We start from the raw sequence: 115343 nt of genomic DNA on the forward strand, positions 1-115343 counted from the left end.
CCGGCGAGGAGGTCTGATGCGCCATCCAAAACTTCTGCTTCATACCCCTGCACGTCCAGCTTGACGAAAGTCCGATCGTCGGCTGATACCCCGATGCGTGGAAGTATGGAATCTAGACAATCTTGATCCACGGTTTCGGTACCGATGTACCGTGTGTCGGGCCCTGCCGCAATATGTGCGTCTAGCATCGGCAGTACCGAGCTAGATAGCGCGGCGTTGCCCGCGATATTAATCGTTGCGCGACCTTTATTGGCCCCTATAACGCATCGATAGACGTCCCACTTGCTGTCATGTGCAGCTCGTTTACTTAACGCGGAAAACGGAGTGGATACAGGTTCGAAGGAGATTATTCGGCCGGCGTAACCAACCTCACGTATTGACGCCGCGAAGGCACCATCGTTAGCTCCAACGTCGACCACAACATTTACTTCGTGATATTGCAACATCTGAACTGTACGAGCGAGAAGATCATGGCCTGGATAACGGATGATATCCAGGCCAAGCCGTTTCTGGACTAACCGTCGAAATTTATGCTTGAGTGTCATTTGACGCTCCGAAAGCCTGAGTTCCCCCCGAGCCCATGCCAACCCCCTAAACATCTGTCGCGGCGACAAACGGTGACGCTATCACCCTAAGCTATTGCTTGCCGCGTGACTGCGCCGGCTTGCTCGAGGCGTCTGGCCTCCTGGTTGATGCGGCAAATGATCCAAAGCCGAAGGGACTAGGGACTCGTGGCCGACGTCCCGCCCGGGCGCCACTGGTTTCAAGTCGATTATCGAGCTCCACTTGATCGACCTTGCCGTCAACAGAGCGCTTGTTCGCATCGAAGTTGTGACCGACGCTCGGTGCTGACGCGGCTCGACATCAGCTGCTCTGCCCTCAGATTTCGTCATCGCCGGTTCGGATTTGAGTCCAACGGTGACACGGGCAGCGGCTTTGTACCCCGCATGAGCAGATGAAGGCCGGCGTCGAGACCGCTGGCCCACTATCACCGGCCTCCTCCGAACATCGGTGGCCGCAGCGGTGGGAGGGGTTGGAGCTCAACCCGGCAGCGCAGCAATGAATTGGAGCGGTCGGTGGTGGTGTCAGTTGGGGCGGGTGCCTGGCGCCCGCGCTGATGTCTGCATGGCCTAAACCATGAACGCCAACGAGCGGCAACCATGAACGCCAACGAGCGGCAACCATGAACGCCAACGAGCGGCCGGATCTGATGCCGGATCGGCTATGGCGGACCTCCAGCGGGTTTCGCCGTGACCAGCTCGGCGCCCGGCCTTCGCGTCCACGGCAGCCCACACGACGCCTCGTAACACATCCCGGGGTTCGCCTGATATGCGGGTGCATGCAGCCTTCGATTCCCCGTCTTGGCTTTCTCAGCGGACAGGCCGCCGGGGTCAAAGAGAACGGCAGCCTGGCTCCGGGAGATACCTGCGATCTCAGCTGCCACCCAATAGGGGTGGGTCGCCGTGGTCGGTCGCCATCCCCGCTCGGCAAGTGCTCCGCTGGCGCGCCCGCCGTTGCTTACCGAGGTCCTCGAGGCCGTGGGCGTCGTTCTTGGCTACCGGGCCGTTGAGCTACAGGTCGATTCCAAGGCCGGTCAGAGCTCGACGCAGCGCGCAATGCTGCCTTCACTGCCGATGCCGCCGCGGCGTTTGAGAGCGGATTCGTCCTGCGTCAGGGTGGCCGCGCCTCGCGATAGAGTTGCGGCGATGCAGGCACGTTGCTGACCGCCCAGAGCGGTACCAGAAGAAGTGCTGTCGTATCCATCGGATCAAGCCACCGTGCGCACCAGACGGTGACAGTTGGGACGTGACTGGGGTAGGGTGTGACCGATTGGGCGAATCTGGGGGATAAGGTGAAGCTATCGTCAATTTTCCATTCTTTGGGAATTGCGACCATATTTCTTACAGCATTTTCATTCGGTGGCGGTATAGCGGGTGCCGTTCCCGACTGGTCCGGGCAGGCATATGGAAAGGCCTCCAAGGAAATCTCCCAGTATGGATACACGGCAGCCATCGCCAGCGTTGTGGGGGATCAAGTGCCGTTGGACGACTGCCTCATCACTCGTTCATCCAAGGCAAGCAAACTCAACTCCAGCGGTAGGTCACCGGGCACCGAGATTCTCTTACATCTGGATTGCTTCGGGAAGCTGGCGGAACCTGGCAAGCCCGGTAATTCCGCCGCCTCCCCAGAAGGTCGGCAGACTAAGAACGACCTGCTTCAGCTTGAGTACTTCAATATCAATCCCGACAAGTGCGCAAAACCACTGGACGTGTATTGCAAAATGATGTGCACCAAGTACCTCGACCACTGTTCTGCGGCCGTTCAGCATGCGATAGCGGCCTTCTGACCCGTCGGCGGTTGGCGGTGCCTTTTGCCTTGCTGCAACAAGGCAGGCATGCCAGTGTTGGATAAGAGCAACAGTTCTTCGGCGGCTGTCCGCCTGCAGCAGTACGTGGGACCGCACGACGGGAGAACGGCGCTGATTCTTTATCTACGTATAAGTGGTTGGAGACGGCGGGTATGCGCGGATCCGCGGAGAGTCTTGGGCCCGACGCGGCGGGGCACCACTGCGACGCCAATTGCTGCTGATCGCGAATGTTCTTGGGCTCAGCTGAGGACCGTCTCCGATTATGGGGAGCAGACGTATGCCTCGATCCAGACCGCTAAATCGCGGCTTCATTCGTCGAAATAGCGACGCCTCTCCTCAGGGAAACTCAAGTCTTCTGAAGAAGATGAAACGTTGTCGGTCTAGGCATCAAGAAAGTGACCTGTATTTGTCTTATCCCGACCGCAAACGCTCTGCCTGCGAATCGATGTGCCACGATGTCAATTTGTAGACAACGAATAGTTTTCCGCGGCCGATTTTAAGATCTCAGCGAACTGGTCCGCAATTGCCTTTATGTCGAATCTTTGCTCAGCGAGCCTTCGTGAGCGAGAACCGAGTTCGGCACGCATGGCGGCATCGCCGCAAATTGACACCATCCACTCAACTGCCCGCTGGATTCCGTCGGGTGTGGGCGGACTAACGAGCCCCCCGGCCGCTGTGATGTCTTCGGCCGCCGGATTGTCGGCAGGCATAAGTCCCAGGATGGGGCGCCCAGCCGCAAGATAGGACAGCACCTTGCTAGGGATCGAGAACTTTGACGCTTCCGGTTCCAGAATGGCGACGAGTACGTCCCCGGCCCCGAGTAGATCAGGCAAACAGTCGGCGGGTTGGAATGTGACCACTCGGATGGTACCGACCGGAAAGTCGCTGGCTTTGTTGCGAATCAGATCAGCTCCTTCGCCCTCGGAGACGACAATGAGGCGCGCATCAACCCCACGGGCCTGAGCTGACTTGATGAGATCGACTAGTAACTCGGGGTTGTGCTTCCGGCCGAGGGTGCCGGCGTATACCAGGGTTATGTCACCGCGTTCCACGACCCAACTCGCGCTCCACGGGTTGTCGAGAGGGCGAGGTGTTATGTCGTCAAGCGGAGCCCAGTTGGGAACGACCGAAACTCCAGACCGCTTTAGCTTCCATTTCTGTTCATAGTGACGCTGAAATGCTTCGCCGATGGCCACGACCTGCGTCGCTTTCTGCGTGATTCGTCGTTCGAGTGTCGACATCGTCCACGCGCCCAGTCGCGCGGCCGGCGTGGGTAGCTTGCGCTGCAACTCCTCCCCGAGCGCAAGACTGAGTAGGTCTTGATGCCACAGCACCCAAGGGGTTCGCGAACTACGTGCCCACCTCCGGAAAAGCTCGGTGGCGAATAGCGGCGTGTTGCACACGACTACAACGTCGGGTTCGGTCATTTTCAACCAGTCAATCCATGCCCTCGCGTAGCTGATCTCATATCGGATACGCCCGACTGGGCCATACTTGTCGAAAGGACTTCCTGCGGTGATCGCTGTGAAGGTGAGTGTCTCGGGATCGTCGAGCTGGCGTTCTAGGCGGCCCTTACCACCTACGTATTCACTGCTATAACAGTGATTTACCACCATTCCGCGCTGCGCTAATTCCCGCGAGAGTTGAGCTTGGAAGGGATGGCCACACCAGTCGTGGATCTGGATTCGGAGCGGGTCGGCGCTCACTTGGCCTTTAGAGGCTCTGTGGTGTGTTTGCCCGATGCAATTTGGTCGTAGATCCACGCGTATGTCTTCTCAAGTCCGTCGCGCAACGTAATGGATGGCTCCCACCCATAGACCGAGTGGAATAGCGTGTTGTCACTGTTCCTGCCACGCACGCCCTGAGGGGCGTCGAGTTTGTAGGTTCGTTTGGCCTTAATGCCCGCGATGTCCTCGACTATGTCTGCCAGCTGGTTGATGGTGACTAGTTCGGACGAGCCCAGATTGACGGGATTGGCGAACTCACCGTTGAGGACCTCTCGCGTGCCACGGACGCAGTCGTCGACATACATGAAACTCCGCGTCTGCTCGCCGTCCCCCCATATTTCCAGCGTGTCCGTTTCTCCCTGCGCGATGAGAGCGACCTTGCGACACACTGCAGCCGGCGCTTTCTCGCGCCCACCGTCGAATGTGCCGTTCGGCCCATAGACGTTGTGGTAGCGCGCTGTGCGGGTCTTTATCCCGAAGTCTTCGCGGAAGTGCCGAGCCATTCGTTCGCTGAAGAGCTTCTCCCAGCCGTAACCATCCTCGGGTTCGGCGGGGTATGCGTCAGATTCCCTAAGCGGCTTGACGTCAGAATCGGTCTGCTTTTCGGCAGCGTAGACGCAAGCCGACGAGCTGTAGAAATAACGGTCGACGCCAGCCTCTTGGGCGGCCAACAGAACGTGTGTACTCGTGAGCACCGACAGCATACAAAGGGCTCGATTATTCTCGATGAACCCCATCCCGCCCATGTCCGCAGCCAGGTTGTAGACGTGCTCAACACCTTCGACCGATGAGCGTGCCGTCTCCAGCAGCGACAAGTCGCCGACACGGGAGTCGGCGCCCTCGTGTACTTGGTACCACTCCTCGAGCGGCTTCGCATCGACAGCTCGCACCTCATGTCCATCTGCGATGAGTGCGCCAGTCAGGTGACCGCCGATGAACCCCCCGGCCCCAGTAACCAAAATCCTCATAATATCCCCCTTACGCGCTACCACGACCTCCGCGTGCTAGCTGAGATCGTATAACCGATTGCTTTGCGAACGCGACCCAGAAATCGGGGAAAATTGCCTCGACAGAACGCAGCCTGTTACGGCCACGGGTGTGATATGGACCTACATGGCGTTACATGGCGATGTGGCGGCCGTTCCGGGGGTAAACGGCTGGTAGGAGGAAAACGCTCCCGAATCTTTCGGTGTTGGCGCTACAACCTCACCACCTACGTGAGATTGCGCCCACAAACTTGACCCTTCGCGTTGTGTCGTAAGGCTGCCGGTAATCTGCCGCAGAGGGGGCGCAGTAGCACGATCAACCTAGCGCCTGCGGGGCGATAAAAGACACAGGCTTCAAGGCGCCTGCCGTATAAAGTCAGATGAAGGGCGTCAAGTCCATCTGTCCGATAATTCACCTGCACAATTGTCCGGAGGCTAACTTTTGCATCGTCGCGCTGAGGGCGCGGTAGTCCGCCTCAGCGGTGAATAAAGCATCCGGCGCCTCCTCGCACCGCTCGCGCATTATCTCCCAGTCGCCTACTGTGAGGGTTTTAAAGAATTCCTTCAAATTCTCAAATAAATCCTCTTCGAACTCCCTGCCGAGCCCGTGCGATCGCACCCATGCTGCGGTTTCTGTGCCGGCCAGCGCGAGCGCCGGGCAATGGAACAGGCCACCTTCGTACACTCTATTAGGTAGTAGCCAAGCGGAATTACCGCCATTCGCCGAGAAATCGAAGCACCAGTTGAAATCGACGCTGGCGTATATATCCGGCAGATCGTCGGGATAGCGATATGGACCACAATACCGGATGTTGGAGTATAGGCTTGTTTTCTGGTGAAAATAATCGGACTCTAAGCTGGTTGGCACTCCATGGAGTACAAAAGAGAGCTTATCCGGAAATTCTTCGGCAAGGCGGCAGATGAGCGCGATGCTTCGTTGGCACCGGTACGCACCGAAATAGCCGATGGTCCAACGTCCATCACTAGCCGGCCCAGTGTGAGGCCTTCTGGCGGCGGCAAGCGCAACGGAAGGATATACCTTGTTCTCCAACAGTACGACCGGACCCCGGAATTTTTGCACCGGCTCGAAGTAGCAGCGCAAAAACGCTGGGGAGGTTGTTATCAGGAGCTGGGAGCGCCTGAGAATAAAGCGCTCGAGAAAACGAAGGGAACGGGAAATAATTCCGTCGCCGGTCATCACTGGTTGAATGTCTGCAATCTCCACCACAAGCGGGACACGCCGAAAACAGGCTAGTCGCACGAAGAGAGCGAGAAAGGCGTTGTCCAAGTTTATGGCATAGAGGACGGTCGCCTCCGTCAGCCGATCCCGATTCTTCAACACGACCCCTAGTGCGCGAATGACGGCCCATACACGATGGACGTGTCGGCGGTCGTAGGTAGTACCTAAGTGAATGTTGTCCCAAGCAGCTGGTTGCTCGGGGTGCCCTCGGTCGCGATAAAAGGTGCAGCCGATGACTTCCCAACCTTGATCATGAAGCGCACCAATGCGTTTCGCGCATCGAGCGTCCGTGCGTTCAGGACCTATGAAGGCGAGACGCCGTGTGTTGCCGGCAAATCGAACGCTATCGGGAGGCGCACCGCACACCTCAAGCGCAGCTGGCATGGCTTCTCCCGCGCTTGGGATGCCGTAGGCATCGGACGCGCTTGCGTTGGGCGGCAGATCTCGTGCAACCTGTGGGATTTGCTTCCGGGGTTCATACACGATTGGAACCTCCCTCTTGTAGCTCCGATCCGACTTCGTCCGTTCCGCGTCGGAACGATTGGCGCCGCTGCTTGGCGCCATAAAGGAAAGTATTCGCAATAACTGAAATGGTGGCTGCGGGAACTGGTGACCTACGTGAGGAACAGCTTGACGGCCTCGGACGGGCAGGGCACACATTATGCCGTCTTCGCAGCGTAGAAGGCGGATATCCACGATCGCCTCGCAGCCTGAGCAGTAGCAGATGTGTCAGGGGCTAGCCATCGCGGCAGTATTAGAAACCAGTCGATGCGGCGGAATGGGCAGCGCACTAATTTTTACCGTCGGGCCGGTGGAATCGGACTGCTGATGAATTTTCTGACGGACCACCCGGCTGTGGGCAACGTGGAGACGCGGTTCTTGCCATCGCATAAGCGCCCAGAACAACTGCGATGGAACCCCACATCCTGATGGCTTCCAGCGCCCCGTCAAACTGAAGCAAAAGAAGGATGACCGGGAGTGAAACCCACGGTCCAATTCCGAATCCCTTGGCCCATTGCGCAACCAAGAAATAAAAAACTACGGCGCCGATGAGGCCAAAATATGACAACGAATTCGCAAAGGCATTATTGAGAGCATAAAGATAATTGTGGTAAACCCATGACGTATTAAACTGATAGTAGTGGGTGTAAACGTCCTGCACTTCCTTGTAGAGCGCCTCTTTGTGGCCAACCCCGACCCCCAAAATTGGAAATTGCTCTATGGTCTTTATTGCCACCCCGTAGGGTCCCTGGAAGCGAACAAAAAAACTTCCATCTTTACCGCTGAGAATATTCGCAAACCTTGTTGAGAACACCTGGGTAAGCGTGAAGCCGACGATTGCAAGGACTGGAAGGCCGGCCGCAACGATGCCTGACATCGCCCGCCGGGCAAGCATCCGATCGAGGTACCACGCTAGGGGCGGCACTAGCAGCACAATTGGGCTTCCCAGAAAAAGCGCGACGAGGATAGTGCATATCAGAAGAAGCACAAATCGCCTGCGGAACGAGGACAGGACGTACCAACCCGGCGCGAACGTCATAAATGCCATGGCTACGTGCGCAGGTTCTCGGGTAAACAGTTTGGGCCGCACAAAACCATATTGCTGGATATCCCTTGCATCATTTTCATATATAAACCGGCCTTCGAACGCCGCGTGTCGAAATGCGTCGCTCAAATCGCGAACGGGCGAGAATGTTGATTCCAGAATAACGCCAACCACTATAAAAGTCATCCAGAAAAATAACGTTTTACGCACCGTCTTGGGGTAAGCCATCGCTGATAACAGCACGTGAGCGCAGCCTACAGCCGCGATTATCTGAAGCAATGAAGTCAAGCGGCCATCGGTATCGTTGACGTCCCTGCCACCTGTTGCGAACGACAAAACGAGGAACCCTAAAATTAAGCTCATCCACTTGAGGCTTCGCGTGTGTGGTGTCATGTGCGGGATCAGGAAAGCGGCTCCAACTAAGACCGCAACACCCGGATACGGATAATTACCGACATTAACTGCAAAATTTGCATATATTCCGGCCACGCAAAGGTTCAGCCCGATTGCAAAGCCTAATCCCGCCTCGCTGCGGAGGTGTCCGGTGGGTAACGCAACTGCTGTCATCGCTCTCAAGTATGCCTTTCGGAGGTCCCTACCGCGCCTCACGCGGGCCGAGTGCTCTACCGCCGTGCTGCTCACACTGGAGTGTCACCAACTATTTGATTGCCGCAACGCCCCACCGGTGCGCGCGAAACACAGATCAAGGTTCCCGAGGGCTCCATCTGATGGTCGACGCAGCGCACCGGCGATGTCGTAGGTCTCGTAACCACGTTCACCCATAAAGTCGACAACTTCTCGCAGAATAGGGTGGCCGCCAAAGGAAAACAGAGACACCTCGACAATGAATGCCTCGGTGACGCCGAAAAGGTGTGTGGCGCCGCGGAGGGCTTCAAGTTCGAAACCTTGAATGTCGAGTTTGACCAGATCTGGGATAGCATAATTTTCTCGAGCGATGAGGTGGTTGATGGTAACAATCTCGACCGGTCTCGTCGGATAGTCCGCACCATCGGGTTTCAAGAATGAGGATCCCACTAAATCGGGCCAGATTGTCAATTCCAGCGTGCCGTTCTCGCTGCCCGCCGCGACGCCATGCCATGGCTCACCGAGCGTGTCGAGATAGGGTGCCATCTCGATCTGTGGTTCAAGCATGACGTAAGTTGCTGCCGGGAAGATATCCCGGGCGAGTTTCGTCCAATCGCCACGGTTGGCGCCCACGTCGAGGACCGTCGTCGGTGTTAATCCTCGATCGCGAAGACCTACCAGCGTGCTCCGCATATCCCCTATAGGTGCAGTTTGTAACGCGTTAGCTCGGCGAATCTCGAATCCCATTCGCCCCAACGCACGCTTCACAACTGTACGCGCAACGTAGCTAATCGGTGCTCGCTTTTTTTCCACGTCTTTCATCCAAAACTGGTTGTTGGAAGATCGCTTAGTCTCGGCATCAGAAACCCTAGGGTCCACGATGTCATTTCGGCTGGCTGTCTTCATGGAAGTCCGCGGCTGATGAGTCGACTTTGCGACGAGGTGAGGAAGACTTATCCGAGTGTTTCCCGGGCGTAGAGTCGCCGTAAATTTGACCGTGGGAGTAATAGTTATAGCTATAGGAGCCGCTTCCACGCGTTGGCATCATCGTAAAGACTGCCCCGAGTAACGATGCATCGACATCCTTAAGGGTCCCTACGGCGTGTGCGAGTTGGTCGCGCTTGGTTTCTCCAAATCGAGCCACAACGAGTGCGCCATCCGCGCCGGCTGCCAGGACGGCTCCATCAGTAACTGCAAGTAGGGGTGGCGAGTCGACAATTACATAGTCGAACCTGGCACGAAGCTCGTTGAGTAGCTTCCTCGCGGACAACGATCCAAGAAGCTCGCTGGGGTTTGGCGGGATTTCGCCGGCAGTGAGAACGGTTAGTCGTGGAAACTTGGTCGGTTGTAGTACGTCGTCGAGCGTGGCTGCGCCACTCAGAATGCTGCTGATTCCTACCTGGCCAACCAGGTCAAGATACTTCGCCAAAGATGGGCGTCGAAGGTCTCCATCGACAAGTAGCACATTGTGTTCTGCCTCAGCCAACGCCAATGCGATGTTGATGGATGTCGTGCTCTTACCCTCTCCTGGTGATGAGCTTGTCACAACAATAAGGCGCGGGGGATTGTCTACCGATAGGAACTGCAGATTGGTGCGCAGTTTGCGGAACGCCTCGGCGGCTCCAGAATTGTCGGTAGCGAAAGATATTGCTGGTGTTTTTCGTAATCCCTTGTCAGTCGGAATGTGGCCTACGATGCTACTGTCGGTGATTTGCTCAAGTGACTCGGGGCTTTTTACCGTGTTGTCGAGTAAATCGCGCAGAACGGCAAGGCCCACGCCTGCCATCAAGCCCAATCCGAGGCCTAGGGAAATGTTACGAACTGGATTAGGCACTACTGGGCTGCTCGGTATCGAGGCTCGTTGTTCCACCACGACACGAGCATTAGGTTGGTCGCCAGCCTTTGGTGTCTCTAACTCGTTCACCAAGCCGACGAATTCGTCAGACAAAGTGTTAGCGATATCGCGAGCTCTGACCGGAGATTCGTCGAGCACCTGCACATCGATGAGGACTGTGTCAGGCTTCGCAGTCGCTTTGATCCTGCCGCGTAGAGTTTCCGCGCTCATGTCGAGCCCCAGTTTGTCGATCGTCCTCTGAGCTACAGTTTCGCCGTTGAGTAGCTCCGCATACGACAAGACTCTTTGTTGAGAGAAGAGATTTCCCTGGTACAGGTCAGACACTGATGAGCCGCCCGAGGTGGCAGAGACGAAGAGCCTCGTCGAAGCCTGATAGAGCGGCGTGGTCAGCAACGTGTACGCGACGGCTCCCAAGACCACGACCATTGACGTCACGCCCACGGTGATCCAACGAGTGCGCAGCAGTTTTGCGACGTCCCGAAGATTCAATGCGACCCCTTACCCCCTGTTTGAATACTTCATAGCCCCCTGCCCGGGGAAGCATACCTTCGCATATTTCCCAGGTTCTGGTGAGCGCGCAATGCCAACTTCTTTCAAACACTGCGGGCTGCGGTTGCGCGGGTCAGCGCGCACAGCTCGGCACCGAGATTTTCACTTTGGCAGCGTCAACCAGGGGCTGAATTGGTACACGCGCCTCGCCCGCAGACGTCGGTTCGGTGAGCCGGAAAATTAACTCGACGGTGTTGCCCGGTGGTATGGCCACCTGAGACTCGAAGCTTGGGTGGCCGCGTTCTGTCGATCCGAAAACCCGGGTTCTTTTCCCGTTTGCCAGCACGCTGAGCACGTCTGCTCCCCTAGTGGTGAGGAGCCGGACCGAGGTGAGCATCGTGCCCGGTGGGATGGTTCCCGCGACCTCGGGATAGAAGCCCAGCCGCCCCACCACATATTCCGGCAGGCCAGCCACATCCTTAAGGGTGTTGGTTAGCCGGATCGTCACGGTTGACTTGCGATTTTCGCCATCGCAGCCGTCAGCTACGTATTCGATCTCTCGCTTGAGGTAGTAGTCCATCTTGTTACCGCCGAGGTTGTTGATGACGACTTCGGCGTACGGCGCAGGATCATCCGGAATCTCGTGGGCAAGCGGGGTCTTCTCTAAAAGCGCTTGGTCGGCAGCTGACGAGCTCCATACCGAGATTCGGCGCTCACTCACTGCTCTTCCCAATGCATCTAGCAGCGTGCGCGGCGACTCGATAGGCACCGTGATCTTCTTGACCACTTGGGTGGCGATCTCCTGCAAGAAGCGTTTGCGTCCGCTTTGGTCATTGGGATCGGGGAAGCGGCTGTAGACCGTCGACTCGGTGAGTTCGACGACGTTGTCTTTAGTAACCGTCTCACCATCTGGCATCACGATCGGGCCGGTCGCGCCGAGGATATAGCTCAAGGCAATCGGGTCGATTGCGATCACACCGTCGACATTCATGCCCGACTGTTGTGCCCACATCTGCTTCCAGATCTGGGCCGTGTAAGGAAAATGTGAGCTCTGATTGCTGTTCCGAAAGTCGGTAGTTGGATTGGTGAACCCGTACTGCTCGTCGAACTCTGGGTTGACTGAGAACGGTGTGAACGGCTTGTTGAAATCGGTGTTCGGTCCCATAGAGTCCACGCTCGGCTTGCCGTCGTCGAACCGGAGGATCCCGAATCCCCCTAGCAGTCCACCGGTACCGCGCGCCTCGGCATTCGTCTGGAAGCCCATGAAATAGGAGCGTGGGCCGTCGGCGCCCAACATCGACGGTGCCAGCTTTGCGGCAAGAGCGGTGTTTTCCAGGAGGCCGGCAATGTTCGAGGTCTGTGACTGCAGTTGTGATCGCGCCTCACCAACGACGGAGAAATACGCTGGCGCTGAGATCGCCTTGGCCTCCGCGTCGAGCCGCGTTGCGTCAGCTGCGATCTTGCTCAAGACGGGTTCTTCTCGACGCAATGCTTGGACATCGAGCCGACCATTGGCGAGCAGTTGACGCGGCGCCACAGTCGTGCCTGCATCGGCGGTGGGCTTCAACACCTCGGCGGCCAAACCGAGCACGACATCTGAGATTTGCTGACCGGTTTTGAACGGGCTGCCCAACCACGGAACGACGGACATGACGTTCCACGGCACGGAGTGCGTCGCGTTGCGTGCTGACTGTGCATGAGATTGCGCGTCAGCAGCCAACCGTGATGCGTCAGCGGTGTTTCCTTGCAGCAGTGCATCTTTGGCTTGTTGCGCGCTAGTGCGTGCTGCCTCAAGGCTCGTCTTCGCCTCGTACGCTCGGAGCCCGAGCCAGCCACCGAACAGAATGACGACGATGAGCACTCCAAGGACGGGCCAAGTGACGTTTCGTCGCTTGTACCAAGGTGTCTCATCGTCGTCATCGATCAGGTCTACATGGGAATCAGCCGGATCTTCGTCGATCCGCCGCCGCGAAAAGAATTTCACTCAGTTATTCCCCATACTCCGGTGCGGTCGGCATTACGTGCAACCGCGGCGAATTGGCCAACAAAAAACGACCCGCCAGCTGCTGTTGGGCAACAACCGACGAGTCGTTTTTAAGACTGGTTACGAGGAGGTCGCGTAGGGGCCGATCTTGATCGCGGCGGCGACGTTATTCGACGCGTTGATGAATCCGTTTCCGATCTGGGTAAGCCCGAACGCGTTGAACGCTAGGCCGGTGAAGGCAAGCCCACCATAGACGAACGTACCGAAGTATTGGGTGACCGCCTTGATGCCGTTCTGAGCCGCGAGTGTAAAGCCCGAGATGAAGGTCTGGATGACCTGGGACGGCGTCTCATTGGCGGCAGCCTTCTTGTTGCTGCCAGGAGTGGCCGACACGGCAGCCGTGGGAATGACCGGCGAGTCGATGAGGAGCTCGGCGGAGTTGCCGACGTTCTCGGAGAACGGAGCCAGGCTCGGCGTCGCGTGGGCGATAGCCGGGGTGATAGCGGCAGCGGCGGCGACTGCCACGGCCGCAGTGCTCACCTGAAGTTTGGTCGACAGAGCCGAGAACTTACTTGCAGCTGCAGTAGTCATTGGGACCCCCCATGAGATGTTCGGTTTATTCCTGAGGTATTGCCTAAGAAATTAAGCAAAGAGTCCCATACCACCTAGGTGCTGTCAACCGGAAACGGCAAGTCCGTCGAGAGTCTTTTTCCAGAGGAAAAGACCTTGGGCGGGGCCTGCACCATGCGCCACAACAGTCACCTCGCCACCGCCCACGCAAACCCACTCACATCGCGCACCGAGGCCGCGAAAACGTCCGGCATCGTCGCCGGGAATAGCAAGTCGCCGCCGTGGCAGGTGCCCGCCACGACACGACCGACGGTGGGGACACCGGCCGCCAGCAGCCGTCGGTAATAGAGGAGGCCTTCGTCGCGCAGCGGATCGAGCTCGTTCACCGAGATCACGTGCGGCGGTAAATCGGCAAGATCGTCGTCACTCGCCGCACCGGCCCAACAGGTGGGATCACCGGCGTGCGTCGTGTCGGGATCGTAGATCGAGCCCAGCAGGGCGGCCTGCTGACAACTGATGAAGTATCCGTCGTTCTCCCGAAGCGACGGCAGATTGTCGGGGTAGTTCAACCAGCGGTTGGAGATGTAGGGGCAGTGGGCGTAGGCGCCGGCGATCTCGTCGAGCCATCCCTCTCGCTTGGCCTTGTGAACGGTGGTCAGCGTGAGGTTCCCGCCGCCGGACTCGCCGCATACGATCAGCCGGCTCACGCCGAGTTCCGCGGCATTGGCGTGCACCCACCGGGTGCCGGCCGCGCAGTCGTCCAGTCCGGCCGGGTACGGGTGCGCGCCGAGGCGGCCGCCGGAGTTGCGGAACTCCACCCCGACCACCACCAGGCCGGTTGCGGCCATGCTCTCCCTGATGTGCCGATACCCCGCGTCCGCGGCGCTGGCGATCGCCATGGCGCCGCCGTGAAAATGCACCACGGCCGGAAGCGGACCGTCGGCGCGATCCGGCCGGCTGACGAAGAGCGTGATCTCGTGGCCGTCGGTGCCGGGGATGGTCACCATCGTGGTGGTGACATCTGCCGGCGACGGAGCCGCGGAAGCCAGCATCGAGATCACGCCACCGACCGCTTCCTCGGCGGCCGCGGCATACGCCAGCCGATCCGCCAACGGCGAGTCGGTGGTCAGCGGCGCGTCCGGAAGCACATCGGCCAGCCCCAGCGGGGCGAGCGCCGCCACCATCCGGGGATCCGATCGCGGATCGGTGCCAAGGGTGCAATTCGGATCGGCGAGCCGCCCAACAGACATGGGCCCGAGATTAACTCGGGCCCATGGACTGCACTCGGTGATTCGCCGAGGGAGAAATGCCTGCTAGGCGGCGGCCCCCGGCTTGAGGTAGGTGACGAGACTGACGTCGAGCGCCTCGTCGACGTAGTAGTACTGGCAGCCGGTCAGATACCGCATGTAGTTGTTGTAGCTGTCTTCGCCGGCCGCGGCGATGGCCTCGTCCTTATGCTGCTCCAGGCGGGCGGCCCAGATACCCAGGGTCTTGATGTAGTGATTGCGCAGCGAGAGCGGCTCAGGGACGACGAAGCCCGCCTTCTCGCCGTGCTCGACGAGCATCTTCGTGCTCGGGATACGGCCGCCGGGGAAGATCACGTCGACCATGAACTTGGCGAAGCGGGCCAGCTCGAAGGTCAGCTTCTTGCCGCGAGCCTGCAGATCGTACGGGTGGTAGCCGCAGCTGCTCTGGATTGTCATACGGCCGTCGTCGGGCAGGATGTCGAAGCTGTTCTTGAAGAAGTCATCGAAGCGCTCGAAGCCGAAATGCTCGATGGCTTCGATCGAGACGATCCGGTCGACGGGGGAGTGAAACTGCTCCCAGCCCTCCAGACGCACGTCAAAAGACCGCTCGCTGTCGATCCCGGCCAACAGCTGATCGCAGTAGGCCTTCTGATTCTTGGACAACGTCAGTCCGATGACGTTGACGTCGTACTTCTCCATCGCGCGCTGCAACGTAAGACCCCAGCCGCAGCCCACCTCGAGCAGCGTCATCCCCGGCTTGAGGTCGAGGGCGTCGAGATGCTGGTCGACATTCGCGATCTGCGCCTCGGAGAGGGTGACATCGGGCCCGGTGAAGTACGCGCAGCTGTACTTGCGGGTCGGATCTTGGAACAACCCGAAGAAGTCATCCGAGAGGTCGTAATGCGCCTGGATGTCCTCGAAATGGGGCCGCATGTCCTTGGTTTCAGTTGCCTCGGGCATGAGAGTTACAGCCTTCCTGATTCTGCTTGTCTGCCTGCATCACGGCCCCCGCACGTGATTTTTGCGCGCGCACCTGTATGCACTTTGTGATCTGGACCATACCGTCTCGGCTCACCGAAACGGTGGCCAAACAGTGCCCTAACCGGGCGTTTCTTTCGCCTGCTTCTCAAGCGTGAACTGGTCAACGTCGATGTACCCTACCCGGAATCCGTGGGCGCACCCGGTGAGGTACTTCATGTACCGGTCATAGACTTCCTCGGATTGCACCTCGATGGCCTTGTCCCGGTTGGCCTCCAGCGCAGCCGACCAGCAATCGAGGGTGCGCGCGTAGTGGGGCTGCAGCGACTGAACCCGCGTGAGCGTGAAGCCGGCCTTGGTCGAATGCTCCTCCACTTTCTCGACGGTCGGCAGCCGCCCGCCCGGGAAGATCTCGGTGAGCATGAACTTCACGAACCGCGCGATCTCAAACGTCAACGGCAGACCGCGCTCGGTCATCTGCGGAAGCGTGAACGAGGTGATGGTGTGCAACAGCATCACGCCGTTGTCGGGCAAGACGTTGTAGGCCATGGAGAAGAAGTCGTCATAGCGGTCGAAGCCGAAGTGCTCGAAGGCGCCGATCGACACGATCCGGTCGACGGGCTCGTGGAATTCTTCCCAGCCCATGAGCTCGATGCGCTTGTCCCGACGACTGCCAGTCTCCGCGAACGCCTGCTCGACGTGATCACGCTGGTTCTTGGACAGTGTGAGTCCGATGACGTTGACGTCGGTACTTCTCCAGCGCCCGTAACATCGTGGCGCCCCAGCCGCAGCCGACGTCCAGCAAGGTCATCCCGGGTTGCAATCCCAGCTTGCCCAGAGCCAGGTCGATCTTGGCGATCTGGGCCTGCTCGAGGGTGTAGTCGTCCTTCTCGAAATATGCGCAGCTGTAAGTCTGAGTGGGGTCGAGGAAGAGCCGGAAGAAATCATCAGACAGGTCGTAGTGCGCCTGTACGTCTTCAAAGTGTGGTTTCAGCCGTTTGGCCATGTCGGTGCGCCTTCCGCATCGAATGCTTGAGGCAGCAACCACAAATCCCCCCCGTGGGACGGGCGATCACCGCTGTGCAGCCCCGATGCTATCCGGTCAGGCTGCGAGCAGACGATTCCGCAAGATAACCGTCATTACCTAGCTGACCTCGGCAAATGTGGTCTTGAGCTCGCCCGCGATGTCGTCCCAGAGGTCTTCGGGCAGGTCATGCGCCATGCCATCGAAAAGCGCCAGGCGCGCATTCGGGATCGTCGAGGCGATCGAGCGACCGCCCGAGGGGCGCATCAGCTTGTCTGCGCGACCGTGGATGACGACGGTCGGTGCGGTGATCTGGCGGTCGTAGTGCTTCAGGCTGCCGCTGCCCAGTATCGCGGCGAAATGCCGTGCGATTCCTTGCGGATAGTGACACCGGTCATAGGCCTCGATGGCGTCGGCGCGAGCCTGCTCGTCGGGCACGGGATAGCCCGGGCTGCCGATAATCTTGCCGACCCGCACCACGTTTTCGACGATCACATCGCGCGGTGCATTCGGTGGCGGACCGGTGATCAGCGACAACAACGCCCGAGGTGCCGGGGGCGGAAGGAACGCAGAGTTGTTGGACGAGAAGATGATTCCCAGCGCCTTGGTCCGAAGGCTGTATCGCGCCGCGAAGATCTGCGCGATCATCCCGCCCATCGAGGCGCCGACGATATGGGCCTGTTCGACCCCGAGGTGATCGAGCAACGCCGCGGCGTCGTCGGCCATGTCCTCCAGCGTGTACACCGACGAGCTGGGCCGCCCGACATAGGACTTCGCCAGCTTGGGCACCAACCCGCCGCGGGCGCGCTGACCGTGCAGCTTGGTCGACAGCCCGACATCGCGGTTGTCATAGCGGATCACCCGATAGCCCTGGTCGACCAGCTTCTCGCAGAAACCGTTGCGCCACAACAGAAGCTGAGCGCCGAGACCCATGATCAGCAACACTGCCGGGTCGCCGGGATTGCCCAGGTCCTCGTAGTACAGCTCGATCTCTTCGGCGACGGTGGCTGTGCCGGTGCGGATTTCCATCAGACCTCGACGTCGCTCTGGTGCTCGCGGCTGACCTCGACCATGAAGTTGGCGAAGTATCCGCCGAACTGCGGGTCGTTCATCATCTGCCACTTCGGTGCCAGCAACTTCATATACCGCTCGACATACAGAAACTGCTTACCGATCAACACCAGCTCGCGCGGGAGCTTGACGTCATAGGCGTCGGCCAGGGTGGAGAGCTGTTTGCCGATCTCCGCGTAGGACATGTCGCCGAGCGTTTTCAGCGTGAGAGGAGCCGCGAACTCTTCGAGATCCTTTGCGGCTTCCTTCTCTGGTTTGGTGGTGCCCACCGCGCCGAGCAGCACGACGATCTTGCCCGCCGCCGCGTGGTCCTTCTTGACCAGCAGTGCATAAACGAGCTCGCGCAGCAGCCAGCGGGTCCGCGGGTCGATGCGACCCATGATCCCGAAGTCCAGGAACACGATCCGGCCGTCGTCGTCGACCAACAGGTTGCCCGCGTGCAGGTCGCCGTGGAACAGGCCGTGCCGAAGGCCGCCCTCGAACGTCGAGAACAGCAGTGCCTTGACCAGCTCGGTGCCGTCGAACCCCTTCTTACGGATTTCCTTGACGTCATCGATACGCACGCCGTGCACGCGTTCCATGGTCAGCACACGCTCGCTGGTGAATTCCCAGTGCACCTGCGGGACTCGGATGTTGCGGCCCAGCGGCGACCCGTGCAGACCCGAGACCCACGCCTCCATCGACTGCGCCTCGATGCGGAAGTCGAGCTCTTCGGCGAGATTGTCGGAAAAGTCGGCAACCACGTCCCGTGCCGACAACCGCCGGCCCAGCTTGGCCAGCTCCACGAGCTGGGCGAAGCGCTTGAGGATCTGCAGGTCGGCAGCCACCCGGCGGCGTATGCCCGGCCGCTGGATCTTGACCACGACCTCCTCACCGGTGTGCAGCGTCGCGAAATGCACCTGGGCGATCGAGGCCGACGCGAACGGCTCCTCGTCGAACTGCGCGAAGAGCTTCGCCGGGTCGCCGCCGAGTTCCTGCTGCAGCAGCTGGTGTACCTCGGCGGTGTCCGCGGGCGGCACGGAGTCCAGCAGGCCGCGGAACTCACGGCTCAGATTCTCACCGAAGGCACCGGGGCTGGACGCGATGATCTGACCGAATTTCACGTAGGTGGGTCCCAGGTCGGAAAAGGTCTGCGGGATCTGCTTGATGACCTTGTCCTGCCAGCGGCCACGCCCGGGCAGTTTGGTGAGCACGCGTGCCCCGGTGCGGGTGAGCTGCCACCCGGTTGTGCCGATGCGGGCAGCCTCGACCGGCAACGGGACGCGATCGAGCTTGGCTACTTCGCGGTGTTTGGTCGAATTCATTCTTGCCAGTCTGCCAAAAATGCACGTGGTACCCCAATTTCTGCGCGTACTTCTACCGTCTGCGGGACCACAAGACCGCCGAATTCTGGCTGCTGGCCGACGCCGACTTCGACTACACGGAGTGACCCGTCACGTGTTGGGGCGCCACGGGGTCAGCCACGGCTGGGGTGCCACGCCTTCGGCCGCCGCGACCAGCTCGTACATCGTTGCGCCGTCGATGGATTCACGGATGATGTCGGCATGGCCGGCGTGCCTGGCCAGCTCACCGATCAGATGCAGGAGGACCCACCGCACCGACCAGGCGTCGACGTCATCCGGGAACCACGGCGCGTCGCGCGGCACCGGCACCGCGGCGTCCAGATCGGTGGTCTCGATCAGCCGAAGCGACTCGGCGTTCTGGGCAACCAGAGTCTCGATGAGCTGGGCCAGGGTCTCGTCGGGCCGCATCAGGTATTGCTCCTGGTATTCCTGCGCGCGGTCCTCGAACGGGCGGTCATCGGCCTGCGGTTCGTTCGGGGCCGCGGCCACCCGCTGCATCCAGGACTGCTGCACCCCGGTCACGTGTTTGATCAACCCACCGACCGACAGCGAACTGACGCTCGGCGTCGCTCGAGCCTGCTCGTCGGTGAGGCCGTACGCGACGGCGACGAACGCGCGCTGGTGATAGGCGAGGAACTCGCGAAGCGCGTGACGTTCATTGTTGACGGGTGGGGCGAGGGTGGGCATGGTGGTCCTCTTTCTTACTTATCGACGGGCGTAAAGATCTCGGAGACAAGCTATTTCGGCGCCGTGATGGATGACCTCACGGTTGATGTGCAAGACCAGTTCGGATAGCGCGTAGTCGGCGTAGGGGCCTTCGGCCGGCCCGCACGGTCGGACGAGATCGTCGTCGGACAACCCCCGTACGCCGCTGATCCAGTACGTGTAGGCGTCGTCGAGTTGGGCCAGAGCTGACGCCGCGTCGGTGGCGTAGGGCCAGCTCTGATAGTCGGCGGGCGGGCCGCCGAAGTGCGAGTGATTGCGCATCGCGAGAACGCCGACGATGACATGGGCGAGGCGCCACGCGATCGTGGTGACCGGCTCGGGCTCCGGAGGTGGGTAGGCGAAGTCGATCCGAATTGGCCCCGGGTCGCTTCGCTCCAGCCCGCCGGGGCGCCCTTCCCCGTGCGCCGTCCAGCAATCGGCGACCGGCTCCCAGAAGTATTCGTCGTCGGTCAGCCCGTCCAGGCGGGGCCGCAGCGTGGCGGACCAGTGCCAGTCCAGCTGGTCGGCAAGCTGAGTCGTCCATGTCATATCGGTAGGTTTTCACGTATTGCGGACAGCTTCTGTCCGCAAACTGCGCGAGACTGGAGTCATGTCTGCGACGACGAGCCGGGTGCTGCAACTTCTCGGCCTGTTGCAATCGCGCCGGGTGTGGTCCGGCGCGGAACTGGCCGAGCGGCTCGGCGTGACCGCCCGCAGTGTGCGCCGCGACGTGGAACGGTTACGCGACCTCGGATATCCCGTCCACGCCAGCACCGGCCACGGCGGCGGCTACCAACTCGGCGCAGGGGCCGCACTGCCGCCGCTGCTGCTGGACTCCGATGAAGCCGTCGCCATGGCCGTTTGTCTGCGGCTGGCCGCGGGTGGCAGCGTCGCCGGCGTGGGGGAGGCGGCGCTGCGCGCACTGACCAAGCTCGACCAGGTGATGCCGGGCCGGCTGCGTTCACAGGTCGCCGCCGTGCACGACGCGACCGTCACGCTGACCCCCGAAGCCGAGTCGCCGGTGGATCCCGAGGTGCTGATGACGCTGGCGCGGGCCTGCCGGGACTCTGAACACGTCGGCGTCGACTACGTCGACCGGGCCGGTGCCCCGACCAGCCGGCGCCTGGAGCCCTACCAGCTGGTGACCACCGGACGGCGGTGGTACCTGCTGGCCTACGACCGCGACCGCGACGACTGGCGCAGCCTGCGGCTGGACCGCATGTCCCGGGTTCACGCGAAAGGAAGCACCTTCACCGCGCGGGAAGCCCCCGACGCCGCCACCTACATCCGTCGCGCCATCACCACGTCGCCCTACCGCTATGTCGCCAGGGTGCGTTACCGGGTTGCGAAAAGCGTTATGGAACAGCACTTCTCGCCCACGACAGTAACAATCGAGCATGACGGCCCCAGCACCTGCATCGTCGTCACCGGTGCTGACCACCCCAATGCGCTGGTGCTGCATCTGGCGATGCCCGGTATCGCATTCGAGATCCTCGAACCCGCCGAGGTCGTCGATGCGGCGCGGGCGATGTCGGCGTTGCTTGCCGCTGCCGCCAGGCAGTGATACCGAGCGAAGTCTTCAACTCGGGCCTGCACGGGTACCTGGTACCCATGCGGATGGCCACCTTCAACATCTTGCACGGGCGCAGCTTGGATGACGGGCAGGTCAATCTGGAGCGGTTGTCCCAGTGCGTTCACCGGCTGAACCCCGATGTGTTGGCGCTGCAGGAAGTCGACTGCGATCAGCCACGCTCGTCGCTCGCGGACCTCACGGCCGTCGCGGCCGCGGCGATGGGCGCCGTCGCGCACCGATTCGTCGCCGCGATCGCCGGCACGCCGGGAGCGACCTGGATGGCCGCTACCGGCAGCGAGCAACCGGGGACGGCCGGGTACGGGATCGCGCTGCTGTCGCGGTATCCGGCGATCTCGTGGCAAGTGCTGCGGCTGCCCCGAATTCCGGCCCGGTTCCCGATGTATCTGCCCGGCCCCAACCGGGTGCAGATCGTTCACGAGGAGCCGCGGGCGGCGATGCTGGCACAGCTGGACACCCCACTCGGGGTGATGACCGTCGCCAACACGCACTTGTCGTTCGTGCCGGGGTGGAACCGCGTCCAGCTGCGCCGGCTCACTCGTGATCTGAACGGGCTGCCGGGTCCGCGAGTGTTGATGGGTGATCTCAACATGTCGGGGGCGTCACCGAGCCGGCAGACCGGTTTGCGTTCGCTGGCCAGCGCGCCGACGTTTCCGCGGCACTGTCCGGACCGTCAGCTCGACCACATCCTCACCGACCACGACGGTCTGGTGGCCACCGAGGCAGGCACCCCGCTGCTGCCGATCTCCGACCATCGCCCGCTCGTGATCGACGTGTCGCTCCGCTGACCGGTGGTAGGGCCGTACATTGCTGGCGTGCGGATAACCTCCGCGGAGTCGACGGAGCTCTTCGTCGGACCGCCCGATGCGCCGCTCCAGGTGGTCCGGGTCGGCTATAGCGCGGCCGACGCCGGCGTCGTGCGGATTCTCGGCGACGGCGTGCACTCTGACGACGTTGCGGTGCCGCGCGGCGACGGGGTGGCGGAGGTCGCGGTCCGGATCGAGCGCCCGGCGCCCGGCGAGCGTCGAACAGCTCGCGCAGTCGGCGACGATGCCCAATTCCCATTCCAGCTCACCGTCGCCGAACCGGGCTGGACCATGTACATGGTCAGCCACTTCCACTATGACCCGGTGTGGTGGAACACCCAGGCCGCGTACACCAGCGTGTGGACCGAGAACCCGCCAGGAAGAGCCCGGCAGAACAACGGGTTCGCGCTGGTGGCCGCCCACCTCGAAATGGCCCGCCGCGACCCGGATTACAAGTTCGTGCTCGCCGAAGTGGACTATCTGAAGCCCTATTTCGACACCCACCCGCAAGACCGTGCCGATCTGCGCCGGTTCATCGCCGACTCGCGGGTGGAGGTGATGGGTGGGACCTACAACGAGCCGAACACCAACCTGGTCGGCGCCGAGACCGCGATCCGCAATTTCGTGCACGGCGTCGGCTACCAGCGCGACGTGCTGGGTGCGGACCCGGCGACCGCCTGGCAGCTCGACGTGTTCGGGCACGATCCGCAATTTCCCGGCATGGCCGCCGACGCCGGTCTGACGTCGAGTTCGTGGGCCCGCGGACCGCACCATCAGTGGGGGCCGATGGCAGCCGACGGCGACCCCAGACGCATGCAGTTCCCAAGCGAGTTCGAGTGGATCGCGCCGTCGGGACTCGGACTGCTGACGCATTACATGCCTGCGCACTACTCGGCCGGCTGGTGGATGGACTCCGCGGCGACGCTCGCCGACGCCGAGCAGGCCACCTATCACCTGTTCGCCGAACTGAAATCGGTGGCACTGACCCGCAATGTGCTGCTGCCGGTCGGCACCGACTACACCCCGCCCAATGCCTGGGTCACCGAGATCCACCGTGATTGGAACGCCCGCTACACCTGGCCGCGATTCGTCTGCGCCCTGCCGTCGGAGTTCTTCGCCGCCGTACGCGCCGAGACGGCGCAGCGCGGCGTGACGCCGTCACCGCAGACCCGGGACATGAACCCGATCTACACCGGCAAGGACGTGTCGTACATCGACACCAAGCAAGCCAACCGGGCCGCCGAGGATGCGGTGCTGGGCGCCGAGCGGTTCGCGGTGTTCGCGGCGCTGCTCTCCGGTGCCCGCTATCCGGAAGCCGCCCTGGCCAAGGCCTGGGTACAGCTGGCCTACGGTGCCCACCATGACGGCATCACCGGCTCGGAATCCGATCAGGTGTACCTCGACCTGCTGACCAGCTGGCGCGACGCGTGGGAGCTCGGCTCGACCGCCCGAGCCGGGGCGCTGGAGCTGCTGTCTCGGGCCGTTGCGCCCGAGTCTGGTTCGGTCGTCGTATGGAATCCCTTGGCGCACAAGCGAACCGATATGGTGACCGCCCGGCTGGCGACGCCGGTCGGGCCCGGGGCTGCGGTGGTGGACTCCGCGGGGGTGTCGCATCCTGCTGTGGTCTCCGACGACGGTCACCTGGTGAGCTTTCGGGCCGACGATGTCGATTCCCTCGGCTGGCGCGGCTACCAGCTGGTGGCCACGCAGGAGTCGACCGGGTGGCGCGCCGCTGACGGTTTCGAGATCACCAACTCCCACCACCGGTTGCGGGTCGACCCGGCTCGCGGGGGTGCCGTGGTGTCGCTGGTGGAGGTGGCGACCGACCGTGAACTGATCGCGCAGGGTCGTGTCGGCAACGAACTGGCCGTCTACGAGGAGTATCCGGCGCACCCGCAGGCGGGAGAGGGGCCGTGGCATCTGCTGCCGACCGGCCCGGTGACGTGTTCGTCTGCAGCCGTTGCGGATTCGGTTCAGGCCTATCACAGCCCGCTCGGCGAGCGGATCGTCGTGACCGGCCGGATCGGAGAGCTGCTGCGCTACACCCAGACGCTGACCTTGTGGCACGGCATCGACCGGGTGGACACCAGCACCACCATCGACGAGTTCACCGGAGCCGACCGGCTGGTGCGGCTGCGCTGGCCCTGCCCGGTGCCCGGCGCGCTGCCGGTCAGCGAGGTCGGTGACGCCGTGATCGGACGTGGTTTCGGGCTGCTGCACGACCACGAGTCCGGGGAGGATCGCGCTGTCGACTCCGCCAAACACCCATGGACACTGGATAATCCGGCGCAAGGCTGGTTCGGCTTGTCGTCGGCGGCCCGCATCCAGGTCGGCTCGGGCGTGCGCGCCGTGTCGGTGGCCGAAGTGGTGGTCCCGACCGAGGACACCTCCGCGGCCCGCGAGTTGATGGTCGCTCTGGTGCGCGCCGGGGTGACGGCGACCTGTAGCGCTGCCGGACGCCCGCGCTACGGGCACCTCGACGTCGACTCCAATCTGCCGGACGCCCGGATCGTGGTCGGCGGCCCCGAGAACAACGCGTTCACCGCCGCGGTGCTCGCCGCGGCAGATCCGGTCTACACCGCCGAACTGCGCCAACAGCTTTCGGAATCCGGACAGGCGCGGGTGTGGGTCCCGGCGAGTGAGTCTCTGACGGCGGTGTGGCAGCCCGACGCCGACCTTCGCGGCGTGCTCGCGTTGCCGGTGCTGATCGTCGCCGGAGACGGGGCCCTCGCCGCCGTCGTCGAGGACCTCGGTGACGCCCAGATCGACGTCAGCCAGGACGCGCCGTCCGGCCTCGGCGAGTTCGAATCGCGCACCGTCGCCCTGCTCAACCGCGGCGTGCCGGGCTTCGCCGTCGAACCTGACCAGACCCTGCACAGTTCGCTGATGCGGTCGTGCACCGGCTGGCCGTCGGGGGTGTGGATCGACCCGCCGCGGCGCACAGCCCCGGACGGGTCCAACTTCCAGCTGCAGCATTGGACGCACACGTTCGACTTCGCTCTGGTGTCCGGCCGCGGTGACTGGCGGTCCTGCGAGATGCCCTCTCGCAGCGCCGAGTTCACCCATCCGATGGTGTGTGTAATGGTGGATGAGGGGATGGAGACACTGGCCGCCGATGGCTCGCTGCTGCGCGTCGAACCGGCAGGCGCACTTCATCTTGCCGCGCTCAAGATCGGGGGCAACCCGACCACCACCGGAAGTTCCGCAGCTGTCGACCCCGAGGACGTCACCATCCGGCTGGTCGAAACTCGCGGTACGACAACCGAAGTCGCGCTGTCGTCTGGGGTCGGCACAGTGTCCGCGGTGGTGCCTGCCGATCTGCTGGAGGCCGCCCGCGGCTCTGATGCGCCGCCGCTGCGGCTGCACGCCTACCAGATCGCGACCCTGCTGGCCCGTTTGAACGTTCACGCCGTGCTGGACGCCGACGGTGCCGCATTGGCCCCGGACACCGAGATCGCGCAACCGCTGTACGCCCGCTACTGGCTGCACAACCGCGGCCCGGCCCCGCTGGGCGGACTGCCCGCCGTCGCGCATCTGCACCCCGAAGCCGTCACCGTCGAGCCTCGCCAAACCGTGCGGGTGCGGCTGACCGCCGCCAGCGACTGCAGCGACGCCACCCTGGCCGGACAGGTGCGACTTCGCGGACCGCACGGCTGGACCGTCGAACCCGACGTGCTGCCCTTCGAGCTGCCCACCGGCCATCACCGGGAAGCCGAGATCGTCGTGACCGCGCCTCCGGATGCGCAGCCCGGCGACTACCCCATCCGCGCCCAGCTCATCCTGTCCGGGGACGTGCCGGCGGCGTGGAAACAACCCGTCGAAGACGTCTGCGTGGTCTCGGTCGGTCCCCCCGGCACGCTGGTGCACCTCGTCGGCGAGCCGTCCGACATCCTCGTGGCCGCGGGGGAGCGGGCCCGCCTCGCCGTCACCGTCAGTAGCACCGCGCACGCCGACCTGTCGTTGGAGGCCCATCTCATCAGCCCGTGGGGGACCTGGGAGTGGATGGGTCCTGCATCGTGCGGCGCTATCGTCGGCGCGAAATCGGAGGTGGAGGTCGCCTTCTACGTCGCGCCGCCGCCGTGGACGACACCCGGGCAGTGGTGGGCGGTGGTCCGGATCGGGTGCGCGGGCCGGCTGCTCTACACACCCGCGGTGGCGGTGACGGTCCGATGAGCGTGGCCGCCACCGTTGCTGGGGTGGATGTCGAGGTCGGCGAGGTCGACGACCGCGAGGCCGCGCTGCGGGCCACACCGCAAGTCGCGGCGCTGCCACGGCCGCACACGAGTGAAGGGCGCCAGCTACGGCGCTGGCTCACCCAGCTGCTGGTCGCCGAGAAGTTGGTGGCCCGCGAGGCGGAAGCGCTAGGGATCAGCGTGACCGAGACGACGCCCGACGAGGACGACCTGCTGCCCGACTCCACCGCGCGGCTCGAGATCGGTAGCGTCGCCGCCGCGGTCCTGGCGGCCCCGATCGCCCGGGCGGTCTTCGCGCACATCACCGATGGCGTCGAGGTGGACGACGACGCCGTGACGGACTTTCACGCCCGAAATCCGCGGCGGTTCCTGCGCTTCGCCGGTACCGGTGGCTGGCGGGTGGCCAGTGAGCCCGCGCTGGCCGATGTGCGCCCACTGATCGCCGCGCTGCTCCTCGGCGCGGCCCGGCGGCGCCACTTCCGGATGTGGCTCGGCCAGCGCCACGCGGATCTGGTGTGGCTGGCCCCCGGCTACGAGCACCCTGGCGACCCGCGCCAGCCCGACAACACCCACAAACACTGATGGTGGCGACGCTTGCAGTCGACATCGGCGGCACGAAGATCGCCGCCGGCCTCGTCGACCCCGACGGCAGTCTGCGATACGAGGCCCGCCAGCCCACCCCGCATTCCGACGACCCCGATCAGGTGTGGGCCGCGGCTGCTCGCGCCATCGCCGATGCGCTCGCCGCAGCGGGCGGCCCGGTCGCAGGCGTCGGCATCTCCTCGGCCGGCCCGATCCACCTGCCCGACGGAACCATCAGCCCCATCAACATCCCGGCGTGGCGTGACTTTCCGGTCGTCGAACGAGTGGTCGCGGCGGTCCCCGGCGTGCCGGTGCGTCTCGGCGGCGACGGGCTGTGCATGGCGCTCGGCGAGCATTGGCGCGGCGCCGGCCAGGGTGCGGCGTTCCTGCTCGGCATGGTGGTGTCCACCGGGGTCGGCGGCGGACTGATCCTCGACGGCGCGCCGTACCACGGGCGCACCGGCAACGCCGGGCACGTCGGCCACGTCGTCGTCGATACCGACGGACCGCCGTGCACCTGTGGCGGCCGCGGTTGCGTAGAAGCGATCGCCAGCGGACCGCATCTGGCGCAGTGGGCCCGCACGCAGGGCTGGGACGGTGCCGACGCCAAAGAGCTTGCCGACGCCGCGGCGACCGGAAACCAGGTGGCGTTGGCGGCGTTTCGCCGCGGCGCCCGAGCGATCGCCGCGATGATCGCCTCGGTGGGCGCCGTCTGCGACCTGGACCTCGTCGTCCTCGGCGGGGGAGTGGCCAAGGCCGGCCCGGTGTTGTTCGACCCGCTGCACGAGGAGTTGCGCACCTTCGCCGGACTGGAGTTCCTGTCCGGGCTGCGCGTGGTCCCCGCCGCGCTGGGCGGGGAGGCGGGCCTGGTCGGTGCGGCCGCGCTGTTGCGGGGCTGAGCAGCCGCTCGCGGGCGTTTTGGCTGATCCGGGGAGCGCACGCTATCCTTGCTCAGTTCCACCGAAGACCGTCGGTCACCGAGCAATCGGTTGAAGGTCCCGGATTCCCGGGCGGCCCACGCAGGAGGACGAGGTAGCAGTATTTTTCTGTGCGCCCCGACCAGTCCTGTGTCGGGGCGTTTGTGATTTCTGGCTTTCTCGCTCGTCGGTTGGTGGACGTCCCAACCATCACGAGGAGGCAAGCATGGCTAAGCCTGAAAAGGCCACCGCGGTCGCCGACATCGCCGAGAAGTTCAAGGAGGCGACGGCCACCGTTGTCACCGAGTACCGCGGCCTGACGGTGTCCAACCTTGCCGAGCTGCGTAGGTCGCTGGGTGCCGGAACCAGCTACACCGTTGCCAAGAACACCTTGGTGAAGCGGGCGGCGTCCGAGGCGGGTGTCGAGGGTCTTGACGAACTCTTCGCCGGTCCGACCGCCATCGCGTTCATCCAGGGCGAGCCCGTCGACGCCGCCAAGGCGATCAAGAAGTTCGCCAAGGAAAACAAGGCACTGGTCATCAAGGGCGGCTACATGGACGGTCGCGCGCTGACCGTCTCCGAGGTCGAGCGCATCGCCGATCTCGAGTCGCGCGAGGTACTGCTGTCCAAGCTGGCCGGCGCAATGAAGGCGAAGCAGTCCCAGGCCGCGGCGCTGTTCGTGGCGCCCGCGTCCCAGGTCGCACGCCTGGCCGCAGCTCTGCAAGAGAAGAAGGCTGCAGAGGGTTCCGCAGAACCCGCTGCCTGACACAAACCACCACAAAGCACACAGATAAGGAATCACCATGGCAAAGCTGTCCACCGACGAACTGCTCGACGCGTTCAAGGAAATGACCCTGCTGGAGCTCTCTGAGTTCGTGAAGCAGTTCGAGGAGACCTTCGACGTCACCGCCGCCGCCCCGGTCGCCGTTGCGGCTGCCGGCCCCGCCGCCGGTGGCGCTGCCGCCGAGGCCGCCGAGGAGCAGTCGGAATTCGACGTCATCCTCGAGGGTGCCGGCGACAAGAAGATCGGCGTCATCAAGGTCGTCCGTGAGATCGTCTCCGGCCTGGGCCTCAAGGAAGCCAAGGACCTCGTCGACGGCGCCCCCAAGCCGCTGCTGGAGAAGGTCAACAAGGAAGCCGCCGAGGACGCCAAGGCAAAGCTCGAGGCTGCCGGCGCGACGGTCACCGTCAAGTAGTTTCGGTATCACCGAAGGAGGCCCCCGGATTCGTCCGGGGGCCTTCTCGTTGTAGGGCGTATTCGCGCAGTTACCGCAACGTCTCACCCGCGGGCCGGACCGGACCATCACAGTTTTACGAGCGTCAATAACCGTAGTGACACAACCTGAGTGGCACGAGGGGCCGTGCGCTACAGTGACTCAAACCACAGGCCATCGCGGCGATGGCTGACCGGTGTGGGCGGAAGGATCTGGCGTGGGTATTGCTATTCAGGTCGAGGGGCTGACTAAGTCATTCGGTTCCCAGCGAATTTGGGAAGACGTGACCCTCGATATCCCCGCCGGTGAGGTCAGCGTGCTGCTGGGCCCGTCGGGTACCGGTAAATCTGTGTTCTTGAAGTCGTTGATCGGCCTGCTGCGCCCCGAGCGCGGCAAGATCATCGTCGACGGCACCAACATCATCGAGTGCTCGGCCAAGGAGCTCTACGAGATCCGCACCCTGTTCGGCGTCATGTTCCAGGACGGCGCGCTGTTCGGCTCGATGAACCTCTTCGACAACACTGCCTTCCCGCTTCGTGAGCACACGAAGAAGAAGGAAAGCGAAATCCGCCAGATCGTCATGGAAAAGCTCGACATGGTCGGCTTGGGTGGCGACGAGAACAAGTTCCCCGGTGAGATCTCCGGCGGTATGCGCAAGCGTGCCGGACTGGCGCGCTCACTGGTGCTCGACCCGCAGATCATCCTCTGCGACGAGCCCGACTCCGGTTTGGACCCGGTTCGCACCGCGTACCTGTCCCAGTTGCTGATCGACATCAACGCTCAGATCGACGCCACGATCCTGATCGTGACGCACAACATCAACATCGCCCGTACGGTGCCCGACAACATCGGCATGCTGTTCCGCAAGCACCTGGTCATGTTCGGTCCCCGCGAGGTGCTGTTGACCAGTGACGAGCCGGTGGTGCGTCAGTTCCTCAACGGTCGCCGTATTGGCCCGATCGGCATGTCGGAGGAGAAGGACGAGGCGCAGATGGCCGAGGAGCAGGCCATGGTCGACGCCGGCCACCACGACGGCGGTGTCGAAGAGATCGAAGGCGTGCCGCCCCAGCTGACGGTCACCCCGGGCATCCCGGAACGCGACGCCGTCCGACGCCGCCAGGAGCGGGTCCGCCAGATCCTGCACACCCTTCCCCCGGCCGCCCAGGAGGCCATCCGCGACGACCTCGACGGCACCCACAAACTGCCCAGTCACACTTTCGCCGGTGAAGACGGCAACTGACCCAAGCTAACTATCAGCGAAATGCCCCAATCGAAATCGGTTGGGGCTTTTCTCTTTTCGGGTGCGCGCCCGGATCCGCCGGGGCAACTACGGCCTGCGCAGGAAATGACGCTTTGGCCAATTCGCCTCATCGCGGCAATTTGCTGGGTTAGCGTTTGGCCCGATCGCGCAGGAGGAGGCGACTAGGTGCTACGCGACCGGCGAGTCTGGTGGGCGGCCGTTGCCGTCTTCGTCTTGCCGACTCAACCGGCCGCCGCAGCGGCCGGCTCGATCGCCGCCTGACGAATCGATGACATCCCGGCCTGCGGATGGGATTTCGATCCTGACATGGGCTGGGCCTGAGTAGCTTTTGCCGGATCGTCAATTTGGGGAGGCAGGTCAGCGATGACGCAACGTCAGGTCTTGTTGGGCACCGGCGCGATGGTCGTGGGGTTGGGTGCGGCCCTGCTGTCCGGGTCCGCTGCGGCCCACGCCGACAACGGCGACGGCGCCGGTTCGAAGTCGCCGTCGAACGCGTCGTCCTCGGCTGCCGGCAAGTCCACCGGCACGAGCAAGCGGACGTCCACGCCGTCGTCGGCCACGCGCACGGCGCGCTCGTCGCTCGCCGCACAGAAAGCCGGCCTCACGGCCGCCGCGACGACCGCGCCGACGACCGTCACCGCCGGCGTCGCCACCTCGGGTCGGACCGGAACGCGGTCGCTGGCCACGTCACCGTCGACCCCGGCGTCTGATCTCCTGGCCAGCGCTGCGCTGACTGTGCTCGCGAATCTGGGGGCGGTGCCGCGCACCACCATTCCCGCCGCCACCACGACTGCGAGCGCACCGGTGACCACGTCGACCACGCTGCCAGTGGCTCCGACCAACGGGGTGACCGGCGTTATCGTCGGCCATTCCCGACTGGACCTGCCCGGGGCCTTCATTGGTAACACCGTCGCCGCCGACTGGTACTTCCCGACTCAGGCCGACGGCAGCGTCGACGCCCAGGGCGTCATCTGGCTCCAGCACGGCTTCGGAGCCACCAACACCTTCTACTCGGCCCTGGCCAAGGATTTGGCGCAGCAGACCAACAGCATCGTGGTGGCGCCGACCCTGTCCTCCATCCCGATCACGTTCTCGGGCGGCTGCCTCACCTGCGCGGTGACCGAGCAGGACGCGGCCGCCCTGCTCGGACCGGACCGCGCAACGCTGCTGAGCAGCGCAGCCGCAGCGGGCTTCACCGGGCTGGCACTCCCGGAGCGCTTCCTCCTGGCCGGCCACTCCGCGGGGGGTGGCTTCGCCACCGCCGTCGCCGATGATTACCTCGCCGGCGCCGACGCCCAGTACAACCCGTCCGATCTGGTGGGCGTGCTGATGTTCGACGGGGTGTCCAACGGCGCCCTGACCGGATCCTTCGCCAGCCAGGTCGCAGACCTGGCCGCCGCGGACAAGCCGATCTACCAGATCGCGGCCCCGGCGCAGAGCTGGAACCTGTTCGGCGCGACCACCAACGTGCTCGCGGCCACGCTGCCCGGCTCGTTCATCGGCGTCGTCCTGCAGAACGGCTCACACGTCGACTCGATGCTGGGGGTCAACCCGCTGTTCGATGCGGTGCTGCAACTGGTGACCAAGCGGGTGCCGGCCGGGAACACCGCGGCCGTCTACACACTGAGCAACGGCTGGATCAATGACATGTACGCCGGTGCCACCCCCGAGGCTCCGCAATACGGCTTCTACCCGGCGGCCAACCAGCAGATCATCATGGGACCCACGGCCGCGGTAGGGCTGCCCGCCGCGGAGGCCAACCAACTGGGACCGGTCGACAAGCTCGTCAAAGGCTTGATCGACACGGTCGCCCGCATCTTCGGCACCCAGCTGCCCGCGCCGGTCAACACCGGCAACAACGGGCTGAACCCCAATAACCCCGTCGTCTCGGTGGGCAACGGTGTCACCGGCGTCCGGTTCGGGTCATCCGTGCTGAATATCCCCTGCGGTCCCAACGGCTACGCCGCCCCCGCCAACTGGTACTTCCCGACCCAGGCCGACGGCACCGTCGCCGCCAACGGCGTGATCTGGCTGCAGCACGGGTTCCTCGGCTTCAATGACTGGTACGGCACCGCCGCCCAGCAGTTGGCCCAGGAGACCAACAGCATCGTGGTGGTGCCGGACATCTTCTGGTTCAACACCCCGCTGTGCCCGGGCTGCTACTTGGGCGGCGCCGAGATGCGCCAGGCGGTCGCCAGCATGTTCGAGGGCAGCCGCTCGGCGCTGAACATCAGCGCCAACGCGGCCGGTCTCAGCGGCACGCTGCCGGAGAAGTTCCTGCTCACCGGGCATTCCGCCGGCGGCAACTTCGCGACCGCGGTCGGGGCGCTGATCACCCAGACCGATCAGGTCGACAACCTGCTCGGCGTGGTGATGTTCGACGGAGTCTCGAGCGACCCGCTGTTCACCGACTCGCTGACCGCACTGAAGGCGGCCGGCATCCCGGATTACCAGATCGCCGCGCCGCCGCAGCGCTGGAACGCCTACGGGGTGGCCACCGAGCTGATGCAGGCCTTCTACGGCAACCAGTTCTACGGCGTGCAGATCGACAACGGCTCGCACACCGACGTCATCGCCGGAAACAACCCCTTCGGGCTGCTCGGCGAGCTGCTCAGCACGATCATCGTCAACCCGTCCCCGCGCGGGGCCAAGACGGCAGTGCGGACGTTCGCCTCCGGCTGGATCAATGACATCTACGCAGGCCACGGCCCGACCGATCCGCTGTACGGGATCTACGGCAGCCCCAACGACGGCACCTATGTACCCGATCAGCCGATCGTCATGGGTGAGGCCGGGGCAACCACGCTGCCGGCGCCACCGCCGGTCGACGTCGCCCAGTACGCCAATGGTCAGCCCTGGTACGAGCAGGGCAGTGTGAAGCTGCCGTTCGCCTGGGGGCTGGTCAACACCAAAGCGGTGTACACCCTCAACGCCGACGGCTCGGTCCGGGTGCAGAACTCCGGCAACTACATCGGGCCCAACGGCCCGGCGAGTCAGATCACCGGGACCGCGGTGCCGGTAAACGCCGGCGTCAACACCCGCCTGGACGTCGCCTTCTTCAACCAGACGCCCAACACCGCCGAACCCGGCAATTACTGGATCCTCGACTACGACCCCAGCTATCAATGGGTGATCGTCAGTGATCCGACCGGCTTCTCCGGCTACATCCTCACCCGGGACCAGTCCATCTCGAGCGACGAGTACAGCGCGTTGGTGACCCGGGCCCGCCAACTCGGGGTGTGGGGGCCGATCACCCGGACGCGGCAGTACCCGACGACCGTCAGCGTCTGAGGTGGTCCAACCGGCAATTTTCCACACCAAACGCCGCGTTATCCCTTGACGGAAAGGCGCAAACGGGTCAGTCTGTTCTCCAGCATGTGTGCATGGGTAGCTAGATCGCCAGCCAGCGCCAGCCCGCCCGGCATGAGCCTGTTGAGGAATGCGCCGTCTTCCGCTATTGTTGGACGTTGCGCTGGCTGCCTCCTGCCCACCTCAACCTGCACCTGACACCACCGGTCCTCAAGTCTGAGTAACGACATTCCAGCTCGAGACCTGTTTGCATGTCGCGTGCGTCCGGGGAAAGGCCGGGCCTCGAGTAGGCCAGCCGAACCGACGCAGATATCGCGACCTCCCGGATGCTTCCGGTCTGTCGCATTAGGTGCTGGAAGGATGCATCTTGGCAGTCTCTAGCCAGAGCAAAACGACTACTACTTCTAACTCCGTTCCCGGAGCACCAAAACGAATTTCCTTCGCGAAGCTGCGCGAGCCGCTAGAAGTACCCGGCCTGCTCGACGTCCAAACGGAGTCGTTCGAGTGGCTGATCGGCTCGCCGCGCTGGCGTGCGATCGCAGAGGCTCGCGGTGACGTCAACCCGGTGGGTGGCCTCGAAGAGGTGCTCACCGAGCTGTCGCCGATCGAGGACTTCTCCGGCTCGATGTCGCTGAGCTTCTCCGACCCGCGTTTCGACGAGGTCAAGGCTCCGGTCGACGAGTGTAAAGACAAGGACATGACGTACGCGGCTCCGCTGTTCGTCACTGCCGAGTTCATCAACAACAACACCGGCGAGATCAAGAGCCAGACGGTCTTCATGGGTGACTTCCCGATGATGACCGAGAAGGGCACCTTCATCATCAACGGCACCGAGCGTGTCGTGGTGAGCCAGCTGGTCCGGTCCCCGGGTGTGTACTTCGACGACAGCATCGACAAGTCCACCGAGAAGACGCTGCACAGCGTCAAGGTGATCCCCGGCCGCGGTGCGTGGCTGGAATTCGACGTCGACAAGCGCGACACCGTGGGTGTGCGTATCGACCGCAAGCGCCGCCAGCCGGTCACCGTGCTGCTCAAGGCGCTCGGGTGGACCAACGAGCAGATCCGGGAGCGCTTCGGCTTCTCCGAGATCATGATGTCGACGCTGGAGAAGGACAACACCGCAGGCACCGATGAGGCGCTGCTGGACATCTACCGGAAGCTGCGCCCGGGCGAACCGCCGACCAAGGAGTCGGCGCAGACCCTGCTGGAGAACCTGTTCTTCAAGGACAAGCGCTACGACCTGGCCCGGGTGGGTCGCTACAAGGTCAACAAGAAGCTGGGCCTCAACGCGGGCCAGCCGATCACCAGCTCGACGCTGACCGAAGAGGACATCGTCGCGACCATCGAGTACCTGGTGCGCCTGCACGAGGGCCAGACGGTCATGACGGCGCCTGGCGGTGTTGAAGTACCGGTCGAGGTCGATGACATCGATCACTTCGGCAACCGTCGCCTGCGTACCGTCGGCGAGCTGATCCAGAACCAGATCCGGGTCGGCCTGTCCCGCATGGAGCGTGTCGTCCGCGAGCGGATGACCACTCAGGACGTCGAGGCGATCACGCCGCAGACCCTGATCAACATCCGTCCCGTCGTGGCGGCGATCAAGGAGTTCTTCGGCACCAGCCAGCTGTCGCAGTTCATGGACCAGAACAACCCGCTGTCGGGTCTGACCCACAAGCGCCGCCTGTCGGCGCTGGGCCCGGGTGGTCTGTCCCGTGAGCGCGCCGGCCTCGAGGTCCGCGACGTGCACTCCAGCCACTACGGCCGGATGTGCCCGATCGAGACTCCTGAGGGTCCGAACATCGGTTTGATCGGTTCGCTGTCGGTGTACGCCCGGGTGAACCCGTTCGGCTTCATCGAGACGCCGTACCGCAAGGTCGAGGGCGGCAAGGTCACCGACGAGATCCACTACCTGACCGCCGACGAGGAGGACCGCCACGTCGTTGCGCAGGCCAACTCGCCGACCGACGCCGACGGCCGCTTCACCGAGAGCAAGGTGCTGGTCCGTCGTAAGGGCGGCGAGGTCGAGTACGTCGACGCCACCGAGGTCGACTTCATGGACGTCTCGCCGCGCCAGATGGTGTCGGTCGCGACGGCGATGATCCCGTTCCTCGAGCACGACGACGCCAACCGGGCCCTGATGGGTGCCAACATGCAGCGCCAGGCTGTTCCGCTGGTGCGTAGCGAGGCGCCGCTGGTGGGTACCGGCATGGAGCTGCGTGCGGCCATCGACGCCGGCGACGTCATCGTCACCGAGAAGGCCGGTGTGGTCGAGGAGGTTTCCGCCGACTACATCACCGTGATGGCCGACGACGGCACCCGGCACACCTACCGGATGCGCAAGTTCGCCCGCTCCAACCACGGCACGTGCGCCAACCAGCGTCCGATCGTGGACGCCGGGCAGCGCGTCGAGTCGGGCCAGGTACTCGCCGACGGTCCGTGCACCGAGAACGGTGAGATGGCGCTGGGCAAGAATCTGCTCGTCGCCGTCATGCCGTGGGAGGGCCACAACTACGAGGACGCGATCATCCTCTCCAACCGCCTGGTTGAGGAGGACGTGCTCACCTCGATACACATCGAAGAGCACGAGATCGATGCCCGCGACACCAAGCTGGGCGCCGAGGAGATCACCCGGGACATCCCGAACGTCTCCGATGAGGTGCTGGCCGATCTCGACGAGCGCGGCATCATCCGCATCGGCGCCGAGGTCCGCGACGGCGACATCCTGGTCGGCAAGGTCACCCCGAAGGGTGAGACCGAGCTGACCCCGGAGGAGCGGCTGCTCCGCGCGATCTTCGGTGAGAAAGCGCGCGAGGTCCGCGACACGTCGCTGAAGGTGCCGCACGGTGAGTCCGGCAAGGTCATCGGCATCCGGGTGTTCTCCCGCGAGGACGACGACGAGCTTCCCGCCGGCGTCAACGAGCTGGTCCGCGTCTACGTGGCCCAGAAGCGCAAGATCTCCGACGGCGACAAGCTCGCCGGACGCCACGGCAACAAGGGCGTCATCGGCAAGATCCTGCCCGTCGAGGACATGCCGTTCCTTCCGGACGGCACCCCGGTGGACATCATCCTGAACACCCACGGTGTGCCGCGTCGGATGAACATCGGCCAGATCCTGGAGACCCACCTCGGGTGGGTGGCCAAGGCCGGCTGGAACATCGATGTCGTCGGCGGGACGCCCGAATGGGCTGCCAACCTGCCGCAGGACATGCTCTCGTCGGAGCCGAACAGCATCGTCTCGACGCCGGTGTTCGACGGTGCTCGCGAAGAGGAGCTGCAGGGTCTGCTGAGCTCGACGCTGCCCAACCGTGACGGCGAGGTTCTCGTCAACGGTGACGGCAAGGCTGTGCTCTACGACGGCCGCAGCGGCGAACCGTTCCCGTACCCGGTGACGGTCGGCTACATGTACATCCTCAAGCTGCACCACCTGGTGGACGACAAGATCCACGCCCGCTCGACCGGCCCGTACTCGATGATCACCCAGCAGCCGCTCGGTGGTAAGGCGCAGTTCGGTGGTCAGCGGTTCGGTGAGATGGAGTGCTGGGCCATGCAGGCCTACGGCGCGGCGTACACGCTGCAGGAGCTCTTGACCATCAAGTCCGACGACACCGTCGGCCGGGTCAAGGTCTACGAGGCGATCGTCAAGGGCGAGAACATCCCCGAGCCGGGCATTCCGGAGTCGTTCAAGGTGCTGCTCAAGGAGCTGCAGTCGCTGTGCTTGAACGTTGAGGTGCTGTCTTCGGACGGCGCGGCAATCGAGATGCGTGACGGTGACGATGAGGACTTGGAGCGGGCTGCCGCGAACCTCGGAATCAACCTGTCCCGCAACGAATCTGCCTCTGTCGAAGACCTTGCCTGATTGCGGCTTCGCCGCGGGCGTTAAGTTATCTAGTCCCGAAAGGGGAAAGGGAGTTACGTGCTAGACGTCAACTTCTTCGATGAACTCCGGATCGGTCTTGCGACCGCGGACGACATCCGTACCTGGTCCTTCGGTGAGGTCAAGAAGCCGGAGACCATCAACTACCGCACGCTCAAGCCAGAGAAGGACGGGCTGTTCTGCGAGAAGATCTTCGGACCGACTCGCGACTGGGAGTGCTACTGCGGTAAGTACAAGCGCGTTCGCTTCAAGGGCATCATCTGCGAGCGCTGCGGCGTCGAGGTCACTCGCGCCAAGGTGCGCCGCGAGCGGATGGGCCACATCGAGCTGGCCGCTCCGGTCACGCACATCTGGTACTTCAAGGGCGTTCCGTCGCGCTTGGGCTATCTGCTGGACCTGGCGCCGAAGGATCTCGAGAAGATCATCTACTTCGCCGCCTACGTGATCACCGCGGTCGACGACGAGATGCGCCACAACGAGCTCTCCACTCTCGAAGCCGAGATGGAGGTCGAGAAAAAGGCTGTCGCCGATCAGCGTGACTCCGACCTGGAGGCTCGCGCCCAGAAGCTCGAGGCCGACCTGGCCGAGCTCGAGGCCGAGGGTGCCAAGTCCGACGTGCGCCGCAAGGTGCGCGACGGTGGCGAGCGCGAGATGCGTCAGCTGCGTGACCGGGCCCAGCGTGAGCTGGACCGGCTCGACGAGATCTGGACGACCTTCACCAAGCTGGCCGTCAAGCAGCTCATCGTCGACGAGAACCTGTACCGCGAACTGGTCGATCGCTACGGCGAGTACTTCCAGGGCTCGATGGGTGCGGAGTCGATCCAGAAGCTCATCGAGACCTTCGACATCGACGCCGAGGCCGAGAGCCTGCGCGACACCATCCGTAACGGCAAGGGGCAGAAGAAGCTTCGCGCCCTCAAGCGCCTCAAGGTGGTCGCCGCGTTCCAGCAGTCGGGCAACTCGCCGATGGGCATGGTCCTCGACGCGGTCCCGGTGATCCCGCCGGAGCTGCGCCCGATGGTCCAGCTGGACGGTGGCCGCTTCGCGACCTCCGACCTCAACGACCTGTACCGCCGCGTGATCAACCGCAACAACCGGTTGAAGCGACTGATCGACCTCGGCGCTCCCGAGATCATCGTCAACAACGAGAAGCGGATGCTGCAGGAGTCGGTCGATGCGCTGTTCGACAACGGCCGTCGTGGCCGGCCCGTCACCGGGCCGGGCAACCGTCCGCTCAAGTCGCTGTCCGATCTGCTCAAGGGCAAGCAGGGCCGGTTCCGTCAGAACCTGCTCGGCAAGCGCGTCGACTACTCGGGCCGTTCGGTCATCGTGGTCGGCCCGCAGCTCAAACTGCACCAGTGCGGTCTGCCCAAGCTGATGGCTCTCGAACTGTTCAAGCCGTTCGTGATGAAGCGTCTGGTCGATCTCAACCACGCGCAGAACATCAAGAGCGCCAAGCGGATGGTCGAGCGTCAGCGTCCCCAGGTGTGGGATGTCCTCGAAGAGGTCATCGCCGAGCACCCGGTGCTGCTGAACCGTGCACCCACGCTGCACCGCCTCGGTATCCAAGCCTTCGAGCCGCAGCTGGTGGAGGGTAAGGCCATTCAGCTGCACCCGCTGGTCTGTGAGGCGTTCAACGCCGACTTCGACGGCGACCAGATGGCGGTTCACCTGCCGCTGAGCGCCGAGGCGCAGGCCGAGGCCCGCATCCTGATGCTGTCGAGCAACAACATCCTGTCGCCGGCGTCGGGCAAGCCGCTGGCCATGCCGCGTCTGGACATGGTCACCGGTCTGTACTTCCTGACCACGCTGGTTGCCGGCGAGAAGGGTGAGTACACCGCTGCAGCCAAGGATGCACCGGAGACGGGTGTGTACAGCTCGCCGGCCGAGGCGATCATGGCGATGGACCGTGGTGCACTGTCGGTTCGCGCTCAGATCAAGGTGCGCCTGACGCAGCTGCGTCCGCCGCATGAGGTCGAGAACGAGCTGTTCGGCGAGAACGGTTGGCGCCCGGGCAATGCCTGGACCGCCGAGACCACGCTGGGCCGGGTGCTCTTCAATGAGCTTCTGCCGCAGGGGTATCCGTTCGTCAACGAGCAGATGCACAAGAAGGTCCAGGCCCGGATCATCAACGATCTGGCCGAGCGCTACCCGATGATCGTCGTCGCGCAGACCGTCGACAAGCTCAAGGATGCCGGTTTCCACTGGGCCACCCGTTCGGGTGTGACGGTGTCGATGGCGGACGTCATCGTGCCGCCGGAGAAGCAGGAGATCCTCGAGCGTTACGAGGCCGAGGCCGACGGGATCGAGAAGAAGTACCAGCGCGGCGCGCTCAACAAGCAGGAGCGAAACGACGCTCTTGTCGAGCTGTGGAAGGAAGCCACCGAAGAGGTCGGTAACGCGTTGCGGGCGCACTACCCCAACGACAACCCGATCATCACGATCGTGGATTCCGGTGCGACGGGTAACTTCACCCAGACTCGGACGCTGGCCGGCATGAAGGGTCTGGTGACCAACCCGAAGGGTGAGTTCATCCCGCGGCCGATCAAGTCCTCGTTCCGCGAGGGCCTGACGGTGCTGGAGTACTTCATCAACACCCACGGCGCTCGAAAGGGTCTGGCGGACACCGCACTTCGTACCGCCGACTCGGGTTACCTGACCCGTCGTCTGGTGGACGTCAGCCAGGACGTGATCGTGCGCGAGCACGACTGCGGCACCGAACGCGGCATCCTGGTCGACCTGGCCGAGCTCCAGGCCGACGGCAGCCTCATCCGGGATCCGCACGTCGAGACCTCGGCGTACGCCCGCACGCTGGCCGCGGACGCGGTCGACGCCAAGGGCAACGTCGTCGTCAACGCCGGACACGATCTCGGTGACCCGGCGATCGACGCCCTGTTGGAGGCCGGCATCACCTCGGTCAAGGTCCGCTCGGTGCTCACCTGCACCAGCGCCTCGGGTGTGTGCGCGATGTGCTACGGCCGTTCGATGGCCACCGGCAAGCTGGTGGACATCGGCGAGGCTGTCGGCATCGTGGCCGCGCAGTCCATCGGTGAGCCCGGCACGCAGCTGACCATGCGCACCTTCCACCAGGGTGGTGTCACCGGTGGCGCCGACATCGTCGGTGGTCTGCCCCGCGTGCAGGAGCTGTTCGAGGCGCGTATTCCGCGGAACCGCGCACCGATCGCCGATGTGGCCGGGCGGGTCCAGTTGGAGGAGACCGACAAGTTCTACAAGATCACCATCGTTCCCGACGACGGGAGCGAGGAGGTCGTGTACGACAAGCTCTCGAAGCGTCAGCGGTTGAAGGTGTTCAAGCACGACGACGGTTCCGAGCGACTGCTGGTCAACGGTGACCACGTCGAGGTGGGCCAGCAGCTCCTCGAGGGCTCGGCCGACCCGCACGAGGTGCTGCGTATCGAGGGTCCGCGCAAGGTGCAGATCCACCTGGTCAAGGAAGTCCAGGAGGTCTACCGGGCGCAGGGTGTGTCGATACACGACAAGCACATCGAGGTCATCGTTCGGCAGATGCTGCGGCGCGTCACGATCATCGATTCGGGCGCAACGGAGTTCCTGCCCGGCTCGCTGACCGAGCGCGGCGAGTTCGAGTCGGAGAACCGGCGTGTGGTTGCCGAGGGCGCCGAGCCCGCGGCCGGCCGTCCGGTGCTGATGGGTATCACCAAGGCGTCGCTGGCCACCGATTCGTGGCTGTCGGCTGCGTCGTTCCAGGAGACCACTCGCGTGCTGACCGATGCGGCGATCAACTGCCGCAGCGACAAGCTGCAGGGTCTGAAGGAGAACGTGATCATCGGCAAGCTGATCCCGGCCGGTACCGGTATCAACCGTTACCGCAACATCCAGGTTCAGCCGACCGAGGAAGCCCGCGCTGCGGCGTACACGATCCCGTCCTACGAGGATCAGTACTACAGCCCGGACTTCGGCCAGGCCACCGGTGCCGCGGTGCCGTTGGACGATTACGGCTACTCGGATTACCGGTAGGACTACCGCTAGCTGATCAAGGAAAAGCCCCCGCTTCGGCGGGGGCTTTTTCTGTTGCCGAACGTAACGCCAGGGCGGGTTTCGGCGGCGAATGCGACCCGGGCGTTACGCTCGGCGGCCGCGCGATGAGTTCGGCCGGCTACCGGGGTCTACCTTGGCGACGGTCGGAGAATCCCAGGAGGAATGCGTGCCCCAATTGCTCAGAGTCCACAACTTCATGCTGTCGCGAGACGGTTTCGGCGCGGGCCTCAACCAGTGTTTCGAGCGTCCGTTCGGCGACGCCGATCAGCCCGCGCTCTTCGCCTGGGTGGGTGCGACGGCCAGTTGGGTGGGTCGGCGGGACCCGGGCGGTACCCGCGGCCTCGACGACTACTTCACCCGTGACTACTACAACAACATCGGCGCGGAGATCATGGGCCGCAACAAGTTCAGTCCCTACCGCGGCGCATGGGAGGACCACCCTGAATGGCAGGGCTGGTGGGGCGAGGAGCCGCCGTTCCACACGCCGGTGTTCGTCATGACCCACCACGAGCGGCCGTCGCTGACGTTGGGGGAGACGACGTTTCACTTCGTCTCCGACAGCCCGGCGCGCGTCGCGGAGCAGGCGAAGGCGGCCGCCGGGGGTAAGGACGTGAGGCTCGGCGGGGGTGCGACGACGGTTCGGCAGTTCCTCGACGCCGGCCTGGTCGACACGCTGCACGTGGCGGTCGCCGATGTGACGATCGGCGCCGGATCGCGGCTGTGGGAGTCGCCCGATGAGCTCGAGGACCGGTTCCATCACGAGGTGGTGCCCAGCCCGAGTGGGGTCACCCATCACCTGTTCTGGCGGAGATGACGGCTGTGCACGGCGTCGGTGCGCGCGCCTAGACTCGACCCGTGCTCATTGGTTCCCATGTCCACGGCGATGACCCGCTGGCGGCCGCGGCCGCCGACGGCGCCGAGGCGGTGCAGTTCTTTCTCGGCAATCCGCAGAGCTGGAAGAAGCCCCAACCGCGCGACGATGCCGAGACGCTGAAGGCGTCGCCGGTCCCCCTGTACGTGCATGCGCCGTATCTGATCAACGTGGCGTCGGCCAACAACCGGGTGCGGATCCCGTCGCGCAAGATCCTCCAGGACACCTGCGACGCCGCCGCCGAGATCGACGCGACCGCCGTGATCGTGCACGGGGGTCACGCCGACGACAACGACATGGAGGCCGGCTTCGAGCGTTGGGCCAAGGCGCTGGCGCAGCTGGAGACCAGCGTGCCGGTGTATCTGGAGAACACCGCAGGCGGCGATCACGCGATGGCACGCCACTTCGACACGATCGCCCGGCTGTGGGAGCGCATCGCCGACACCGGCATCGGGTTCTGCCTCGACACCTGCCACGCCTGGGCGGCCGGCGAGGAGCTGATCGATGCCGTCGAGCGGATCAAAGCCATCACCGGGCGCATCGACCTGGTGCACTGCAACGATTCCCGCGATGCCAAAGGGTCCGGCGCTGACCGGCACGCCAATTTCGGTACGGGACAGATCGATCCGCAACTTCTGGTCGCGGTCGTGCAGGCGGCCGACGCGCCGGTGATCTGCGAGACGGCCGACGAGGGCCGCAAGGACGACATCGCCTTTCTGCGGGAACACGTCGGCTAGCCGTGTGGGCTCGTCGAGTCGCGCTGCTGGTCGCGCTGTGTCTGGTGGCGGCCTGCGCACCCGCGACCGGGTTCGCGCCAGGTGTCAGTGCGCACACGATCCAGGTCGGCGGTGTCGACCGCGACTACCGGCTCTACGTTCCCGACGGTCTGCCGAAGTCGGCGCCGCTGGTCGTGATGCTGCACGGGTGGACCGGTAGCGCCGAACAGGCACAGCGGGAATACGGCTGGGACGAGCAGGCCGACTCCACCAAGTTCGTGGTCGCCTATCCAGACGGGGTGGGCGGATCCTGGAACGCCGACGGGTGTTGCGGGCAGGCGAGCAAGGACAAGGTCGACGACGTCGGTTTCATCACCGCCGCAGTCCGCAACATCACCGAGAAACTGGACATCGACAAGACACGCATCTATGCCGCCGGGATCAGCAACGGCGGCATCATGGCGTACAAATTAGCCTGCAACACCGACCTTTTCGCGGCCATCGGGCCGGACGCGGCCACTCAACTCGCTGCCTGCCCGGCGCCGCGCCCGACGTCGGTGCTGCACATCCACGGCACCGACGACCGCCTGGTCCGCTACGACGGGCAACCCGGGACCGCCCTGCCGATCGCGACCATGACGCCGCCCGATGTCAGTGCGTTCTGGCGCAACGTCGATCACTGCGAACCTCCGGCGACGACCGTCGACGGAGATCTCACGACCTCGGTCGCCGGCTGTCCGAGTGGACGCAGCGTCGAGCTGATCACCGTGGCCGGTGGTGAACACGACTGGCCATCGTTCGCCACCGAGCGAATGTGGGACTTCTTCGCCGCGCATCCCCGCGCGAGCGGCTAGGTCAGATAGACCTTTCGCAGCGTCTCGGTCACCGTCCACACGGTCGGGGTGTCCTTGGCCAATCGCACCACGTCGCCGGCACCCAGCGTGAGCGTCGGGCTACCGTCGTCGAATTCGACTGTGGCCGCGCCGGAGAGCACCACGAACAGTTCGTCGGCTTCGACATCGCGCATGACTCCGGGCGTCATCTCCCACACTCCCACTTCCAGGCCGCCGAACGATCCGAGTTCGGCCGTTCCGGTGTGCGGCTCACCGCGCACCGACTGGTCGGCGGGCACCGGTTCGTGTTCGAGCCATTGGGTGGCGGCGTGGATGACGGAGTTCGGCTTCACGCCATCCAGCCTGCCATATTACGAATCTTGTGCGATTGTCGCAGAACTGTAATAGTGGTGTCATGTCGGATACGCATGTCGTCACCAACCAGGTCCCCCCGCTGACGGACCACAACCCGGCCAGCTCGGCGGTCCTGATCGAGGCGCTCATTCGCGAGGGCGGCCAGTGGGGCGTGGACGAGGTCACCGAGCTCGGCGCGCTGGCGGGCAGTGCCCAGGCGCAGCGCTGGGGCGAGCTGGCCGATCGCAACCAGCCGATCCTGCACACCCACGACCGCTACGGCTACCGCGTCGACGAGATCGAGTACGACCCCGCCTATCACGAGCTGATGCGGACGGCGATCGCCCACGGCGTGCACGCCGCGCCGTGGGCCGACGACCGTCCCGGCGCCCATGTGGTCCGCGCGGCGAAGATGGGGGTGTGGACTCCCGAGCCCGGGCACGTCTGCCCGATCTCGATGACCTACGCCGTCGTCCCCGCGCTGCGGCACAACCCCGACCTCGCCGCGATCTACGAGCCGTTGCTGACCAGCAGGCGCTACGACCCCGAACTGAAAGTGCCTGCCACCAAAGTCGGCATCACCGCGGGAATGTCGATGACCGAGAAGCAGGGCGGCTCCGACGTCCGGGCCGGCACCACCCAAGCCGTCCGCAACGGCGACGGCAGCTACACCATCACAGGCCACAAATGGTTCACCTCCGCGGCGATGAGCGACATCTTCCTGGTGTTGGCGCAGGCGCCCGGCGGACTGAGCTGTTTCATGCTGCCGCGGGTACTTCCCGACGGCACCCGCAATCGAATGTTCCTGCAGCGCTTGAAGGACAAGCTCGGCAACCACGCCAACGCCTCCAGCGAGGTGGAGTACGACGGCGCCATCGCCTGGCTGGTCGGCGAGGAAGGCCGCGGTGTTCCCACCATCATCGAGATGGTCAACCTCACCCGGCTGGACTGCACCCTGGGCAGCGCCACCAGCATGCGCAACGGCTTGACCCGCGCGGTGCACCACACCCAGCACCGCAAGGCATTCGGCGCCTATCTGATCGACCAGCCGTTGATGCGCAATGTGATCGCCGACCTCGCCGTGGAGGCCGAGGCGGCCACCATCGTCGCGATGCGGATGGCCGGGGCCACCGATGCCGTCGTCCGCGGGGACGAACGGGAGACCTTGCTACGCCGGATCGGTCTGGCCGCCGCCAAGTACTGGGTGTGCAAACGTGCCACCCCGCATGCCGCCGAGGCGATGGAATGCCTGGGCGGCAACGGCTATGCCGAGGAATCCGGAATGCCGCGGCTGTACCGCGAGGCGCCGCTGATGGGTATCTGGGAAGGGTCGGGCAACGTCAGCGCGCTGGACACGTTGCGCGCCATGGCAACCCGCCCCGAGTGCGTCGGTGTCCTCTTCGATGAACTGGCGACCACCGCCGGGCAGGATGCTCGTCTGGACGCCCATGTCGCCGAATTGCGTTCGGAGCTGGAGGACCTCGACGGCATCGAGTACCGCGCCCGCACGATCGCCGAGGACATCACCGTCGCGCTGCAGGGCTCGCTGCTGGTGCGCCACGGTCATCCGGCGGTTGCCGAGGCCTTCCTGGCCTCCCGAGTCGGCGGCAATTGGGGCGGTGCGTTCGGGACGCTGCCCGCCGGACTCGACCTGGCGCCGATCATCGAACGCTGCCTGGTGAAGGGATGACCGAACTCACGACGATGACCTACGAGGTCACCGATCGGATTGCCCGCATCACCTTCAATCGGCCCGACAAGGGCAACGCGATCGTCGCGGAGACCCCGCTGGAGTTGGCTGCGCTGGTTGAACGGGCCGACCTGGACCCGAACGTCCACGTCATCTTGGTGTCGGGCCGCGGCGAAGGATTCTGCGCGGGTTTCGATCTCGGTGCCTACGCCGACGGCTCGTCGTCGGCCGGCGGCGGAGACCGGCAGGGGACCGTGCTCGACGGTAAGACGCAGGCGGTCAACCACAAGGCCGACCGGCCGTGGGATCCGATGATCGACTATCAGATGATGAGCCGTTTCGTGCGTGGCTTCTCCAGCCTGATGCACGCCGACAAGCCGACGGTGGTGAAGATTCACGGGTATTGCGTGGCGGGCGGCACCGATATCGCGCTGCACGCCGACCAGGTGATCGCCGCCTCCGACGCGAAGATCGGCTATCCGCCGACCCGGGTGTGGGGTGTTCCCGCTGCCGGGCTGTGGGCGCATCGCCTGGGTGATCAACGCGCCAAACGCCTTCTGCTGACCGGGGATTGCATCACCGGCGCGCAGGCCGCCGAGTGGGGACTGGCGGTCGAGGCGCCGGATCCGGCCGACCTCGACGAGCGCACCGAACGGCTCGTCGAGCGCATCGCCGCGGTGCCGGTGAATCAGTTGATCATGGTCAAGCTGGCGATGAACACCGCGCTGTACCAGCAGGGTGTGGCGACGAGTCGGATGGTCAGCACAGTGTTCGACGGGATCGCCCGGCACACCCCGGAGGGGCACGCGTTCGTGGCGGACGCCCGCGAGCACGGCTTCCGGGAGGCGGTCCGCCACCGCGACGAGCCGTTCGGTGACCACGGGCGTGGCGCCTCGGGAGTGTGAGCGTGCCGCAGTCGTTGGCGAAGATGACCGCCCGGTCGGTGGTGCTGAGTGTCTTGCTCGGCGCCCACCCGGCTTGGGCCACGTCGGCCGAATTGCTCCAGCTGACATCGGATTTCGGCATCCGCGAGCAGACCCTGCGGGTGGCGCTGACCCGGATGGTGGCCGCCGGCGATCTGGTGCGTTCCGACGACGGGTATCGACTGTCCGACCGGCTGCTGACCCGCCAGCGCCGCCAGGACGATGCGCTCTATCCGCGCATGCGCGACTGGAACGGCGACTGGGTCACCTTGGTGATCACCGCGGTCGGCATGGATGCCCGGGACCGAGCCGCGTTGCGAAACAGTCTGCAGCTCAAGCGGTTCGGTGAGATCCGGGAGGGAGTCTGGCTACGCCCGGACAACCTCGATGACGAGCTGCCCGCCGAGATCGCTGAGCGGGTGCGGGTACTGCGCGCACGTGACGATGATCCGGCCGAGCTGACCGGTCGGCTGTGGGATCTGGATGGCTGGGCCGACACCGGGCGTCAGCTCCTGGATGACATCGCCGCGGCTGACGACATTCCGGCCAGGTTCCGTGCCGCCGCCGCGATTGTGCGCCACCTACTCACCGATCCGGTGCTGCCGGACGAACTGCTGCCCGCGCGCTGGCCCGGCGCCGCACTGCGGCAGGCCTATGCAGACTTCGCCGCCGAGCTGGTCGCGCGGCGGGATCAGGGCCAACTGGTGGAGGCGACATGACCGATGAACCGAATCCGGTGAGAGTGGAGCGCAACGGAGGAGTCACGACGGTGATACTCGACCGTCCGCAGGCCCGCAATGCCGTCAACGGTCCCACCGCGATGGCCCTGTTCAACGCCTTCGAGGAGTTCGACAATGACGAGTCGGCGTCGGTGGCGGTCCTATGGGGCGACAACGGAACCTTCTGCGCCGGAGCCGATCTCAAGGCCATCGGCACACCTGACACCAACCCGACCCACCGCGATGGGCCGGGCCCGATGGGACCCAGCCGCATGCAGTTGTCCAAACCCGTGATCGCTGCGGTCAGCGGATACGCCGTGGCCGGTGGACTTGAGCTGGCGCTGTGGTGCGACCTACGGGTGGTGGACGAAGACGCCGTGTTCGGTGTGTTCTGCCGCCGGTGGGGGGTACCGCTGATCGACGGGGGCACCGTGCGCCTGCCTCGTCTCATCGGTCACAGCCGCGCGATGGACCTGATCCTGACCGGCCGGGCCGTCGGCGCCGAGGAAGCCCTGGCCATCGGTCTGGCCAATCGGGTGGTGCCGCCGGGTCAGAGCCGCCAGGCAGCTGAGGAATTGGCCGCCGAACTGGCCCAGCTCCCGCAGCTGTGCCTGCGTTCGGACCGGATGTCGGCGCTCAACCAGTGGGGTCAGTCCGAAGCTGACGCCATGGACTTCGAATTCGGCAGCCTGTCGCGGGTGGCCGCCGAGTCCCTCGCCGGTGCGCAGCGGTTCGCCAAGGGGGCCGGCCGGCACGGCGCGAAGGCATAGCCACGACCACCTACGACTTGTTGAGCGTGTTGCCCGAACCCAGGTTGTTCACCTTCGGGTCGCCTTTGTAGGTGATCGTGTTGTTGAGGCCGACGACGGAGAGTTCCTTGTCGATCGTGCCGAAGGTGATCTTGTTGTCCGCGCCGCCGATGTTCACCGACGCGCACGTGCCTTTGACCGTCAACGTGTTGTTGGACCCGCCGACGTTCAGCGACTTGCCGTCGGCGCAGTCGATCTCCGCGGTCGTGCCGAACGAGCCGTAATTGATGGTGTTGCCCACTTCCACCTGTGCTCCCGACTGTCCGGCGGTGGCCGTCGGGGAGGTGGATTGCTTACTGGTGGAACCGCAGCCCGCCAGGGCGATTGCGGCGAGAACGCTGATCCCAGCGATGAGTGTGGGGGAGTGCATCGGCATTCGTCCGTCCTTCACGATTACGCCGGAACGCGGTCGATCCGGTTCGTCATTCCTAACTCGCGGCCGCGGTCGAGGACGAATGGCCCGCCGCTCGTGTGCAGGACCGTCTGGTCCCAGCCCTAGACCGTGATGTCGGTGACGACGTTATCGGCGATCACGGTGTTCGACGACCCCTGCGTGGTGACAGCTCAGCACGATGCCGATGTCGCCACCGGGGATGTGACCGTTCCGGTGATACCCGCCGTCACCGCGCCAACGCAGGTCATGATGAACGCGCCGCCGCGGTGTCCCCAGCTCACCGACATGTCTCACTTTCCACCCAACCCGAGTTGGAGCCTACGTGGCAGCCGGTCGGTCAACTAGAGTTCTCCGTCGATCCACCCAGTGAAGGGCTTGCAATGACATCTCGGCCGGAACCGGAGTCGGCGGCTGCCCGCCCGCGCCCCGGAAGCCGGTCGTCGGCGAGGTCGAACAAGCTCAGCCGCGAGGTCATCGTCAACGCGGCCCTGACCTTCCTCGATCGGGAAGGCTGGGACGGACTCACCATCAACGCACTGGCCACCCAATTGGGCACCAAGGGGCCATCGCTCTACAACCACGTGCACAGCCTGGAAGATCTACGTCGCACGGTCCGGATGCACGTCATCGACGACATCCTGCAGATGCTGTCCACCGTCGGGCAGGGCCGCACCCGCGACGACGCCGTGACCGCGATGGCCAGCGCCTACCGCAGCTACGCGCACCATCACCCCGGCCGCTATTCGGCTTTCACCCGGATGCCGTTGGGCGGTGATGACCCCGAGTTCACGGCGGCCTCGCATGCCGCCGCGGCCCCGGTCATCGAGGTGCTCGCCTCGTACGGCCTGGACGGCGACGACGCGTTTTACGCCTCGCTGGAGTTCTGGGCCGCGCTGCACGGCTTCGTGCTGCTGGAGATGACGGGTGTGATGGACATGGTCGACACCGATGCGGTGTTCTCCGACATGGTCTTGCGACTCGCGGCCGGGATGGCGCGCCGGAACGGAGCGCACGGCTGAGCCCACCTCGGGCACCCGAATATCGGTGGTGTCGGGAACCGACGCCGACATTCACGCGTTGACCTGCGGTAAGGCCCGCCAGAAGCCCCGCGCACCGAGTTTGGAGGGGCGTGCCGCGCCTGGTATCGTGGGAGCTCGTGCCTGGCCGTTAGGGGCGCTTGCGGGGACGCATGCGCGCACGCCGGGCCAATTCGCATGTCCAGTATGCATCGGATTCGACTGGTGCACAGTGTGTGCGACACGCCCGGCAGCGGGGTACGCGGCGGGGTGAAAACAGCAGTACAGAGACTTGAGAAGCGCCGAAAGACGTACGAGAGAAGAAAGCCGGTAGATGCCAACCATTCAGCAGCTGGTCCGCAAGGGTCGCACCGACAAGGTCGCGAAGGTGAAGACCGCGGCCCTCAAGGGCAGCCCGCAGCGCCGCGGCGTGTGCACCCGCGTGTACACGACCACCCCGAAGAAGCCGAACTCGGCACTTCGCAAGGTCGCGCGCGTGAAGCTGACGACCGGCGTCGAGGTGACCGCCTACATCCCCGGTGAGGGCCACAACCTGCAGGAGCACTCGATGGTGCTGGTGCGCGGCGGCCGTGTGAAGGACCTCCCCGGCGTTCGCTACAAGATCATCCGCGGCTCGCTGGACACCCAGGGTGTCAAGAACCGCAAGCAGGCCCGTAGCCGTTACGGCGCGAAGAAGGAGAAGAGCTAATGCCGCGCAAGGGTCCCGCGCCGAAGCGCCCGTTGGTCAATGACCCGGTCTACGGCTCGCAGCTGGTCACCCAGCTGGTCAACAAAGTCCTGCTGGACGGGAAGAAATCGCTGGCAGAACGCATTGTTTATGGTGCGCTCGAGCAGGCTCGTGACAAGACCGGCACCGATCCGGTCATCACCCTGAAGCGCGCTCTCGACAACGTCAAGCCCGCGCTTGAGGTGCGTAGCCGTCGCGTCGGTGGCGCTACCTATCAGGTGCCCGTCGAGGTACGCCCGGAACGCTCCACCACGCTGGCCCTGCGCTGGTTGGTGAGCTTCTCCAAGGCGCGCCGCGAGAAGACCATGATTGAGCGTCTGGCCAACGAGATCCTCGACGCCAGCAATGGCCTGGGTGCAGCCGTGAAGCGGCGCGAAGACACCCACAAGATGGCCGAGGCGAACCGGGCCTTCGCGCACTACCGCTGGTGATTGCACTGCCGGCGGCCACAGCGTGGCGGCTGCCGTCGCATGACCACACCAAATTGAGAAGCGAAAGAGTGGGAATTTAGCCGTGGCACAGGACGTGCTCACCGACCTGAACAAGGTCCGCAACATCGGCATCATGGCGCACATCGATGCCGGCAAGACGACAACGACCGAGCGCATCCTCTTCTACACCGGTATCTCGTACAAGATCGGTGAGGTGCACGACGGTGCCGCCACGATGGACTGGATGGAGCAGGAGCAGGAGCGGGGTATCACCATCACCTCGGCCGCTACCACCTGCTTCTGGAACGACAACCAGATCAACATCATCGACACCCCGGGCCACGTCGACTTCACCGTCGAGGTGGAGCGCTCGCTGCGCGTGCTCGACGGTGCCGTCGCCGTCTTCGACGGCAAGGAAGGTGTCGAGCCGCAGTCCGAGCAGGTCTGGCGTCAGGCCGACAAGTACGACGTCCCGCGCATCTGCTTCGTCAACAAGATGGACAAGCTGGGCGCCGACTTCTACTTCTCTGTGCAGACCATGAAGGATCGCCTCGGCGCGAACGTCGTCCCGATCCAGCTGCCGATCGGCTCTGAAGGCGACTTCGAGGGCGTCGTCGACCTGGTCGAGATGAAGGCCAAGGTCTGGCGCGGTGAGACGAAGCTCGGCGAGAAGTACGACGTCGTCGACATCCCGGCGGATCTGCAGGAGAAGGCCGAGGAATATCGCACCGCGATGATCGAGGCCATCGCCGAAACCGATGACGACCTCATGGAGAAGTACCTGGGCGGCGAGGAACTCACCGTCGAAGAGATCAAGGGTGGTCTGCGCAAGCTGACCGTCACCAGCGCCGGCTACCCGGTGTTGTGCGGGTCCGCGTTCAAGAACAAGGGCGTGCAGCCCATGCTCGACGCGGTCATCGACTACCTCCCGACCCCGCTGGACGTCGCGGCCGCCGAAGGCCACGTCCCGGGCAAGGAAGACGAGATCATCTCGCGCAAGCCGTCGGCAGACGAGCCGTTCGCCGGGCTGGCGTTCAAGGTCGCCACGCACCCGTTCTTCGGCAAGCTGACCTACGTCCGGGTGTACTCGGGCAAGGTCGACTCCGGCGCGCAGGTCATCAACTCGACCAAGGGCAAGAAGGAGCGGCTGGGCAAGCTGTTCCAGATGCACTCCAACAAGGAGAACCCGGTCGAGTCGGCGTCCGCAGGCCACATCTACGCGGTGATCGGCCTCAAGGACACCACCACCGGTGACACCCTGAGTGATCCGAACAACCAGATCGTGCTGGAGTCGATGACATTCCCCGATCCCGTGATCGAGGTCGCCATCGAGCCCAAGACCAAGAGCGACCAGGAGAAGCTGAGCCTCTCCATCCAGAAGCTCGCCGAAGAGGATCCCACCTTCAAGGTGCACCTGGATCAGGAGACCGGCCAGACCGTCATCGGCGGTATGGGCGAGCTGCACCTGGACATCCTGGTGGACCGCATGCGCCGCGAGTTCAAGGTCGAGGCCAACGTCGGCAAGCCGCAGGTGGCCTACAAGGAAACCATCAAGCGCGCCGCCACCAACGTCGAGTTCACGCACAAGAAGCAGACCGGCGGTTCGGGGCAGTTCGCGAAGGTCCTCATCAACCTCGAGCCGTTCACCGGCGAGGATGGTGCGACCTACGAGTTCGAGAACAAGGTCACCGGTGGCCGCATCCCGCGTGAGTACATCCCCTCGGTGGATGCCGGTGCGCAGGACGCCATGCAGTACGGCGTGCTGGCCGGCTACCCGCTGGTCAACGTGAAGGTCGTGCTGCTCGACGGTGCGTACCACGACGTCGACTCGTCGGAAATGGCCTTCAAGATCGCCGGCTCCCAGGTGCTGAAGAAGGCTGCCGCCATGGCGCAGCCGGTGATCCTGGAACCGATCATGGCCGTCGAGGTCACCACCCCAGAGGACTACATGGGTGACGTGATCGGCGACCTGAACTCCCGCCGTGGTCAGATCCAGGCCATGGAGGAGCGCAGCGGTGCGCGCGTCGTCAAGGCGCAGGTTCCGCTGTCGGAGATGTTCGGCTACGTCGGCGACCTCCGGTCGAAGACGCAGGGCCGGGCTAACTACTCCATGGTGTTCGACTCGTACGCCGAAGTTCCGGCGAACGTGTCGAAGGAGATCATCGCGAAGGCGACGGGTCAGTGAACGAAGTGAACGGCTCCATCGGGACCGTCCAGTAATCCTGGCCCGCCGACTTGGCGGACCACAACTGAAAACATCAAAACTGCTTTAGCAAGCACCAACAAGTCCAGGAGGACACAGAAGTGGCGAAGGCGAAGTTCGAGCGGACGAAGCCGCACGTCAACATCGGGACCATCGGTCACGTTGACCACGGCAAGACCACGCTGACTGCAGCAATCACCAAGGTTCTGCACGACAAGTACCCGGAGTTGAACGAATCGCGCGCATTCGACCAGATCGACAATGCGCCCGAGGAGCGTCAGCGCGGTATCACCATCAACATCTCCCACGTGGAGTACCAGACCGAGAAGCGTCACTACGCGCACGTCGACGCCCCCGGTCACGCTGACTACATCAAGAACATGATCACCGGTGCCGCCCAGATGGACGGCGCGATCCTGGTGGTCGCCGCCACCGACGGTCCCATGCCGCAGACCCGCGAGCACGTGCTGCTCGCCCGCCAGGTCGGCGTCCCCTACATCCTGGTGGCGCTGAACAAGGCCGACATGGTCGACGACGAGGAGCTCCTGGAGCTCGTCGAGCTGGAGGTCCGCGAACTGCTGGCCGCCCAGGAATTCGACGAGGAAGCTCCGGTCATCAAGGTGTCCGCACTCAAGGCCCTCGAGGGTGACCCGCAGTGGGTCAAGAGCGTCGAGGATCTGATGGACGCCGTCGACGAGTCGATCCCGGACCCGGTCCGCGACACCGACAAGCCGTTCCTCATGCCCGTCGAGGACGTCTTCACGATCACCGGCCGCGGCACCGTGGTCACCGGTCGTGTCGAGCGTGGCGTGATCAACGTGAACGAGGAAGTCGAGATCGTCGGCATCAAGCCGACCGTCACCAAGACCACGGTCACCGGTGTGGAGATGTTCCGCAAGCTGCTCGACCAGGGCCAGGCCGGCGACAATGTCGGTCTGCTGGTTCGTGGCGTCAAGCGCGAGGACGTCGAGCGCGGCCAGGTCGTCGTGAAGCCCGGCACCACCACCCCGCACACCGAGTTCGAGGGCAGCGTCTACATCCTGTCCAAGGACGAGGGCGGCCGGCACACGCCGTTCTTCAACAACTACCGCCCGCAGTTCTACTTCCGCACCACGGACGTGACCGGCGTGGTGACCCTCCCCGAGGGCACCGAGATGGTGATGCCCGGTGACAACACCGACATCTCCGTCAAGCTGATCCAGCCCGTGGCCATGGACGAGGGCCTGCGGTTCGCGATCCGTGAAGGTGGCCGCACCGTCGGCGCCGGCCGGGTCACCAAGATCATCAAGTGATCTTCGTTCGGCGACCGATGCAGGGCGCAGCCCTGAGGAGGAGCCGGACAAGTTAGGCACAGCAGTTCCGCGAAGCGGCGCTCACCTTCGGGTGGGCGCCGCTTTCGTTTGTCCGAAACCGGTGTTGCACCGGTGGTAGGCTTCGGCATCCACAACGGGGTGGGGCCATGGACGACGACGATTATCAGCAGCCGGCATACCCGCCGTCGGTCTTGTTCGGCGGCGCGGCGCTGCTGGCTGTGCTCGGTGGAATCGTCGCGTCGGTGCTGATGGTGAGCGCGGCGAGCGTCGACATCCACCGTTCACACCCGACGCCCGGTGGCCAACCGGCCGCCTACCCGGCGTCCCCGGCTCCCGTCCGGCCTTCGGCGCCGGCAGAGCCCGCGGGTCAGAACAGTCTCGACGCGTTCGTCAGCCGATTGGCACCCCAATTACCGGGCCTGGACCAGCTACTGCAAAGCCCCTGAACAGAGCTGTCGGAAGCATCGTCGCAGACTGCAACAAGTGGTCCCAACCGGGTGTCGCGGAGTTAGTCTGATCGCGACATTGCTGGCCGAGAAGGGGTGTGCCAAATGTTCGGGCGGTATATCAAAGCGCAATTGACCGTACTGCTGTTCGGCGGCCTCGTCGGCCCGATCTTCCTGATCGTCTACTTCGCCCTCGGACCGTTCGCGCGGCCGTACATCGGCTGGATGTTCTGGGTGGGCCTGTTGATCACGGCGGGTGACGTGCTCGCCGCCCTGTGGCTGACCAATGCCGGGATGAAGTCGGCGGCCAAGCATGACGAGCTGAACCAGCGCGGTGTCCTGGTGCTGGCGCAGATCACCGGCATCTCGGATACCTCGTGGTTCGTCAACGACCAACAGATGATCAAGGTGAACCTCCACTTCGAGGTGCCCGGCTATCCGGGTTTCGACACGCAGGAAACCATGGCGTCGAGCCCCACCCGCATGCAGATCCTCAACGCCCACAAGTTGGTCGCGCTCGTCGAGCCAGGCACCCTGAAATACGAAATCGATTGGAATGCCAGCGCTTTGATCGCCGGCGTGGTGCCAGCTCAGTTCACGTTTGCCGAGGACAACAAGACCTACGACCTGCGGGGGCAGGCCGGCCCGCTGATGGACATCATGCAGATCCTGCGCGCCAACGGCGTGCCGATGAACGGCACCATCGACATCCGATCCAATCCTGCTGTGCGCCAGCAGGTGATGGCCGTCGTCCGGCGGGCGGCCACCGGGCAGCCGGGGGCCGGCGCCCCGCCGCAGGGCACGCAGCCCGCCGCCACCCCGCCGCCGATGCCGGAAGTGTCGACCGCGCAACGCCTTCAGGAGCTCGAGACGCTGAGGGCGACCGGTTCCATCACCGAGGCCGAATACAGCGCCAAACGGCAGCAGATCCTGGCCGACCTCTAGCTGAAGGTCGTTGCATGACCTGCCCGATCATCCGCGACCCGGTCGCGTACCGAGTTGACTCGGACCCTGCATTCCGGTCACCGGCCGGTATTTAGAACACGTTCCAGTTCTCTTGCTAGCCTGGCGTGAGCTGACTGAAAGGACCATTGATGACAACATCGTCGGGGACGCTCGAGGGGCGAGTGGCGTTCGTCACCGGTGCCGCGCGAGGCCAGGGCCGCGCCCACGCTGTACGGCTGGCACGCGAAGGCGCCGACGTGATCGTCTCCGACATCTGCGCCTCGGTCAGTGACACCATTCCCTATCCTGGAACGACCCCTGAGGACCTCAACGAGACGGTCCGGTTGGTGGAGGCCGAGGGCCGCAAGGTCCTGGGACGCGAAGTCGACGTCCGCGACGACGCCGCGGTACGCCAGCTGGTGGCCGACGGCGTCGAACAGTTCGGCAGGCTCGACATCCTGGTCGCCAACGCCGGTGTGCTGTCCTGGGGCCGGTTATGGGAGTTGACCGACGAACAGTGGAACACCGTCATCGACACCAACCTCACCGGGACCTGGCGCACGTTACGTGCCGTCGTCCCGGCGATGATCGAGGCCGGCAACGGCGGCTCGATCATCGTGGTGAGTTCGTCGGCAGGGGTGAAGGCCACCCCGGGCAACAGCCACTACGCCGCGTCGAAGCACGGGCTGACCGCCCTGACGAACTCGCTCGCGTTGGAAGCCGGCGAGTACGGCATCCGGGTCAACTCCATTCACCCGTATTCGGTGGCCACCCCGATGACCGAAAACGACGCCATGCTGGGAGTTTTCGGCGCTCACCCGAGCTATCTGCACGGCTTCGCCCCGATGCCCTACCTTCCGGTGGGCCAGAACGCGACCGGCAAACGGTCCGACTTCATGAACGTCGACGAGGTCGCCGACGTAGTGGTGTGGCTGGCCGGTGACCAATCCGCCACCCTGTCGGGTTCGCAGATCAGTGTCGACCGCGGTGTGATGAAGTACTAGCCTGCCTGCGCCAGCACACTTGCGAACTGCCCAACCGCCCAATCGATCTCCTCGGCGGTGATCACCAGCGGGGGAGCGAACCGCAACGTCGACCCATGAGTGTCCTTGACCAACACTCCGCGTTCGGCGAGGGCCAGGCTGAGTCGCTTGCCTGTCCCGAGGTGTTCGTCGATGTCGACGCCGGCCCACAGTCCCATGCCGCGGACCGCGAGCACCCCGTGGCCGATCAACGATCGCAACCGGGCATGCAGGTGCAGGCCGAGTTCGGCTGAGCGGGATTGGAATTCACCGCGCCGCAGGATGCCGACCACGGTGGAACCGATCGCCGCGGCCAGCGGATTGCCGCCGAACGTCGATCCGTGCTCACCGGGATGAAGGACCCCGAGGATGTCGCGGTCGGCCACCACCGCGGACAGCGGAACCACGCCGCCGCCGAGTGCCTTGCCGAGCAGATAGACATCGGGCACCACACCCCAATGGTCACAGGCGAAGGTGTGGCCGGTGCGGGCCAGGCCGGACTGGATCTCGTCGGCGATCAGCAGGACATTGCGCCTGCTGCACAGTGCGCGCAACCGGGGCAGATAGTCGTCGGGCGGGACGATGATCCCGGCCTCGCCCTGAATCGGCTCGATGAGCACGGCGACGGTGTGGTCGTCGATCGCCGCTTCGACCGCATCGGCGTCGCCGAACGGCACCGACCGGAAGCCGGGGGTGAACGGGCCGAAGCCGCCGCGGGCGGTGTCATCGGAGGAGAAGCTGACGATGCTGATCGTGCGTCCGTGGAAGTTGTTGTCCGCGACTACGACATTCGCCACACCGGCGGGGACACCCTTGACGTCGGTGCCCCACTTGCGCGCGATCTTGAGGCCACTTTCCACTGCCTCGGCGCCGCTGTTCATCGGCAGCACCATGTCCTTGCCGCACAGCCCGGCCAGCGTGGCGCAGAACGGGCCGAGCTGATCGGAGTGGAAGGCCCGGCTCACCAACGTCACGGCGTCGAGCTGGCGGTGGGCGGTGGCGACGATCTCGTCGTTGTGATGGCCGAAGTTCACCGCCGAATACGCCGCGAGACAGTCCAGGTAGCGGCGGCCCTCGACGTCGGTGATCCACGCGCCGCGGGCATGGGAGGCCACCACCGGAAGTGGCGAATAGTTGTGCGCGGCATAGGCGTTGTCCAGTGCGATTGCTTCGGCGGTGGCGCCGGTGACGGTGTCGGCCATGGTCATGAAAACACCTCCAGCGTGCAGCATTTCACCGAACCGCCGCCCTTCAGCAGCTCGGAGAGGTCGACACCGATCGGGTGGAAGCCGGCCCGGTGGAGTTGTTCGGCGAAGCCGGTGGCCTGCGCGGGGTACACCACGTGCTTACCGTCGGACACCGCGTTGAGCCCCAGCACATAGGCATCGGCACTCGCCACTTCGATGGCATCGGGAAAGAGCCGGCGCAACTGGGCTCGGGCGTCGTCGGTGAACGCCGACGGGTAGTAGGCGATCGTCGTGTCGTCGAGCACCGTCAAGGCGGTATCGAGATGGTAGAACCGAGGATCGACGAGTTCCAGCGAGATCACCGGCATGCCGGTCAGCGTGCCCACCTCGGCGTGCGCGTGCAGATGCGTGCGAAATCCGGTGCCTGCCAGAATCATTGATCCGACGACCAGCAGGTCGCCCTGGCCCTCGTTGACATGGCGGGTGGCTACCGGATCATGCCCGTGCTGGCCCATCCAGGCGGCATATGCCACCGACTCACCGTGCCGCTCCGCATGTTTGAAGCGGGCGACGATGGCGGTCCCGTTGATGATCAGTCCGGCGTTGGCGGCGTACACCATGTCCGGAAGGCCCGGTACCGGCTCGACGAGGTCCACGGTGTGGCCGAGCCGGCGATACGTGTGGCGCAGATGTTCCCACTGGGCGAGTGCCAACTCGACGTCGACGGGCGTGCTGGTGTCCATCCACGGGTTGATGGCGTACTCGACGGTGAAGTACGTCGGTGGGGTCATGGCGTAGTGGCGGAGTCGCTGGCTGCGCGGTGTCCTCGTCGACCCGACGGCGACATCGGGGGATATCGTCATGAATTAACCATAGAAGTGCATTTTGACGCAATCAATCGATAAATATTGCGCGTCTATGAACGATCTATTGCGTCACCGCTAACATTGCGGTGATCTGTTGTGTGCGGGCGAAGGGGCTGCCGAATGGACCGGTTGGACGACACCGACGAGCGGATCCTCGCCGAGCTCGCCGAGCACGCCCGAGCCACCTTCGCCGAGATCGGGGAACGGGTGAACCTGTCGGCTCCAGCGGTGAAGCGGCGGGTCGACCGGATGCTCGACGCCGGGGTGATCCGCGGGTTCACCACGGTCATCGATCGCAGCGCCGTGGGCTGGAACACCGAGGCCTACGTGCAGGTGTATTGCCACGGCACGATCGCGCCAGATCGGTTGCGCGCGGCCTGGATTGACATTCCCGAGATCATCAGTGCCGCCACCGTGACGGGAACGTCGGACGCCATCCTGCATGTGCTCGCTCGCGATATGCGACACCTGGAGGCGGCGCTGGAACGCATCAGGTCGAGCGCCGACATCGAACGGAGCGAGAGCATCGTGGTGTTGTCCAACCTGATTGACCGGTCACCCGCCTAACTGGTCGGTTGGCGCAGGCTGGCGAGCACTTGGCGACGGCGATCGTGTAAGAACACCACGTGAGCACGAGCGAAAACGGCATCCTCATCGTCGGTGGCGGCCTGGCCGCCACCCGCACCGCTGAGCAATTGCGCAAGTCGGAGTACACCGGCCCGGTCACCATCGTCAGCGACGAGGTGCATCTGCCGTATGACCGCCCGCCGCTGTCGAAGGACGTGCTGCACGCCGACCTCGACGATGTCGCACTCAAGCCCGCCGAGTTCTACGCCGAGAACGACATCACCCTGCGGTTGGGCAGCGCGGTCACGTCGCTGGACACCGCCGCCCGGACCGTGACCCTCGCCGACGGCTCGGTGCTGGGGTACGACGAGCTGGTCATCGCCACCGGCCTGGTGCCCAAGCGCATCCCGTCGTTCCCCGATCTCGACGGCATCCGGGTCCTGCGGTCGCTCGACGATGCGCTGGCGCTGCGCGCCCATGCCGGGTCCGCACGGCAGGCGGTGATCATCGGCGCCGGTTTCATCGGCTGCGAGGTCGCGGCGAGCCTGCGCAAACTCGGCGTCGAGGTGGCGTTGGTCGAGCCGCAGCCGGCTCCGCTGGCCTCGGTGCTCGGCGAGCAGGTCGGAAACCTGGTGACCCGCCTGCACCGGGCCGAAGGAGTCGATGTGCGCCCCGGCATCGGCGTGGCCGAGGTGCGTGGCGAGAACGGCCATGTGACCGCAGTCGTGTTGTCCGACGGCAGCGAGCTGCCCGCCGACCTCGTCGTGGTGGGCATCGGCTCGCGCCCGGCCACCGACTGGCTGGAGGGCAGCGGCCTGGCTGTCGACAACGGTGTGGTGTGCGACGAGGCCGGTCGCACCAGTGCTGCCGGTGTGTGGGCGCTCGGTGACGTCGCGTCCTGGCGCGACGCCGCCGGACATCAAGCCCGCGTTGAACATTGGAGCAATGTGGCCGAGCAGGCCCGGGTCATCGTGCCGTCGATGCTGGGGCAGGAGGCCCCGTCGGTGATCGTGGTGCCCTACTTCTGGAGCGACCAGTACGACGTGAAGATCCAGTGCCTCGGAGAGCCGGAGGCCACGGACACGGTGCACATCGTCGAGGACGACGGCCGCAAATTCCTGGCCTTCTACGAGCGCGACGGCGTGGTGGCCGGGGTGGTCGGCGGCGGTATGCCGGGCAAGGTCATGAAGACCCGCGCCAAGATCGCATCAGGCGCCCCGATCGCCGACGTCCTGCCCGCGTCCTAGAACTCGCCGAGGTAGAACCGCCCACCCTGGTCGTCGGTGCACTCCGCCATCAGCCCGTACGGCTGAGGGGCTGGTTCGGTGAGTACCGACCCGCCTGCCTCGCGCACTCGGTCGACGGCCGCGTCGATATCGGACACCGTCCACATCGGCACTGTGCTCGGCGTGTGCGAGCCGCCGGCAGCGCCGGACATCGGGTGCGCGTTCTGCACCGCCCAGCCGTCGTCGACCCGACCGCGTCCGAACGTCCATCCCAGTACCCGGCCGTAGAACTCGCGGAAGGCCGCCGAGTCGCCTGCCTCGTAGGTGACGTAGGACAGCTCGCCGGGGCCCGCGCCGTTGAGCAGCGGTCGACGTTGACCCGGCTGCGGTCGATAGATCGCGAACGCGGCGCCCTGGTTGTCGTCGGCCTCCAGCAGAGTGCCGACCACCGATTCGCGCGACGCGCCCACCCGCCCGCCGGAGGCGATGATCGCGGCGCGCGCCTCATCCACGTCGTCCACCGCGTAGCAGCAGAACAGCGTGGTGCGCGCGGACGGCGAGAAGTCAATAGCCTCAATGGTATTGGTCACCCGACCGGATGGGTCGCACTCCCACCCCAGCACGTGGGAGTAGAAGGCGGCCGCGCGGGCGATGTCCGGGCTGTGCACCGACACGTAGCCGATGTCGCCGTGCCGGATCGGCTCGCGCACCGGTCCGCTGAGCATCCACCGATGGCCGAAGGGGTCGCGGATGGTGGCGGTGCGCGCGCCGTGTCCTTCGTAGGGTTCGCGTTGTACCTCGGCGCCCTGGGCCCTGGCGCGGGACAGGGCGGCGTCGGTGTCAGCGACGTCCACCATCAGGCTCACCGAATTGACGCCGCTCGCCGGCGCCTGCAGTCCGAGGTCGGCGAACTCGTCGGCCAGGTACAGAACGCCGCCGCTCATCGCCAATTCGGCATGGCCGATGCGTCCGTCGCCCATCACGATCGGATCGCCGATCAATTCCGCACCGAAGGCGTCGCGATACCAGTCGATCGCGGCACGGGCGTCGGCCACCGTCAGGTATGGCAGCGCGGCGGGGCGGGGGTTCCCGGGCTGGTTCGCCTGCTCGTTCAATTCGGCAACTGCTGCCGCGGTGCCGCTCATGGTGACTCCTCGGGTGTTCGCGGGTAAGGACAAGGCAGACTCCAGCCGCGCCCGCAACTCGGCCGCAAAAGACGGATCCGGTTGCACGGGAAGGTCTTCGGTGGTCAAGACGCGCAAGGGATCGGTCATGAGACACCTCCTTCCGGGTAGAGCTTCCTGAAGGCGCGCCGGGCGCGGACCAGTAACGCCTCGGTGGCGTGCACGCTGCGTCCGATCAACTCCGCGCACTCCGGAACCGAGCAGTCGTCCATGTAGCGCAGTGCGAGCACCACCCGGTGAGGTTCGGGGAGTCGTGCGAGCACGCTCTCGGCGACGATCCGGTCCAGTTGGGCGTCCCAGTCGTCGGCCGCTTCGCCCTCGGGCACGTCGGCGACGGCCACCGTGGGGCGGGCTGAACGACGCCGGTAGTGATCGGCCAGTTTGTGCCGAGCCACCCCGAGTAGCCACGGGACCGCCAGCGGCGGTGGCGCGGCCCGCCGGGCGGCATCCATCGCCGCGAGGAACGTCTCCGACGTGAGATCCTCGGCGGTGGCCTGATCGCCGCACCGGCGGACGAAGTAGCCGTAGACGACCGGAAGCGCGTCGTCGTAGAGCTCTAGCAGCCGGTACGGAGCATCGGGAGGTTCCGGATCCGCACTCACATCGTTATCGTCGTCGCGCAGGCCCGAACTCCGACGGGTCCGGCGCAACTTTTTTATGACACGCGGGGGTCAGCGCCCGTCGAGGTCGTCGAGTCCGTGCGCGACGACGTCGAAGGCATCGCCGATCGCCTGCGGCAGCGAGACGGCCTCGTTGGCCAGCCAGTACTCGTAGGCCGACAGGGCGACCCCGAGCATCAGCCAGGCGACCGACTGGGGAACCAGGTCGCCGGGCTTGCCGCCGGTTCGTGCGGACACGAAATCCGCGACCACGCCCCGCCAGCCGGCGTACATGGTCATCGAATGCGCCTGCAGTTCGGCAGTCTCCAGGATCACCCGCATCCGTTGTCGGTGCCGTTCGGTCTCCGAGGGGTCAAAAGTGTTGAATGCCAACAATGCCGACCGCAGCGCCGGGCTGATCGCCTCGGTGTCGGCGACCCGGTCGAACAGGTCGCGGAAGTGCTGCAGGTGGGCGTCGAAGTCACCCCAGGGGATCGCGTTCTTCGACGGGTAGTACCGGAACAGGGTGCGCCGGGCGATACCCGATGCCGCCGCCACGTCGTCGACGCTGACCGAGCCGAACCCGTAATTGGCGAACAGGTCGAGGGCGACGTCGGTGATGTGGTCCTGCGTGGTGGACCTGCGCCGCCCCACCCGGGCGCTCGGAGAACCCCCAGAACCAGTCGTCATCGACCCGCCCTTTCTTTTCGGCACTCGATGCCATATTCTTGCGATCTCGATCACAATTGTCGAGAACCTGGGCCGACGAAAGGGTGCTTTTCATGGAGCCGAGCCAAGCAACCGAAACCGAAACCGAACTCGTGACCGAGACGCTGGTCGAAGAGGTTTCCATCGACGGGATGTGCGGGGTCTACTGACCGTGCCCGCCCACGCTGTGGGCGATCCGGCTGTGGCCGGGTCGGCCTTCGACCCGGCACTCAGCTGGCGCCTGCATCCGCAGGTGGCCGTGCGACCGGAACCCTTCGGCGCATTGCTGTACCACTTCGGCACCCGGAAGCTGTCGTTCCTGAAGAACCGCACCATCTTGGCCGTCGTGAATTCACTGCCCGAGCACCCCGACGCGCGCTCCGCCTTGCGAGCCGCGGGAGTGGACGAGTCCGCCGAGGCGCCGTACCTGCATGCGTTGAGCGTGCTGGTGACCTCGAACATGTTGACCTGCAAGGATTCCCAATGACTTCGGTAGCACCGGTACCCCGGCTGATCGAGCAGTTCGAGCGCGGTCTCGACGCCCCGATCTGCCTGACTTGGGAGTTGACGTACGCCTGCAACCTGGCGTGCGTGCACTGCCTGTCGTCGTCCGGCAAGCGCGACCCCCGCGAGCTGTCCACTCGCCAGTGCATGGACATCATCGACGAGCTCGAGCGCATGCAGGTCTTCTACGTCAACATCGGTGGCGGCGAACCCACTGTGCGCCCGGACTTCTGGGAGCTGGTGGACTACGCCACCGAGCACCACGTCGGGGTCAAGTTCTCCACCAACGGCGTGCGCATCACCCCCGAGGTGGCCGCGCGATTGGCCGCGAGCGACTACGTCGACGTGCAGATCTCCCTCGACGGCGCCACCGCGGACGTCAACGACGCCGTGCGCGGACCCGGCTCGTTCGAGATGGCCACCCGGGCGCTGGAGAACCTGGCCGCCGCCGGGTTCACAGACGCCAAGATCTCCGTGGTGGTCACCCGCCACAACGTCGACCAGCTCGATGAATTCAAAGCTCTCGCTGACCGCTACGGCGCGACCTTGCGCATCACGCGGCTGCGCCCTTCCGGGCGTGGTGCCGACGTGTGGGACGAACTGCACCCCACCCCCGAGCAGCAGGTGACGCTCTACAACTGGCTGGTCGCCAAGGGCGAGGGAGTGCTGACCGGAGACTCGTTCTTCCACCTGTCCGGCCTTGGCGCACCCGGTGCGCTGTCAGGTTTGAACATGTGCGGCGCGGGCCGGGTGGTCTGCCTGATCGACCCGGTCGGCGATGTCTACGCCTGCCCGTTCGCGATCCACGACCGCTTCCTGGCCGGGAACGTGGTGCGCGATAACGGTTTCGACAACGTGTGGAAGAACGCCCCGCTGTTCCGCGAACTGCGCGAGCCGCAGTCGGCCGGTGCCTGCGGCAGCTGCGGGCACTACGACGCGTGCCGGGGCGGCTGCATGGCCGCGAAGTTCTTCACCGGGCTGCCGCTGGACGGTCCCGACCCGGAGTGCGTCGAGGGCTACGGGGTGCCAGCCCTGGCGACCGAGCGGGACAAGCCCCGCCCCAGCGCCGACCACTCCCGGGGCAAGCCGATCCTGCTGACCCTGTCCACCCGGCCGCCGGCCAAGCCCTGCAACGAAAGTCCGATCTAGTCATGGCACGCGACACCTGGTTCGAAACCGTCGCCATCGCGCAGCAGCGCGCCAAGAAGCGTCTCCCCAAGTCTGCGTACGGCGCACTCATCGGTGGCAGTGAGAAGGGCCTCACGGTCAACGGCAACAACGAGGCCTTCAACGAGCTCGGCTTCGCCCCGCATGTCATCGGCGCTCTTGAAAAGCGGGACATGGCAACGACGGTGATGGGCCAAGAGGTTTCGGTGCCCGTGCTGATCTCACCGACCGGGGTGCAGGCCGTGCACCCTGACGGGGAAGTGGCCGTCGCCCGCGCCGCCGCGGGCCGGGGCACCGCGATGGGCCTGTCATCGTTTGCCAGCAAGCCGATCGAAGAAGTCGTCGCGGCGAACCCGAAGACGTTCTTTCAGATCTACTGGCTGGGCGACCGGGATGCCATCGCCGCCCGCGCCGAGCGCGCCCGGGCCGCCGGGGCCGTCGGGCTCATCGTGACCACCGACTGGAGCTTCAGCCACGGGCGGGACTGGGGCAGCCCCAAGATCCCGGAAAAGATGGACCTCAAGACCATGATCAAGATGAGTCCCGAGGTTCTGACCAAGCCGAGCTGGTTCTACCAGTGGGCCAAGACTCTGCGCCCACCCGCCCTGTCGGTGCCGAACCAGGCAGGCCGGGGTGAGGCCGGTCCGGCGTTCTTCGACGCCTACGGCCAGTGGATGGGCACGCCCCCGCCCACCTGGGACGACATCGCCTGGCTGCGCGAGCTGTGGGGCGGACCGTTCATGCTCAAGGGTGTCATGCGGATCGATGACGCCAAACGCGCTGTGGACGCTGGCGTTTCGGCGATCTCGGTGTCCAACCACGGTGGCAACAACCTGGACGGCACCCCGGCGTCGATCCGGGCGCTGCCGGCCATCGCGGACGCGGTCGGCGACCAGGTCGAGGTGCTGCTGGACGGCGGTGTCCGCCGGGGCAGCGACGTCGTCAAGGCGTTGGCGCTTGGCGCCCGCGCGGTCATGATCGGCCGTGCCTACCTCTGGGGTCTGGCCGCCAACGGTCAGGCGGGTGTGGAGAACGTCCTCGACATCCTGACCGGTGGCATCGACTCGGCTCTGCGCGGGCTGGGGAAGGCGTCGGTTCACGACCTGACGGCCGAGGACATCTTGGTGCCGGACGGCTTCATCCGGGCGCTCGGAGTGCCCGGTGGCGGGACGCACTGAACCCGCCATAACCTAGCCTCTGGTGCTGGCGTGACTGACGGGACGACGGTGACGGCCCCTGGTGGGCGCCACCGTCCCGATTGCGAAAGAAATCCGTCTTCTCCTCGAACAATTGGCGCACAGCAGGTGAATTCGGCCTACCATCGGCGCGTGGCTTTCCGGAGCGAGCTGGGCAACTCGACATCGAGTCAGCTTCGCGATATCTCGCCAACGATCTTGATCCCGGTCGGTTCGACCGAGCAGCACGGCCCGCACCTGCCGCTCGATACCGACACCCGCATCGCCGCCGCGGTGGCCCGGGCCGCTACCGAGGACCTCAACGGTTCCGGCCATGATCAGTTTCTGCTCGCGCCCGCGATCGCCTATGGTGCGTCCGGCGAGCACGAGGGCTTTGCCGGGACGGTGTCGATCGGCACCGCGGCGCTGACGACCGTGCTGGTCGAGTACGGCCGTTCGGCGTGTGGTTGGGCGCGACGGCTCGTCTTCGTCAACGGTCACGGCGGCAATGTAGAAGCCATGCGCTCGGCGGTGCGTCTGCTGCGCGCCGAGGGCCGTGACGCGGCCTGGTGCGCGTGTGTCGCCGAGGGCGGAGATGCCCACGCCGGTCATACGGAAACATCTGTATTGCTACATATTTCGCCGGCGGACGTCCGTACCGACTCCTGGTGTAGCGGGAACAGGGCTCCACTGGCTACCCTTTTGCCGCAGATGCGTCTCGGGGGGGTGGCCGCGGTGAGTGAGGTGGGGGTGCTTGGTGACCCGACGACGGCGACTCGGGTCGACGGTGAGCGCATCTTCACGCAGATGGTCGCCAATTGTTCGCAACGCGTCGGCCGGTGGCGACCGGCCGACGACGGGATGCTGATATGACCCAGCCGCGGTTGCCCGACGGCTTCGCGGTACAGGTCGATCGTCGGGTGCGCACACTCGCCGAGGGCTCGGCCCTGCTCGGTGGTTCTCCGACCCGGTTACTGCGCCTGGCGCCGGCGGCCCAGACCTTGCTGGACGGCGGCCGCCTCGAGGTGCGCGACGCGGTGAGCGCCCAGTTGGCCCGCACCCTGCTCGACGCCACCGTCGCCCACCCCCGCCCCGCGGGCGGTCCATCGCACCGTGACGTCACCGTGGTGATTCCGGTGCGTAACAACCCCTTTGGGCTTTATCGGTTGATCATGTCTCTGCGTGGAATGCGGGTGGTGGTCGTCGACGACGGTTCTGAGATGCAGGTTCAGCCCGACGATTTCGCGGGCGCGCGCTGCGACGTCGAGGTGGTGCGGCACGCGCGCAGCAAGGGGCCGGCGGCTGCTCGTAACACCGGGCTTGCTGCTTGCACAACAGATTTCGTTGCCTTCCTGGACTCCGATGTCGTGCCGCGCCGCGGCTGGCTCGAGGCGCTGCTGGGTCACTTCTGCGATCCCGCGGTGGCGCTGGTGGCCCCGCGCATCGTCGGGCTCGGGCACAGCGATCAACTGGTCGCCCGCTACGAGGCGGTGCGCTCGTCACTGGACCTCGGTGAGCGTGAGGCTCCGGTGATGCCCTATGGCCGGGTGTCCTACGTTCCCAGCGCGGCGATCATCTGTCGGCGTTCGGCACTGCTCGAGGTTGGAGGTTTCGACGAGACCCTGCGCTCGGGTGAAGATGTCGACCTGTGCTGGCGGTTGATCGAGTCGGGCTCCCGGCTGCGCTACGAACCGATCGCGTTGGTCGCCCACGAGCACCGCACTCAGATGCGAGATTGGCTGGGCCGCAAGGCGTTCTATGGTAGCTCGGCGGCTCCGCTGTCGATCCGGCACCCGGACAAGATGGCCCCCGTGGTGATCTCGGCGTGGAGCCTGTTGGTCTGGTTACTGATGGCTCTGGGCTCGGTGGGCGGCTATCTGGCCTCACTGGTGTTCGCTGGGGTGACCACCCGGCGCACCGCGAAGGCAATGCAGAACACCGACGCGGGCATGTCCGACGTGGTGGTCCTGGCTCTGCGCGGTATCGGCGCCGCGGCACTTCAGCTGTCGGCAGCGGTCTGCCGGCACTACTGGCCGCTGGCGTTGGTGGCGGCCCTGCTCTCCCAGCGGTGCAGGCAGGCGATCCTAGTGGCGGCGGTGCTCGACGGGGTGCAGGACTGGATCACCCGCAACCGCAGCACCGATGTCGAGGGCAAGCCGATCGGCCTGTTCGCCTACCTCCTGCTCAAGCGCCTCGACGATCTGGCCTACGGTGCCGGACTGTGGACGGGTGTCATCCGCGAGCGCACGCTGCGGCCACTGAAGCCGCAGATCAAAACCTGACTTGGTGGCCGACCACAGCACACGCAGCGACGTCCTGATCGTCGGTGCCGGCAGCGCCGGATCCGTGCTGGCCGAACGCCTCTCGGCGGACCCGACGTGCCGGGTCACCGTCGTCGAAGCCGGCCCCGGCCCGGACGAACCGGGTGTCCGGGACCTCACTCGCAACGGCCTGCAGCTGCCGATCGGCGCCGCGAGTCCGCTGGCTCAGCGCTATCGCACCCGACTCACCGACGATCCGGCCCGGGACGCCGATATCGTCCGCGGTGTGACGGTGGGCGGCTCCGGTGCGGTCAACGGCGGTTACTTCTGCCGGGCGCTGCCCGTCGACTTCGACGGACCTGCGCTGCCGGGCTGGTCATGGAGCGAGGTGATACCGCACTACCGGGCCATCCAGACCGATCTGGATTTCCCCGACCGCGCAGACGGTGGCCCCATCGCCATCCGGCGTACCAACGAACTTGTCGGCAGCACAGCAGCATTCGTCGACGCCGCCCGGGACGCCGGACTGCGCTGGTTGCCCGACCTCAACGCTGAGCCCATCGGGGAGAACTCGCCCCCCGGCATCGGGGCGGTGCCCCTGAACATTGTCGACGGTGTGCGCGGCGGCCCTGGCGCGGCCTTCCTGGAGCCGGCCGCCGCCCGCCCCAACCTGACCGTGCTGCCGCGCACCCGGGTCCTGCGTATCCGGCTTTCCGGCAGCCGCGCGGTCGGCGTCGAGACCGTCGGTCCGGACGGGCCGAGTGTGTTGGAGGCCGACCGGGTGGTGCTCTCGGCGGGTGCCATCTCCTCCGCGCAACTGCTCATGCTCTCGGGCATCGGACCCGCCGCGACCCTGCGCCGGCTTGGCATTGCGGTATCGGCCGACCTAGCTGTGGGGCGGCGGACCTGGGATCACCCGGAGTGGGTGCTGCCGACAACGTGGACCGTCGCCCCGCAGCGGCCGGTGCTCGAGGTGGTGCTGGTGATCGATGGCATCGAGATCCGGCCATACACAGGTGGTTTCATCGCCATGGTCGGCGACGGCACCGCCGGCCGTCCGGATTGGCCCCATCTCGGGGTGGCGCTGATGAACCCTCGGGCCGCTGGGCGCCTGTCCCTGCACTCCACCGACCCCATGGTCGCCCCGTCGATAGAGCACCATTACGACAGGGCGGGTGAGGATACCGCCGCGTTAAGGCACGGCTGCGAGTACGCCGTCGAAGTACTCGGAACCACAACGCAGCTTGGCGAGCCGATGTGGTCGACCTCCCAGCATCTCTGCGGCACGGCCCCGATGGGTCTGGACACCGACGAGCACGCCGTCGTCGATCCGCGGTGCCGAGTGCGGGGGATTGACCGTCTCTGGGTGGTGGACGGCTCAGTGCTGCCCCGCATCACCAGCCGTGGCCCCCACGCGACGATCGCGATGATCGGCCACCGCGCCGCCGAATTCGTCTCGGCGGGTTAACTTTCGGACCAGCCGGAATTGGCGTCCGTCACGGCCGGGAGCCCACAGCCCGATCAGCACCGCGGCGAGCGCGACGAGAATCGCGAGCACCACGATCGAGCTCTGCATTGCGTGCAGGAAGGCCGACTTGCTGATGTCGGCCACCTGAACGCCGGCCGGTCCCAGCCGGCTGGACACCGCCAGCGCTTCGGCCAGTGACCCACCGGCGGCCTGACGAACCGGCGGCGGGAACGCTGCCAGTTGGTCGCCGAGGCGGTGGGTGTATTGGCCGGCCAGCACCGAACCCGCCAGAGCGATGCCCAGCGCGGCACCGACTTCGCGGACTGTGTCGTTGACCGCCGATGCCACGCCCTGCTTGTCGTCGGGTGCAGCATTCATGATGGCCGAAGTGGTCGGTGCGGTGCACAGCCCCACCCCGGTGGCCAGCACCAGCAGCGGCCAGGCAAGGCTGAGGTAGGACGAGTCCACTCGCAGGGTCAGCAGACAGGCGAATCCGGCTGTCAGGAAGAGCAATCCGGTGGAGACGACCGTGCGCAACCCCAGCCGCGGCAGATACCACGACGAGGTCACGGACAGCACGGCCAGCGGGAATACCAGCGGGGTCAACGCCAACGCGGTTTGCAACGCCGAGTACCCCAAAATCAGCTGCGTGTACTGCATGACCAGGAACATGAACCCGAAGTTGGCCAGGAACAACACTGCGATCGCCGCCGCGCCGGTGGCGAAATCGGCTCGCCGGAACAAGGATACGTCGAGCAGCGGATGCGTTCGGTGTGGACCTCGAGTACGCCGAAGGCCACCGCCAGCGCCAGCCCCGCAGCCAGGCAGCAGATCACCAGCGGATCCGACCAGCCTCGTTGGGGCGCTTCGACGATGCCGAACACCAGTACCGCGACGGCGCCTGCGATCAGTGCCGCGCCGGGCCAGTCGAGCGGGGGAGTGGTCGCGTCGCGCGAATCGCTGACCGTCCAGGTCAGCGCGAACAGCAGCGCAGCTGCGCCGGCCAGCGCCCAGAAGATCGACTGCCACGGCCAAAAGTGCAGCAGCACACCAGAACCCAGCATTCCGAGAACCGCGCCGCTGCCGGCCACCGCTGCCCAGATCCCGACTGCCTTCGTGCGTTCCGACTTCGGATAGACGACCGTCAGAAGGGAGAGGGTGGCCGGCATGACGAACGCGGCCCCTGCTCCGGCGACCGCACGGGCGGCGATGATCTGAATCGGTGCATCGAGGAAGATCGGCGCCAGGGAAGCCAGCATGAAAATGGCCAGACCGATCAGCAGAGCACCGCGACGGCCGTAGCGGTCGCCGATGGCCCCGGCCGGGAGCAGTAGGCAGGCCAGCACCAGGGTGTAGCTGTCCACGACCCAGGTCAGCTGGGACTGGTTGGCCGACGTCGAGACGGCGATGTCGCCCAGCGCGGTATTGAGGGCGATCATCGAGGAGATCACCAGCGCCACGCCCAGGCAGGCGACGGTCAATGTCCATGTTCGCTGCCGAGTCGAGACGTTCCGGAGTCGGGTGTCGGTACCCTTGTCGGGCCGGATCAAGGTGTCCACACGGGGGCCCTTCTTTCGGTCGCAAGTCCAACTATGGGACTATCCGTCTCAAAAATATTCAAACGTGCTGACCGGCACCGGGGAGGATTCCATTCATGGCGAGCCGACGCAGCGACCCCAGACCTGCGCGCTCGCGCGCGCGGTTACTGGACGCCGCAACGGCATTGCTGCGCACCGGCGGCCCCAGCGCGGTCACCGTCGACGCCGTCACCCGCGGCGCCAACGTCGCGCGGGCAACTCTGTACCGGCATTTTCCCAGCGGGAACGATCTGCTGGCCGCGGCGTTCCACAGCCTCATTCCGCCCGCCCCGATGCCGCCGGAGACCGGGACGTTGCGGGAGCGCCTGCTCGCGCTGTTGCAGGCGCAGGCCGACCTCATCTCGGAGACCCCAGCCCTGCTGTCGGCGACCTACTGGCTGGCTCTGGGTCCGGACATGGAGCACCTGCCGGGCAAGGACGAGGGCTCGGACAGCCCGGAGGTCCGCACCCTGCGGGAGCGGGTCGCTCAGCAGTACGGCGCTCCGTTCGACGCGATCTTCGACAGTCCCGACGCCCGGCGTGAACTCGGCGAGGTCGACCGCGCGCAGGCCATCATGCTCTTGATCGGCCCACTGGTTGCCGGTCGGATCAGTACGCTCGCAGACTTCGATTACCGCGAGTGCGCCCGCGCTGCGGTGGACGGCTTTCTGGCCGTCCACCGGATCGGTGACATCACTTCAGCGAGTAGCGAATCGGCAGGCGCTTGAGGCCGCCGACGAAGGTGGTGGCCATGAGTTCGGGTTCGCCCGCGAGTTCGATGGACTTGATACGCGGGACGAGTTCGGTGAAGAAGCTGTTCATCTCCATGCGGGCCAGCGCTGCGCCCAGGCAGAAGTGCACGCCGTAGCCGAAGGACAGGTGCTTGTTGGGGTCGCGGCCGACGTCGAAGCGCATCGGGTCGGCGAAGACTTCTTCGTCGCGGTTGGCCGAGACATAGGACAGCAGTACGGCTTCGCCCTCGGCGATGGGGACACCGCGGACCTCGGTGTCGGCCTGGGCGGTGCGCATGAACTCCTTGACCGGAACGATGCAGCGGATCATCTCCTCGACCGCGGTGCCCATCAGGGACGGATCGTTCTGCAACCGCTGGAGCTCACCCGGGTTGCGGATGAGTTCCAGTAGCCCGCCGGCGATTCCGGCGCTGGTGGTGTCGTGGCCGGCGCTGGCGACGATGACGTAGTAGGAGGCGGTGTCCATGTCGGACAACGGTTCTCCATTGATCGTGGCGTTCGCGATCGCCGAGCTGAGATCCTCGGTGGGATGCTCGCGGCGCGAGGCGGTCAGCGCGTTGAAGTAGTTGAAGAAGTCCAGCAGCACCGCGAGCATGTCGTCGGTCTTGCCGCCGCGCTGGAACTCTTCGTCATCGCCGCCGAACATCTCCTGGGTGAGCTTGAGCATCCGCGGGAAATCCGACTCCGGCAGGCCCAGCAGCGACAAGATGATGTAGAGCGGAAAGTTGACCGCGATCTCCTGCACGAAGTCGAGCTCCGGTCCACGCTCGAGCATCTTGTCGACATAGATCTTTGCCAGCTCGTCACAGCGGGTCTTCAACGCGCGCATGGCTTTCGGGCGGAACCAGTCAGCGCCGATCTTGCGCATGTCGCGGTGCAGCGGGTCGTCCATGTGAATCAGCGTGCGCAGGCCGATCCCGGCTTCCATCTGTGCGCGCAACACGTCGTCGGCTTCGGCGATCGCCAGCAGCGGCCGCGGATCGTTGGTGAACAGGTCATTCTGACGTTCGATGTCCATGATGTCGGCGTGCTTGGTGATCGCCCAGAACGGCCGGTATCCCTCGGCCTCGACCCACGACACGGGGGCATGTGCACGCAGGTGAGCAAGCGATTCGTGCATCCGCTGCTCATCGGTGTAGCCCAGCGGACTGGCCAGAACCCGGGCCGCTTTGTCCATGATCCGTGGGGTCATCGGGTCTCCTCGCTCAACTCATACCAGAAACTTGACGGGTGTCAGGTTCCTAGTTTGGCGTGGATTCTTCCAGGTCGCAGGCAAATCGTGGGAATTGCCAGGTCATGGCTCGAGCGGCCCGCCGCGTAGGCTCGGTTCTCGTGCCACACCAATCGAGGAGCCGACGAGTGCACTGCGCAATGGTGCTGCTCATGGCCCTGGTCGTGGCCGCGTGCGCACGGAACAGCGGTGAGCCACAACGTCAGGTGGCCGCGCCCGCCGAGCCGGGGCCGGCGGTGGTGCAGACCGCGGCCGGTGCGCTGCGCGGCGTGGTGGCCCCGGGCTATCGGGTCTTCAACGGCATTCCCTACGCGGCCGCACCGGTGGGGCCGCTGCGCTGGCAACCGCCGCAGCCGGCGGCGCCGTGGCCCGGTGTGCGTGATGCCACCAAGCCGGGCCTGCGGTGCATCCAGGACACCACATATGACCCCGACTACGGGCGGCCCACCGGAGAGGACTGCTTGAACCTCAATGTTTGGACCCCTGATGGTGCGAGCCGCTCCCATCAGAAGCCGGTGATGGTGTGGATTCACGGTGGTGGCTTCCTCAACGGCAGTGCCGACATCTACGACGCGCGCTGGATGGCCACCCAGGGCGACATCGTCGTCGTCACCGTCAACTACCGACTGGGGACCCTCGGGTTCCTGGCGGATCCCGCGTTGAGCCCGGACGGCGATGTCGGCAACTACGGTCTGGCCGATCAACAGGCCTCGCTGCGGTGGGTTCGTGACAACATCGCCGAATTCGGTGGTGATCCAACCAAAGTCACGATCGCCGGTGAATCGGCGGGTGCGATGTCGGTGTGCGATCACCTGATCGCGCCCGAGTCGACAGGCTTGTTTCGCGCCGCGATCCTGCAGAGCGGACCCTGCCAGGCGCAGGCCGATCGGCCCACCGCGCAACAGGTCAGCGCCGAGTACGCGTCCGCGGCGGGATGCACCGATCCGGCCGCGGTGGCGGCGTGCTTGCGTGCGCTGCCGGCCGATGCCCTGCGACGCGCCCCGCTCTATGTCGGGCTCGGCCCCGACAAGCTGACCGGTCCCGTCACCGGTACCGACCGGTTGCCGGTTGACCCGATGATCGCGTTCGCCTCGAGTCGGGTGCCCCGGATGCCGGTCCTCGTCGGCAGCAACGGTGACGAGTTCGCGATGTTCGCCGCAATCCAGTACCTCAAGGAGCGGCAGCTGCCGCCTTACCCGCAGTTGATGGCGAAGACGTTCGGCCCCGACGCGGCCGCGGTCGCCGAGCGCTATCCGCTGGATCGGTACGGGGGCAGTGTGGGCCTGGCGTATTCCGCCGCGGTCACCGACAGCGTATTCGCTTGTCCCGCTGACCGAATCGCGTCCAGCCTTTCGCACACCGGGCCGGTGTACGCCTACGAGTTCAACGACCGCACGGCCCCGGCGCCCGACCCGCTGCGCGCGGCCCCGTTCCCGGTGGGGGCCAGTCACTCGCTGGAGTTGCGGTACCTGTTCGACGTAGGCGGCGCCCGGCCGTTGGACCCTGCGCAACGCGTGTTGTCCGACCAGATGGTCGCCTACTGGAGCCAGTTCGTGAAGACCGGCTCTCCCGAGGTGTCGGGGTTGCCGGTGTGGCCGGAGTTCGGCGCCGACGTGGCCACCGGCAAGCGGATATCGCTGCAGACCGGCGAATTGACGGTCACCACCGACTTCGGTTCGCGGCACCAGTGCCCGTTCTGGACCAGTCGCAGCGGTGCGCGCTAGCCGCTCCAGCGCGGGTGGGCCACCACGGCCAATGCTTCGGCGACATCGGCCGCCAGCGGCCTGCGGCGGTCTCCGCGATTCCTCACCCACTGCTGAAAGGCGAAATCCGCTGCTGCAAAGGATAATTGGACCAGCAGTCCGGGGCGCAAATCTTGGCTCGGGTCGGCGGTCATACGCGCAGCCACGAGCTGAATCATCTGTTCGCGGTCCGCGGTCGACAGCAGCGTCGCCCGGTCGAGCAACTCGGGTGCGGTGAGGATCGCCGCGCGCCAGTTCTCCAAATCGACGTCCTCGAACGACCCGACCCGGCTGACGATCGCGGCGGCCAGTGCGACGTCGGGTGACTCGTCGCGCGGACGACGCAGCAGCAGCGACGCGATCGCGGCATTGCCGCGCTGCACCGCTCCGAGCAGCAGATCCTCCTTGGTCGCGACGTGGCGGAAGAATGTTCGCGGTGACACCGATGCTTCGGCGGCGATGTCGTCGGTGGTGACGTTGCCGAATCCTCGTGCGGCGAAAAGCCGGTAGGCCGCGGCGTGGATATCGGCGCGCACCTGCGCCCGCTGCCGGTCCCGCAGTGTCGGCGGCCGCTCGGCGGGCGGGCTGCTCACCTGTAGGTTCCCATCCCGCCGTCGATGTTTATGGTCTGGGCGGTCATGTACGAGGCGTCGCGGCTGATCAGGAAGGCGACCACCGCGCCGATGTCGGCGTGGGTGTCGCCGATGCGGCGCAGCGGTACACCTTTGACGATCTTGTTGTAGATGTCGGGGTGTGCGTCGCTCCATCCTGCGACACCGTCGGAGTTGGCGAACGGGCACACCACGTTGACCCGGATGTTGTCGACACCCCATTCCAGCGCAGCGACTTTCGACATACCGCGAATCGCCTCTTTGGCGCCGGCGTAGGCCCCGAACGACTTCTGTCCGCCGGTGCCGCTGCCGGAGCCGAAGTTCACGATGGACCCGCCGCCGGCGGCTTTCAGCACCGGGTAGGCGGCCTGCATGAGGAAGAAGGTGGCGCGCGGACCGATGTCGAAGACGAGATCGTAGTCTGCCATGGTGATGTCGGTGAACGGTTTGGGTTCATCGGTGGCGATCGCGTTGTTGATCAAAGCGTCTATCCCACTGAACGATTCGACCGCGACGTCGATGATGTGCTGATAGCTGGAGTGGTCGCACAGGTCGGCGACCAGCGGGACGGCGTGCTGGTCATCGCGGAGGGCTCCGGCGACCCCGATCACCCCCGGGTCGCGGTCCACCAGCAGCACGGAGGCGCCGCGTTCGAGCAGCGCCGCGCTGATTCCGCGGCCGACGCCCCGGGCCGCCCCCGTGACGATCACCCGGTGACCGCTCAGCGATCCCGGATGCCAGTAGGTCGCGTCAGGGGACACCACGATGTAACTCCTCCGATGTGCGTGCAGTACCCGGGAACTCGATGAATTCCACTGGTGTTCCGTCAGGATCCCTGACGAAGAACATCCGAACTCCGGCGATGTCGAACGGAGCCTGATCCGGCGGGAAGCCGGCCGCCTGCACCTGCCGGTAGGTGAGGTCGAGGTCGGTGACTGACAGCGAAATATTCTGGTTGCCGATGAATGACCGCTTCGCCGGGCGGCTCGCTGTACCCAACGACAGCAGCTCGATCGTCACTCCGCCGATCACGCCGCCCACCACCCGGCCCTGGTTTCCGTCGCCGCCGCCGAGTGCATGGTCGAACGGCTCGCCGGCCATGGTCTGGTCGAACAACACATCCATGCCGAGCAGCCCCCGGTAGAACTCCAGCGCCCGGTCCATGTCGGTGACTCCGACCACCAGGTGCGAAAACCGAAGGTCTCGAAGGCTTTCCACGGTTACCCAGCCAGGTGGGGTGCGGCCCGGCCGGCAATCAGCGGCAGGTCGAGATACGTCTTGATGCCCGGGGCGGCTTCGCAAACATAGGGGATGGCGCTGATGCAGTGGTTGGCGGTGGCCACCACGCCCGGATTGCGCTTGAGGCCCTCCTCGACCGTTTCCGGTTGCAGCCCTTTGAAAGTCAGTGACACATCGCAGTCACCGGTGACCTCCACCTCGAAGCGTTCGCCTTTCTCGCCGAGCGTCCACGGCGGGTCGAGTTCCACGTCGCACATCAGCCAGTTCACCGCAGCCGTGACGACCGGCTCGTCGTCGACGATGGCCTGCCACTTGAAGCGCCGGGCGGCCACGGTGCCTGCCTCCATCGGAACCACCAGCTGGTCGGTTCCGTGGACGGCGACGGCGACCTCCTGTGTGGAGCGGATGCGCGGATCGGACCGGAACCCCAACTGGTCGGCGACCATGCGCACCGACTGTTTGAAGCCTGCTTCCAGAAGCGCGGCAATGGGTCCGCTCATCGCCTGCTCCGGTGTCAGGCCGAACCCCATCACCTCTCGCACCACCAGCGGTGCGTTGTAGGTGCGGATGTCGGAGAACTCCTCGGCGCGGACATGGGTGATGGCGGCCGTGAGGGCGGAGATCATCAGCGGGAAGCGCTCGGTGATGCCGCCGGGGTGGATACCGGAACCGTGCAACGTCGCGTTGCCTGCGGCGCACGCCTGTTCGAGAGCCTGCACCGCGGGATTCTCCCGGTCCGGGTAGACCCACCCGACCGGGGTCACCACGTTCTTGCCGGAGCGCAGGATCTTGGCGACCACCGAATCGTCGGGAAGCAAGGGGGAGTACATGACGCAGTCGGCGTCCGTCGCCAGCAGCTCGTCGATGTCTGTCGTGGCGGCCACCCCGATCGGGGCTTCGCCGATCACGTCGCCGACATCGCGGCCGTGCTTGTCGGCGCTGTGAACCCAGCAGCCGACGAGTTCGAGTTCGGGATGGCGCAGCACGCCCTGGATTGCGGCCTTGCCCACACCGCCGGTTGCCCACTGAATGACGCGATACATAAGCGGCATCGTATGTCGATATGGCAGTAACTGTCAGGTATTTCAGTGCGGAATCGGGCAGACGGCCCGTCGGTCGGACGTATCGTCCGGCAAGGGACCTAGCCAGTTGGGGGCGACCATGGACAACACTCGTCTGGATCGCACCGGCGGCAGCGCCGGCATCGCTTTTGTCATCGCGACCGTGGTGGCCGCGCTGCTGACGGGTAAGCCCCCCGGGCCCGAGGCCAGCAACCAGGCCGTCCAACGATTCTTCATCGACCACCACAATCAAGTGGTGCTGCAGGGGTGGTTGTACGCGCTGGCAACCGGGCTGGTGATCTGGTTCGCGGTCGCCGTCCGCCGGCTGCTTCACACCGCATCCGCCGGTCGCCATCTCGGCGATCTGTTCTTCGTCGGCACGGTGGCCGTCGCCGCGTTGTCTTTCGTCTCGATGTCGATCCGGATCGTTGCGGCGGGGGCGGCGCACGAGCTGTCGGCCTCCGCGGTGCGTGCGGTGGGCGCCGACTTCAGCCTGGTCTTGCTGGCGCTGTGCGGCTTCATCGTCGCTCTGGCCGCGACCGGCTACGTGGGCTGCGTGTTTTCGCAAGCCGTTTTGCCGCGCTGGACCGGGTGGCTGGCCGTCATCGCTGCGGTGGTCAATGTGGTGGGGACGTTCAGCGTGTTCCTCGGCGGCGGCCCGTTCTCCATCGAAGGCGGGTGGGGAACGCTGCTACCCGTCGCCGCGACCGGAGTGTGGTACCTCGGGACCTCGGTCAGTCTGTATCGGGCCCACCAGACCGCCACTCGGGACCCGGCCGGGTAATAGCGCGCGGCAATAATTGCCCGGTACGCCGCTGCGATCCGGGTCGGCTGGGCGTGTCGCGCGACGCGTCCAAACCGACCCGCTACCAGGCTTCGGGCGGGTTTAGCTGGCGCTCCGGCCGAATTTGGCTGGTGCCGCGATCTAGGGCATACTGTTCGGGTTGCCTTGAGCCGGGTTCGCCTCCCATGCGGGAGCGTCCGCCCAAGGTGTACGACCGGCGCCCGAACGGGCGCGTCCGGTCCCCATCTCGGAGTGCGGCAGATTTATCCGTGCGTCGAGACTGCGTGAGGGCGACACACCCGACCGCGGGGGTCGGAGCACCAGAGACAGGTAAAGAGCGGCGGCGACAGCCAGCGCTGTAACTGTCCGGCCATGGCCGGCGGGAACCGCGCATGACCACCGTGTCCCTCCATGGGACCAAGCAGGAGTGAAGGTAGGAGAAGCGTGGCGGGACAAAAGATCCGCATCAGGCTCAAGGCCTACGACCACGAGGCCATTGATGCCTCGGCGCGCAAGATCGTGGAGACGGTCACCCGTACCGGTGCGAGCGTGGTTGGTCCGGTGCCGCTGCCGACGGAAAAGAATGTGTACTGCGTCATCCGCTCCCCGCATAAGTACAAGGACTCGCGGGAGCACTTCGAGATGCGCACGCACAAGCGACTCATCGACATCCTCGACCCGACGCCGAAGACCGTTGACGCTCTCATGCGCATCGATCTGCCGGCCAGCGTCGACGTGAACATCCAGTAGTAGGGGAGTCGACGAACAAATGGCACGAAAAGGCATTTTGGGCACCAAGCTGGGCATGACCCAGGTGTTCGACGAAAACAACCGGGTCGTCCCCGTCACGGTCGTCAAGGCCGGACCCAACGTGGTCACCCGCATCCGCACGCCCGAGCGTGACGGCTACAGCGCTGTGCAGCTCGCCTACGGCGAGATCAGCCCCCGCAAGGTCAACAAGCCGGTCACCGGTCAGTACGCCGCCGCCGGGGTCAACCCGCGCCGGCACCTGGCCGAGCTGCGCCTCGATGACGAGGCTGCTGCCGCCGACTACGAGGTCGGTCAGGAGCTGACGGCGGAGATCTTCGCCGACGGCGCCTACGTCGACGTCACCGGGACCTCCAAGGGCAAGGGCTTCGCCGGCACCATGAAGCGTCACGGCTTCAAGGGCCAGGGCGCCAGCCACGGTGCGCAGGCCGTGCACCGCCGGCCGGGCTCGATCGGTGGCTGCGCCACCCCGGGTCGCGTCTTCAAGGGCACCCGGATGTCCGGCCGCATGGGTAGCGATCGCGTCACCACGCAGAACCTGTTGGTGCACAAGGTCGATGCCGAAAACGGCGTGCTGCTGATCAAAGGTGCGGTCCCCGGCGTCAACGGCGGGCTCGTCATGGTTCGCACGGCAGTCAAACGAGGTGAGAAGTGACTCTGAAGATTGACGTTCGCACTCCGGGCGGCAAGAAGGACGGCACGGTTGAACTACCGGCTGACCTCTTTGACGTCGAACCCAACATCGCGTTGATGCATCAGGTGGTGACTGCGCAGTTGGCTGCCAAGCGGCAGGGCACGCACGCCACCAAGACTCGCGCTCAGGTCTCCGGCGGCGGCAAGAAGCCGTACCGGCAGAAGGGCACCGGGCGCGCCCGCCAGGGTTCGACCCGCGCGCCGCAGTTCACCGGTGGTGGCGTGGTGCACGGCCCGCAGCCCCGTGACTACAGCGAGCGGACCCCGAAGAAGATGATCCGCGCCGCACTGCGCAGCGCGCTGTCGGACCGGGCCCGCAACGAGCGGATCCACGCGATCACCGAGGTGCTGGAGGGGCAGACCCCGTCGACCAAGAGCGCCAAGGCGTTCCTGGCCTCGCTGACCGACCGCCGCAAGGTCCTGATCGTCATCGGCCGCACCGACGAGATCGGCGCGAAGAGTGTGCGCAACCTGCCCGGTGTTCATGTGATCTCGCCGGACCAGTTGAACACGTACGACGTGCTCAACGCTGATGACGTGGTGTTCTCGGTCGAGGCCCTGAACGCCTACATCAGCGCGAATACAAAGGACGAAAAAGAAGGAGTGTCGGTCTAATGGCAACCATCACCGACCCCCGCGACATCATCCTGGCGCCGGTCATCTCCGAGAAGTCCTACGGACTGATCGAGGACAACGTCTACACGTTCGTCGTCGCTCCCGGCTCGAACAAGACGCAGATCAAGATCGCCATCGAGAAGATCTTCAAGGTGAAGGTCGACTCGGTGAACACGCTGAATCGGCAGGGCAAGCGCAAGCGCACCCGCACCGGTTACGGACAGCGCAAGGGCACCAAGCGCGCGATCGTGACCCTGGCACCCGGCAGCAAGCCGATCGACCTATTCGGAGCTCCCGCCTGACCCGGCGGGAACGACTGCAGATAGAACTCAGGAATAGATAATGGGAATTCGCAAGTACAAGCCGACGACCCCCGGTCGCCGCGGTGCCAGCGTCTCCGATTTCTCCGAGATCACTCGCTCGACTCCGGAGAAGTCGCTGATCCGCCCGCTGCACAGCACAGGCGGTCGTAACGCCCACGGCCGAATCACCACCCGCCACAAGGGCGGCGGGCACAAGCGTGCCTACCGGGTGATCGACTTCCGGCGCAACGACAAAGATGGCGTCAACGCCAAGGTCGCTCACATCGAGTACGACCCCAACCGCACCGCGAACATCGCGCTGCTGCACTACCTGGACGGCGAGAAGCGCTACATCATTGCGCCGCAGGGTCTTTCGCAGGGCGACATCGTGGAGTCGGGCGCCAACGCCGACATCAAGCCCGGCAACAACCTGCCGCTGCGCAACATCCCCGCCGGTACCGTGATCCACGCTGTGGAGCTGCGTCCCGGTGGCGGTGCCAAGCTGGCTCGTTCGGCGGGCTCGAGCATCCAGCTGCTGGGCAAGGAAGGCGCCTACGCCTCCCTGCGTATGCCGTCGGGTGAGATCCGCCGTGTCGACGTCCGCTGCCGCGCCACCGTGGGCGAGGTCGGCAACGCCGAGCAGGCCAACATCAACTGGGGCAAGGCCGGCCGCATGCGGTGGAAGGGCAAGCGCCCCACCGTTCGTGGCGTGGTGATGAACCCGGTCGACCACCCGCACGGTGGTGGCGAGGGCAAGACCTCAGGTGGTCGCCACCCGGTCAGCCCGTGGGGTAAGCCCGAAGGTCGCACCCGCAAGCCCAACAAGCCGAGCGACAAGCTCATCGTCCGACGCCGGCGCACCGGCAAGAAGCGCTAGGCAGGAGATTAAGACATGCCACGCAGCCTGAAGAAGGGTCCGTTCGTCGACGACCATCTGCTCAAGAAGGTCGACGTCCAGAACGAGAAGAACACCAAGCAGGTCATCAAGACCTGGTCGCGTCGTTCGACCATCATCCCCGACTTCATCGGTCACACCTTCGCCGTCCACGACGGTCGCAAGCATGTGCCGGTGTTCGTCACCGAGGCGATGGTCGGCCACAAGCTGGGCGAGTTCGCACCGACGCGCACGTTCAAAGGTCACATCAAGGACGACCGGAAGAGTAAGCGGCGATGACGACTGCAACCACCGAATACCCGTCTGCGACGGCCAAAGCGCGCCACATCGGGATCTCGGCGAGTAAGGCTCGCCGGGTGATCAACCTGGTCCGCGGCAAGAGTGTCGAGGAAGCTCTCGACATCCTTCGCTGGGCGCCGCAGCAGGCCAGTGAGCCGGTCGCCAAGGTGATCGCCAGCGCTGCCGCCAACGCGCAGAACAACGACGGTCTGGACCCGGCGACCCTGGTCGTCGCGACCATCACCGCCGACGAGGGCCCGACCGCCAAGCGCATCCGGCCGCGCGCGCAGGGTCGCGCGTACCGAATCCGCAAGCGCACCAGCCACATCACGGTGATCGTCGAGAGCCGTCCGGAGCGCAAGGAGCGCTCTGCGGCGTCTGCTCGCTCGCGTCGTGCTCAGGCAAGCAAGGCGGCCGCGACGGCGCCGGCCAAGAAGGCTCCTGCCAAAAAGGCTCCGGCTGCCAAGAAGACGGCCGAACAGACGAAGGAGGGCTCGGAGTAGTGGGCCAGAAAATCAACCCCCACGGCTTCCGGCTCGGTATCACCACCGACTGGAAGTCCCGGTGGTACGCCGACAAGCAGTACGCGGACTACGTCAAGGAAGACGTGGCGATCCGCCGGCTGCTGGCCACCGGTCTCGAGCGCGCCGGCATCGCCGACGTGGAGATCGAACGCACCCGTGACCGGGTCCGTGTTGATATCCACACCGCGCGTCCGGGCATCGTGATCGGCCGTCGTGGCACTGAAGCCGACCGCATCCGCGCCGACCTGGAGAAGCTGACCGGCAAGCAGGTTCAGCTCAACATCCTCGAGGTGAAGAGCCCCGAATCGGTGGCGCAGCTGGTCGCCCAGGGAGTCGCCGAGCAGCTGAGCAACCGTGTGGCGTTCCGCCGCGCGATGCGCAAGGCGATCCAGTCGGCCATGCGGCAGCCCAACGTCAAGGGCATCCGCGTGCAGTGCTCGGGCCGTCTCGGCGGCGCCGAGATGAGTCGCTCGGAGTTCTACCGCGAAGGCCGGGTGCCGCTGCACACGCTGCGCGCCGACATCGATTACGGACTGTACGAGGCCAAGACCACGTTCGGCCGCATCGGCGTGAAGGTGTGGATCTACAAGGGCGACATCGTCGGCGGCAAGCGTGAGCTCGCCGCCGCCGCGCCCGCCGCTGACCGTCCGCGCCGCGAGCGTCCGTCGGGCACCCGCCCGCGCCGCAGCGGTGCGTCGGGCACCACCGCGACGAGCACCGAAGCCGGTCGTGCCGCCAGTGAAGAGACCGCGGAATCTGCGGTTCCCGTCACCGCGGAGGCGCCGGCCGTCGAGCCCGCCGCTGAAAACACGGAGAGCTAACTCATGCTGATTCCCCGTAAGGTCAAGCACCGCAAGCAGCATCACCCCCGGCAGCGTGGTATCGCCAGCGGTGGAACGTCGGTGTCGTTCGGTGACTACGGCATCCAGGCACTGGAGCACGCCTACATCACCAACCGGCAGATCGAGTCCGCTCGTATCGCCATCAACCGGCACATCAAGCGTGGCGGCAAGGTGTGGATCAACATCTTCCCGGACCGTCCGCTGACCAAGAAGCCCGCCGAAACCCGCATGGGTTCCGGCAAGGGTTCGCCCGAGTGGTGGGTGGCCAACGTCAAGCCCGGTCGCGTGCTGTTCGAGCTGAGCTACCCCAATGAGCAGATCGCGCGCGAAGCACTGACCCGCGCGATCCACAAGCTGCCGATCAAGGCACGCATCGTGACACGAGAGGAGCAGTTCTGATGGCTGTTGGCATCAGCGCCGGCGAACTGCGTGAGCTCACCGAAGAAGAGCTGACCGACAAGCTGCGGGAATCCAAGGAAGAGCTGTTCAACCTGCGCTTCCAGATGGCCACCGGGCAGCTGGACAACAATCGCCGGCTCCGCACCGTGCGTCAGGAGATTGCGCGCATCTACACCGTGCTGCGCGAACGTGAACTGGGTCTGGCCGCCGGACCCGCTGGTGAGGAATCGTAATGGCAGAAACAAAGGGCACCAAGCACACTGAGCGCACCGAGGAGTCGCGCGGCCGCCGCAAGACGGTCATCGGCTACGTGGTCAGTGACAAGATGCAGAAGACGATCGTCGTCGAGCTGGAGTCTCGCAAGAGCCACCCGCTCTACGGCAAGATCATCCGGACCACGACGAAGGTCAAGGCGCACGACGAGAATGGCGACGCCGGTATCGGCGACCGCGTCTCCCTGATGGAGACCCGCCCCTTGTCGGCGACCAAGCGCTGGCGTCTGGTCGAGGTCCTCGAGCGCGCCAAGTAATTTCTCTGCGCGAGCAGACGTAGAAGCCCCCGCACGCCCGGCGTGTCGGGGGCCTTTGCGTCTGGTGGCCTTCATGTCAGACTCGTGTCTGCTTGGCAATCTCACGGCAGCCTCGAGAAATGGGGAACGCGTATGACCACGGAGTTCAACGGCAAGATCGAACTGGATATCCGCGATTCCGAGGCGGACTGGGGCCCGTACGCGGCGCCGACCGCGCCCGACAACGCGCCTAACGTGCTCTACCTGGTGTGGGATGACATCGGCATCGCGACCTGGGACTGCTTCGGCGGGCTGGTGTCCATGCCGGCGATGTCGCGAGTCGCCGAGCGCGGTGTTCGGCTCTCGCAGTTCCACACCACGGCACTGTGTTCTCCGACTCGGGCGTCGCTGCTGACCGGACGGAACTCCACCACCGTCGGGATGGCGACCGTGGAGGAGTTCACCGATGGTTTCCCCGGCATCAATGGCCGGATTCCCGATGACACCGCGTTGATCTCGGAGGTGTTGGCCGAGCGCGGCTACAACACGTACTGCGTGGGCAAGTGGCACCTTACGCCGATCGAGGAGTCCAGCCTCGCGGCGACCCGCAGGCACTGGCCGTTGTCGCGCGGCTTCGAGCGGTTCTACGGCTTCATGGGCGGTGAAACCGATCAGTGGTATCCCGAGCTGATGTACGACAGCCACCCCGTGGAGGCGCCGGCCACGCCAGAGGAGGGCTACCACCTCTCGAAGGACTTGGCGGACAAGACAATCGAGTTCATCCGCGACTCCACGATGATCGCTCCCGACAAGCCGTGGTTCACCTATCTGTGCCCGGGGGCCGGGCACGCACCGCACCACGTGTTCTCCGAATGGGCCGACCGCTACTCCGGAACGTTCGACATGGGTTACGAGCGCTACCGCGAGATCGTGCTGGAGAACCAGAAGAAGCTCGGCATCGTGCCCCCGGAGACCGAACTGTCCGCGGTGAATCCGTACAACGACGTGACCGGACCCGACGGCCAGCCGTGGCCGGAGGGGGACACCGTGCGTCCGTGGGAATCGCTGTCCGACGAGGAGAAGCGGCTGTTCTCCCGGATGGCCGAAGTGTTCGCCGGCTTCCTGTCCTACACGGATGCCCAGATCGGCCGAATCCTGGACTATCTGGACGAATCCGGCCAACTGGACAACACGATCATCGTGGTGATCTCCGACAACGGCGCCAGCGGCGAGGGCGGGCCCAACGGGTCGGTCAACGAAGGCAAGTTCTTCAACGGATACATCGACACCGTCGGAGAGAGCATGCGGTTCTTCGACGAACTGGGCGGTCCCACCACCTACGGCCATTACCCGATCGGGTGGGCGATGGCGTTCAACACGCCCTACAAGCTGTACAAGCGCTACGCATCGCATGAAGGTGGCATCGCCGACACCGCAATCATCTCCTGGCCCAACGGAATTGCCGCGCACGGTGAAGTCCGGGACAACTACGTCAACGTCAGTGACATAACGCCGACCATCTATGAGTTGCTCGGCATCGACGTTCCGGAGACCGTGAAGGGAATCGCCCAGAAGCCACTCGACGGCGTGAGTTTCAAAGCAGCGCTGGAGGATTCGACGGCGCAGACCGGCAAGGAGACCCAGTTCTACACGATGCTGGGCACTCGGGGAATCTGGCACAAGGGATGGTTCGCCAGCGCGGTACACCCCGCTTCGCCGTCGGGGTGGTCGCATTTCGAGGCCGACCGCTGGGAGCTGTACCACATCGAGAACGACCGCAGCCAATGCCACGACCTCGCGGCCGAACACCCCGAGAAGCTGGCCGAGTTGCAGAAACTGTGGTTCAGCGAAGCGGAAAAATACAACGGCCTGCCGCTGTCCGACCTCAACGTGGGGGAGATGCTCGGCCGCTGGCGGCCCACCCTGGCCGGTGACCGGCCGCGCTACATCTACTACCCGAACACCGCGCCGGTCGGGATGGGCGCCTGCGTGAACATCGTCGGCCGTTCGTTCTCGGTGCTGGCCGAAGTGAACGTCAGCAGCCCCGACGTGCGCGGGGTGATGTTCAAGCAGGGGGCCGGCCACGGTGGCTACGTATTGTTCGTCGACGACGGACGCTTGCAGTTCGTCTACAACTTCTTCGGTGAAGACGAACAACGGGTGATCGCCCCGGACCCGCTCCCGCTCGGGGACCACATCCTGGGGGTGGGTTACGCCCGGACCGGCACGGTCGACGGCAGCCACACCCCGGTCGGTGACGCCACGCTCTACGTCGACGGGGCCGCGGTGGCCACGCTGGCCGGTGTGAAAGCTCACCCGTTCACCTTCGGGCTGGCCGGTGGCGGGGTCAGTGTCGGCCGAAATCTGGGCCAGGCGGTCTCGGCCGCCTACCAGGCACCTTTCAGCTTCACCGGAGGAACCATCGCGCAGGTTGTGGTCGATGTGTCGGGCGCCCCGTACGTCGACGCGGAGCGGGAGCTCGCGGCGGCCTTCGCCAGGGACTGAGCGCCGCGTCATACTGGAGCTGTGACTCGGCTGGTATGTGCCGCTGCGGCGGTGATGGTACTGGCCGTCCCAGGCGTTGCCGCCTGCACGCGAAACAGCGACGGGATCCCGGTCCGTGCCGAGGCGTCCACCTCCGCCGGCAGCGTCGCACCCACGTCGGCGTTGCCGGCGACCGGGGAGACCGACGAGCCCGAGTCGTCACAACCCGGCGTGCTGGAGACCACCAAGGTGCCGGTCCCGCCGAACGCGGTCGTGTGCAGGCAGGACCAGCAGGGGCAGACGGCGGTGGCCGCCGTCGCCGACCCGGCCGCGCCCAAGATCACCATCCGGGTGCCGGCCGGATGGTCGGTGACCCGGGGCGCCGGCGACGTCGGTGCGTCGCTGTCCGGGCCGGACGACATGGTCGCCAAGGTGACCATCGCGGCCACCCCGCTGGAGGCGGCCGCCGCCTTCACCCGGTACGGCGACGACCTGATGGCCAAATACCCGATCAGCACGCTGAGCCTGCTCCCCGGCGACTTCTGCGGATTCAGCGGACAGAAACTGATCGGCACCTGGGCCCAGGATCCTGACGAGTCGTTGGAGTACCACGACCGCATCGCCCACATCTGGACCAATACCGGCAACTACCTGGTCGCCGTGCACGTGGAGGCGCCGTCGGGAGCGCCCGGTTTCGACGAGGCCGCCTCGGTGCTGACCGACAAGTTCAGCATCGTCATACCCTGAAGCCATGCTCACCGAGCTCGTCGAGGTGCCCGGCGGGGCGTTCCGGATGGGGTCGACGAGCTTTTATCCCGAAGAGGCGCCGATCCACACGGTCACCGTGGACGCCTTCGGCATCGAGCGGCACCCCGTCACCAACGCGCAGTTCGCCGAGTTCGTCGCTGCCACCGGGCATGTCACCGTGGCCGAGAAGGCACTCGACCCGGCGCTGTATCCCGGTGTGCCGCAAGCGGATCTGCAACCCGGCGCACTGGTCTTCCGGTCCACGGCGGGCCCGGTGGATCTGCGGGACTGGCGGCAGTGGTGGGACTGGGCGCCCGGGGCGAACTGGCGCGCACCGTTCGGGCCCGGCAGCGACATCGCCGACAAGGCCGACCATCCCGTCGTGCAGGTGGCCTACTCCGACGCGGCCGCGTACGCGCGGTGGGCCGGCCGGCGGCTGCCGACAGAGGCGCAATGGGAGTACGCCGCGCGGGCCGGCAGCACCACGGACTACGCCTGGGGTGCCGAGCCGACGGTCGACGGTTCGTTGATGGCCAACACCTGGCAGGGGCGGTTCCCGTACCGCAACGACGGGGCGCTGGGGTGGGCGGGAACCTCGCCGGTGGGCACTTTCCCGCCGAACGGATTCGGACTGGTCGACATGATCGGCAACGTCTGGGAATGGACGACAACGCGGTTCTCGGCCCACCACGTGCTGAACCAAAAGAACGGTTGCTGCCCGCCGCCGACCGAGCCCGACCCCGCCGTCAGCCAGGCCCTCAAAGGCGGCTCGCATCTGTGCGCCCCGGAGTACTGCCACCGGTTCCGCCCAGCCGCGCGCTCACCACAGTCGCAGGACACCTCGACCACGCACATTGGCTTCCGCTGCGTGGTGAACTGCGACGATTTGGAGCTTTTTCGCTCGTCACCTAGCATGTAGGGGTTGCCTAGGGCAGACCTCGGCCGGCGTTTGTCGGCCCTGCGTGCTCTTGGGTGACAAAGACCGCGCACGACAGGCTTCATTCTGGATTGCCTTTAGGGATTTTGTCGTGCACACAGTTACCAGATCGAGGAGATCTAGTGATTCAGCAGGAATCGCGGCTCAAGGTCGCCGACAACACGGGCGCCAAGGAGATCTTGTGCATCCGTGTTCTGGGTGGCTCGTCGCGGCGCTACGCCGGCATCGGCGACGTCATCGTGGCGACCGTCAAGGACGCCATCCCCGGTGGCAACGTCAAGCGCGGTGACGTGGTCAAGGCCGTCGTGGTGCGCACCGTGAAGGAACGTCGCCGCGCCGACGGCAGCTACATCAAGTTCGACGAGAACGCCGCCGTCATCATCAAGAACGACAACGACCCGCGAGGCACCCGCATCTTCGGACCGGTCGGTCGTGAACTGCGCGAGAAGAAGTTCATGAAGATCGTCTCGCTGGCCCCGGAGGTTTTGTAAATGAAGGTCCACAAGGGCGACACCGTCCTCGTCATCGCCGGGAAGGACAAGGGCGCCAAGGGCAAGGTCCTGCAGGCCTACCCGACCCGTAACCGCGTCCTCGTCGAGGGCGTCAACCGGATCAAGAAGCACACCGCGCAGTCGGCCAACGAGCGTGGCGCATCCTCGGGCGGCATCGTCACCCAGGAAGCTCCGATCCACGTCTCGAACGTGATGGTGGTCGACTCCGACGGCAACCCGACCCGCGTCGGCGTCCGCCGCGATGAGGAGACCGGCAAGAACGTCCGCATCGCCAAGAGCAACGGCAAGGACCTCTGAGAGATATGACTACCGCAGAAAAAGTTCAGCCCCGGCTGAAGGCGCGCTACCGCGAAGAAATCAAGGACGCGCTCAACAACGAGTTCAACTACGCCAACGTCATGCAGATCCCGGGCGTGGTCAAGGTCGTCGTGAACATGGGTGTCGGTGACGCCGCCCGCGACGCCAAGCTGATCAACGGCGCGGTCAACGACCTGGCGCTGATCACCGGCCAGAAGCCGGAGATCCGCAAGGCCCGCAAGTCGATCGCACAGTTCAAGCTGCGCGAAGGCATGCCGATCGGTGCGCGGGTGACCCTGCGCGGCGACCGGATGTGGGAGTTCCTCGACCGGCTGGTGTCGATCGCGCTGCCGCGTATCCGCGACTTCCGCGGCCTGAGCCCCAAGCAGTTCGACGGCCACGGCAACTACACCTTCGGACTCGCTGAGCAGTCGGTGTTCCACGAGATCGACGTCGATTCGATCGACCGTCCGCGCGGCATGGACATCACCGTCGTCACCTCGGCGACCAACGACGACGAAGGTCGGGCGCTGCTGCGCGCGCTGGGCTTCCCCTTCAAGGAGAACTGAGCAGATGGCAAAGAAGGCACTGGTCAACAAGGCCAATAAGAAGCCGAAGTTCGCCGTGCGGGCCTACACCCGCTGCAACAGGTGCGGCCGGCCGCACGCCGTGTTCCGCAAGTTCGGCCTGTGCCGAATCTGCCTGCGCGAGATGGCCCATGCCGGCGAACTGCCCGGTGTGCAGAAGTCCAGCTGGTAACAGACCCCTACAGAACAGGTGCGCAGCAGGCCCCCGAGGGAATCGACCCGAGTGGGAACCGTTGCGAGGAAGGTAGACAGGCCCAGTCATGACTATGACGGACCCGATCGCAGACTTTTTGACGCGTCTGCGTAACGCCAATTCGGCGTATCACGACGAAGTGACCCTGCCGCACTCGAAGATCAAGGCGAACATCGCCGAGATCCTCAAGAGCGAGGGTTACATCACCGATTTCCGCACCGAGGATGCTCGGGTCGGCAAGTCGCTTGTTGTCCAGCTCAAGTACGGCCCCAACCGCGAGCGCAGCCTCGCCGGTCTGCGCCGGGTGTCCAAGCCCGGTCTGCGGGTGTACGCGAAATCCACCAATCTGCCGCGGGTTCTCGGTGGGCTGGGCGTGGCGATCATCTCCACGTCCTCCGGCCTGCTGACCGACCGCCAGGCGTCCCGACAGGGCGTGGGCGGCGAAGTCCTCGCTTACGTCTGGTAGCGGGATAGGAGAAGCAGAACTATGTCGCGTATTGGTAAGCAGCCGGTGGTCATTCCCGCCGGAGTTGATGTGACGATCGACGGTCAGAATCTGTCGGTCAAGGGCCCGAAGGGCACGCTGGAGCTGTCGATCGCCGAGCCGATCACCGTGTCGCGCAGCGACGACGGCGCAATCGTGGTGAGCCGGCCGGACGACGAGCGGCGCAGCCGTTCGCTACACGGGCTGTCGCGCACGCTGGTGTCCAACCTGGTGACCGGTGTGACCCAGGGTTACACCACGAAGATGGAGATCTTCGGCGTCGGTTACCGCGTCCAGCTCAAGGGCAGCAACCTCGAGTTCGCGCTCGGGTACAGCCATCCCGTGGTCATCGAGGCCCCGGAGGGCATCACCTTCGCGGTGGAGACGCCCACCAAGTTCTCGATCACAGGTATCGACAAGCAGAAGGTCGGCCAGATCTCGGCGAACATCCGTCGGCTGCGCCGCCCGGACCCGTACAAGGGCAAGGGCGTGCGGTACGAGGGTGAGCAGATCCGCCGCAAGGTCGGAAAGACAGGTAAGTAAGCCATGGCTCAAGCACAGAAGGCAGCCAACGATCGGACGCCGGTCGGCACGAGTGTCTCGGCCGCGCGCCGGGTTTCGCGCCTGCGTCGGCACAACCGGCTGCGCAAGAAGGTCGTCGGCACCGCCGAGCGGCCGCGTCTCGTGGTCAACCGCTCCTCGCGGCACATCCACGTGCAACTCGTCAACGACGCCGAGGGTGTCACGGTCGCCGCAGCGTCGTCGATCGAGGCCGATGTCCGCGCCGTCGAGGGTGACAAGAAGGCCCACAGCGTGCGGGTCGGTCAGCTGATCGCCGAGCGCGCCAAGGCTGCAGGCGTCGAGGCCGTGGTGTTCGACCGCGGCGGCAACACCTACGGCGGTCGCATCGCGGCGCTGGCCGACGCGGCTCGCGAGAACGGACTCAAATTCTAATGACGAACAACGGAAGGACCGCATGATGGCGGAGCAGACCGCAGCCGGCAGCGCGCCGGATACCGGCGCCCCCTCAGCCGGCACCCGTACCGACGTACAGCGCGGCGGACGTGACGACCGTGGTGGCCGTGGCCGTCGCGATGATCGTGGCGACCGCGGTGGACGTGGGGGCCGCGACGGCGGCGAGAAGAGCAACTACCTCGAGCGCGTCGTCACCATCAACCGGGTTTCCAAGGTGGTCAAGGGTGGTCGGCGCTTCAGCTTCACCGCCCTGGTCATCGTCGGTGACGGCAACGGTCTGGTCGGTGTCGGCTACGGCAAGGCCAAGGAGGTGCCCGCCGCGATCGCCAAGGGTGTCGAGGAAGCTCGCAAGAACTTCTTCCGCGTCCCGCTGATCGGTGGCACCGTAACCCATCCCGTCCAGGGCGAAGCTGCGGCCGGTGTCGTGATGCTGCGTCCGGCCAGCCCCGGTACCGGTGTCATCGCCGGTGGCGCGTGCCGTGCCGTGCTGGAATGCGCTGGCGTGCACGACGTTCTGGCCAAGTCGCTGGGCAGTGACAATGCGATCAACGTGGTGCATGCCACCGTTGCCGCGCTCAAGCTGCTGCAGCGTCCTGAAGAGGTGGCCGCTCGTCGCGGGCTGCCGATCGAAGACGTCGCGCCGGCAGGCATGCTGCGCGCGCGTCGGGAGAGCGAAGCGCTGGCTGCCGCAGCAGCGCGTGGTGAAGGAAGCGCATAACCATGGCAGAGCTGAAGATCACCCAGGTGCGCGGCATCATCGGTGCCCGCTGGAAGCAGCGTGAAAGCCTGCGGACCCTGGGTCTGAGGAAGATTCGCCAGACGGTGGTTCGCGAGGACAACCCGCAGACGCGTGGCCTGATCAAGGCTGTGCACCACCTCGTTGAAGTAGAAGAAGTGGTTGAGGCTAAAGCATGAGCGTCATCAAACTGCACGACCTGAAGCCGGCTCCCGGCTCCAAGACCGCGAAGACTCGCGTCGGTCGCGGTGAGGGCTCCAAGGGTAAGACGGCCGGTCGTGGCACCAAGGGCACCAAGGCCCGCAAGAACGTGCCGGTGACCTTCGAGGGCGGGCAGATGCCGATCCACATGCGGCTGCCCAAGCTCAAGGGTTTCCGTAACCGGTTCCGCACCGAGTACGCCGTCGTCAACCTGGGCGACCTGAACAAGGCCTTCCCGGAGGGCGGCACCGTCGGTGTCGACGACCTGGTGGCCAAGGGCCTCGTTCGCAAGAACGTGCTCGTCAAGGTCCTCGGCGACGGCAAGCTGACCGCCAAGGTCGACATCACCGCGCACAAGTTCAGTGGCAGCGCGCGTGAGGCCATCACCGCTGCAGGCGGTTCGGTCACCGAGCTCTGACCTAGATCCACGAAGAAGCCCCCGCCGCGCATTGCGTGTCGGGGGCCTTTTCGTTGCTCAGCTCAGCTGCGGAATGACTTCGGCGGCAAGGCGTTCCATCTGCTCGCGATCCTCGGCCAGACTCGCGCCGACCGGGTGCAGCACTAGTGTCTGCGCGCCGGCGTTGATGACCTCGCGCAGACCGCGCACGACATCCGACGGCGTGCCGGATACCGGAACCGCGTCGACGCCGGGCATCGAGCCGTAGATCCGGTGCAGGCCGGCCAGTACTCGCTCGCGAGCCCGGGCCGCGTCGTCGTCGACGATCAGGTAGACCCGCTTGCCGATCCGGAATGCGCTCGGATCCTTGTGCTGCTCGGCCAATTCGGTGCGCACGGTCTGCACGGCGGTCGCGAAGTTCGCCGTCGTCGAGGATCCCGCGCCCATGAACGCGTCACCGTGGCGCACCGCGCGGGCGATCGCGCGAGGGGCGTTGGCGCCGAACCAGATCGGCGGGTGTGGCCGCTGCACGGGCTTGGGCGCGATCGGCAGATCGTCGACGTCGCGGAACCGGCCGTGAAACGTCACCCGCGGGGCGTCGGACCACGCTGCTTTCATCAACTGCAGGCCTTCGGTGAAGCTGCTGATGAACGTGGTCGGCTCGACGCCGAACGCCTCAAATTTCCGCCGGCCACCGCCGGGCGCCACGCCGAGTTCCAGGCGGCCATGGCTGAGCCGGTCCACGGCGGTCACCGTCGAGGCCAGCTGCAGCGGGTCGTGCAGGGAGGTGATCAGCACGGCGACCCCCAGTCGCAGGGTGGTGGTGCACGCCGCGGCCCAGGCCAACAGCTCCATCGGTGCGATCATCGGCGACGGGCCGATGATCTGCTCGATGGTCCAGCCGCCCTCGAAGCCGAGTTCCTCGGCACGGGTCAGATAGCTCCGCAGCCCCTCGCCGTCGAAGCCGTCGGCGTCAAACTGCGGTATCGAGATCGAGTACCTCACCACTCCACCGTACGAGCGCGCGGAGGGCACCGGCGCCGGCCTGGGTAATGTCGACTGTATGTTCGCCTTCCTGCCCGCGATTCCGGGCGCCGACGACCTCCGCGACGCGTTGCGGCGCATCGACACCGCCCGGCACCACGGTGTGCCCGACGGCTGCATCTTGGAGCTCGATCTGCAGACGGTGCCGCCGGAGTCCAGCGGCTTCGACCCGCTGACCTTCATCACCGGCGGGGGCCGGACGATGCTGTTGCGCGATGCGGTCGCCGCGATCCATCACGCCGCAGACGATCCACGGGTGGCGGGACTGATTGCCCGAGTTCAGCTTTCGGCCGCCCCGGCCGGGCCGGTGCAGGAACTGCGGGCAGCCATCGCCGCCTTCACACAAGCCAAGCCGTCGCTGGCGTGGGCCGAAACGTACCCCGGCACCCTGTCGTACTACCTGGCGTCGGCCTTCTCCGAAGTGTGGATGCAGCCGACAGGCACCGTCGGCCTGATCGGTTTCGCCACCAACGCACTGTTTCTGCGCGACGCCCTCGGCAAGGCGGGTATCGAGGCGCAGTTCGTGGCGCGCGGCCAATACAAGTCGGCAGCCAACCTGTTCACCCAGGACCACTACACCGACGCCCACCGCGAGGCCGATTCCCGGTTGATCGCCAGCCTGCACAGCCAGGTGTGGCAGGCCATCGCCGAGTCGCGGCACATCGACGTCGCGGCGGTTGACGAATTGGCCAATCAGGCGCCGCTGCTGCGTGACGCCGCGGTCGACGGACACCTGGTCGACCGGATCGGCTTCCGCGACGAGGCGTACAGCCGGATCGCGGAACTGACCGGCCGGGAAGGTGTTTCGCCGGAATCCGGTGACGCCGACTCGGCTGACGACGCCCCGCCGCGACTGTATCTGTCCCGCTATGCGCACGCCGGCAAGGGTGGTCCCGCGGTGCCGATGCCGTCGGTGCCGGGCCGTAAGAAGCGCCCGCGGATCGCGGTGGTCACCGTCGCCGGGTCGATCGTCAGCGGTCGCGGCGGCCCGCAGGGCCTGCCGATCGGGCGATCCAGCGCCGGCGGGGACACCATCGGCGCGGCACTGCGCGAGGTGGCCGCCGACGACGACATCGACGCCGTGGTCGTGCGGGTGGACAGTCCCGGCGGCGCGGTGACGGGCTCGGAGACGATCTGGCGGGAAGTGAAGCGCCTGCGGACCAAGGGCAAGCCGGTGGTGGCCTCGATGGGCGCGGTCGCCGCATCGGGCGGGTACTACGTCGCGATGGCCGCCGACGCCATCGTCGCGAACCCGGGCACCATCACCGGGTCGATCGGTGTGCTGACCGGCAAGCTGGTGGCCCGGGGGCTGAAGGAGCGCCTGGGGGTCGGCTCGGACAGTGTGCGCACCAACGACAACGCCGACGCGTGGTCGGTCAATGCGCCGTTCACCCCGGAACAGCAGGCTCTCGTCGAGGCCGAGGCCGATCTGTTCTACACCGACTTCGTGCAGCGGGTGGCCGAGGCTCGGCACATGTCCGTCGAGGCGGTCGAGGCGGTGGCGCAGGGCCGGGTGTGGACCGGTGCCGATGCCCTCGAACACGGATTGGTCGACGAACTCGGCGGCCTGCGCGCGGCCGTACGACGGGCCAAGGTGCTCGCCGGGATCGACGCCGACACCAAGGCCGAACTGGTCAGCTATCCCAGCTCGTCGTTGCGGGACTTCCTGCGCCCCAAGCCTTCGTCGCAGCCGGCCGCGGCCTCGCTGCCGGAGGCCATCGCGATGCTGATCGGCCGGTCCATCAGGGGAGCGGTCGATCAGAGCGAGCGTGCGCTGACCGGAACCAGTGCGCTGTGGCTGGGAGACAGCGTCTTTTAGCTGGGAATTGGCATCGCAAGTGCGGAAAGAATGGTGTCGCGGCGCGCCGCCCGCCCACTGTGCCAATACTCTGTGCTGCTGTGTGGCGATCACCGGAGTGGCCGAAGGAGCCGGTGACGGCGCACCGTGAAATCGGTGTTCGACGACGTCCACTCGCCGTGGGCAGGGCGTTCGGCGCGTTCGCCGCGGTCGCAGTGCTGGGTGTGACCGGGTTGGGCTGGTCAGGGGTGAACCACGCCCTGGGCGGCATCATCACCTCTGATGCGCTGATCGGCGGTCCGACATCCGCCAGCGGCGCGCAAAACATCCTCATCATGGGATTGGACAGCCGCCTGGATCAGCATGGGCAGCCGCTGCCGAAGGACGTTTACGACGCACTGCATGCCGGTGACGAGACTGTCGGCGGGTACAACGCCAATGTGTTGATCGTGGTGCACATCCCGGCAGATGGTTCGCCGACCGCGGTTTCGATTCCGCGCGACGACTACGTCGACCTGGCCGGTTGTCCGACCGGCATGTGCCAGGGAAAGATCAAGCAGGCCTACGGCCTCGCCTACCAGCATGCGCTGAACGCGATCGATGCCGACTTCTCGCTCAGTAACTCACTGGATCCGCAGAGCAAGGAGCAACGGGGACGCGAGGCCGGCCGCAAAGCCGAGATAGCCACGGTCCAAGAGCTATTGGGTGTGCCCATCGATCACTTCGTGGAGGTCACGCTGGGTGCGTTCTACGAGATCGCCAAAGCGGTCGCTCCTATCACGGTCTGCCTCAACGGGAACACCTCAGACGACTTCTCCGGAGCGGATTTTCGTCAGGGGGTCCAGCAACTCGACGCAGCTCAAGCGATGGCGTTCGTGCGGCAGCGCCGCGACGTCAACAACGCCGACTTCACCGACATGGACCGCACGAGGCGCCAGCAGGCCTTCATCGTGTCGCTGATCAGCGCATTGCGGCGCAGCGGTGACCTCGACAACCCGTTGACGCTGAACAAGCTACTCGACACGACGAAGCAAAACCTCGCGGTCGACGCCGATCTGGACCTGGCGGCGTTTGCGCAACGTGCTTCGGCCATGACCAAGCGCCCCCCGTCCATGTACACCCTTCCGATAACCGGCTTCGGTCAAGATCCTGCCGGGGAGGACGTCAATCTCATCGACGTGTCCGTGATTCGGTCGATCGTCCACGATCTGTTTGCGTCCGGTGACGCGGCGCAGCCCACCTCGTCCACCGCCGCGCCGGCAGACGATCCCATGTACGGCACTGGAGCCACCCTGGACGTGGCGAATGCCTCCAGTTACGACGGCTTGGCAGCTCAACTCGAAAAGCTGTTCACCGCCAATGGTTTCGATACCGGGCGGGCCAGCACGGCCGCCGCATTGTCGAATACCAGCGCCGTGGGCTACGGCGACGGAGTGGCGCGCGCGGGTAAAGCACTCGCGGCACAACTGAATTTGCCCGCCGCCGAAAACGATGCTCTGCCTGCGACCACTGTGCAATTGACGGTGGGAACGGATTTCCCGGCGAGTGAATATGTCGGCGACACGGCTCCCGCGGCCCCGGCAGCGGCCGCGGTATCCACCGTCTCAGCCACCGCAACGGGAACCGCGTCGCCGGCACCGACCGATCTCAGTCACATGACCGGAGAGTCGGTTCCCTGCGTGAAGTAGCGCAGGCCTAGTGGGCTTCTACCCCAGAGTGGCGCTGACGTAGACGATCTCGCCGAACGGGTCGTTGTCGTCCCGTTCCGGCCGGGCCGGCAGTCCGAGCCGGCGGAACAGCTCCTCGTCGGCCACCCCGGTGACGTCCCACCCCTTCCCGGTGAGGTACTCCATCACGTGGCTGCGCGGGCCGGCGTAGACCAGCGATCCCATGTCGATGTCCAGCCCCTGATCACGGGCCTGGGCTGTCATCGCCGTCCCCTTCGACGGGTCGAAATCCATGATCCCGGGCACGAATTCGGTGGCCACCGCGCTGCCGGGCGCACTCAACTCGGTGATCGTGTCGAACAACCGGTCCTGAGCATCGGACGGCAGATAGACCAGCAGGCCCTCGGCCAGCCACGCGGTGGGCAGGTTCGGATCGAACCCGGCGGCGCGCAGCGCTGCGGGCCAGTCCTCGCGCAGATCGATGCCGACAGTGTGGCGCTGCGCCGGGGGCTGCGCACCGAGCTCGTTGAACACGCCGGTCTTGAATGCGATGACGTCGGGCTGATCGATCTCGAACACCACGGTGCCCGACGGCCACGGCAACCGGTATGCGCGCGCGTCCAGGCCGGATGCCAGGATCACGACCTGCCGTATGCCGGTGTCCGTCGCGGACATGAAGTAGTCGTCGAAGAACTTGGCCCGCACGCCCATTGCGTCGATCATCGACTGCACACGTTCGGGCGCGAGGTCGCCGAACGCCGAGGTGTCGAGTTCGCCGTCGATCATCTTGATGAAGAAGTCGATGCCGACCGCACGAACAAGCGGATCGGCGAACGGGTCGTTGACGAGTTGGCGCGGGTCCTTGGTGGCCAGTGCGCGGCCGGCGGCCACGGCTGTCGCGGTGGCGCCGACGCTGGAGGTCAGGTCCCAGCTGTCGTCATCGGTGCGTGTCATCACTGCTCCTGTGTTCGGGTGGCGGTCAGGTAACCGGTGCTGTCGCTGAACTGCACCAGTGTTTCGTCGTCGGGCATGTCAAAGCCGTTGGCGGCGTAAGACTCCCGGGTGCTCACCGTGCTGATGCGCCACCCGCGTTCGGTCAGGTAGTCGGTCACCGAGTTGCGCTCGCCGTCGTAGAACAGGGCGGGCAGATCGATGTCGGAGCCGATCTGTGCCGAGTACTTCTTGAACCGCTCGCGCCAGCTGTCCGGCAGTGTCATTCCCGCGGCCATGAATTCGGTGGCGAAGCGGCTCCCCGGTGCCGACATCGCGGTGACGTTGTCCAGCAATCGGTCCTGCGCCTCGGGGGGTAGATAGATCAACAACCCTTCGGCGATCCACGCCGTCGGTTGGGTGACGTCGAAACCGTGCTCCCGCAACGCAGCCGGCCAGTCGTCGCGGAGATCGACGGCGACGGTGCGACGATCGGCGGTGGGCGAGACGCCCAAGTCGGCCATCACGCGGGTCTTGAATTCGATGACCTGAGGCTGGTCCAACTCGAACACCACCGAGCCGGCCGGCCAGCTCATCCGGTAGGCGCGGGTGTCCAGGCCCGAGGCCAGGATGACGGCCTGGGTGATGCCGTCGCGGGCGGCGTTGGTGAATACGTCGTCGAAAAACCTTGTGCGCACCGCGATCTGCTCGGTCATCCGGCGGCGGTTGAGCATCGGATCGTCCTCGATGTTGGCCTCGCCGTTGGCGACCCGGATGAGGGACTCCACGCCGACGGCCTTGACGAGGGCGTCGGCGTACGGGTCGTGGATGAGGGCGTCCGGGCCGCGGGAGGCCAGTGCGCGCGACGCCGCCACCGATGTCGCGGTGGCGCCGACGCTGGACGCCAGGTCCCAAGTGTCGCCGTCGTAGCGGGTGTTTGTCTGGCTCATGGTGTTACTTCCGGATTGCGGTGACGGACACGGAGTTCCGCAGTGATTCGGTCAGGGTGGTCTCGGGGAAGGGCCGTCCGTACGCGGCGAACAGGTCTGCGCGCGCCTGGGAGCCGACCTGCCAGCCCTGCCGTTCGAGGTAGCCGATGACGGGGTTGCGTTCCCCGTCGTAGAACAGGTCGGACATGTTGATGTCCAGGCCTCGTTCGCGCCATTGGTCGCTGATCGCCTTGGAACGGTCCGCCAGACCGCGGCCGCCGTCCGGGTGGTATTCGGTGGCGATCCGGCTGCCCGGCGCGGACAGCGCGGTGATGTTGTCGAACAACCGGTCCTGGGCCTCCGGCGGCAGATACACCAGCAGGCCTTCGGCGCTCCACGCAGTCGCCTCGGTGTCGTCGAATCCGTTGGCCCGCAACGCTGCCGGCCAATCCTCACGCAGGTCGACGCTGACCGTGCGCAGCTCGGCGGTGGGGGAGGCACCGAGCGCGGCCAGCGTCTCGGTCTTGAAGTCGATGACCTGCGGCTGATCGATCTCGTAGACCACGGTGCCTGCCGGCCAGTGCAGCCGATACGACCGGGAGTCCAAGCCGGAGGCCAGAATGACCGCCTGCCGCACGCCGGCGGCGGCCGCATTCAGGAAGAACTCGTCGAAGAAGCGGGTTCGCACCGCCATCACATCGGTCATCACCCGGGCAGTCTCGGCACCGTCCATGGCTGCCATGTCGATGTCCCCGTCGACCATCTTCGTGAAGACGTCGATCCCGACGGCGCGGACCAGAGGGGCGGCGAAGGGGTCGTCGATCAGCGCGTTCTCTTCGCGGCTGGCCACCGCGCGGGCGGCGGCCACCATGGTGGCGGTGGTGCCGACGCTGGTGGCCAGGTCCCAGGAGTCGGAGTCGCTGCGGCTCATCGGGCGCCGCCGTAGATGGCGCTGAGGTAGTAGAGCTTGCCCATCGGCTCGTCGTCATCGAACGTCCCGCGCCGGCCCGCGGCGAGCAGGTCGTTGACCGGTGAGCGGTCGACCTGCCAACCGTGGTCGGTCAGGTAGTCGCTGGCATCGTTGCGCTCGCCCAGGTAGACCAGTGAGCCGAAGTCGAGGTCGAAGCCGTTGTCGCGCCAGTGCGCAGAGATGGTTTCCATCTTTTCGCGCGACTCTTCCTGTTCCTCGGGATTCGACGGCGGCGCGGTGTCGATGGCCACCCGGCTCCCGGGAGCGGACAGCTCGGTGACGGTGTCCAGCAGACGGTCCTGTGCGTCCGGCGGCAGGTAGCCCAGCAGGCCTTCGGCGCTCCACGCGGTGGGCGCCTGCTGGTCGAAGCCTGCCTCGCGTAGCGCGGTGGCCCAGTCGTTGCGCAGATCCATCGCCACCGGCCTGCGGTCACACGTCGGCTCGGCGCCCTGCTCGGCCAGCGTCTCGGTCTTGAATGCGATGACGTCGGGCTGGTCGATCTCGTAGACGACCATGCCGGCCGGCCAGTCCAGGCGGTAGGCACGCGAGTCGAGACCGGAGGCGAGGATGACGACCTGACGGACACCGGCCTCAGCGGCGCTCAGGAAGAACTCGTCGAAGAACTTCGTGCGCACCGCCATGTTGTCGGTCATCCGCGTGACGCCCATGGCGCTCTGGTCGTCCGGCGTGGGCAGGTCGCCGGTGGCCATCTTGGTGAAGAAGTCGATGCCGACGGCGCGCACCAGGGGTTCGGCGAACGGGTCGTCGATCAACGGGTCGTGCTCCCGGCTCGCCGCGGCGCGGGCGGCGGCGACCAGAGTCGCGGTGGCACCCACGCTGGAGGCCAGGTCCCAGGTGTCGTTGTCGGTACGCGTCATCGTTTGACCCTCACTGCCGCCCCTTATACTTAGCCGAGTTAACCACTATCGACTGTACGTTGTTCCCGCTGTGTGATTCCTGGGCGCGCAGCGGCCGGCGGTGGCACTGATCCGCGGATTCCCGCCCTGCCTGGGCCAACTGTTACTCTCGTAGACTGTTTGAGCGAGCGGTGCCGCAGGCGGAAATCGTGGCGGCGATCGGCGCAAGGCAGGATTACCCGAACGCTGGCCAGGCCAGCCCCATTGGCACGCTGTGACTCACGTCCGGCTGCCCAGGAGGAAGAGTGCTCTCGGCTTTCATCTCTTCGCTCAGGACGGCCGACCTGAGGCGAAAGATCCTGTTCACGTTGGGTGTTGTGATCCTGTACCGGGTCGGCGCCTCGCTGCCGTCCCCCGGGGTCAACTACAAGAACGTCCACCAGTGCATCGAGCAGGTGAGCGGTGGTGCCGGAGGGCAGATCTATTCGCTGATCAACCTGTTCTCCGGCGGTGCGCTGCTGCAGCTGACGGTGTTCGCGGTGGGCGTCATGCCCTACATCACCGCCAGCATCATCGTGCAGCTGCTCACGGTGGTCATCCCGCGTTTCGAACAGCTGCGCAAGGAGGGTCAGGCCGGCCAGGCCAAGATGACCCAGTACACGCGCTACCTGGCGATCGCGTTGGCGATCCTGCAGGCCACCAGCATTGTGGCCCTGGCCGCCAATGGCGGCCTGCTGCAGGGCTGCACCCTGGACATCCTGCAGAGCCAGAGCATTTTCTCGCTGATCATCATCGTTATGGTGATGACCGCGGGCGCCGCGCTGGTCATGTGGATGGGCGAACTGGTCACCGAGCGGGGTGTCGGCAACGGCATGTCGCTGCTGATCTTCGCCGGTATCGCAGCCCGCATCCCCGCTGAGGGCAAGAGCATTCTGGACAGCCGTGGCGGCCTGATCTTCGCCGCGGTCTGTGCGGCGGCTCTGCTGATCATCATCGGCGTCGTGTTCGTCGAGCAGGGCCAGCGCCGCATCCCGGTGCAGTACGCCAAGCGGATGGTGGGCCGGCGCATGTACGGCGGCACGTCGACTTATCTGCCGCTGAAGGTCAACCAGGCCGGCGTCATCCCGGTCATCTTCGCGTCGTCGCTGATCTACATCCCGCACCTGATCACCCAGCTGATCCAGAGCGGGCGCACCACCCCGAGCAACGGTTGGTGGGACCGCTTCGTCGCCAACTACCTGACGAATCCGGCTGACCCCGTTTATATCGGCATCTACTTCGGGCTGATCATCTTCTTCACCTATTTCTATGTCTCGATCACGTTCAACCCCGACGAACGTGCCGACGAGATGAAGAAGTTCGGCGGCTTCATCCCGGGCATCCGACCGGGCAAGCCGACCGCTGACTACCTGCGGTACGTGCTGAACAGGATCACCCTGCCCGGCTCGATCTACCTGGGTGTGATCGCCGTCCTGCCGAACGTCTTCCTGCAGATGGGCAATAGCGGTGGCGTCCAGAACCTGCCGTTCGGCGGTACCGCGGTTCTGATCATGATCGGTGTCGGTTTGGATACGGTCAAACAGATCGAGAGCCAGCTCATGCAGCGCAACTACGAAGGGTTCCTGAAGTGAGAATCGTTCTGTTGGGACCGCCGGGCGCGGGCAAGGGAACTCAGGCAGTCAAGCTGGCGGACAAGCTCGGGGTGCCGCAGATCTCCACCGGTGACTTGTTCCGGCACAACATCAGCACCGGCACCGAGCTGGGGCTGGAGGCCAAGAAGTACCTCGACGCCGGTGACCTGGTTCCGGCCACACTGACCAACGCGCTGGTCGACGACCGGCTCAACGACGCGGATGTGGCCGGCGGCTTCATCCTCGACGGCTTCCCCCGATCGGTCGAGCAGGCCGAGGCGCTCAAGCAGATGCTGGCCAAGCGCGACTTGTTGCTCGACGCCGTGCTCGAGTTCCGGGTGCCCGAGGACGAACTGGTCGAGCGGCTCAAGGGCCGTGGCCGTGCCGACGACACCGAGGACGTCATCCGCAACCGGTTCAAGGTGTACCGCGACGAGACCGCGCCGCTGCTCGACTATTACCAGGACGAGCTCAAGACCGTCGACGCCGTCGGCAGCCTCGATGAGGTGTTCGCCCGGGCGCTGCACGCACTCGGTCGCTGAATTTCGATGGTTTCTCTGCCTGGGCTGCGCAACCGCAAGACCGTTCCCGCCCGCACGCCGGGTGAGCTGGACGCGATGGCCGCTGCCGGCGCCGTCGTGGCGGCAGCGCTACGCGCCGTCCAGGCGGCCGCCGCTCCCGGGGTCTCGACCAAGGACCTCGACGACGTCGCCGAATCGGTGATCCGGCAGGCCAACGGCATTCCGTCGTTCCTCGGCTATCACGGTTATCCGGCCAGCATCTGCTCGTCGGTCAATGACCGTGTGGTGCATGGCATTCCGATGGCTGACGAGAAACTTGCCGCCGGCGACCTGGTGTCGATCGACTGCGGTGCGATCATCGAAGGCTGGCATGGCGATGCCGCTGTCACGTTCGGGATCGGCACCCTGATCGCGATGGACGAGGCACTCTCGGCGGCGACCAAGCAGTCGATGGAAGCCGGTATCGCGGCGATGATCCCCGGCAACCGGCTCACCGACGTGTCGCACGCCATCGAGACCGGCACCCGCGCCGCCGAACGGACCTACGGCCGCCGATTCGGCATCGTCGCGGGCTATGGCGGGCACGGCATCGGCCGGGCCATGCACATGGACCCGTTCCTGCCCAACGAGGGCGAGCCCGGCCGCGGGCCCACGCTGATCGCCGGATCGGTGCTCGCGATCGAACCGATGCTGACGCTGGGCACCACCAAGACCCGGATCCTGGCCGACGAGTGGACCGTCGTCACCGCCGACGGGTCCCGCGCCGCCCACTGGGAACACACCGTCGCCGTCACCGACGACGGCCCGCGCATCCTCACTGTGTGATCTGTGGTGATCTGCGCCGAGACCGCCACCATGGCTGGTGATCGGCCCGGACCGCGGCCCTGAGATCGATGTCGCGGCTGGACGCCCGGCGCCGAGCGCACACTGTGAACCGAACACCCGCCGGTTACGTGTATCAGCCGGGAGGTTGACCATGGACGACCCGGAGGCGGCGTTGGTTCGGGTGCTCTACGAGGAGCACGCGGCTGCGCTGTGGCGCTATGCGCTGCGGCTGACCGGTGATCCGGCCCGCGCGGAGGACGTGGTCCAGGAGACCCTGCTGCGAGCCTGGCAGCATCCGGAGGTCGCCGGCGACGCCGAGCGCTCCGCACGGGCGTGGCTGTTCACGGTGGCTCGCAACATGATCATCGACGAACGCCGCAGCGCCCGCTTCCGGCGGGAGACCGACTCGCTGAACACCGAGGGGGCGCCGGAGCCCGCAGGGCCTGACGAGGTCAACAGCGCGCTCGACCGGCTGCTGATCGGCGATGGGCTGGCGCAACTGTCGCCCGATCATCGCGCCGTGGTTCGCCGTTCCTACTATCTTGGCTGGACCACAGCGCAGATCGCGGCGGACCTCCAGATCGCCGAGGGGACGGTGAAGTCGCGGCTGCACTACGCGGTGCGCGCGCTTCGGCTGACGTTGCAGGAGATGGGGGTGACCCGGTGAAGGATCTGCACGATCCATACGAGACATGGGACGCTGCCTACGTCCTGGGGTCGCTGTCGAGCACCGAGCGCCGTGAGTACGAAGCGCACCTCAGCGGATGCGTGCGCTGCCGTTCGTCGGTCGGTGAACTCAGCGGCATGCCTGCGCTGCTGGCCATGCTCACTCCCGACGAGGTGACCGCCATCGATACCGGCGGGATGGAACCGCCGCCGTTGCGCCCGCAGCTGCTTGACGGTGTGCTGGTCGAGGTGCGCAGGCGTCGCCGCCGGGGCCGGTGGATCACCTGGTCGGTGGCCGCCGTGGCCGCCGCCGTGCTGGCCGTGGGTGTGTTCGTCGCGATCAAGCCCGCCCCGTTCAGCGCGCGTACCCCCGCCCCGCAGGTCTCGGCCGCGGCGGTCAGCATGACACCGGTGATGCCATCGTCGTTCGAGGCGACGATCCAGGTCACTCCGATGGGGTGGGGCACTCACATCCAGATGACGTGCACCTACCACCAGGAGATCGGTGCCGACGCGACCGAGGACGCGGACAAGCTGGCTATGTATGCCGTCGGTCGCGACGGCAGCCGGGTCCAGCTGGCCACGTGGATGGCGCGCGAAGGGGAGTCGGCCTCGCCGACCGGCAGCACATCGATGCCGATGGAGAAGATCGCCGCGGTCCAGGTCGTCAAAGCTGAGACCGGCGACGTACTGCTGCAGCGCAACCTGTAGGTCTCGACCATGCGGTATGAATGTGCGGATGGCCGAATCAATCCCACCCGCCAAGCCGGACCCGATCGCCGCCGCGCGACGCAACTGGGAGCGCGCCGGGTGGGGTGATGTCGCCGAGGGCATGGTTGCGGTGACCTCGGTGATGCGGGCCCACCAGATCCTGCTGGCCCGGGTGGAGAACGCGTTGCGGCCCTACGATCTGAGCTTCTCGCGGTTCGAACTGTTGCGGCTGTTGGCCTTCAGTCGCACCGGGGCGTTACCGATCACCAAGGCCTCGGACCGACTGCAGGTGCACGTCACCAGCGTCACGCACGCCATCCGCCGGCTGGAGGCCGACGGTTTGGTGAGGCGGGTGCCGCATCCCACCGACGGGCGCACCACGCTGGTCGAGATCACCGACCTGGGGCGTTCAACGGTGGAGGACGCCACCGCAACGCTCAACGAGGTGGTGTTCGCCGATATCGGGATGGCGGCGCCGGAAGCCCGGGCGCTGGTCGCGTCGATCGAGACGCTGCGCCACCACGCGGGGGATTTCTAACGCAGGGTTTCGATGACCGCGCTGAAATCCAGGTCGGCGTGCTCTTCGGCGAATTTGGCGTAGATCTCGGCGGCATGGGTGCCCAGTGGCGCGGTGGCGCCGGTCGACGACACCGCGTCCATCGCCAGCCCGAGGTCCTTGTTCATCAACGCGGTGGCGAAGCCCGGCTGGAAGTTGTTGTTCGCGGGTGACGTCGAAACAGGGCCGGGCACAGGGCAGTTCGTGTGGACCGCCCAGCAGTTGCCGGTGGCGCCGGTGATCACGTCGAACAGGGACTGCGCCGACAGACCCAGCTTCTCAGCCAGCACGAAGGCTTCCCCCACGGCGATCTGCTGCACGGCCAGCACCATGTTGTTGCACAGCTTGGCGGCCTGGCCGGCACCCGACGATCCGCAATGAATCACCTTGCTGGCCATCGGATCCAGCACCGGTCGGGCCCTCTCCAGCGCGTCGGCGTCGCCGCCGACCATGAATGCGAGCGTGCCGGCTGTGGCGCCCTTGATGCCACCGGAGACGGGGGCGTCGAGCTGAGCCATCCCGGCGGCCGAGGCCTGCGCGTTGACTTCGCGGGCGTCATCGACGGAGATCGTCGAGGTGTCGATGAACAACGTACCTGAAGTGGCGGCCGGAAGTGCTTCGGCGTAGCAGGCTTTCACGATCGCGCCGTTGGGCAGTGAGGTGATGACGACGTCTGCCTCAGAGACCGCGGCGGCGCCGGCGTCGAACACCGTCACGCCCTTCCCTTCGGCCGCCGCACGTAGTGCTGGCACCGGATCGAAGCCCCGCACCGTGTAGCCGGCGTTGACCAGGTTGGCCGCCATCGGGCCGCCCATGTGGCCCAACCCCAGGAAACCGACCGTCGTCATGTGTGGCTCCTTTGCCTCATGTCGTTGCGCGTGCCCGGGCGGCTTCTGCTCGCCCGATGACCACGCGCATGATTTCGTTGGTGCCCTCCAGGATTCGGTGCACCCGCAGATCGCGAACGATCTTCTCGATCCCGTACTCGCGCAGGTAGCCGTAACCGCCGTGCAGCTGCAACGCCTGGTCGGCCACCTCGAAGCAGGCGTCGGTGACATACCGCTTGGCCATCGCGCACAGCGCGACCTTGTCCGGTTCGTCGTTGTCCAAGGCGACGGCCGCGCGCCACAACATCAGCCGCGAGGTTTCCAGCGCGGTCGCCATGTCGGCCAGCGTGAACCGGATGGTCGGTTCGTCGAGCAGCGCCCCGCCGAAGGCCTGCCGGTCGGCGAGATAACTAGCCGCTTTCTCATAGGCGGCTTGCGCGCCGCCCAGTGAGCAGGCCGCGATATTGAGCCGGCCACCGTTGAGGCCGTTCATCGCGATGCCGAAGCCGCCACCGTCACCTTCGGGTCCGCCGAGCATCGCCGATGCCGGTACCCGCACACCGTCGAGGATCACCTGAGCAGTGGGCTGCACGTTCCAGCCCATCTTCTCTTCCTGGGCGCCGAAACTCAGCCCGGGCGTGTCCTTCTCGACGATGAAGGTAGAAATTCCACGGTGGCCCGACTCGTTCTCTTTGAAACCGGTGCGGGCCATCACCACGTACACATCGGAAGTGCCTGCCCCGGAGATGAACTGCTTGACTCCGTCGAGTACGTAGGCGTCACCGTCACGAACGGCTTTGGTGCGCAACGCCGAGGCATCCGAGCCCGCGCCCGGTTCGGTCAGGCAGTAACTGGCGATCGTCTCCATCGACGCTAGCCGCGGGATCCAGGACTTGCGCTGATCGTCGGTGCCGTAGGTGTCGATCATCCACGCGCACATGTTGTGGATCGACAGGAACGCCGCCAGCGCAGGGTCGGCGGTCGAGAGCTGCTCGAAGATTCGCACCGCGTCCAGGCGCCGGAGGCCGCTGCCGCCGACGTCCTCGGCGCAGTAGATGGCGGCCATCCCCAACTCGGCGGCCTCGCGTAGGACGTCCACCGGGAACTCCTTGGAGTGATCCCAGTCCAGGGCATGTGGCGCAAGACGTTTGATCGCGAACGCGGCCGCAGTTTCGGCGATCACGCGATCGTCGTCGTCGAGGGCGAAGAAGCTCATCGCCCCTCTAGTTCATCGTCGGGATGACGAACTCGGCGCCGTCCTTGATGCCCGACGGCCACCGCTCGGTGACGGTCTTGGTCTTGGTGTAGAAGAGGATCGAGTGCGGCCCGTGCTGGTTGAGATCGCCGAAGCCGGAACGCTTCCAGCCACCGAAGGTGTGGTAGGACACCGGAACCGGGATCGGTACGTTGACGCCGACCATGCCGACCTGAACCCGGGACACGAAGTCGCGGGCGGCATCACCGTCGCGGGTGAAAATGGCCACCCCATTGCCGTATTCGTGCTGAGATGGAAGCGCCACTGCCTCTTCGTAATTCGTGGCTCTGACGATGCACAGCACGGGCCCGAAGATCTCGTCGGTATAGATCGACATGTCGGTGGTGACGTGGTCGAAGAGGGTGGGTCCGATGAAGTACCCGCCTTCGAGGCTATTGTCGTCGAAGGTCAACTCGTCGCTGGCCTTGTCGCGACCGTCGACCACGATCTCGGCTCCGGCGGCCACCCCGGCGTCGATATAGTCGCGGACCCGCGTGAGCGCGGCGGCGGTGACCAGTGGGCCGTAGTCGGCCTTGGGGTCCAGGCTGTGCCCGACACGCAGCTCGTTGATCCGCTCGACGAGCCTGCCGCGCAACCGGTTTGCCGTCTCCTCGCCGACGGGTACCGCGACGCTGATGGCCATGCAGCGTTCGCCGGCGCTGCCGTAACCGGCGCCGATCAGGGCGTCGACGGCCTGGTCCAGGTCGGCGTCGGGCATGACGATCATGTGATTCTTGGCGCCGCCGAAGCACTGGGAGCGCTTACCGTTGGCCGCCGCGGTGGAGTAGATGTACTGCGCGATGTCGGAGCTGCCGACGAAGCCGACGGCCTTGATGTCGGGGTGGTGCAGGATCGCGTCGACGGCTTCCTTGTCTCCCTGGACCACCTGGAACACACCGGCCGGCAGACCGGCTTCGAGGAACAGCTCGGCAAGGCGGACGGGAACGGAGGGGTCGCGCTCGGAGGGCTTGAGGATCAACGCGTTACCGCATGCCAGGGCGGGGCCGGCCTTCCACAGCGGGATCATCGCCGGGAAGTTGAACGGCGTGATGCCGGCGACGACACCGAGCGGCTGGCGGATCGAGTACACGTCGATGCCGCCGCCGGCGCCTTCGGTGAACTCACCCTTGAGCAAGTGCGGGATACCGATGGCGAATTCGATGACCTCGATGCCGCGCTGGATGTCGCCCTTCGAATCGGGGACGGTCTTGCCGTGCTCGATGGACAGCAGCTCAGCGAGCTCATCGGCGTTGGCGTTGACCAGCTCGATGAACTTCATCAGGACGCGGGCGCGGCGCTGCGGATTCCATGCGGCCCATTCCTTCTGGGCTTCGACCGCGGAGGCGACTGCGGTGTCGACGTCGGCGGCCGACGCCAGCAGTACCTGGGCCTGCACTTCGCCGGTGCTGGGGTTGAAGACGTCCGCGGTGCGCGTGCTGCTGAGGTTGCTGCGCTTGCCGTCGATGAAGTGCTGAATGGTTCTGCTCATGACTGCCCCTTGGCTGACCTGGCCGCTGAATACTAGGACATCCTAGTAATGTCGTGACCGGCTCCGCAAGAGGGTCGGTGGGCTCGAAGGCACCTCAGCGCCACTGATAGCGGGTGCTGGGCCGGCCCGTCTTGCCGTATTCGGTCAGGCGGGTGACAGTGCCGTCGTCAGCCAGCCGTTCCAGGTAGCGCCAGGCCGTCACCCGGGAGACGCCGACCAGTTTGGCGGCCTCGTCGGCCGTCAGCCCGTCGGCGCGATCACGGACCGCGCGGGCGATCTCGTCGGTGGTCCCCGGTGCGGCGCCCTTGGGGGCCACGGACTTGTCGGTGCTGCGAAGCTCGGCCAGCGCACGGTCCACCTCGGCCTGGCTGGCTGCCTCCGTGCCCGCCGGCAGCGCTTCGCGGTAGCGGCGGTAGCGCTCGAGGCGATCGCGGAACGCCGCGAACGTGAACGGCTTGAGCAGGTAGGCCAGCGCGCCGTGTGCGACGGCGGCGCGCACCATCTCCAGATCGCGTTCGGAGGTGATCGCGATGATGTCCGGCGCGGGGCGAAGACCGGACAGCGCCGAGGCCAGCGCGATCCCGCTGGCGTCGGGCAGGCCGAGATCGAGCAGCACCAGGTCGACGGGGGACTCGGCTTCGGACGCGATGCGCATCGCATCGCGTGTGGTATTGGCTATACCGATGACCGTAAAGCCCTGCAGCCGAGACAGATACGCGTTGTGCGCTTCGGCGATGAGGGTGTCGTCCTCAACGATCAGCACGGTGATCATCGGATGGTCACCGTCACCACCGAGCCGTAGGTGACGTCGGCGCTCAGGGTGCCGCCGTGCCGGTTGACGATCTGGGCGACCAAGGCGAGTCCCAGGCCTTGGTGTCCGGCGCCGCCGTCGGACTTGGTCGAGTAGCCGCGCTGTCTGGCACGCGCGAAGGTGTCTGGGTCCATGCCCGGGCCGCTGTCGGCGACCTGGATCTGCAGCCGCTCATCGCTCTGGTTGACGGTCACCTCGACCCACGGGTCGTCGCGGTCGCAGGCATCCATCGCGTTGTCGACCAGATTGCCCAGCACGGTGACCATCTCCTGCGGGCTCAGGAGCGCCTCGGCGGGCAGGTGGGTCTCCTCGGTGATGGTCAGCTCGATGCCGCGCTCGTCGGCCTCTGCGGTTTTGCCGAGCAGCAGCGCCACCAGCGCGGGTTCGCTGACGGCGTCGGAGACCCGGTCGACGAGCTGCTGGGACAGCGCCAGCTCCTGGGTGGCGAACTTGACCGCCTCGTCGGGACGGCCCATCTCCACCAGTGTGACGACGGTGTGCAGCTTGTTGGCCGACTCGTGGGCCTGGGCGCGCAGCGAATCGGTGAAACCCTGCAGCGAACTCAATTCGCCCAGCGCACCTTGTAATTCGGTGCGGTCGCGGATGGTGACCACTTCGGACTCCGACGCGCTGACCGCAGAGCGGTTGACCACCAGCACCCGGTCGTCGGTGAGCCGAACTTCGTCGCGCACTCCGGGGTCGTTGCCGCGCAGGAACTCTGGTAGGTCGGCGCGGGTGATGGGTCCGGCCGGCAGTGCCAGCAGACGGCGGGCTTCGTCGTTGACCAGCGCGACACCGTTGCGGTCCAACACGATCAGGCCCTCGGAGACCGAGTGCAGGATGGCGTCGTGGTGGTCGTACATCACCCGCAGCTCGTCGGGTGCCAAGCCGTGGGTCTGGTGTAGGACACGCCGGCGGATCGCCCAGATGCCGACGAAGGACAGGGCCAGAGCGCCGGCCGCGACACCGACGATCATCAGCCATTGCGAACGCCAGCGCGCGGACAGGCTCTCGAGCGTGATGCCTGCAGCGACAAGGCCGATGATCTGTCCGCGCTCACTGCGGATCGGCGCGATGGTGCGCACCGACGGGCCGAGGGTGCCGGTGTAGACCTCGGTGTAGGTCTGGCCGCGCAGCGCGGGCTCGATGGTCCCGATGTACTTCTGGCCGATCTGCTCGGGATTGGTGTGGGTGAAACGGGTGCGGTCGGGCGCCATGATCGTGATGAAGGCTATGCCGGTGCTCTTGCGGATGGCCTCGGTGACCGGCTGCAGAACGGGTGCTGCGTTGCCGGTTTCGATTGCTTCGGCGGTGGACGGCGCGTCGGCCAGCGCGACGGCGATCGCCGTCACCTGCTGGCGGGCGGCTTCGTCGCCCTGACGTTTGGCATCGAACAGGGCCAACGCACTGCCAGCCATCACCACCAGCATGATCACCGCGGCCTGCAACGCGAAAGCCTGGCCCGCCAGTGAGCGCGGCAGTACGGCCACTGCTCACCTCCGCGCCTGAACGTAATGAACTAAAGCGTGACCTGCGTCACGTACTGGTAAACCATCCTTGCAGACCCAACGCTGTCAGTACTGGAAGGAAACCGCTCATGACCACGGTTGTGGATCGCCAAGGCGGCGACGACAAGCCCGCGCCGTCCAAGCGCCGGGATCGCACCCACTGGCTGTACCTGGCTGTCATCTTCGCGGTGGTCGCCGGCGTCGCCGTGGGCCTGGCGGCCCCGTCGGTCGGCAAGGAGGTCGGAGTTCTCGGGACGATGTTCGTCAGCCTGATCAAGATGATGATCGTCCCGGTGATCTTCTGCACGATCGTGCTGGGTATCGGCTCGGTCCGGAAGGCGGCCACCGTCGGCAAGGTCGGCGGCCTGGCTTTCGGCTACTTCCTGGTGATGTCGACGATTGCGTTGGGCATCGGCCTGCTGGTGGGCAACCTGCTGCACCCTGGCAGCAGTCTCAAGTTGTCGGAGTCGACCGCCGCCAAGGGCGCCGAGCTGGCCGAAAAGGCGCATGAGTCAGGTGGTTTGATGGACTTCATCCAGCACATCATCCCGACGTCGCTGTTCTCCTCGCTCACCGACGGCAATGTGCTGCAAGGGTTGTTCGTGGCGCTGCTGGTCGGGTTCGCGATCCAGGCGATGGGCACCAAGGGTGAGCCGATCCTGCGTGGGATCGAGCATCTGCAGCGGCTGGTGTTCAAGGTCCTGTCAATGGTGTTGTGGCTGGCGCCGATTGGTGCGTTCGGCGCGATGGCGAACGTGGTGGGTCTGACCGGCTGGAGCGCGGTGACCAACCTGCTGACGCTGATGTTGGGCTTCTACCTGACGTGCGTGGTGTTCGTCTTCGGTGTTCTGGGGACGATGCTGCGGATGGTGTCGGGTGTTTCGATCTTCAAACTGGTGCGCTACCTGGCGCGGGAGTACCTACTGATCTTTGCGACGTCGTCGTCGGAGTCGGCGCTGCCGCGGCTGATCGCGAAGATGGAGCACCTGGGCGTGCAGCAGAGCACCGTGGGTGTGGTTGTGCCGACGGGATATTCGTTCAACCTGGACGGCACGGCGATCTACTTGACGATGGCATCGTTGTTCATCGCCGATGCACTCGGAGACCCGCTTTCGGTGGGGGAGCAGATCGGTCTGCTGGTGTTCATGATCGTGGCGTCGAAGGGGGCGGCCGGGGTGAGCGGGGCCGGGCTGGCGACGCTGGCCGGTGGCCTGCAAGCGCACCGCCCCGAGCTGCTCGACGGGGTCGGACTGATCGTGGGGATCGACCGGTTCATGTCCGAGGCGCGCGCGGTGACGAACTTCTCCGGCAACGCGGTGGCCACCCTGCTGGTCGGTTCGTGGACCAAGACGGTGGACATGGCCAAGGTCAACGGTGTGCTGTCTGGCCGCGACCCGTTCGACGAGGTGACCATGCTCGACAACGATCATGCGCCTGCGCCGCAGAATGAGGCCCTCGCCGCCTGATCACCAAGCCCACGGCACCCCGGGAGCCCTTCCCCCGGGGTGCCGTGCCGTCGTGAGACGGAAATGGTCGTGAAACGGAAAAAGCCCGGCTGTCGGGGGGGCCGCCGGGCCTTTCCGCGAGAAGAGCTAGGCCCTGTCGCTCCTTCACCGTAGCGGAGCTCGCTGTGAATCACGGCTATGAACTGGGTCAAAGCTGTGAGTTACCAATGACTTCAGTGGGTACGCGCTGGAGACCGGTGGTGTTCCCGGCGGCGACCTGGAGTGTGACTCGTGCTCTGGTTGGGCCTGTGGTCGCCGGACCCGAAGGTCACACCCGCTAACGTCAATCCCGCGCCGATCGCCCGGTGCGCCCCCATAGCCCAATTGGCAGAGGCAGCGGACTTAAAATCCGCACAGTGTCGGTTCGAGTCCGACTGGGGGCACTCACCACTGACGCAACGAGGTCTGCGAAAAATTTTCACCACTCAGCAAACCCCGAGATGAATTCATTTCGACCGTAGGTGGCGGTCGGTGTCGGCGGGGTCAGCGGGCCGGCTGGGATCGCGGTCCGCACTCGTCGCTGTCGCTGCGGGCCTCTTGGCGTCGACCGGCACGTGCAAACGCCGCTTACTTTATATAAGCCTGGTTATGGTACTGAAAGGTAACTTAGAAGACAGGTTCAGCAAACTGTTTATCTTACCCTCAGGTAAGTTAGGTCACCGAAAATGGTAGCTGCCGGCCTCTTGTCGTTCACCGGGCAGCAACCTCGCAGAACTGTCAGAAGTGGCGTGAACAGCGGCGTTGACCGCACCTGTCGGTATCTGGCGCAGCTATCTGCGGTCCTTTCGACGCGCAAGAAAGTTTCCAAAACCTCTACTTACTGATGAGTAAGGTGCGCTACGTTTTGGCGCTTAGGGGGCAAATTTCTTCGAAGGAGAGTCATGAACGCTGCTGTTCGTCCGTACGCCACCGCAGGTGTTGCGCTTGTCGGAGCGAGTGTCATCGCGATCTCGCCGCTCGCTCCGCCGATGCCGGACGCTCATGCCCTGCAGCGGTCGGTGTCGTCGGTCAGTGTCGAGCTCAGCGCCGCGATCAATCCGATCGAGAACTGGGTTCAGGTCTTCCAGAAGTCTGCAGCAAACCTCGGCGCCCTTGGCCAGCAGTTCGCCGCCGATCCTGCCCCCATCCTCAGCCAGGTGCTCGCCAACCAGCTCGCGAGCCTGAAGGCCTTGCAAACGGCCTATAACAATGACGCGGCGAACCTCAAGCTGATCTTCCAAGGCGCCCCCGGTGCGATCGAGACCGCTCGCGGCCAGCTCCAAAGCGGTGACATCGTGGGCGCGTTCGACACCTTCAACAACCAGATCGTGATCCCGCTCGCGCTGAACCTCGTTACGATCGTTTCGGATTCGACCGTCCCCCTGGTGAACACGGTGAACAACTTCGCCAAGGCCTTCGCCACACTGCCCAACACGGTGTTCCAGGTGGTCCTGCCGATGACGTTCCCGCTGGTGTCGACGATCAACGCCGCCGTGCAGACAGTCCAGGATGTGTACGACGCAGCGGTCGCCAAAGATCCGGCTGGCGTCATCAACGCTCTGGTGAACCTCCCCGCGAATCTGGTCGGCGGCTTCCTGAACGGGTCGGGCACAGTCCTCGGATTGCTGCCCGCTCCGGGCCTCCTGACGCCCTACGACCCCAACT

General features: G+C 65.5%; 112 protein-coding genes, 1 tRNA gene and 3 pseudogenes (2 of these 116 cut by a window edge). 76 read left to right on the plus strand and 40 right to left on the minus strand.

Annotated elements, in window-relative coordinates; translation table 11 throughout:
- Window positions 1–545, minus strand: partial view of an FkbM family methyltransferase gene (locus tag Y900_RS30985; RefSeq protein WP_237752586.1) — the 5' portion only. 211 nt of this gene lie to the left of the window's left edge; the window shows 545 of its 756 coding nt (coding positions 1–545); its start codon is at window positions 543–545; its stop codon lies off the left edge, out of view.
- A gap of 1277 nt (window positions 546–1822) precedes the next feature.
- On the opposite strand from Y900_RS30985, the gene Y900_RS30345 reads away from it, so the two are divergent.
- Window positions 1823–2347 carry a hypothetical protein gene (locus tag Y900_RS30345; protein WP_051660117.1) on the plus strand — a complete coding sequence of 175 codons (525 nt, stop codon included), beginning with the start codon at window positions 1823–1825 and terminating at the stop codon, window positions 2345–2347.
- A gap of 479 nt (window positions 2348–2826) precedes the next feature.
- Here the strand turns inward: Y900_RS30345 and Y900_RS17290 are convergent, their stop codons facing one another.
- The 13 genes and pseudogenes from Y900_RS17290 to Y900_RS17345 all read right to left on the minus strand — a co-directional run bounded on the left by Y900_RS17290 (window position 2827) and on the right by Y900_RS17345 (window position 18974).
- On the minus strand, window positions 2827–4074 hold the full coding sequence (locus tag Y900_RS17290) for a glycosyltransferase family 4 protein (RefSeq protein ID WP_036343426.1): 1248 nt from the start codon (window positions 4072–4074) through the stop codon (window positions 2827–2829).
- A complete protein-coding gene (locus Y900_RS17295) occupies window positions 4071–5063 on the minus strand; it encodes an NAD-dependent epimerase/dehydratase family protein (protein ID WP_036347100.1) in 993 nt (330 codons plus the stop codon). Before Y900_RS17295 ends, Y900_RS17290 begins: the two co-directional genes overlap by 4 nt.
- 430 nt (window positions 5064–5493) lie before the next feature.
- Entirely contained in the window at window positions 5494–6804 is a 1311-nt protein-coding gene (locus tag Y900_RS17300) for a glycosyltransferase (RefSeq protein WP_131536203.1), read from the minus strand.
- A gap of 307 nt (window positions 6805–7111) precedes the next feature.
- Entirely contained in the window at window positions 7112–8434 is a 1323-nt protein-coding gene (locus Y900_RS17305; RefSeq protein WP_131536205.1) for an O-antigen ligase family protein, read from the minus strand.
- Window positions 8435–8518: 84 nt separating this feature from the next.
- Entirely contained in the window at window positions 8519–9358 is an 840-nt protein-coding gene (locus tag Y900_RS17310; protein ID WP_081845150.1) for an FkbM family methyltransferase, read from the minus strand.
- Window positions 9336–10796 (minus strand): tyrosine-protein kinase domain-containing protein, encoded by a 1461-nt coding sequence (locus Y900_RS30990; protein ID WP_081845151.1) that lies wholly within the window; start codon window positions 10794–10796, stop codon window positions 9336–9338. The genes Y900_RS17310 and Y900_RS30990 overlap by 23 nt, the downstream gene beginning before the upstream one ends.
- 133 nt (window positions 10797–10929) lie before the next feature.
- The gene (locus Y900_RS17315) at window positions 10930–12780 is read right to left on the minus strand and encodes a DUF4012 domain-containing protein (protein WP_081845152.1); all 1851 of its coding nucleotides are present in this window, start codon (window positions 12778–12780) and stop codon (window positions 10930–10932) included.
- Between the two features lie 120 nt (window positions 12781–12900).
- Window positions 12901–13320, minus strand: coding sequence for a hypothetical protein (locus tag Y900_RS17320; protein ID WP_036343431.1), 420 nt, complete (start codon window positions 13318–13320; stop codon window positions 12901–12903).
- Window positions 13321–13538: 218 nt separating this feature from the next.
- Window positions 13539–14600, minus strand: a complete 1062-nt coding sequence (locus tag Y900_RS17325; RefSeq protein WP_036343432.1) for an alpha/beta hydrolase — start codon at window positions 14598–14600, stop codon at window positions 13539–13541.
- Between the two features lie 63 nt (window positions 14601–14663).
- Window positions 14664–15557: a cyclopropane mycolic acid synthase family methyltransferase gene (locus Y900_RS17330; protein WP_036343433.1), complete on the minus strand. Its 894-nt coding sequence runs from the start codon at window positions 15555–15557 to the stop codon at window positions 14664–14666.
- Between the two features lie 138 nt (window positions 15558–15695).
- Window positions 15696–16581: pseudogene (locus Y900_RS17335) on the minus strand (cyclopropane mycolic acid synthase family methyltransferase).
- 138 nt (window positions 16582–16719) lie between these two features.
- Window positions 16720–17628 carry an alpha/beta fold hydrolase gene (locus Y900_RS17340; RefSeq protein WP_036343434.1) on the minus strand — a complete coding sequence of 303 codons (909 nt, stop codon included), beginning with the start codon at window positions 17626–17628 and terminating at the stop codon, window positions 16720–16722.
- Window positions 17628–18974, minus strand: coding sequence for an ABC1 kinase family protein (locus Y900_RS17345; RefSeq protein WP_036343435.1), 1347 nt, complete (start codon window positions 18972–18974; stop codon window positions 17628–17630). The genes Y900_RS17340 and Y900_RS17345 overlap by 1 nt, the downstream gene beginning before the upstream one ends.
- A gap of 2 nt (window positions 18975–18976) precedes the next feature.
- On the opposite strand from Y900_RS17345, the gene Y900_RS33465 reads away from it, so the two are divergent.
- Window positions 18977–19099 carry a hypothetical protein gene (locus tag Y900_RS33465; protein WP_272945556.1) on the plus strand — a complete coding sequence of 41 codons (123 nt, stop codon included), beginning with the start codon at window positions 18977–18979 and terminating at the stop codon, window positions 19097–19099.
- Window positions 19100–19103: 4 nt separating this feature from the next.
- Here the strand turns inward: Y900_RS33465 and Y900_RS17350 are convergent, their stop codons facing one another.
- Window positions 19104–19700, minus strand: a complete 597-nt coding sequence (locus Y900_RS17350; RefSeq protein ID WP_036343436.1) for a DinB family protein — start codon at window positions 19698–19700, stop codon at window positions 19104–19106.
- Between the two features lie 18 nt (window positions 19701–19718).
- Window positions 19719–20267: a DinB family protein gene (locus tag Y900_RS17355; protein WP_036343438.1), complete on the minus strand. Its 549-nt coding sequence runs from the start codon at window positions 20265–20267 to the stop codon at window positions 19719–19721.
- Window positions 20268–20328: 61 nt separating this feature from the next.
- Here Y900_RS17355 and Y900_RS17360 point away from each other — a divergent pair, with 61 nt between their 5' ends.
- The 14 genes from Y900_RS17360 (at window position 20329) to Y900_RS17430 (ending at window position 43923) form a co-directional block, all read left to right on the plus strand.
- Entirely contained in the window at window positions 20329–21282 is a 954-nt protein-coding gene (locus tag Y900_RS17360; protein ID WP_036343439.1) for a helix-turn-helix transcriptional regulator, read from the plus strand.
- Window positions 21283–21329: 47 nt separating this feature from the next.
- Window positions 21330–22097: an endonuclease/exonuclease/phosphatase family protein gene (locus Y900_RS17365; protein WP_036347105.1), complete on the plus strand. Its 768-nt coding sequence runs from the start codon at window positions 21330–21332 to the stop codon at window positions 22095–22097.
- A gap of 27 nt (window positions 22098–22124) precedes the next feature.
- Window positions 22125–26288 carry a glycoside hydrolase family 38 N-terminal domain-containing protein gene (locus tag Y900_RS17370; RefSeq protein WP_036343441.1) on the plus strand — a complete coding sequence of 1388 codons (4164 nt, stop codon included), beginning with the start codon at window positions 22125–22127 and terminating at the stop codon, window positions 26286–26288.
- The gene (locus tag Y900_RS17375) at window positions 26285–26890 is read left to right on the plus strand and encodes a DUF7158 domain-containing protein (RefSeq protein ID WP_036343442.1); all 606 of its coding nucleotides are present in this window, start codon (window positions 26285–26287) and stop codon (window positions 26888–26890) included. Before Y900_RS17370 ends, Y900_RS17375 begins: the two co-directional genes overlap by 4 nt.
- Window positions 26891–26892: 2 nt before the next feature.
- Entirely contained in the window at window positions 26893–27789 is an 897-nt protein-coding gene (locus tag Y900_RS17380) for an ROK family protein (protein ID WP_081845330.1), read from the plus strand.
- Window positions 27790–28033: 244 nt separating this feature from the next.
- The gene (rplJ, locus tag Y900_RS17385) at window positions 28034–28573 is read left to right on the plus strand and encodes a 50S ribosomal protein L10 (RefSeq protein ID WP_036343445.1); all 540 of its coding nucleotides are present in this window, start codon (window positions 28034–28036) and stop codon (window positions 28571–28573) included.
- Between the two features lie 37 nt (window positions 28574–28610).
- Window positions 28611–29003, plus strand: coding sequence for a 50S ribosomal protein L7/L12 (rplL, locus tag Y900_RS17390; RefSeq protein WP_036343447.1), 393 nt, complete (start codon window positions 28611–28613; stop codon window positions 29001–29003).
- Between the two features lie 235 nt (window positions 29004–29238).
- Window positions 29239–30261: an ABC transporter ATP-binding protein gene (locus Y900_RS17395; RefSeq protein ID WP_036343448.1), complete on the plus strand. Its 1023-nt coding sequence runs from the start codon at window positions 29239–29241 to the stop codon at window positions 30259–30261.
- A 384-nt stretch (window positions 30262–30645) separates the two neighbouring features.
- Window positions 30646–33573, plus strand: coding sequence for a lipocalin family protein (locus Y900_RS30355; RefSeq protein ID WP_081845153.1), 2928 nt, complete (start codon window positions 30646–30648; stop codon window positions 33571–33573).
- A 367-nt stretch (window positions 33574–33940) separates the two neighbouring features.
- Window positions 33941–37447, plus strand: coding sequence for a DNA-directed RNA polymerase subunit beta (rpoB, locus tag Y900_RS17410; RefSeq protein WP_109751087.1), 3507 nt, complete (start codon window positions 33941–33943; stop codon window positions 37445–37447).
- Between the two features lie 57 nt (window positions 37448–37504).
- Entirely contained in the window at window positions 37505–41461 is a 3957-nt protein-coding gene (locus Y900_RS17415; RefSeq protein ID WP_036343449.1) for a DNA-directed RNA polymerase subunit beta', read from the plus strand.
- 187 nt (window positions 41462–41648) lie between these two features.
- Window positions 41649–42296 carry a dihydrofolate reductase family protein gene (locus Y900_RS17420; RefSeq protein WP_036343451.1) on the plus strand — a complete coding sequence of 216 codons (648 nt, stop codon included), beginning with the start codon at window positions 41649–41651 and terminating at the stop codon, window positions 42294–42296.
- Between the two features lie 41 nt (window positions 42297–42337).
- Window positions 42338–43090, plus strand: a complete 753-nt coding sequence (locus tag Y900_RS17425) for a deoxyribonuclease IV (RefSeq protein ID WP_036343453.1) — start codon at window positions 42338–42340, stop codon at window positions 43088–43090.
- A 2-nt stretch (window positions 43091–43092) separates the two neighbouring features.
- Window positions 43093–43923, plus strand: a complete 831-nt coding sequence (locus Y900_RS17430) for a CE1 family esterase (protein WP_036343454.1) — start codon at window positions 43093–43095, stop codon at window positions 43921–43923.
- On the opposite strand, the gene Y900_RS17435 is transcribed toward Y900_RS17430, so the two are convergent.
- Window positions 43920–44255, minus strand: coding sequence for a cupin domain-containing protein (locus Y900_RS17435; RefSeq protein WP_036343456.1), 336 nt, complete (start codon window positions 44253–44255; stop codon window positions 43920–43922). The two genes, Y900_RS17430 and Y900_RS17435, sit on opposite strands and share 4 nt — an antisense overlap.
- A 62-nt stretch (window positions 44256–44317) precedes the next feature.
- Here Y900_RS17435 and Y900_RS17440 point away from each other — a divergent pair, with 62 nt between their 5' ends.
- The 4 genes from Y900_RS17440 to Y900_RS17455 are packed head-to-tail and all read left to right on the plus strand — an operon-like array spanning window position 44318 to window position 48358.
- Entirely contained in the window at window positions 44318–45946 is a 1629-nt protein-coding gene (locus Y900_RS17440; protein ID WP_036343458.1) for an acyl-CoA dehydrogenase family protein, read from the plus strand.
- A complete protein-coding gene (locus tag Y900_RS17445; RefSeq protein WP_036343460.1) occupies window positions 45943–46851 on the plus strand; it encodes a crotonase/enoyl-CoA hydratase family protein in 909 nt (302 codons plus the stop codon). Before Y900_RS17440 ends, Y900_RS17445 begins: the two co-directional genes overlap by 4 nt.
- Before the next feature lie 23 nt (window positions 46852–46874).
- A complete protein-coding gene (locus Y900_RS17450; protein WP_036347114.1) occupies window positions 46875–47588 on the plus strand; it encodes a PaaX family transcriptional regulator C-terminal domain-containing protein in 714 nt (237 codons plus the stop codon).
- Window positions 47585–48358, plus strand: a complete 774-nt coding sequence (locus Y900_RS17455; RefSeq protein ID WP_036343463.1) for a crotonase/enoyl-CoA hydratase family protein — start codon at window positions 47585–47587, stop codon at window positions 48356–48358. The genes Y900_RS17450 and Y900_RS17455 overlap by 4 nt, the downstream gene beginning before the upstream one ends.
- Before the next feature lie 10 nt (window positions 48359–48368).
- On the opposite strand, the gene Y900_RS17460 is transcribed toward Y900_RS17455, so the two are convergent.
- Window positions 48369–48767 carry a DUF3060 domain-containing protein gene (locus tag Y900_RS17460; RefSeq protein WP_081845331.1) on the minus strand — a complete coding sequence of 133 codons (399 nt, stop codon included), beginning with the start codon at window positions 48765–48767 and terminating at the stop codon, window positions 48369–48371.
- A gap of 23 nt (window positions 48768–48790) precedes the next feature.
- Window positions 48791–48961 (minus strand): annotated as a pseudogene (locus tag Y900_RS33090) (DUF3060 domain-containing protein); the annotation flags it as partial.
- Here Y900_RS33090 and Y900_RS32435 point away from each other — a divergent pair.
- The 9 genes from Y900_RS32435 (at window position 48909) to Y900_RS17505 (ending at window position 56897) form a co-directional block, all read left to right on the plus strand.
- Window positions 48909–49136 carry a hypothetical protein gene (locus tag Y900_RS32435; RefSeq protein ID WP_157838259.1) on the plus strand — a complete coding sequence of 76 codons (228 nt, stop codon included), beginning with the start codon at window positions 48909–48911 and terminating at the stop codon, window positions 49134–49136. The pseudogene Y900_RS33090 and the gene Y900_RS32435 sit on opposite strands and share 53 nt — an antisense overlap.
- A gap of 35 nt (window positions 49137–49171) precedes the next feature.
- Window positions 49172–49810: a TetR/AcrR family transcriptional regulator gene (locus tag Y900_RS17470; RefSeq protein ID WP_036343467.1), complete on the plus strand. Its 639-nt coding sequence runs from the start codon at window positions 49172–49174 to the stop codon at window positions 49808–49810.
- A 331-nt stretch (window positions 49811–50141) separates the two neighbouring features.
- Window positions 50142–50516 carry a 30S ribosomal protein S12 gene (gene rpsL, locus Y900_RS17475; RefSeq protein WP_036343468.1) on the plus strand — a complete coding sequence of 125 codons (375 nt, stop codon included), beginning with the start codon at window positions 50142–50144 and terminating at the stop codon, window positions 50514–50516.
- Window positions 50516–50986, plus strand: coding sequence for a 30S ribosomal protein S7 (gene rpsG / locus Y900_RS17480; RefSeq protein WP_036343469.1), 471 nt, complete (start codon window positions 50516–50518; stop codon window positions 50984–50986). The genes rpsL and rpsG overlap by 1 nt, the downstream gene beginning before the upstream one ends.
- 82 nt (window positions 50987–51068) lie before the next feature.
- Window positions 51069–53171 (plus strand): elongation factor G, encoded by a 2103-nt coding sequence (fusA, locus tag Y900_RS17485; RefSeq protein ID WP_036343470.1) that lies wholly within the window; start codon window positions 51069–51071, stop codon window positions 53169–53171.
- A 119-nt stretch (window positions 53172–53290) separates the two neighbouring features.
- Window positions 53291–54481: an elongation factor Tu gene (tuf, locus tag Y900_RS17490; protein ID WP_036343471.1), complete on the plus strand. Its 1191-nt coding sequence runs from the start codon at window positions 53291–53293 to the stop codon at window positions 54479–54481.
- Window positions 54482–54648: 167 nt separating this feature from the next.
- Window positions 54649–54948: a hypothetical protein gene (locus Y900_RS17495; protein WP_036343472.1), complete on the plus strand. Its 300-nt coding sequence runs from the start codon at window positions 54649–54651 to the stop codon at window positions 54946–54948.
- Window positions 54949–55053: 105 nt separating this feature from the next.
- Window positions 55054–55893: an SHOCT domain-containing protein gene (locus Y900_RS17500; protein ID WP_036343474.1), complete on the plus strand. Its 840-nt coding sequence runs from the start codon at window positions 55054–55056 to the stop codon at window positions 55891–55893.
- A 149-nt stretch (window positions 55894–56042) separates the two neighbouring features.
- On the plus strand, window positions 56043–56897 hold the full coding sequence (locus Y900_RS17505) for a mycofactocin-coupled SDR family oxidoreductase (protein WP_036343475.1): 855 nt from the start codon (window positions 56043–56045) through the stop codon (window positions 56895–56897).
- On the opposite strand, the gene rocD is transcribed toward Y900_RS17505, so the two are convergent.
- Together rocD and ddaH are read right to left on the minus strand one after the other, a co-directional pair.
- On the minus strand, window positions 56894–58123 hold the full coding sequence (rocD, locus tag Y900_RS17510; RefSeq protein WP_036343477.1) for an ornithine--oxo-acid transaminase: 1230 nt from the start codon (window positions 58121–58123) through the stop codon (window positions 56894–56896). The two genes, Y900_RS17505 and rocD, sit on opposite strands and share 4 nt — an antisense overlap.
- Window positions 58120–58965 carry a dimethylargininase gene (ddaH, locus tag Y900_RS17515; protein WP_051660121.1) on the minus strand — a complete coding sequence of 282 codons (846 nt, stop codon included), beginning with the start codon at window positions 58963–58965 and terminating at the stop codon, window positions 58120–58122. Before ddaH ends, rocD begins: the two co-directional genes overlap by 4 nt.
- A 123-nt stretch (window positions 58966–59088) precedes the next feature.
- On the opposite strand from ddaH, the gene Y900_RS17520 reads away from it, so the two are divergent.
- A complete protein-coding gene (locus Y900_RS17520; RefSeq protein ID WP_036343479.1) occupies window positions 59089–59535 on the plus strand; it encodes an Rv2324 family transcriptional regulator in 447 nt (148 codons plus the stop codon).
- Between the two features lie 59 nt (window positions 59536–59594).
- Window positions 59595–60782, plus strand: a complete 1188-nt coding sequence (locus Y900_RS17525; RefSeq protein ID WP_036343480.1) for an NAD(P)/FAD-dependent oxidoreductase — start codon at window positions 59595–59597, stop codon at window positions 60780–60782.
- Here Y900_RS17525 and Y900_RS17530 read toward each other — a convergent pair.
- From Y900_RS17530 to mftR, 3 genes are all read right to left on the minus strand, one after another.
- Window positions 60779–62035: a VOC family protein gene (locus tag Y900_RS17530; RefSeq protein ID WP_036343481.1), complete on the minus strand. Its 1257-nt coding sequence runs from the start codon at window positions 62033–62035 to the stop codon at window positions 60779–60781. The genes Y900_RS17525 and Y900_RS17530 overlap by 4 nt on opposite strands.
- Window positions 62032–62547: an RNA polymerase sigma factor gene (locus tag Y900_RS17535; RefSeq protein WP_036343482.1), complete on the minus strand. Its 516-nt coding sequence runs from the start codon at window positions 62545–62547 to the stop codon at window positions 62032–62034. The genes Y900_RS17530 and Y900_RS17535 overlap by 4 nt, the downstream gene beginning before the upstream one ends.
- Before the next feature lie 69 nt (window positions 62548–62616).
- Window positions 62617–63234 (minus strand): mycofactocin system transcriptional regulator MftR, encoded by a 618-nt coding sequence (mftR, locus tag Y900_RS17540; RefSeq protein WP_036343485.1) that lies wholly within the window; start codon window positions 63232–63234, stop codon window positions 62617–62619.
- 92 nt (window positions 63235–63326) lie between these two features.
- Here mftR and mftA point away from each other — a divergent pair, with 92 nt between their 5' ends.
- From mftA to mftG, 7 genes are all read left to right on the plus strand, one after another.
- Complete coding sequence (gene mftA, locus Y900_RS31000) at window positions 63327–63422, plus strand: mycofactocin precursor MftA (RefSeq protein ID WP_071947491.1); 96 nt, start codon at window positions 63327–63329, stop codon at window positions 63420–63422.
- A 2-nt stretch (window positions 63423–63424) separates the two neighbouring features.
- On the plus strand, window positions 63425–63739 hold the full coding sequence (mftB, locus tag Y900_RS17550) for a mycofactocin biosynthesis chaperone MftB (RefSeq protein WP_420329774.1): 315 nt from the start codon (window positions 63425–63427) through the stop codon (window positions 63737–63739).
- Window positions 63736–64905 (plus strand): mycofactocin radical SAM maturase, encoded by a 1170-nt coding sequence (mftC, locus tag Y900_RS17555; RefSeq protein WP_036343488.1) that lies wholly within the window; start codon window positions 63736–63738, stop codon window positions 64903–64905. Before mftB ends, mftC begins: the two co-directional genes overlap by 4 nt.
- Before the next feature lie 2 nt (window positions 64906–64907).
- Entirely contained in the window at window positions 64908–66101 is a 1194-nt protein-coding gene (mftD, locus tag Y900_RS17560; protein WP_036343490.1) for a pre-mycofactocin synthase MftD, read from the plus strand.
- A 126-nt stretch (window positions 66102–66227) separates the two neighbouring features.
- Window positions 66228–66971, plus strand: coding sequence for a mycofactocin biosynthesis peptidyl-dipeptidase MftE (gene mftE, locus Y900_RS17565; protein WP_036343492.1), 744 nt, complete (start codon window positions 66228–66230; stop codon window positions 66969–66971).
- Complete coding sequence (gene mftF / locus Y900_RS17570) at window positions 66968–68380, plus strand: mycofactocin biosynthesis glycosyltransferase MftF (RefSeq protein ID WP_036343494.1); 1413 nt, start codon at window positions 66968–66970, stop codon at window positions 68378–68380. The genes mftE and mftF overlap by 4 nt, the downstream gene beginning before the upstream one ends.
- 4 nt (window positions 68381–68384) lie before the next feature.
- Window positions 68385–69827 carry a mycofactocin dehydrogenase MftG gene (gene mftG / locus Y900_RS17575; RefSeq protein WP_036347120.1) on the plus strand — a complete coding sequence of 481 codons (1443 nt, stop codon included), beginning with the start codon at window positions 68385–68387 and terminating at the stop codon, window positions 69825–69827.
- Here mftG and Y900_RS17580 read toward each other — a convergent pair.
- Window positions 69738–71386, minus strand: a pseudogene (locus Y900_RS17580) (MFS transporter). The gene mftG and the pseudogene Y900_RS17580 overlap by 90 nt on opposite strands.
- A 95-nt stretch (window positions 71387–71481) precedes the next feature.
- Here Y900_RS17580 and Y900_RS17585 point away from each other — a divergent pair.
- A complete protein-coding gene (locus Y900_RS17585) occupies window positions 71482–72132 on the plus strand; it encodes a TetR/AcrR family transcriptional regulator (RefSeq protein WP_036343496.1) in 651 nt (216 codons plus the stop codon).
- Here the strand turns inward: Y900_RS17585 and Y900_RS17590 are convergent.
- Window positions 72098–73348 (minus strand): cytochrome P450, encoded by a 1251-nt coding sequence (locus tag Y900_RS17590; protein WP_036343497.1) that lies wholly within the window; start codon window positions 73346–73348, stop codon window positions 72098–72100. The two genes, Y900_RS17585 and Y900_RS17590, sit on opposite strands and share 35 nt — an antisense overlap.
- A gap of 191 nt (window positions 73349–73539) precedes the next feature.
- Between Y900_RS17590 and Y900_RS17595 the strand changes: the two genes are divergently transcribed.
- Complete coding sequence (locus Y900_RS17595) at window positions 73540–75111, plus strand: carboxylesterase/lipase family protein (protein WP_237752587.1); 1572 nt, start codon at window positions 73540–73542, stop codon at window positions 75109–75111.
- Here the strand turns inward: Y900_RS17595 and Y900_RS17600 are convergent.
- From Y900_RS17600 to Y900_RS17615, 4 genes are read right to left on the minus strand one after another with little or no spacing between them, the layout of a single operon-like run.
- Window positions 75108–75722: a TetR family transcriptional regulator gene (locus Y900_RS17600; protein WP_036343501.1), complete on the minus strand. Its 615-nt coding sequence runs from the start codon at window positions 75720–75722 to the stop codon at window positions 75108–75110. The two genes, Y900_RS17595 and Y900_RS17600, sit on opposite strands and share 4 nt — an antisense overlap.
- Entirely contained in the window at window positions 75719–76504 is a 786-nt protein-coding gene (locus Y900_RS17605; protein WP_036343502.1) for an SDR family NAD(P)-dependent oxidoreductase, read from the minus strand. The genes Y900_RS17600 and Y900_RS17605 overlap by 4 nt, the downstream gene beginning before the upstream one ends.
- Window positions 76491–76958, minus strand: a complete 468-nt coding sequence (locus tag Y900_RS17610) for a VOC family protein (RefSeq protein ID WP_036343503.1) — start codon at window positions 76956–76958, stop codon at window positions 76491–76493. Before Y900_RS17610 ends, Y900_RS17605 begins: the two co-directional genes overlap by 14 nt.
- 2 nt (window positions 76959–76960) lie before the next feature.
- Window positions 76961–78031: an NAD(P)H-dependent amine dehydrogenase family protein gene (locus Y900_RS17615; RefSeq protein ID WP_051660124.1), complete on the minus strand. Its 1071-nt coding sequence runs from the start codon at window positions 78029–78031 to the stop codon at window positions 76961–76963.
- 109 nt (window positions 78032–78140) lie between these two features.
- Between Y900_RS17615 and Y900_RS30360 the strand changes: the two genes are divergently transcribed.
- From Y900_RS30360 to rplO, 25 genes are all read left to right on the plus strand, one after another.
- On the plus strand, window positions 78141–78824 hold the full coding sequence (locus Y900_RS30360; protein WP_051660125.1) for a hypothetical protein: 684 nt from the start codon (window positions 78141–78143) through the stop codon (window positions 78822–78824).
- Window positions 78825–79268: 444 nt separating this feature from the next.
- Window positions 79269–79574 (plus strand): 30S ribosomal protein S10, encoded by a 306-nt coding sequence (gene rpsJ, locus Y900_RS17625; RefSeq protein WP_003883485.1) that lies wholly within the window; start codon window positions 79269–79271, stop codon window positions 79572–79574.
- A 19-nt stretch (window positions 79575–79593) separates the two neighbouring features.
- Window positions 79594–80247, plus strand: coding sequence for a 50S ribosomal protein L3 (rplC, locus tag Y900_RS17630; protein ID WP_036343506.1), 654 nt, complete (start codon window positions 79594–79596; stop codon window positions 80245–80247).
- Entirely contained in the window at window positions 80244–80900 is a 657-nt protein-coding gene (rplD, locus tag Y900_RS17635) for a 50S ribosomal protein L4 (RefSeq protein WP_036343507.1), read from the plus strand. The genes rplC and rplD overlap by 4 nt, the downstream gene beginning before the upstream one ends.
- Window positions 80900–81202, plus strand: a complete 303-nt coding sequence (gene rplW, locus Y900_RS17640) for a 50S ribosomal protein L23 (protein ID WP_036343508.1) — start codon at window positions 80900–80902, stop codon at window positions 81200–81202. The genes rplD and rplW overlap by 1 nt, the downstream gene beginning before the upstream one ends.
- A 40-nt stretch (window positions 81203–81242) precedes the next feature.
- Entirely contained in the window at window positions 81243–82079 is an 837-nt protein-coding gene (rplB, locus tag Y900_RS17645) for a 50S ribosomal protein L2 (RefSeq protein ID WP_036343509.1), read from the plus strand.
- Window positions 82080–82094: 15 nt separating this feature from the next.
- Window positions 82095–82376 carry a 30S ribosomal protein S19 gene (gene rpsS, locus Y900_RS17650; RefSeq protein ID WP_003892827.1) on the plus strand — a complete coding sequence of 94 codons (282 nt, stop codon included), beginning with the start codon at window positions 82095–82097 and terminating at the stop codon, window positions 82374–82376.
- A complete protein-coding gene (rplV, locus tag Y900_RS17655) occupies window positions 82373–82879 on the plus strand; it encodes a 50S ribosomal protein L22 (protein WP_036343511.1) in 507 nt (168 codons plus the stop codon). Before rpsS ends, rplV begins: the two co-directional genes overlap by 4 nt.
- A complete protein-coding gene (gene rpsC, locus Y900_RS17660; protein WP_036343513.1) occupies window positions 82879–83721 on the plus strand; it encodes a 30S ribosomal protein S3 in 843 nt (280 codons plus the stop codon). Before rplV ends, rpsC begins: the two co-directional genes overlap by 1 nt.
- A 3-nt stretch (window positions 83722–83724) precedes the next feature.
- Window positions 83725–84141 carry a 50S ribosomal protein L16 gene (rplP, locus tag Y900_RS17665; RefSeq protein WP_036343514.1) on the plus strand — a complete coding sequence of 139 codons (417 nt, stop codon included), beginning with the start codon at window positions 83725–83727 and terminating at the stop codon, window positions 84139–84141.
- Window positions 84141–84374: a 50S ribosomal protein L29 gene (gene rpmC, locus Y900_RS17670; protein WP_036343516.1), complete on the plus strand. Its 234-nt coding sequence runs from the start codon at window positions 84141–84143 to the stop codon at window positions 84372–84374. Before rplP ends, rpmC begins: the two co-directional genes overlap by 1 nt.
- Window positions 84374–84670, plus strand: coding sequence for a 30S ribosomal protein S17 (gene rpsQ, locus Y900_RS17675; RefSeq protein ID WP_036343518.1), 297 nt, complete (start codon window positions 84374–84376; stop codon window positions 84668–84670). The genes rpmC and rpsQ overlap by 1 nt, the downstream gene beginning before the upstream one ends.
- A gap of 132 nt (window positions 84671–84802) precedes the next feature.
- The gene (locus Y900_RS17680) at window positions 84803–87154 is read left to right on the plus strand and encodes an arylsulfatase (RefSeq protein ID WP_036343519.1); all 2352 of its coding nucleotides are present in this window, start codon (window positions 84803–84805) and stop codon (window positions 87152–87154) included.
- A gap of 21 nt (window positions 87155–87175) precedes the next feature.
- The gene (locus tag Y900_RS17685) at window positions 87176–87880 is read left to right on the plus strand and encodes a hypothetical protein (protein WP_051660126.1); all 705 of its coding nucleotides are present in this window, start codon (window positions 87176–87178) and stop codon (window positions 87878–87880) included.
- A 4-nt stretch (window positions 87881–87884) separates the two neighbouring features.
- Entirely contained in the window at window positions 87885–88799 is a 915-nt protein-coding gene (locus Y900_RS17690) for a formylglycine-generating enzyme family protein (RefSeq protein ID WP_036343522.1), read from the plus strand.
- Between the two features lie 140 nt (window positions 88800–88939).
- Entirely contained in the window at window positions 88940–89308 is a 369-nt protein-coding gene (rplN, locus tag Y900_RS17695) for a 50S ribosomal protein L14 (RefSeq protein WP_003892852.1), read from the plus strand.
- Window positions 89309–89626, plus strand: coding sequence for a 50S ribosomal protein L24 (gene rplX / locus Y900_RS17700; protein ID WP_036343525.1), 318 nt, complete (start codon window positions 89309–89311; stop codon window positions 89624–89626). It abuts the gene before it with no gap.
- A 5-nt stretch (window positions 89627–89631) separates the two neighbouring features.
- Window positions 89632–90195 carry a 50S ribosomal protein L5 gene (rplE, locus tag Y900_RS17705; RefSeq protein ID WP_036343526.1) on the plus strand — a complete coding sequence of 188 codons (564 nt, stop codon included), beginning with the start codon at window positions 89632–89634 and terminating at the stop codon, window positions 90193–90195.
- Between the two features lie 4 nt (window positions 90196–90199).
- A complete protein-coding gene (locus tag Y900_RS17710) occupies window positions 90200–90385 on the plus strand; it encodes a type Z 30S ribosomal protein S14 (protein WP_019510998.1) in 186 nt (61 codons plus the stop codon).
- A gap of 88 nt (window positions 90386–90473) precedes the next feature.
- Window positions 90474–90872, plus strand: a complete 399-nt coding sequence (gene rpsH / locus Y900_RS17715) for a 30S ribosomal protein S8 (protein WP_036343529.1) — start codon at window positions 90474–90476, stop codon at window positions 90870–90872.
- 21 nt (window positions 90873–90893) lie between these two features.
- Window positions 90894–91433 carry a 50S ribosomal protein L6 gene (rplF, locus tag Y900_RS17720; protein ID WP_036343532.1) on the plus strand — a complete coding sequence of 180 codons (540 nt, stop codon included), beginning with the start codon at window positions 90894–90896 and terminating at the stop codon, window positions 91431–91433.
- Between the two features lie 3 nt (window positions 91434–91436).
- Window positions 91437–91844 (plus strand): 50S ribosomal protein L18, encoded by a 408-nt coding sequence (gene rplR, locus Y900_RS17725; protein WP_036343534.1) that lies wholly within the window; start codon window positions 91437–91439, stop codon window positions 91842–91844.
- Between the two features lie 25 nt (window positions 91845–91869).
- Complete coding sequence (gene rpsE, locus Y900_RS17730; RefSeq protein WP_172507332.1) at window positions 91870–92583, plus strand: 30S ribosomal protein S5; 714 nt, start codon at window positions 91870–91872, stop codon at window positions 92581–92583.
- A gap of 2 nt (window positions 92584–92585) precedes the next feature.
- Window positions 92586–92780: a 50S ribosomal protein L30 gene (gene rpmD, locus Y900_RS17735; RefSeq protein WP_036343537.1), complete on the plus strand. Its 195-nt coding sequence runs from the start codon at window positions 92586–92588 to the stop codon at window positions 92778–92780.
- On the plus strand, window positions 92777–93220 hold the full coding sequence (gene rplO, locus Y900_RS17740; RefSeq protein WP_036343539.1) for a 50S ribosomal protein L15: 444 nt from the start codon (window positions 92777–92779) through the stop codon (window positions 93218–93220). The genes rpmD and rplO overlap by 4 nt, the downstream gene beginning before the upstream one ends.
- Window positions 93221–93277: 57 nt before the next feature.
- Here the strand turns inward: rplO and Y900_RS17745 are convergent, their stop codons facing one another.
- Window positions 93278–94204 (minus strand): LLM class flavin-dependent oxidoreductase, encoded by a 927-nt coding sequence (locus tag Y900_RS17745; protein WP_036347125.1) that lies wholly within the window; start codon window positions 94202–94204, stop codon window positions 93278–93280.
- Window positions 94205–94262: 58 nt separating this feature from the next.
- On the opposite strand from Y900_RS17745, the gene sppA reads away from it, so the two are divergent.
- Window positions 94263–96062, plus strand: coding sequence for a signal peptide peptidase SppA (gene sppA / locus Y900_RS17750; RefSeq protein WP_036343541.1), 1800 nt, complete (start codon window positions 94263–94265; stop codon window positions 96060–96062).
- 113 nt (window positions 96063–96175) lie between these two features.
- The gene (locus Y900_RS17755) at window positions 96176–97729 is read left to right on the plus strand and encodes an LCP family protein (protein ID WP_081845154.1); all 1554 of its coding nucleotides are present in this window, start codon (window positions 96176–96178) and stop codon (window positions 97727–97729) included.
- Between the two features lie 18 nt (window positions 97730–97747).
- On the opposite strand, the gene Y900_RS17760 is transcribed toward Y900_RS17755, so the two are convergent.
- From Y900_RS17760 to Y900_RS17775, 4 genes are read right to left on the minus strand one after another with little or no spacing between them, the layout of a single operon-like run.
- Window positions 97748–98662, minus strand: coding sequence for a class I SAM-dependent methyltransferase (locus Y900_RS17760; RefSeq protein ID WP_036343545.1), 915 nt, complete (start codon window positions 98660–98662; stop codon window positions 97748–97750).
- The gene (locus Y900_RS17765; protein ID WP_036343547.1) at window positions 98662–99588 is read right to left on the minus strand and encodes a class I SAM-dependent methyltransferase; all 927 of its coding nucleotides are present in this window, start codon (window positions 99586–99588) and stop codon (window positions 98662–98664) included. Before Y900_RS17765 ends, Y900_RS17760 begins: the two co-directional genes overlap by 1 nt.
- Window positions 99589–99592: 4 nt before the next feature.
- The gene (locus Y900_RS17770) at window positions 99593–100498 is read right to left on the minus strand and encodes an SAM-dependent methyltransferase (protein WP_036343549.1); all 906 of its coding nucleotides are present in this window, start codon (window positions 100496–100498) and stop codon (window positions 99593–99595) included.
- Window positions 100495–101415 carry a class I SAM-dependent methyltransferase gene (locus Y900_RS17775; protein WP_036343551.1) on the minus strand — a complete coding sequence of 307 codons (921 nt, stop codon included), beginning with the start codon at window positions 101413–101415 and terminating at the stop codon, window positions 100495–100497. Before Y900_RS17775 ends, Y900_RS17770 begins: the two co-directional genes overlap by 4 nt.
- Window positions 101416–101699: 284 nt before the next feature.
- Here Y900_RS17775 and secY point away from each other — a divergent pair, with 284 nt between their 5' ends.
- From secY to Y900_RS17805, 6 genes are all read left to right on the plus strand, one after another.
- Window positions 101700–103025 carry a preprotein translocase subunit SecY gene (secY, locus tag Y900_RS17780; RefSeq protein WP_036343553.1) on the plus strand — a complete coding sequence of 442 codons (1326 nt, stop codon included), beginning with the start codon at window positions 101700–101702 and terminating at the stop codon, window positions 103023–103025.
- Window positions 103022–103567, plus strand: coding sequence for an adenylate kinase (locus tag Y900_RS17785; protein WP_036343555.1), 546 nt, complete (start codon window positions 103022–103024; stop codon window positions 103565–103567). Before secY ends, Y900_RS17785 begins: the two co-directional genes overlap by 4 nt.
- A gap of 6 nt (window positions 103568–103573) precedes the next feature.
- Window positions 103574–104371, plus strand: a complete 798-nt coding sequence (gene map, locus Y900_RS17790) for a type I methionyl aminopeptidase (protein WP_036343557.1) — start codon at window positions 103574–103576, stop codon at window positions 104369–104371.
- A gap of 151 nt (window positions 104372–104522) precedes the next feature.
- Window positions 104523–105038 carry a sigma-70 family RNA polymerase sigma factor gene (locus Y900_RS17795; RefSeq protein ID WP_036343559.1) on the plus strand — a complete coding sequence of 172 codons (516 nt, stop codon included), beginning with the start codon at window positions 104523–104525 and terminating at the stop codon, window positions 105036–105038.
- Window positions 105035–105748 (plus strand): anti-sigma factor family protein, encoded by a 714-nt coding sequence (locus Y900_RS17800; RefSeq protein ID WP_036343561.1) that lies wholly within the window; start codon window positions 105035–105037, stop codon window positions 105746–105748. Before Y900_RS17795 ends, Y900_RS17800 begins: the two co-directional genes overlap by 4 nt.
- A gap of 28 nt (window positions 105749–105776) precedes the next feature.
- The gene (locus Y900_RS17805; RefSeq protein WP_036347127.1) at window positions 105777–106286 is read left to right on the plus strand and encodes a MarR family transcriptional regulator; all 510 of its coding nucleotides are present in this window, start codon (window positions 105777–105779) and stop codon (window positions 106284–106286) included.
- On the opposite strand, the gene mmsB is transcribed toward Y900_RS17805, so the two are convergent.
- The 5 genes from mmsB to Y900_RS17830 all read right to left on the minus strand — a co-directional run bounded on the left by mmsB (window position 106283) and on the right by Y900_RS17830 (window position 112116).
- Complete coding sequence (mmsB, locus tag Y900_RS17810; RefSeq protein WP_036343564.1) at window positions 106283–107152, minus strand: 3-hydroxyisobutyrate dehydrogenase; 870 nt, start codon at window positions 107150–107152, stop codon at window positions 106283–106285. The genes Y900_RS17805 and mmsB overlap by 4 nt on opposite strands.
- 16 nt (window positions 107153–107168) lie before the next feature.
- Entirely contained in the window at window positions 107169–108347 is a 1179-nt protein-coding gene (locus Y900_RS17815) for an acyl-CoA dehydrogenase family protein (RefSeq protein ID WP_036343565.1), read from the minus strand.
- 7 nt (window positions 108348–108354) lie between these two features.
- A complete protein-coding gene (locus Y900_RS17820; protein ID WP_036343566.1) occupies window positions 108355–109875 on the minus strand; it encodes a CoA-acylating methylmalonate-semialdehyde dehydrogenase in 1521 nt (506 codons plus the stop codon).
- 94 nt (window positions 109876–109969) lie between these two features.
- Window positions 109970–110647, minus strand: a complete 678-nt coding sequence (locus Y900_RS17825) for a response regulator (RefSeq protein ID WP_036343567.1) — start codon at window positions 110645–110647, stop codon at window positions 109970–109972.
- Window positions 110644–112116, minus strand: a complete 1473-nt coding sequence (locus Y900_RS17830; protein ID WP_081845332.1) for a sensor histidine kinase — start codon at window positions 112114–112116, stop codon at window positions 110644–110646. The genes Y900_RS17825 and Y900_RS17830 overlap by 4 nt, the downstream gene beginning before the upstream one ends.
- A 167-nt stretch (window positions 112117–112283) precedes the next feature.
- Here Y900_RS17830 and Y900_RS17835 point away from each other — a divergent pair, with 167 nt between their 5' ends.
- The 3 genes from Y900_RS17835 to Y900_RS17845 form a co-directional block, all read left to right on the plus strand.
- On the plus strand, window positions 112284–113660 hold the full coding sequence (locus Y900_RS17835; RefSeq protein WP_036343569.1) for a cation:dicarboxylate symporter family transporter: 1377 nt from the start codon (window positions 112284–112286) through the stop codon (window positions 113658–113660).
- A 348-nt stretch (window positions 113661–114008) separates the two neighbouring features.
- A tRNA-Leu gene (locus tag Y900_RS17840) sits at window positions 114009–114082 on the plus strand.
- A 498-nt stretch (window positions 114083–114580) separates the two neighbouring features.
- Window positions 114581–115343, plus strand: partial view of a hypothetical protein gene (locus tag Y900_RS17845; protein ID WP_036343570.1) — the 5' portion only. It continues 455 nt past the right edge of the window; 763 of the gene's 1218 nt are visible here — the first part of the coding sequence; its start codon is at window positions 114581–114583; the stop codon falls past the right edge of the window.

Source organism: Mycolicibacterium aromaticivorans JS19b1 = JCM 16368, assembly GCF_000559085.1.
Classification (GTDB): domain Bacteria; phylum Actinomycetota; class Actinomycetes; order Mycobacteriales; family Mycobacteriaceae; genus Mycobacterium; species Mycobacterium aromaticivorans.

Coding starts and splice junctions, on each gene's coding strand:
- Y900_RS17295 (WP_036347100.1), bottom strand. CDS start 5,063: ATGAGGATTTTGGTTACTGGGGCCGGGGGGTTCATCGGCGGTCACCTG.
- Y900_RS17305 (WP_131536205.1), bottom strand. CDS start 8,434: ATGACAGCAGTTGCGTTACCCACCGGACACCTCCGCAGCGAGGCGGGA.
- Y900_RS17310 (WP_081845150.1), bottom strand. CDS start 9,358: ATGAAGACAGCCAGCCGAAATGACATCGTGGACCCTAGGGTTTCTGAT.
- Y900_RS17325 (WP_036343432.1), bottom strand. CDS start 14,600: ATGTCTGTTGGGCGGCTCGCCGATCCGAATTGCACCCTTGGCACCGAT.
- Y900_RS17330 (WP_036343433.1), bottom strand. CDS start 15,557: ATGCCCGAGGCAACTGAAACCAAGGACATGCGGCCCCATTTCGAGGAC.
- Y900_RS17340 (WP_036343434.1), bottom strand. CDS start 17,628: ATGGAAATCCGCACCGGCACAGCCACCGTCGCCGAAGAGATCGAGCTG.
- Y900_RS17345 (WP_036343435.1), bottom strand. CDS start 18,974: ATGAATTCGACCAAACACCGCGAAGTAGCCAAGCTCGATCGCGTCCCG.
- Y900_RS17350 (WP_036343436.1), bottom strand. CDS start 19,700: ATGCCCACCCTCGCCCCACCCGTCAACAATGAACGTCACGCGCTTCGC.
- Y900_RS17355 (WP_036343438.1), bottom strand. CDS start 20,267: ATGACATGGACGACTCAGCTTGCCGACCAGCTGGACTGGCACTGGTCC.
- Y900_RS17360 (WP_036343439.1), top strand. CDS start 20,329: ATGTCTGCGACGACGAGCCGGGTGCTGCAACTTCTCGGCCTGTTGCAA.
- Y900_RS17365 (WP_036347105.1), top strand. CDS start 21,330: ATGCGGATGGCCACCTTCAACATCTTGCACGGGCGCAGCTTGGATGAC.
- Y900_RS17375 (WP_036343442.1), top strand. CDS start 26,285: ATGAGCGTGGCCGCCACCGTTGCTGGGGTGGATGTCGAGGTCGGCGAG.
- rplJ (WP_036343445.1), top strand. CDS start 28,034: ATGGCTAAGCCTGAAAAGGCCACCGCGGTCGCCGACATCGCCGAGAAG.
- rplL (WP_036343447.1), top strand. CDS start 28,611: ATGGCAAAGCTGTCCACCGACGAACTGCTCGACGCGTTCAAGGAAATG.
- Y900_RS30355 (WP_081845153.1), top strand. CDS start 30,646: ATGACGCAACGTCAGGTCTTGTTGGGCACCGGCGCGATGGTCGTGGGG.
- Y900_RS17440 (WP_036343458.1), top strand. CDS start 44,318: ATGTCGGATACGCATGTCGTCACCAACCAGGTCCCCCCGCTGACGGAC.
- Y900_RS17445 (WP_036343460.1), top strand. CDS start 45,943: ATGACCGAACTCACGACGATGACCTACGAGGTCACCGATCGGATTGCC.
- Y900_RS17450 (WP_036347114.1), top strand. CDS start 46,875: ATGACCGCCCGGTCGGTGGTGCTGAGTGTCTTGCTCGGCGCCCACCCG.
- Y900_RS17455 (WP_036343463.1), top strand. CDS start 47,585: ATGACCGATGAACCGAATCCGGTGAGAGTGGAGCGCAACGGAGGAGTC.
- Y900_RS17460 (WP_081845331.1), bottom strand. CDS start 48,767: ATGCACTCCCCCACACTCATCGCTGGGATCAGCGTTCTCGCCGCAATC.
- Y900_RS17470 (WP_036343467.1), top strand. CDS start 49,172: ATGACATCTCGGCCGGAACCGGAGTCGGCGGCTGCCCGCCCGCGCCCC.
- rpsL (WP_036343468.1), top strand. CDS start 50,142: ATGCCAACCATTCAGCAGCTGGTCCGCAAGGGTCGCACCGACAAGGTC.
- rpsG (WP_036343469.1), top strand. CDS start 50,516: ATGCCGCGCAAGGGTCCCGCGCCGAAGCGCCCGTTGGTCAATGACCCG.
- Y900_RS17495 (WP_036343472.1), top strand. CDS start 54,649: ATGGACGACGACGATTATCAGCAGCCGGCATACCCGCCGTCGGTCTTG.
- Y900_RS17500 (WP_036343474.1), top strand. CDS start 55,054: ATGTTCGGGCGGTATATCAAAGCGCAATTGACCGTACTGCTGTTCGGC.
- Y900_RS17505 (WP_036343475.1), top strand. CDS start 56,043: ATGACAACATCGTCGGGGACGCTCGAGGGGCGAGTGGCGTTCGTCACC.
- rocD (WP_036343477.1), bottom strand. CDS start 58,123: ATGACCATGGCCGACACCGTCACCGGCGCCACCGCCGAAGCAATCGCA.
- ddaH (WP_051660121.1), bottom strand. CDS start 58,965: ATGACGATATCCCCCGATGTCGCCGTCGGGTCGACGAGGACACCGCGC.
- Y900_RS17520 (WP_036343479.1), top strand. CDS start 59,089: ATGGACCGGTTGGACGACACCGACGAGCGGATCCTCGCCGAGCTCGCC.
- Y900_RS17530 (WP_036343481.1), bottom strand. CDS start 62,035: ATGACCGATCCCTTGCGCGTCTTGACCACCGAAGACCTTCCCGTGCAA.
- mftR (WP_036343485.1), bottom strand. CDS start 63,234: ATGACGACTGGTTCTGGGGGTTCTCCGAGCGCCCGGGTGGGGCGGCGC.
- mftA (WP_071947491.1), top strand. CDS start 63,327: ATGGAGCCGAGCCAAGCAACCGAAACCGAAACCGAACTCGTGACCGAG.
- mftC (WP_036343488.1), top strand. CDS start 63,736: ATGACTTCGGTAGCACCGGTACCCCGGCTGATCGAGCAGTTCGAGCGC.
- mftD (WP_036343490.1), top strand. CDS start 64,908: ATGGCACGCGACACCTGGTTCGAAACCGTCGCCATCGCGCAGCAGCGC.
- mftF (WP_036343494.1), top strand. CDS start 66,968: ATGACCCAGCCGCGGTTGCCCGACGGCTTCGCGGTACAGGTCGATCGT.
- Y900_RS17585 (WP_036343496.1), top strand. CDS start 71,482: ATGGCGAGCCGACGCAGCGACCCCAGACCTGCGCGCTCGCGCGCGCGG.
- Y900_RS17590 (WP_036343497.1), bottom strand. CDS start 73,348: ATGACCCCACGGATCATGGACAAAGCGGCCCGGGTTCTGGCCAGTCCG.
- Y900_RS17595 (WP_237752587.1), top strand. CDS start 73,540: ATGGCCCTGGTCGTGGCCGCGTGCGCACGGAACAGCGGTGAGCCACAA.
- Y900_RS17615 (WP_051660124.1), bottom strand. CDS start 78,031: ATGCCGCTTATGTATCGCGTCATTCAGTGGGCAACCGGCGGTGTGGGC.
- Y900_RS30360 (WP_051660125.1), top strand. CDS start 78,141: ATGGACAACACTCGTCTGGATCGCACCGGCGGCAGCGCCGGCATCGCT.
- rplC (WP_036343506.1), top strand. CDS start 79,594: ATGGCACGAAAAGGCATTTTGGGCACCAAGCTGGGCATGACCCAGGTG.
- rplW (WP_036343508.1), top strand. CDS start 80,900: ATGGCAACCATCACCGACCCCCGCGACATCATCCTGGCGCCGGTCATC.
- rplB (WP_036343509.1), top strand. CDS start 81,243: ATGGGAATTCGCAAGTACAAGCCGACGACCCCCGGTCGCCGCGGTGCC.
- rpsS (WP_003892827.1), top strand. CDS start 82,095: ATGCCACGCAGCCTGAAGAAGGGTCCGTTCGTCGACGACCATCTGCTC.
- rplV (WP_036343511.1), top strand. CDS start 82,373: ATGACGACTGCAACCACCGAATACCCGTCTGCGACGGCCAAAGCGCGC.
- rplP (WP_036343514.1), top strand. CDS start 83,725: ATGCTGATTCCCCGTAAGGTCAAGCACCGCAAGCAGCATCACCCCCGG.
- rpmC (WP_036343516.1), top strand. CDS start 84,141: ATGGCTGTTGGCATCAGCGCCGGCGAACTGCGTGAGCTCACCGAAGAA.
- rpsQ (WP_036343518.1), top strand. CDS start 84,374: ATGGCAGAAACAAAGGGCACCAAGCACACTGAGCGCACCGAGGAGTCG.
- Y900_RS17680 (WP_036343519.1), top strand. CDS start 84,803: ATGACCACGGAGTTCAACGGCAAGATCGAACTGGATATCCGCGATTCC.
- Y900_RS17690 (WP_036343522.1), top strand. CDS start 87,885: ATGCTCACCGAGCTCGTCGAGGTGCCCGGCGGGGCGTTCCGGATGGGG.
- rplX (WP_036343525.1), top strand. CDS start 89,309: ATGAAGGTCCACAAGGGCGACACCGTCCTCGTCATCGCCGGGAAGGAC.
- rplE (WP_036343526.1), top strand. CDS start 89,632: ATGACTACCGCAGAAAAAGTTCAGCCCCGGCTGAAGGCGCGCTACCGC.
- Y900_RS17710 (WP_019510998.1), top strand. CDS start 90,200: ATGGCAAAGAAGGCACTGGTCAACAAGGCCAATAAGAAGCCGAAGTTC.
- rpsH (WP_036343529.1), top strand. CDS start 90,474: ATGACTATGACGGACCCGATCGCAGACTTTTTGACGCGTCTGCGTAAC.
- rplF (WP_036343532.1), top strand. CDS start 90,894: ATGTCGCGTATTGGTAAGCAGCCGGTGGTCATTCCCGCCGGAGTTGAT.
- rplR (WP_036343534.1), top strand. CDS start 91,437: ATGGCTCAAGCACAGAAGGCAGCCAACGATCGGACGCCGGTCGGCACG.
- rpsE (WP_172507332.1), top strand. CDS start 91,870: ATGGCGGAGCAGACCGCAGCCGGCAGCGCGCCGGATACCGGCGCCCCC.
- rpmD (WP_036343537.1), top strand. CDS start 92,586: ATGGCAGAGCTGAAGATCACCCAGGTGCGCGGCATCATCGGTGCCCGC.
- rplO (WP_036343539.1), top strand. CDS start 92,777: ATGAGCGTCATCAAACTGCACGACCTGAAGCCGGCTCCCGGCTCCAAG.
- sppA (WP_036343541.1), top strand. CDS start 94,263: ATGTTCGCCTTCCTGCCCGCGATTCCGGGCGCCGACGACCTCCGCGAC.
- Y900_RS17760 (WP_036343545.1), bottom strand. CDS start 98,662: ATGACACGCACCGATGACGACAGCTGGGACCTGACCTCCAGCGTCGGC.
- Y900_RS17765 (WP_036343547.1), bottom strand. CDS start 99,588: ATGAGCCAGACAAACACCCGCTACGACGGCGACACTTGGGACCTGGCG.
- Y900_RS17770 (WP_036343549.1), bottom strand. CDS start 100,498: ATGAGCCGCAGCGACTCCGACTCCTGGGACCTGGCCACCAGCGTCGGC.
- Y900_RS17775 (WP_036343551.1), bottom strand. CDS start 101,415: ATGACGCGTACCGACAACGACACCTGGGACCTGGCCTCCAGCGTGGGT.
- map (WP_036343557.1), top strand. CDS start 103,574: ATGGTTTCTCTGCCTGGGCTGCGCAACCGCAAGACCGTTCCCGCCCGC.
- Y900_RS17795 (WP_036343559.1), top strand. CDS start 104,523: ATGGACGACCCGGAGGCGGCGTTGGTTCGGGTGCTCTACGAGGAGCAC.
- Y900_RS17805 (WP_036347127.1), top strand. CDS start 105,777: ATGGCCGAATCAATCCCACCCGCCAAGCCGGACCCGATCGCCGCCGCG.
- mmsB (WP_036343564.1), bottom strand. CDS start 107,152: ATGACGACGGTCGGTTTCCTGGGGTTGGGCCACATGGGCGGCCCGATG.
- Y900_RS17815 (WP_036343565.1), bottom strand. CDS start 108,347: ATGAGCTTCTTCGCCCTCGACGACGACGATCGCGTGATCGCCGAAACT.
- Y900_RS17820 (WP_036343566.1), bottom strand. CDS start 109,875: ATGAGCAGAACCATTCAGCACTTCATCGACGGCAAGCGCAGCAACCTC.
- Y900_RS17825 (WP_036343567.1), bottom strand. CDS start 110,647: ATGATCACCGTGCTGATCGTTGAGGACGACACCCTCATCGCCGAAGCG.
- Y900_RS17830 (WP_081845332.1), bottom strand. CDS start 112,116: ATGCTGGTGGTGATGGCTGGCAGTGCGTTGGCCCTGTTCGATGCCAAA.
- Y900_RS17835 (WP_036343569.1), top strand. CDS start 112,284: ATGACCACGGTTGTGGATCGCCAAGGCGGCGACGACAAGCCCGCGCCG.